Source organism: Corynebacterium sp. sy017, from assembly GCF_017918135.1.
Taxonomy (GTDB): domain Bacteria; phylum Actinomycetota; class Actinomycetes; order Mycobacteriales; family Mycobacteriaceae; genus Corynebacterium.
Genome location: NZ_RZUE01000001.1, coordinates 288,358 through 403,700, shown reverse-complemented (window position 1 = coordinate 403,700; position 115,343 = coordinate 288,358). Strand labels below are relative to the sequence as shown.

General features: G+C 46.6%; 102 protein-coding genes (2 of these 102 only partly in view). 81 read left to right on the top strand and 21 right to left on the bottom strand.

All coding sequences use genetic code 11. The annotated features are described in order from the left end of the window. From EML15_RS01840 to eutC, 4 genes are all read left to right on the top strand, one after another. Positions 1 to 558 carry the 3' portion of an alcohol dehydrogenase catalytic domain-containing protein gene (locus EML15_RS01840; protein WP_144273145.1) on the top strand. Its footprint begins 483 nt before the window's first position, so the window shows 558 of its 1,041 coding nt (coding positions 484-1,041); its start codon lies off the left edge, out of view; the stop codon is at positions 556 to 558. A gap of 175 nt (positions 559 to 733) precedes the next feature. Continuing rightward, positions 734 to 2,095 carry an amino acid permease gene (locus EML15_RS01835; protein ID WP_144273144.1) on the top strand — a complete coding sequence of 454 codons (1,362 nt, stop codon included), beginning with the start codon at positions 734 to 736 and terminating at the stop codon, positions 2,093 to 2,095. 50 nt (positions 2,096 to 2,145) lie between these two features. Continuing rightward, positions 2,146 to 3,561, top strand: coding sequence for an ethanolamine ammonia-lyase subunit EutB (locus tag EML15_RS01830; protein ID WP_144273143.1), 1,416 nt, complete (start codon positions 2,146 to 2,148; stop codon positions 3,559 to 3,561). After that, positions 3,558 to 4,304 (top strand): ethanolamine ammonia-lyase subunit EutC, encoded by a 747-nt coding sequence (gene eutC, locus EML15_RS01825; RefSeq protein WP_144273142.1) that lies wholly within the window; start codon positions 3,558 to 3,560, stop codon positions 4,302 to 4,304. Before EML15_RS01830 ends, eutC begins: the two co-directional genes overlap by 4 nt. Positions 4,305 to 4,358: 54 nt before the next feature. Here the strand turns inward: eutC and EML15_RS01820 are convergent, their stop codons facing one another. Both EML15_RS01820 and EML15_RS01815 read right to left on the bottom strand, forming a co-directional pair. After that, positions 4,359 to 4,658 (bottom strand): hypothetical protein, encoded by a 300-nt coding sequence (locus tag EML15_RS01820; protein ID WP_144273141.1) that lies wholly within the window; start codon positions 4,656 to 4,658, stop codon positions 4,359 to 4,361. A 67-nt stretch (positions 4,659 to 4,725) separates the two neighbouring features. After that, positions 4,726 to 7,113, bottom strand: coding sequence for a glycogen/starch/alpha-glucan phosphorylase (locus EML15_RS01815; RefSeq protein WP_144273140.1), 2,388 nt, complete (start codon positions 7,111 to 7,113; stop codon positions 4,726 to 4,728). 214 nt (positions 7,114 to 7,327) lie between these two features. Here EML15_RS01815 and EML15_RS01810 point away from each other — a divergent pair, with 214 nt between their 5' ends. Beyond that, complete coding sequence (locus EML15_RS01810) at positions 7,328 to 8,062, top strand: DUF4190 domain-containing protein (RefSeq protein ID WP_144273139.1); 735 nt, start codon at positions 7,328 to 7,330, stop codon at positions 8,060 to 8,062. A 172-nt stretch (positions 8,063 to 8,234) separates the two neighbouring features. Then, positions 8,235 to 9,011 carry a DUF4190 domain-containing protein gene (locus EML15_RS01805; RefSeq protein ID WP_144273138.1) on the top strand — a complete coding sequence of 259 codons (777 nt, stop codon included), beginning with the start codon at positions 8,235 to 8,237 and terminating at the stop codon, positions 9,009 to 9,011. A 115-nt stretch (positions 9,012 to 9,126) separates the two neighbouring features. Here the strand turns inward: EML15_RS01805 and EML15_RS01800 are convergent, their stop codons facing one another. Continuing rightward, the gene (locus tag EML15_RS01800; RefSeq protein WP_144273137.1) at positions 9,127 to 10,377 is read right to left on the bottom strand and encodes an amidohydrolase; all 1,251 of its coding nucleotides are present in this window, start codon (positions 10,375 to 10,377) and stop codon (positions 9,127 to 9,129) included. A 115-nt stretch (positions 10,378 to 10,492) separates the two neighbouring features. On the opposite strand from EML15_RS01800, the gene EML15_RS01795 reads away from it, so the two are divergent. Continuing rightward, a complete protein-coding gene (locus EML15_RS01795; protein WP_144273136.1) occupies positions 10,493 to 10,939 on the top strand; it encodes a hypothetical protein in 447 nt (148 codons plus the stop codon). Here EML15_RS01795 and EML15_RS01790 read toward each other — a convergent pair. Then, positions 10,926 to 12,062 carry a glycerate kinase gene (locus EML15_RS01790; protein WP_246858057.1) on the bottom strand — a complete coding sequence of 379 codons (1,137 nt, stop codon included), beginning with the start codon at positions 12,060 to 12,062 and terminating at the stop codon, positions 10,926 to 10,928. The genes EML15_RS01795 and EML15_RS01790 overlap by 14 nt on opposite strands. Before the next feature lie 149 nt (positions 12,063 to 12,211). On the opposite strand from EML15_RS01790, the gene EML15_RS01785 reads away from it, so the two are divergent. The 15 genes from EML15_RS01785 to ffh all read left to right on the top strand — a co-directional run bounded on the left by EML15_RS01785 (position 12,212) and on the right by ffh (position 34,177). Continuing rightward, positions 12,212 to 12,934, top strand: coding sequence for a DivIVA domain-containing protein (locus EML15_RS01785; protein WP_144273134.1), 723 nt, complete (start codon positions 12,212 to 12,214; stop codon positions 12,932 to 12,934). Between the two features lie 84 nt (positions 12,935 to 13,018). Then, the gene (locus tag EML15_RS01780) at positions 13,019 to 13,549 is read left to right on the top strand and encodes a YceD family protein (protein WP_144273133.1); all 531 of its coding nucleotides are present in this window, start codon (positions 13,019 to 13,021) and stop codon (positions 13,547 to 13,549) included. Beyond that, positions 13,546 to 14,289 carry a ribonuclease III gene (gene rnc, locus EML15_RS01775; protein ID WP_144273132.1) on the top strand — a complete coding sequence of 248 codons (744 nt, stop codon included), beginning with the start codon at positions 13,546 to 13,548 and terminating at the stop codon, positions 14,287 to 14,289. Before EML15_RS01780 ends, rnc begins: the two co-directional genes overlap by 4 nt. 18 nt (positions 14,290 to 14,307) lie before the next feature. Next, entirely contained in the window at positions 14,308 to 15,216 is a 909-nt protein-coding gene (gene mutM / locus EML15_RS01770; RefSeq protein ID WP_144273131.1) for a bifunctional DNA-formamidopyrimidine glycosylase/DNA-(apurinic or apyrimidinic site) lyase, read from the top strand. Positions 15,217 to 15,328: 112 nt separating this feature from the next. Further along, positions 15,329 to 16,795, top strand: a complete 1,467-nt coding sequence (locus tag EML15_RS01765) for an alanine/glycine:cation symporter family protein (protein ID WP_144273130.1) — start codon at positions 15,329 to 15,331, stop codon at positions 16,793 to 16,795. A 195-nt stretch (positions 16,796 to 16,990) separates the two neighbouring features. Further along, entirely contained in the window at positions 16,991 to 17,776 is a 786-nt protein-coding gene (locus EML15_RS01760; RefSeq protein ID WP_144273129.1) for an SDR family oxidoreductase, read from the top strand. A 63-nt stretch (positions 17,777 to 17,839) separates the two neighbouring features. After that, complete coding sequence (locus tag EML15_RS01755; protein ID WP_144273128.1) at positions 17,840 to 18,652, top strand: hypothetical protein; 813 nt, start codon at positions 17,840 to 17,842, stop codon at positions 18,650 to 18,652. Beyond that, positions 18,636 to 19,535, top strand: a complete 900-nt coding sequence (locus EML15_RS01750) for a hypothetical protein (RefSeq protein WP_144273127.1) — start codon at positions 18,636 to 18,638, stop codon at positions 19,533 to 19,535. Before EML15_RS01755 ends, EML15_RS01750 begins: the two co-directional genes overlap by 17 nt. Positions 19,536 to 19,559: 24 nt before the next feature. Next, positions 19,560 to 23,099 (top strand): chromosome segregation protein SMC, encoded by a 3,540-nt coding sequence (gene smc, locus EML15_RS01745; protein ID WP_144273126.1) that lies wholly within the window; start codon positions 19,560 to 19,562, stop codon positions 23,097 to 23,099. Between the two features lie 5 nt (positions 23,100 to 23,104). Beyond that, the gene (locus EML15_RS01740) at positions 23,105 to 26,785 is read left to right on the top strand and encodes a hypothetical protein (protein ID WP_144273125.1); all 3,681 of its coding nucleotides are present in this window, start codon (positions 23,105 to 23,107) and stop codon (positions 26,783 to 26,785) included. Between the two features lie 30 nt (positions 26,786 to 26,815). Further along, positions 26,816 to 28,231, top strand: a complete 1,416-nt coding sequence (gene ftsY, locus EML15_RS01735; RefSeq protein ID WP_144273124.1) for a signal recognition particle-docking protein FtsY — start codon at positions 26,816 to 26,818, stop codon at positions 28,229 to 28,231. A gap of 254 nt (positions 28,232 to 28,485) precedes the next feature. Continuing rightward, on the top strand, positions 28,486 to 29,805 hold the full coding sequence (locus tag EML15_RS01730; protein ID WP_144273123.1) for an ammonium transporter: 1,320 nt from the start codon (positions 28,486 to 28,488) through the stop codon (positions 29,803 to 29,805). A gap of 62 nt (positions 29,806 to 29,867) precedes the next feature. Next, positions 29,868 to 30,206: a P-II family nitrogen regulator GlnK gene (glnK, locus tag EML15_RS01725; RefSeq protein WP_144273122.1), complete on the top strand. Its 339-nt coding sequence runs from the start codon at positions 29,868 to 29,870 to the stop codon at positions 30,204 to 30,206. A 95-nt stretch (positions 30,207 to 30,301) separates the two neighbouring features. Beyond that, a complete protein-coding gene (locus EML15_RS01720; protein ID WP_144273121.1) occupies positions 30,302 to 32,440 on the top strand; it encodes a [protein-PII] uridylyltransferase in 2,139 nt (712 codons plus the stop codon). 135 nt (positions 32,441 to 32,575) lie between these two features. Next, the gene (gene ffh / locus EML15_RS01715; protein WP_144273120.1) at positions 32,576 to 34,177 is read left to right on the top strand and encodes a signal recognition particle protein; all 1,602 of its coding nucleotides are present in this window, start codon (positions 32,576 to 32,578) and stop codon (positions 34,175 to 34,177) included. A gap of 77 nt (positions 34,178 to 34,254) precedes the next feature. On the opposite strand, the gene EML15_RS01710 is transcribed toward ffh, so the two are convergent. Then, positions 34,255 to 36,567, bottom strand: coding sequence for an acyltransferase family protein (locus tag EML15_RS01710; protein ID WP_144273119.1), 2,313 nt, complete (start codon positions 36,565 to 36,567; stop codon positions 34,255 to 34,257). Positions 36,568 to 36,977: 410 nt separating this feature from the next. On the opposite strand from EML15_RS01710, the gene rpsP reads away from it, so the two are divergent. From rpsP to xerA, 12 genes are all read left to right on the top strand, one after another. After that, positions 36,978 to 37,460: a 30S ribosomal protein S16 gene (rpsP, locus tag EML15_RS01705; protein ID WP_144273118.1), complete on the top strand. Its 483-nt coding sequence runs from the start codon at positions 36,978 to 36,980 to the stop codon at positions 37,458 to 37,460. A gap of 125 nt (positions 37,461 to 37,585) precedes the next feature. After that, positions 37,586 to 38,104: a ribosome maturation factor RimM gene (gene rimM, locus EML15_RS01700; protein WP_144273117.1), complete on the top strand. Its 519-nt coding sequence runs from the start codon at positions 37,586 to 37,588 to the stop codon at positions 38,102 to 38,104. 15 nt (positions 38,105 to 38,119) lie between these two features. Continuing rightward, entirely contained in the window at positions 38,120 to 38,998 is an 879-nt protein-coding gene (gene trmD, locus EML15_RS01695) for a tRNA (guanosine(37)-N1)-methyltransferase TrmD (RefSeq protein WP_144273116.1), read from the top strand. A 76-nt stretch (positions 38,999 to 39,074) separates the two neighbouring features. Continuing rightward, positions 39,075 to 41,363, top strand: coding sequence for a Tex family protein (locus EML15_RS01690; protein ID WP_144273115.1), 2,289 nt, complete (start codon positions 39,075 to 39,077; stop codon positions 41,361 to 41,363). 175 nt (positions 41,364 to 41,538) lie between these two features. Next, a complete protein-coding gene (gene rplS / locus EML15_RS01685; RefSeq protein ID WP_144273114.1) occupies positions 41,539 to 41,880 on the top strand; it encodes a 50S ribosomal protein L19 in 342 nt (113 codons plus the stop codon). A 127-nt stretch (positions 41,881 to 42,007) separates the two neighbouring features. Continuing rightward, positions 42,008 to 42,811, top strand: coding sequence for a signal peptidase I (lepB, locus tag EML15_RS01680; protein WP_144273113.1), 804 nt, complete (start codon positions 42,008 to 42,010; stop codon positions 42,809 to 42,811). 3 nt (positions 42,812 to 42,814) lie between these two features. After that, positions 42,815 to 43,465, top strand: coding sequence for a ribonuclease HII (locus EML15_RS01675; RefSeq protein WP_144273112.1), 651 nt, complete (start codon positions 42,815 to 42,817; stop codon positions 43,463 to 43,465). Positions 43,466 to 43,470: 5 nt separating this feature from the next. Further along, on the top strand, positions 43,471 to 43,767 hold the full coding sequence (locus tag EML15_RS01670) for a DUF2469 domain-containing protein (protein WP_144273111.1): 297 nt from the start codon (positions 43,471 to 43,473) through the stop codon (positions 43,765 to 43,767). Between the two features lie 174 nt (positions 43,768 to 43,941). Continuing rightward, positions 43,942 to 44,367: a YraN family protein gene (locus EML15_RS01665; protein WP_185967137.1), complete on the top strand. Its 426-nt coding sequence runs from the start codon at positions 43,942 to 43,944 to the stop codon at positions 44,365 to 44,367. Beyond that, the gene (locus EML15_RS01660) at positions 44,354 to 45,883 is read left to right on the top strand and encodes a YifB family Mg chelatase-like AAA ATPase (RefSeq protein WP_144273109.1); all 1,530 of its coding nucleotides are present in this window, start codon (positions 44,354 to 44,356) and stop codon (positions 45,881 to 45,883) included. Before EML15_RS01665 ends, EML15_RS01660 begins: the two co-directional genes overlap by 14 nt. Continuing rightward, on the top strand, positions 45,880 to 47,052 hold the full coding sequence (dprA, locus tag EML15_RS01655; protein ID WP_144273108.1) for a DNA-processing protein DprA: 1,173 nt from the start codon (positions 45,880 to 45,882) through the stop codon (positions 47,050 to 47,052). Before EML15_RS01660 ends, dprA begins: the two co-directional genes overlap by 4 nt. A 237-nt stretch (positions 47,053 to 47,289) precedes the next feature. Further along, positions 47,290 to 48,225 (top strand): site-specific tyrosine recombinase/integron integrase, encoded by a 936-nt coding sequence (xerA, locus tag EML15_RS01650; protein ID WP_246846875.1) that lies wholly within the window; start codon positions 47,290 to 47,292, stop codon positions 48,223 to 48,225. A 2-nt stretch (positions 48,226 to 48,227) separates the two neighbouring features. Here the strand turns inward: xerA and EML15_RS01645 are convergent, their stop codons facing one another. Continuing rightward, positions 48,228 to 48,815: a M23 family metallopeptidase gene (locus EML15_RS01645; RefSeq protein WP_246858051.1), complete on the bottom strand. Its 588-nt coding sequence runs from the start codon at positions 48,813 to 48,815 to the stop codon at positions 48,228 to 48,230. A 422-nt stretch (positions 48,816 to 49,237) separates the two neighbouring features. On the opposite strand from EML15_RS01645, the gene rpsB reads away from it, so the two are divergent. The 5 genes from rpsB to EML15_RS01620 all read left to right on the top strand — a co-directional run bounded on the left by rpsB (position 49,238) and on the right by EML15_RS01620 (position 53,626). After that, entirely contained in the window at positions 49,238 to 50,053 is an 816-nt protein-coding gene (gene rpsB / locus EML15_RS01640) for a 30S ribosomal protein S2 (RefSeq protein ID WP_144273106.1), read from the top strand. A gap of 224 nt (positions 50,054 to 50,277) precedes the next feature. Beyond that, positions 50,278 to 51,105: a translation elongation factor Ts gene (tsf, locus tag EML15_RS01635; protein ID WP_144273105.1), complete on the top strand. Its 828-nt coding sequence runs from the start codon at positions 50,278 to 50,280 to the stop codon at positions 51,103 to 51,105. Positions 51,106 to 51,361: 256 nt separating this feature from the next. After that, positions 51,362 to 52,087, top strand: a complete 726-nt coding sequence (gene pyrH, locus EML15_RS01630) for a UMP kinase (RefSeq protein ID WP_144273104.1) — start codon at positions 51,362 to 51,364, stop codon at positions 52,085 to 52,087. Positions 52,088 to 52,130: 43 nt separating this feature from the next. Beyond that, positions 52,131 to 52,688 (top strand): ribosome recycling factor, encoded by a 558-nt coding sequence (frr, locus tag EML15_RS01625; RefSeq protein WP_144273103.1) that lies wholly within the window; start codon positions 52,131 to 52,133, stop codon positions 52,686 to 52,688. Positions 52,689 to 52,744: 56 nt separating this feature from the next. Beyond that, entirely contained in the window at positions 52,745 to 53,626 is an 882-nt protein-coding gene (locus EML15_RS01620; RefSeq protein WP_144273102.1) for a phosphatidate cytidylyltransferase, read from the top strand. Between the two features lie 106 nt (positions 53,627 to 53,732). On the opposite strand, the gene EML15_RS01615 is transcribed toward EML15_RS01620, so the two are convergent. Then, the gene (locus EML15_RS01615; RefSeq protein WP_144273101.1) at positions 53,733 to 54,140 is read right to left on the bottom strand and encodes a lipopolysaccharide assembly protein LapA domain-containing protein; all 408 of its coding nucleotides are present in this window, start codon (positions 54,138 to 54,140) and stop codon (positions 53,733 to 53,735) included. 152 nt (positions 54,141 to 54,292) lie between these two features. On the opposite strand from EML15_RS01615, the gene rlmN reads away from it, so the two are divergent. Continuing rightward, complete coding sequence (gene rlmN, locus EML15_RS01610; protein ID WP_144273100.1) at positions 54,293 to 55,390, top strand: 23S rRNA (adenine(2503)-C(2))-methyltransferase RlmN; 1,098 nt, start codon at positions 54,293 to 54,295, stop codon at positions 55,388 to 55,390. Between the two features lie 58 nt (positions 55,391 to 55,448). Here rlmN and EML15_RS01605 read toward each other — a convergent pair whose 3' ends face one another. Next, positions 55,449 to 55,919, bottom strand: coding sequence for a DUF2631 domain-containing protein (locus tag EML15_RS01605; RefSeq protein ID WP_185967136.1), 471 nt, complete (start codon positions 55,917 to 55,919; stop codon positions 55,449 to 55,451). A gap of 357 nt (positions 55,920 to 56,276) precedes the next feature. On the opposite strand from EML15_RS01605, the gene dxr reads away from it, so the two are divergent. From dxr to EML15_RS01575, 6 genes are all read left to right on the top strand, one after another. Further along, entirely contained in the window at positions 56,277 to 57,533 is a 1,257-nt protein-coding gene (dxr, locus tag EML15_RS01600; RefSeq protein ID WP_144273098.1) for a 1-deoxy-D-xylulose-5-phosphate reductoisomerase, read from the top strand. Between the two features lie 15 nt (positions 57,534 to 57,548). After that, the gene (locus tag EML15_RS01595; RefSeq protein ID WP_144273097.1) at positions 57,549 to 58,754 is read left to right on the top strand and encodes a site-2 protease family protein; all 1,206 of its coding nucleotides are present in this window, start codon (positions 57,549 to 57,551) and stop codon (positions 58,752 to 58,754) included. Between the two features lie 150 nt (positions 58,755 to 58,904). Further along, entirely contained in the window at positions 58,905 to 60,068 is a 1,164-nt protein-coding gene (gene ispG / locus EML15_RS01590) for a flavodoxin-dependent (E)-4-hydroxy-3-methylbut-2-enyl-diphosphate synthase (protein ID WP_144273096.1), read from the top strand. 111 nt (positions 60,069 to 60,179) lie between these two features. After that, entirely contained in the window at positions 60,180 to 62,015 is a 1,836-nt protein-coding gene (locus tag EML15_RS01585; protein ID WP_144273095.1) for a penicillin-binding transpeptidase domain-containing protein, read from the top strand. A 119-nt stretch (positions 62,016 to 62,134) separates the two neighbouring features. Beyond that, positions 62,135 to 63,007: a type I methionyl aminopeptidase gene (map, locus tag EML15_RS01580; RefSeq protein WP_144273094.1), complete on the top strand. Its 873-nt coding sequence runs from the start codon at positions 62,135 to 62,137 to the stop codon at positions 63,005 to 63,007. Between the two features lie 9 nt (positions 63,008 to 63,016). Beyond that, complete coding sequence (locus EML15_RS01575) at positions 63,017 to 64,495, top strand: cobyric acid synthase (RefSeq protein ID WP_144273093.1); 1,479 nt, start codon at positions 63,017 to 63,019, stop codon at positions 64,493 to 64,495. Here EML15_RS01575 and EML15_RS01570 read toward each other — a convergent pair. The 3 genes from EML15_RS01570 to EML15_RS01560 form a co-directional block, all read right to left on the bottom strand. Continuing rightward, positions 64,452 to 65,234 carry a hypothetical protein gene (locus EML15_RS01570; RefSeq protein WP_144273092.1) on the bottom strand — a complete coding sequence of 261 codons (783 nt, stop codon included), beginning with the start codon at positions 65,232 to 65,234 and terminating at the stop codon, positions 64,452 to 64,454. The genes EML15_RS01575 and EML15_RS01570 overlap by 44 nt on opposite strands. Positions 65,235 to 65,293: 59 nt before the next feature. Next, positions 65,294 to 66,685, bottom strand: a complete 1,392-nt coding sequence (mtr, locus tag EML15_RS01565) for a mycothione reductase (protein WP_144273091.1) — start codon at positions 66,683 to 66,685, stop codon at positions 65,294 to 65,296. Positions 66,686 to 66,775: 90 nt separating this feature from the next. Next, positions 66,776 to 67,843 carry an alpha/beta hydrolase gene (locus EML15_RS01560; RefSeq protein WP_144273090.1) on the bottom strand — a complete coding sequence of 356 codons (1,068 nt, stop codon included), beginning with the start codon at positions 67,841 to 67,843 and terminating at the stop codon, positions 66,776 to 66,778. A 303-nt stretch (positions 67,844 to 68,146) separates the two neighbouring features. On the opposite strand from EML15_RS01560, the gene mqo reads away from it, so the two are divergent. The 6 genes from mqo to EML15_RS01530 all read left to right on the top strand — a co-directional run bounded on the left by mqo (position 68,147) and on the right by EML15_RS01530 (position 74,233). Continuing rightward, complete coding sequence (gene mqo, locus EML15_RS01555) at positions 68,147 to 69,643, top strand: malate dehydrogenase (quinone) (RefSeq protein ID WP_144273089.1); 1,497 nt, start codon at positions 68,147 to 68,149, stop codon at positions 69,641 to 69,643. An 83-nt stretch (positions 69,644 to 69,726) separates the two neighbouring features. After that, positions 69,727 to 70,833 carry an AAA family ATPase gene (locus tag EML15_RS01550; RefSeq protein WP_144273088.1) on the top strand — a complete coding sequence of 369 codons (1,107 nt, stop codon included), beginning with the start codon at positions 69,727 to 69,729 and terminating at the stop codon, positions 70,831 to 70,833. A gap of 61 nt (positions 70,834 to 70,894) precedes the next feature. Then, positions 70,895 to 71,602: a VWA domain-containing protein gene (locus EML15_RS01545; protein ID WP_246846997.1), complete on the top strand. Its 708-nt coding sequence runs from the start codon at positions 70,895 to 70,897 to the stop codon at positions 71,600 to 71,602. A 62-nt stretch (positions 71,603 to 71,664) separates the two neighbouring features. Next, positions 71,665 to 72,285, top strand: coding sequence for a cob(I)yrinic acid a,c-diamide adenosyltransferase (gene cobO, locus EML15_RS01540; protein ID WP_144273086.1), 621 nt, complete (start codon positions 71,665 to 71,667; stop codon positions 72,283 to 72,285). Then, positions 72,279 to 73,700, top strand: coding sequence for a cobyrinate a,c-diamide synthase (locus EML15_RS01535; RefSeq protein ID WP_144273085.1), 1,422 nt, complete (start codon positions 72,279 to 72,281; stop codon positions 73,698 to 73,700). Before cobO ends, EML15_RS01535 begins: the two co-directional genes overlap by 7 nt. A 17-nt stretch (positions 73,701 to 73,717) precedes the next feature. Further along, the gene (locus EML15_RS01530) at positions 73,718 to 74,233 is read left to right on the top strand and encodes a methylated-DNA--[protein]-cysteine S-methyltransferase (protein WP_144273084.1); all 516 of its coding nucleotides are present in this window, start codon (positions 73,718 to 73,720) and stop codon (positions 74,231 to 74,233) included. Between the two features lie 9 nt (positions 74,234 to 74,242). On the opposite strand, the gene EML15_RS01525 is transcribed toward EML15_RS01530, so the two are convergent. Beyond that, on the bottom strand, positions 74,243 to 75,661 hold the full coding sequence (locus EML15_RS01525) for a protein adenylyltransferase SelO family protein (protein ID WP_144273083.1): 1,419 nt from the start codon (positions 75,659 to 75,661) through the stop codon (positions 74,243 to 74,245). 29 nt (positions 75,662 to 75,690) lie between these two features. Here EML15_RS01525 and cobA point away from each other — a divergent pair, with 29 nt between their 5' ends. Both cobA and EML15_RS01515 read left to right on the top strand, forming a co-directional pair. Next, positions 75,691 to 76,452 carry a uroporphyrinogen-III C-methyltransferase gene (gene cobA, locus EML15_RS01520; RefSeq protein WP_144273082.1) on the top strand — a complete coding sequence of 254 codons (762 nt, stop codon included), beginning with the start codon at positions 75,691 to 75,693 and terminating at the stop codon, positions 76,450 to 76,452. A gap of 54 nt (positions 76,453 to 76,506) precedes the next feature. Further along, positions 76,507 to 77,700, top strand: coding sequence for a glycosyltransferase family 87 protein (locus EML15_RS01515; protein WP_144273081.1), 1,194 nt, complete (start codon positions 76,507 to 76,509; stop codon positions 77,698 to 77,700). A 7-nt stretch (positions 77,701 to 77,707) separates the two neighbouring features. On the opposite strand, the gene yaaA is transcribed toward EML15_RS01515, so the two are convergent. Further along, complete coding sequence (yaaA, locus tag EML15_RS01510) at positions 77,708 to 78,493, bottom strand: peroxide stress protein YaaA (RefSeq protein WP_144273080.1); 786 nt, start codon at positions 78,491 to 78,493, stop codon at positions 77,708 to 77,710. 44 nt (positions 78,494 to 78,537) lie between these two features. Between yaaA and EML15_RS01505 the strand changes: the two genes are divergently transcribed. After that, entirely contained in the window at positions 78,538 to 80,298 is a 1,761-nt protein-coding gene (locus EML15_RS01505) for a proline--tRNA ligase (RefSeq protein ID WP_144273079.1), read from the top strand. 9 nt (positions 80,299 to 80,307) lie between these two features. Here the strand turns inward: EML15_RS01505 and EML15_RS10180 are convergent, their stop codons facing one another. Then, the gene (locus EML15_RS10180) at positions 80,308 to 81,129 is read right to left on the bottom strand and encodes a DUF4439 domain-containing protein (RefSeq protein ID WP_144273078.1); all 822 of its coding nucleotides are present in this window, start codon (positions 81,127 to 81,129) and stop codon (positions 80,308 to 80,310) included. Between the two features lie 153 nt (positions 81,130 to 81,282). On the opposite strand from EML15_RS10180, the gene rimP reads away from it, so the two are divergent. The 8 genes from rimP to EML15_RS01460 all read left to right on the top strand — a co-directional run bounded on the left by rimP (position 81,283) and on the right by EML15_RS01460 (position 90,191). Then, positions 81,283 to 81,897 carry a ribosome maturation factor RimP gene (gene rimP / locus EML15_RS01495; protein WP_144273077.1) on the top strand — a complete coding sequence of 205 codons (615 nt, stop codon included), beginning with the start codon at positions 81,283 to 81,285 and terminating at the stop codon, positions 81,895 to 81,897. Continuing rightward, positions 81,894 to 82,895: a transcription termination factor NusA gene (gene nusA, locus EML15_RS01490; protein ID WP_144273076.1), complete on the top strand. Its 1,002-nt coding sequence runs from the start codon at positions 81,894 to 81,896 to the stop codon at positions 82,893 to 82,895. Before rimP ends, nusA begins: the two co-directional genes overlap by 4 nt. A 198-nt stretch (positions 82,896 to 83,093) precedes the next feature. Next, positions 83,094 to 83,453: a YlxR family protein gene (locus tag EML15_RS01485; RefSeq protein WP_246846871.1), complete on the top strand. Its 360-nt coding sequence runs from the start codon at positions 83,094 to 83,096 to the stop codon at positions 83,451 to 83,453. A 110-nt stretch (positions 83,454 to 83,563) separates the two neighbouring features. Further along, positions 83,564 to 86,446, top strand: coding sequence for a translation initiation factor IF-2 (gene infB, locus EML15_RS01480; RefSeq protein ID WP_144273075.1), 2,883 nt, complete (start codon positions 83,564 to 83,566; stop codon positions 86,444 to 86,446). A gap of 129 nt (positions 86,447 to 86,575) precedes the next feature. Then, positions 86,576 to 87,013, top strand: coding sequence for a 30S ribosome-binding factor RbfA (gene rbfA / locus EML15_RS01475; protein ID WP_144273074.1), 438 nt, complete (start codon positions 86,576 to 86,578; stop codon positions 87,011 to 87,013). A gap of 39 nt (positions 87,014 to 87,052) precedes the next feature. Further along, positions 87,053 to 88,075: a bifunctional oligoribonuclease/PAP phosphatase NrnA gene (locus EML15_RS01470; protein WP_144273446.1), complete on the top strand. Its 1,023-nt coding sequence runs from the start codon at positions 87,053 to 87,055 to the stop codon at positions 88,073 to 88,075. A 116-nt stretch (positions 88,076 to 88,191) separates the two neighbouring features. Beyond that, entirely contained in the window at positions 88,192 to 89,490 is a 1,299-nt protein-coding gene (locus tag EML15_RS01465) for an MATE family efflux transporter (RefSeq protein WP_246858094.1), read from the top strand. A 2-nt stretch (positions 89,491 to 89,492) separates the two neighbouring features. Beyond that, positions 89,493 to 90,191 (top strand): 4'-phosphopantetheinyl transferase superfamily protein, encoded by a 699-nt coding sequence (locus tag EML15_RS01460; protein ID WP_144273072.1) that lies wholly within the window; start codon positions 89,493 to 89,495, stop codon positions 90,189 to 90,191. On the opposite strand, the gene truB is transcribed toward EML15_RS01460, so the two are convergent. Next, a complete protein-coding gene (truB, locus tag EML15_RS01455; RefSeq protein ID WP_144273071.1) occupies positions 90,181 to 91,080 on the bottom strand; it encodes a tRNA pseudouridine(55) synthase TruB in 900 nt (299 codons plus the stop codon). The two genes, EML15_RS01460 and truB, sit on opposite strands and share 11 nt — an antisense overlap. Positions 91,081 to 91,120: 40 nt before the next feature. On the opposite strand from truB, the gene EML15_RS01450 reads away from it, so the two are divergent. The 11 genes from EML15_RS01450 (at position 91,121) to EML15_RS01400 (ending at position 105,932) form a co-directional block, all read left to right on the top strand. Further along, positions 91,121 to 92,083: a bifunctional riboflavin kinase/FAD synthetase gene (locus tag EML15_RS01450; protein ID WP_144273070.1), complete on the top strand. Its 963-nt coding sequence runs from the start codon at positions 91,121 to 91,123 to the stop codon at positions 92,081 to 92,083. Positions 92,084 to 92,107: 24 nt separating this feature from the next. Continuing rightward, complete coding sequence (locus tag EML15_RS01445) at positions 92,108 to 93,073, top strand: nucleoside hydrolase (protein ID WP_144273069.1); 966 nt, start codon at positions 92,108 to 92,110, stop codon at positions 93,071 to 93,073. 165 nt (positions 93,074 to 93,238) lie between these two features. After that, positions 93,239 to 93,508, top strand: a complete 270-nt coding sequence (gene rpsO / locus EML15_RS01440) for a 30S ribosomal protein S15 (RefSeq protein WP_144273068.1) — start codon at positions 93,239 to 93,241, stop codon at positions 93,506 to 93,508. A 169-nt stretch (positions 93,509 to 93,677) separates the two neighbouring features. After that, positions 93,678 to 95,948, top strand: a complete 2,271-nt coding sequence (locus EML15_RS01435) for a polyribonucleotide nucleotidyltransferase (RefSeq protein ID WP_144273067.1) — start codon at positions 93,678 to 93,680, stop codon at positions 95,946 to 95,948. Positions 95,949 to 96,051: 103 nt separating this feature from the next. Further along, positions 96,052 to 96,789 carry a 4-hydroxy-tetrahydrodipicolinate reductase gene (gene dapB / locus EML15_RS01430; RefSeq protein ID WP_144273066.1) on the top strand — a complete coding sequence of 246 codons (738 nt, stop codon included), beginning with the start codon at positions 96,052 to 96,054 and terminating at the stop codon, positions 96,787 to 96,789. 8 nt (positions 96,790 to 96,797) lie between these two features. Continuing rightward, the gene (thyX, locus tag EML15_RS01425; RefSeq protein ID WP_144273065.1) at positions 96,798 to 97,550 is read left to right on the top strand and encodes an FAD-dependent thymidylate synthase; all 753 of its coding nucleotides are present in this window, start codon (positions 96,798 to 96,800) and stop codon (positions 97,548 to 97,550) included. A gap of 76 nt (positions 97,551 to 97,626) precedes the next feature. Then, positions 97,627 to 98,529 carry a 4-hydroxy-tetrahydrodipicolinate synthase gene (gene dapA / locus EML15_RS01420; protein ID WP_144273064.1) on the top strand — a complete coding sequence of 301 codons (903 nt, stop codon included), beginning with the start codon at positions 97,627 to 97,629 and terminating at the stop codon, positions 98,527 to 98,529. A 3-nt stretch (positions 98,530 to 98,532) separates the two neighbouring features. After that, positions 98,533 to 100,608, top strand: a complete 2,076-nt coding sequence (locus EML15_RS01415) for a ribonuclease J (RefSeq protein ID WP_144273063.1) — start codon at positions 98,533 to 98,535, stop codon at positions 100,606 to 100,608. Between the two features lie 98 nt (positions 100,609 to 100,706). Then, the gene (locus tag EML15_RS01410) at positions 100,707 to 101,339 is read left to right on the top strand and encodes a TIGR03085 family metal-binding protein (RefSeq protein ID WP_144273062.1); all 633 of its coding nucleotides are present in this window, start codon (positions 100,707 to 100,709) and stop codon (positions 101,337 to 101,339) included. 111 nt (positions 101,340 to 101,450) lie between these two features. After that, positions 101,451 to 104,744, top strand: a complete 3,294-nt coding sequence (locus EML15_RS01405) for a DNA translocase FtsK (RefSeq protein ID WP_144273061.1) — start codon at positions 101,451 to 101,453, stop codon at positions 104,742 to 104,744. A gap of 186 nt (positions 104,745 to 104,930) precedes the next feature. Then, complete coding sequence (locus tag EML15_RS01400) at positions 104,931 to 105,932, top strand: TerC family protein (RefSeq protein WP_144273060.1); 1,002 nt, start codon at positions 104,931 to 104,933, stop codon at positions 105,930 to 105,932. Positions 105,933 to 105,992: 60 nt separating this feature from the next. On the opposite strand, the gene EML15_RS01395 is transcribed toward EML15_RS01400, so the two are convergent. After that, entirely contained in the window at positions 105,993 to 106,898 is a 906-nt protein-coding gene (locus tag EML15_RS01395; protein WP_246858049.1) for an EamA family transporter, read from the bottom strand. Between the two features lie 42 nt (positions 106,899 to 106,940). On the opposite strand from EML15_RS01395, the gene EML15_RS01390 reads away from it, so the two are divergent. Then, positions 106,941 to 107,834, top strand: a complete 894-nt coding sequence (locus tag EML15_RS01390) for a LysR family transcriptional regulator (protein WP_246846866.1) — start codon at positions 106,941 to 106,943, stop codon at positions 107,832 to 107,834. Here EML15_RS01390 and EML15_RS01385 read toward each other — a convergent pair. Further along, positions 107,817 to 108,113, bottom strand: a complete 297-nt coding sequence (locus EML15_RS01385; RefSeq protein WP_144273058.1) for a YciI family protein — start codon at positions 108,111 to 108,113, stop codon at positions 107,817 to 107,819. The genes EML15_RS01390 and EML15_RS01385 overlap by 18 nt on opposite strands. Positions 108,114 to 108,181: 68 nt before the next feature. Here EML15_RS01385 and pgsA point away from each other — a divergent pair, with 68 nt between their 5' ends. The 4 genes from pgsA to EML15_RS01365 all read left to right on the top strand — a co-directional run bounded on the left by pgsA (position 108,182) and on the right by EML15_RS01365 (position 110,710). Then, positions 108,182 to 108,793 carry a CDP-diacylglycerol--glycerol-3-phosphate 3-phosphatidyltransferase gene (gene pgsA / locus EML15_RS01380; protein WP_246846864.1) on the top strand — a complete coding sequence of 204 codons (612 nt, stop codon included), beginning with the start codon at positions 108,182 to 108,184 and terminating at the stop codon, positions 108,791 to 108,793. Further along, entirely contained in the window at positions 108,787 to 109,311 is a 525-nt protein-coding gene (locus EML15_RS01375) for a CinA family protein (protein ID WP_144273056.1), read from the top strand. Before pgsA ends, EML15_RS01375 begins: the two co-directional genes overlap by 7 nt. 129 nt (positions 109,312 to 109,440) lie before the next feature. Continuing rightward, positions 109,441 to 109,761 carry a helix-turn-helix transcriptional regulator gene (locus tag EML15_RS01370; RefSeq protein WP_144273444.1) on the top strand — a complete coding sequence of 107 codons (321 nt, stop codon included), beginning with the start codon at positions 109,441 to 109,443 and terminating at the stop codon, positions 109,759 to 109,761. A 91-nt stretch (positions 109,762 to 109,852) separates the two neighbouring features. Further along, the gene (locus EML15_RS01365) at positions 109,853 to 110,710 is read left to right on the top strand and encodes a PspA/IM30 family protein (RefSeq protein WP_144273055.1); all 858 of its coding nucleotides are present in this window, start codon (positions 109,853 to 109,855) and stop codon (positions 110,708 to 110,710) included. 73 nt (positions 110,711 to 110,783) lie between these two features. Here EML15_RS01365 and EML15_RS01360 read toward each other — a convergent pair whose 3' ends face one another. From EML15_RS01360 to EML15_RS01350, 3 genes are read right to left on the bottom strand one after another with little or no spacing between them, the layout of a single operon-like run. Beyond that, entirely contained in the window at positions 110,784 to 111,407 is a 624-nt protein-coding gene (locus EML15_RS01360) for an energy-coupling factor transporter transmembrane protein EcfT (protein WP_144273054.1), read from the bottom strand. After that, a complete protein-coding gene (locus tag EML15_RS01355) occupies positions 111,397 to 112,101 on the bottom strand; it encodes an ABC transporter ATP-binding protein (RefSeq protein ID WP_144273053.1) in 705 nt (234 codons plus the stop codon). The genes EML15_RS01360 and EML15_RS01355 overlap by 11 nt, the downstream gene beginning before the upstream one ends. Positions 112,102 to 112,125: 24 nt before the next feature. Continuing rightward, a complete protein-coding gene (locus tag EML15_RS01350; protein WP_304505026.1) occupies positions 112,126 to 112,704 on the bottom strand; it encodes a biotin transporter BioY in 579 nt (192 codons plus the stop codon). A 286-nt stretch (positions 112,705 to 112,990) separates the two neighbouring features. Here EML15_RS01350 and recA point away from each other — a divergent pair, with 286 nt between their 5' ends. Continuing rightward, complete coding sequence (gene recA, locus EML15_RS01345; RefSeq protein WP_144273052.1) at positions 112,991 to 114,118, top strand: recombinase RecA; 1,128 nt, start codon at positions 112,991 to 112,993, stop codon at positions 114,116 to 114,118. Between the two features lie 84 nt (positions 114,119 to 114,202). Further along, a complete protein-coding gene (locus EML15_RS01340; RefSeq protein WP_144273051.1) occupies positions 114,203 to 114,811 on the top strand; it encodes a regulatory protein RecX in 609 nt (202 codons plus the stop codon). 106 nt (positions 114,812 to 114,917) lie between these two features. Here EML15_RS01340 and EML15_RS01335 read toward each other — a convergent pair whose 3' ends face one another. Further along, positions 114,918 to 115,343, bottom strand: the 3' portion of a protein-coding gene (locus EML15_RS01335) for an amino acid ABC transporter permease (protein WP_144273050.1). 414 nt of this gene lie beyond the right edge of the window; the window shows 426 of its 840 coding nt (coding positions 415-840); its start codon lies beyond the right edge, outside the window; it ends in the stop codon at positions 114,918 to 114,920.

Here is a 115,343-nt window from a genome sequence, read left to right as displayed (position 1 = left end):
GGTGGTACTGTGATGGCAGCATTGGAAAAGGTGCGCCACCATGTAGGCAGTCTTGCTGGGAAAAGACTATTGGTGGTGGGGTGTGGAATGCTTGGCTTACTTGCTGTCGACGTCGCTATCCAGGCTGGTGCGGTAGTGACGGCGATAGATCCTAATCCACAGCGTTGTGCGTGGGCACAGTCATTGGGAGCAATGGTATATACACCTGCAGAATATACTGCCAATCCATGTAGCATAGATGTGTCGTGCGAATTTTCTGGTTCAGCTCAAGGCGTTGATTCTTGTATTAGTGTGCTCGATATTGGGGGTCTAGCTGTATTAAGCGGATCTGTGGCAACGTCACCAGATATATCGGTTAATCCCGAGTGGTTAGTGCGTGGGTTGCGGCATATCGTTGGTGTGCATAATTATGAACCGCGTCATCTTGAACAGGCTTTGGATTTTCTTTCTCGATCAACTATTGATTGGGAATCAATTACTGCAGGTCCTATTTCTCTCGCAGAGGTTCCTCATGCGTTTGATCCCACCGATGCTTTACGAATCATTGTTTCTGTATGAAAATTCCTGCCACCTCCCCCTGATTTCCATACCTATTGATTGACAGGTAGGCTGATTGGGGTACTGGTGAAAACCACGCACCGCATACTCACTATGAGGACTTACATACTCGGTAGCGTCGGGAGTGCAATCAGTACAGGCTAAGAAACTTCACCAAGGTCTTAAGGAGGATTCTTTGGACACCAACACAATGGACGGACAAAGAGTGCAAGGGGAGAAAAAGCAGTCAGCAGGGAAGCAAACTGGTCTTAAACAAGGAACCTTGGGATGGGTGCTGCTCACTGGGCTGGGAGTTTCCTTCGTTATTTCCGGAGATTTTGCTGGTTGGCAGTTCGGTCTAGTAGACGGCGGCTGGGGTGGCATGGCAATTGCTTTGGTCGTCGTCGGGGTGCTGTATCTGTCGATGTGTATGGCCTTGGCGGAGCTGTCTTCACGATTCCCAAGCGCAGGCGGTGGGCACCAATTTGCAACAATCGCTTTTGGGCGCATTGGTGGCGTGATCACAGCAAGCGCAATCGTATTGGAATATGTGGTGGCACCGGCTGCTATCTCCACGTTTATCGCAGCTTATGTGCAGTCGCTCGGTATAGTTCATTTCTCACATCCGTGGGTGATTCATCTAGCCTGCTACGTCATTTTCGTTGCGATTAACCTGGCCGGTGCTGGGGAAGCGCTCAAAGTTATGCTCGTCATTACTACGATTGCCTCGTTGGCGCTTATTGCGTACACCATAGCAATGGTGCCGCATTTTGATGTGACGCATCTATCGCAAGGAATCGATTTTTTCCCACATGGCTCTATGAGCGTATGGCTTGCTATTCCGTCGGCAATTTGGTTTTTCTTAGCTGTCGAGGGTGTTCCTATGGCTGCTGAAGAAGCGCGTTCACCACATAAAACTTTGCCGCGTGCAATTCTATTTTCAATGGTTATTCTAAGTATCTTCGCGTTTGCCATGCTCCTGGTTGGACCCGGTGGCGCAGGTACTGATGTATTTGCACAATCAGGTGATCCGCTTATCAGTGGGTTACGCGCTATCCATGCACCATCTATCTTGATTGTGGCGGTCAATTGTGCCGCATTGATCGGTCTTATCGCCTCGTTTTTCTCCATTACCTTTGGCTATAGTCGCTTAATCTATAGCCTTGCCAGGGAACAGATTTTGCCTCATGTGTTCACTCGCGTTAACGGTCGTGGGGTACCTACCTGGGCGCTTATCGTGCCGGCTATCATTGGTTTTGTCCTAACGATCTTCATCGACGGCGATACACTCATGGCAGTTGCAGTGTGCGGCGCAGTAATTTCTTATGCGCTCATGATGGCTAGCCACATTGTCCTACACAAAAAAGTAGTGCCGCAGCAGACAAGCGAGGCTCCATATGTGACCCCTGGTGGCAGAATTACCTCTGGCATTGCCTTAGTGCTGTCATTATGCGCGATTGTTTGTACTTTCCTTGCAAATATCGCCGTTGGATTGTGCTCAGTGGCAGTGTTAGCGTGCTTGCTTGTACTGCACCTATTTTCTTATCGCTCGCACTAGGCTAGATGTCATCGACACTGCCTAATGCTCAATATGAAGTAAGGAATTTTATGTCCGGCTCTGGTTATCACTATAAACTCGGGGAACATAATTACACTTTTCGTTCGCTTAACGACGTCATGGCCAAGGCAACACCGCTGCGTTCTGGAGATATTCTCTCTGGCGCTGGTGCGCATAGCGCTGCAGAACGTGCTGCAGCGCAATGGGTATTGGCAGATATTGACCTCGTGCAATTTTTAGAGCAGCCAGCACTAAGCTATGACAGTGATTTTGTTACCCGCATTATTCTTGACGACTGGGACAAAGAGGCTTTCGCACCTATTGCGCATTTGACTGTGGGGGAGTTCCGGCAGTGGCTACTGGAGCAGGCATATAACAATAGTGCTGCTCTTTCTGCTATCGCACCAGGAATCACCCCAGAGATGGCAGCTGCAGTCTCAAAGTTGATGAGCAACGGCGAGCTGATTGCTGTGGCCAGCAAAATCACTAATGTTGCTGCATTCCGCAGCACAATTGGACTACCAGGAACTTTAGCTACTCGGTTGCAGCCAAATCATCCCACAGATGACCCAGCTGGTATCGCAGCTTCCATTGCCGATGGTCTGCTACTGGGGTCAGGAGATGCAGTTATTGGAATCAACCCCGCCACTGATTTCCCCACGCGCGTTGATTCCTTACTACGTCTGATAGATGATGTGCGCCAGACCTATGAGGTTCCCACTCAATCATGCGTTCTTACCCACGTCACTACCACGATTGATCTTTTAGAAAAAGGATCACCAGTGGATCTGGTTTTCCAATCAATAGCAGGTACTGAAGGCACAAATCTCAGCTTCGGGGTGACAAAAGAATTATTAGACGAGGCGTATGCTGGCGCTTTGTCACTTGGACGTGGCAGCGTGGGCAATAACTGTATGTATTTTGAGACTGGTCAAGGTTCTGCACTATCGGCAGGTGCACATTGCGATAACGACGGACACCCAGTAGACCAACAAACTCTCGAGGCACGTGCTTATGGCTTAGCGCGGCACTACAATCCTTTGCTGGTCAATACCGTGGTAGGTTTTATTGGACCTGAATATCTCTACAACGGGAAACAAATTATTCGCGCCGGTCTAGAAGACTTATTCTGTGGCAAACTCCTAGGGCTACCTATGGGAGTGGATGTGTGCTACACCAACCATGCAGAAGCTGATCCTGACGATATGGATTCTTTGCTGCACTTGCTTATTCAAGCAGGTACAAGTTTTGTTATTTGTGTGCCTGGCACAGACGACATCATGCTTGGCTACCAATCGCTTAGCCATAATGATGTTGCCCTCGCCAGGTCAGTGACTGGGCGTCGTCATGCTCCAGAGTTCGAGCAATGGTTGCAAGGCACAGGGCTTATCGACGACACACATGCGCTACAAGCCCAACCAGCACTAGATCTTAGTTCACTCATTTCTCTTGAGGCGAAATCATGAACCATACGCAAGACATTACCCCCCAGCAAACACTCAACGCTCAATTACAAAGCCTTACCCCAGCACGAGTCGGATTAGGCAGATATGGTGCAGCAGTCCCTACCGCTGCACGCTTGGAATTACTCAGCGCGCATGCCCAAGCGCGAGACGCAGTACACTCCCACATGGATATGACACTACTGCGCGAACAACTAGGGGAGATACTTGAGATTCACTCCCAAGCCAAGGATCGCAGAGAATATCTCCTACGCCCTGACTATGGCCGTGCCCCACGCGAATTACCACCAGAACTAGCAGACTACAAAGCTGATATCGGCATTGTGCTTATCGACGGACTTTCACCTGCTGCAGTAAGTACTCACGGTCCACAGCTATACACTGCTCTCAAAGAAACCCTCAAAGACTATAAAGTAGCGCCACCGGTAGTAGGACACCAAGGTCGAGTTGCGTTGGGAGATCACATCGGTCAAGCAGCCGCATGGGATATCACTCTTGTTGTTATCGGCGAGCGCCCTGGACTGAGCGTGCCTAGTTCTTTAGGCATTTACTCCACCTGGAAAACCTATGCAGGTATCACTGAGGAACGCAGGAATTGTATCTCCAATATCCATCCACCAGAGGGAATGAGCTATCACGACGCAGCTCTTATCGCCCTTGACTATGTGGAGAAATACTATCAAGCCGGACAATCTGGGTTCATGATCAAGGCAAAAGAAATAGCACCGCAGCTAGAACAAAAATAAAACCAGGGGTGTGCCCATATGCATGGACACACCCCTGAGTGAGTGATACAACCATTAACTTCCCATAAGAGCAACGCACACTACTGCAAGGAAAAGCACCAAACCACATAGCGCTAAGGTAAGCACGCGCTTGTGATCGATTGTGATTGTGCCATTATCCGATACCGCAGAATTATGCTTGAGACTAGCGTGGGTGACTGACCACAGTAGCGCAAACACCGGTACCCATGCCCACAATGGAATATCTAGTTTGAGTGTTGTGACCATTGAACCTAGGGTAATGGTCATACCAAGTAGCGCAGAGTATATGATCGCAGGAATTTTAACACCAGACAATGTTGAGACGCTATCCATGATGACTCCCTTAACGAAGCAGCAGGTATTTTCTTTCATTCTATAGTTTCTGTATTCAGTGCGCATCTTAAATGAGTGTTGCCTGCAACTTCCACACGTGCTCTGCATAATCTTTAATGGTGCGATCGGAAGAAAAACGACCAGATTCGCAGATATTTACCCAGCACTGGCGTGCCCAGGTCAGTGGCTGCGCATAGTAGTGCTGTGCCATAGCGTCGCGAGTATCGCGGTAGGCGGCAAAATCACCGAGTACATAGTACACATCAGGGCTTTCCCAACCATTGGTATCGAGTAGGGAACTACGCAGGTCGTGGAACATACCAGAGTGATTATCATCCAGAGTTCCGTCGATAAGCGCATCAAGGGTGCGCTTAAGACCAGGTACTGTCTCATAGCAATGATGTGGATTATAGTGCTCGCGCAGCGCAGGGAGTTCCTCATTTTTCGCACCGAAAATATAGGCATTATCTGCGCCAACAGCCTCGAGGATTTCCACATTCGCACCGTCGAGAGTGCCCAAAGTCAGTGCCCCATTCATCATGAACTTCATATTGGAGGTACCTGATGCTTCTTTGCCAGCCATAGAGATCTGCTCGGAAATATCCGCGGCAGGGATAACGTGTTCGGCAGGGGAAACATTGTAATTTTCCACAAAAACTACTCGCAGAACACTTGATACCTGTGGATCATTATTCACTAGATCAGCAATAGCATTGATGAGCTTGATGATTGCCTTTGCTCGCACATATCCCGGCGCTGCTTTAGCACCAAAAATGAAGGTGCGTGGCGGTACCGAACTGACTTCATCATTCTTAATGCGGAAATAGAGATCCAAAATATAAAGAGCGTTCATAAGCTGGCGCTTATACTCATGCAAGCGCTTAATCTGGACATCAAAAATCGACTCTGGATCCACACTTATGTCTTGGCGTTGCTTGATCCACTGGGCAAATTCTGCTTTATTAGCCTGCTTGATATCAATAAGTTTGCGCAGGACTTCCTCATTATCGCCGTGGTGGCGTAGTTGTTTCAGTGCGTCCAAGTTCGTGACCCACTCATCAGAGCCCATCAATTCTGTAAGGAGAGCAGAAAGCCGTGGATTACACATTTTGAGCCAACGACGCGGGGTCACACCATTTGTTTTGTTATTGAATTTTTCTGGAGCAATTTCATACCACTGCGCAAGCGTATCTGCTTTAATGATCTCGGTATGCAACGCAGCAACGCCATTGATGGAGAAAGAACTGTAGCAGGCGATCCATGCCATACGTACCATTCCATCTTGTACTGGTGCCATGGTAGCAATGTGGTCTTCATCGAACCCACGAGCACGCATATCCTCACGGAAACGACGATCGATCTCTACAATTAACTCGAAAACTCGGGCAAAAAGCTGCTGGAAAATAGAGCAATCCCACTGCTCCAAGGCTTCGGCAAGCACAGTGTGATTGGTATAAGCAAAAGTATCAGTCACAATTTTCCATGCTTCATCCCAACTTAAGTGGTGGTCGTCGAGAAGTAAGCGTAAGAGTTCTGGGATGGCGAGTACGGGGTGAGTGTCATTGAGCTGAATGCAGTTATATTTTGCAAAATCTTTGAGATCGGTTCCATGATGAGCAATGTAATTATCTAGCATTGTTTGCAAGGACGCAGAGACAAAGAAATACTGCTGGCGTACGCGTAACACCTTACCTGCATATGTAGTGTCGTTAGGGTAGAGCACTCGGCATAGATCCATCACGCGCTCGCGCTCGACGATAGCCTCGGTAAAGCGTTGTGAGTTAAAAGCGTCATAGTCGAACTCATCGAGAGGTTCTGCTTTCCACAAGCGCAGGGTACCAACGTTGTTCGTGCCATAACCAGTGATAGGCATATCATAGGCAATTGCGCGCACGATCATGTCGTCGAATGTGACAATGCGTTGTTGATCTTCTCGACGAACAACAAAAGGGTAGCCATCTTCTTTCCATGCATCCGGTGATTCAGATTGGAAACCATTATGAAACTCTTGACGGAACAGTCCATAACGATAGAGCAGCCCATAACCGGTGACAGGATAATTCTGCGTAACTGCAGAATCGAGGAAACACGCTGCTAGACGACCAAGACCACCATTGCCCAGCGCTGCATCATTTTCTGCTTCTAGAACGTCGGAAAGCTCATGACCGCAAGCACGAACTGCCTCCTCAGCTTGTTCCACTAATCCCAGGTTGGTGAGGTTATTGAGTAGGGCACGTCCCATGAGGAACTCAGCTGAAAAATAATGCTGTTGGCGGGTTGCATTATAGGCTCGTGTGGTGGCTTCCCAATTATCAGCAAGTTGTTCCATAACTGCATCTGATAAACCAAACCAGAACTTACGGTCAGTGGCAGAGTGTGCACTCATGCCAGCGGCAGCACGGACATGACCAGCAACAGTATCTTTGAGCATAGGGACATGAGCAGGGTTATTCATGGAACTACTCTCCTTGGCAGCAAGAATGTTTTACGTGAATTAAGCATAACCCGATTAGAGGCGTGGTACACGGTGTGACGAGGGGAAGGCTCTGATTTAGTAGTAAACCTCAGAGGATACTTTTATATGGTGAACTATATGTGTATCGGGGCGAAAATAATTACATAAATAATTACACTTAAAAGATCTAATAAGAGAAGAAAGTGAGAAAACTATGAATACAATGCATGACGGTAGCCAAGACAATACTCAACTACCGAGTTATCCATATTCTTATCCCACTGGAAATACTGCGGTTGAGCAACACTATCCACAGCAATCAGAAACCAATACTATGTCGGTTATTGGTTTTCTTGTGTCGTTGTTTATGCCGGTTCTCGGTTTGATATTGAGCATTATTGGACTGGTGCAAATAAAGAGAAGTGGTGAGCGTGGTCGTGGTTTTGCTATCGCTGGCATCATTATCAGTGGGTTATGGTGTGTGTTTGTGATTGCCTTCCTGGCCCTAGGCGGTTTGGCATTGCTGAGCAATAAAGATGCCACGTCATATGCTGATTCGCCAGCTAATAGTCAGAATTATGATTATTCTGACGAGCAGAGCAGCATACTTACCACAACACCAGCCGCACCAGTAGATTCTGTATCTTCTGCAGGTCGTGCAGAGAATGCACCTGAGCGCGGTGATGGTACAGATCTTGCCCGCTATGCTGGTGCGGCGGAGCCAGAAGCCTGTGTGTATCTTTTGGGTGGTTCACAACAGCGAGAGTCGTCGGTACCACAACTTGCTCCTTTATTGCGTGATCCTGAGAAACGTCAAATCGCTCAAGGGTATAGCGATATGTTGCAAGATCCAAACGTGGATCCAGCCACAACATTAGAAAGCACTCGACGTTACTTAGAACTCATAAATCAAATCAGTGCGGATTGTACTGAACATATGCAAAGCTAGAATTGGGTTTTTCCTGCATTTTATGCAGATGTCACTATTGGAATATATATCGGAGGTTTGCTTACGCATAAGGCTGCACCTTGTTTGCTTGAAGCTGAGAAAAATCAAAGAACAAGCTGATGTGTTATCATGGCACACTGAACTTTTTTCAATATATTTCTGAGGTGAAAGCATGACGGATAATCCGTTCCAAGAAAATTATCCACATAATGATCAACCGGGAGCACCAACTAATGCTCAGCCTGTTTCTGAGCAGCAAACGGAGTACAATTCCTATAACTCCTATAACGCGAATACATACACTCAACCTCAACAATCATCCCAGATGAATACGATGTCTGTTGTTGGTTTTGTAACCTCGTTGTTTTTGCCGCTCATTGGTTTGATTCTTAGTATCGTAGGTTTGCGTCAAGCTAAAAAGACAGGTGAGCGTGGTCGTGGTTTTGCTATCGCCGGTATTGTTTTAGGCTCCCTGTGGGTTCTATTGATAGTTGTCGGGCTTATTGCTTTTTTCCTTATTCCGTCAAACACAGATAGCTATGACTATGAGGAATCTGCTGCAAGTGCTCATTCTACTACCGCAGCAAGTGCATCAGACTCAGATAATGATGCAGATAGTAGCACCACTGATAGTGGAAGTAACTCTTCCGTAGATCTTACCGATCCAGCTTCTTTTTCCGGAGCAGCTGAACCAAGATTCTGTGCATATATCAAAGAAGCAAATCAATTTGATCAACAGTCAGGTATAAAACCTAACTTTATGGATCCGAATAGTTTTCTTTACTGGAGAGTCGCTGTCACCTACATTGACGACGAGAGCCTAAAACAAAAGCTGCAAACGGCCTTTGAGAAAGCATCAAATAATGATCTTCCAAAGGAAGAATACAATGAGATTGCTGATATTTTTGACAAAATGGATGCAGACTGCGCAGCGAACCAGAAGAAATAAGAAATGTTCGCGTTGCTCATAGGAGCACAATGAACAAGCACGTGATTGAGTTTCCTCTTTCGCGTGCTATTTTTATGCCTGCAGCCTGCAGAAGGAAGATCGGGAAAACTACTGGTTACGAGTTTTTAAGATAGGACAAAATCGCAGTTAGTGCTGCATTATTACACGCAGTAATCGTTGGTTGATAATCAGGCAAGAAAGTGCCCATGTGATTAACCGGAATGGTGGTTTCCACATTGTCTTCTGCTACCGCTTTATCCCATTGCTCGGCAGGAGTACAGCCGACCGTCCAGAATAAATAAGGGACACCAAAAGCATCTGGGATATTAGAAAAATCCTCCGAGGCAGTCCATGGCTGGGCATTAAGCGAGTTTTCACCAAAAACAGCATCGAGCTGTGGACGCACTCGCGCAAAGACATGAGGATTATTGGTGGTAAGTGGGCCATGCCCAAAATAGCGGAAAGCAGGTTGTACTTTCATGCCGCTGGCAGCACATTCTGCTTTCGCTACGCGCTCAATGGCGCTATAGAGTTTCTTTTTTACTTTCTCACTATACGTACGGCAGTTAATAACGATAAGCGCTTCACCTGGAATAGTGTTGTTAGATCGCCCAGATTGCAAAGTGCCAACAGAGGCTACTGCAAAGTCATGAGGTGCAATTTCGCGCCCGACGATACCTTGAATCCTAATAACAATCATGGCTGCTGCATAGGTGGGGTCAATAGCATTATGCGGCATAGAACCATGTGCGGAATGACCAGTGATTTTGATTTCGATAGAGTCACAGGTGGCAAGAGCAGCACCAGGCATGGTCATTACAGTGCCAGCACGGCCAGCAGTAATGTGCTGACCAAAACACACATCAGGTTGCGGTATTTTGCTGGTCAAACCATCAGCAACCATTGTCTCAGCGCCTTTACCATTTTCTTCACTTGGTTGGAAAAGCGCGATGAACGTACCAGACCAGTGCATACGATGTGCATCCATAAACGCACACACTCCCAGCAGAGATGTGGTATGCATATCGTGACCACACGCGTGCATAGTAGGGGTTGGTGCATCGTCGATAAGCATGATGTCTCGGGATGCAAAAGCGACACCAGTTAATTCTTTTACTGGCAAGCCGTCAAAATCTGCGCGCATGAGAACACTGGCACCATCTCCATTGCGGAAAATAGCAACAATGCCGTGCCCGCCGATTCCAGAGATGACCTCACAATTATATTTTTCTAATTGCTTGAGGATATATGCCGCTGTTTTTGATTCCCGACCGGATAGCTCTGGGTGTGCGTGTAAATGTCGATAAACGTCCCATTGCCAGCGGAGATCTAGCGTAGAAGCGCCTAAAATATCGACGATATTCATTATGAAAACCCTTGAAAATCTATCTATAGTCTTGTGGTGCGTTAAGCAATTTTTTGTTATTGTACACGTTTAGACAGCAGACAATGGAAAACGTGATCCTGCTAGGCTAAAACCCATGCCCGTTATCCATTTTGATTGCTTATGTGCGCCTGAGCACGTTGAATCCATTAAGAAGCAACTCGATAAACTCAATGAGCTGATTATCCGCGATAAAAAAGTGGAGTCAGTTGTAGTCAATGCAGCAGAAAACACAGCTATCGACCACATGATAGAGCAAGAATTACGCCGCGTTTTTATTCGTGAGCGTAGTGATGGTAGCGATAGCAGTGATGATGTGCAAGACACTGCTGGTGAGCTGCATAAAATAGCCGAAAGCCGTAGAATCTACCGCTTTAGCATGCATCTATCTGGAGTGGTGGGTTCTATCAATGCCTTGACCATGCTCTATGCTCGTATTTTTACTCCAGCGGCAGAGTTGCCCAACGACCGGATCCAATTAGAACAAGAAAACCAACTGGAACAAGCAGCTCTTTTCCCATGGACAGTGACTATTGAGCCTTAACGCTTTCCAAAGACTCATCGAGAAAAGCCGCAATGAGAGCTCGTCCTGCTTGCTGTAATTGAGTGCGCACATCGCAGTGGGCAGGATCGGCAAGAGTATGTCCAAGAACACCCTCTGGTAGCTTGTCGACGAATTTCCCTGCAGCAACAGCAACTCGTGTATCTGTACCTTGAGCTAATTCAATAATCGTGCCTACCACCTTGCCGGTAGCAGACTGCGTATCATATTGTCCTTCTGCAGTGATGACTACATCAGCGCTACCTATGGCTGCACTTAACCCTGTATGGTTGGCAATAACTCGAGCACCTGGTAATAAATGCACATGATCAGTAGTGCCGTGTAATAAAGCGGATAACCACAGAATAGAAATAGGTATGCCGCCAGCTGCTCCTATACCGGCACGCATAGGATCAATTCCGGTAAAGGCGCACAATGCGGTAATACCTGCTTCTAATTGCTGAACCTGTTGCTCATCAGCTCCCTTTTGTGGTGCATATATGTGTGCCGTGCCAGTATGCCCAGTAGCAGTTGCGGCGACATCACCAAGGAGTACCCAGTCTACAGAGGCTGCGGGAATGTTGAGCATAGCGGTATCAATCTGGGCAATATCCGATAATCCACCACCACCTTGGGGTAGAATACGTCCACTGTGATCAAGCAATTGTGCTCCCAAGGCAACCAAAATTCCTGTGCCGCCATCAGTCGTAGCACTGCCACCAAGCCCCAACACGATACGTGTTGCTCCACGACTTGCCGCATCAGCGATAAGCACACCAGTGCCAAAAGTATCACTACCTAGTGGATTAAGCTGATCGTGCACAGAGACAAGACCGCTCGCGGCAGCAACATCTATATACGCAGTTGAGCTTGACTCATCAAAGACATAGGACGCTTCACTGAGCCTACCGACGGCATCTGTCGTTGGCAGCGTAATGTGTTGGCCGTCGAAAAGCGCGGCTGTTCCTTCACCGCCATCAGCCATAGGAAAAATACTCAGAGTAGTTGAATCCAAATCCATGCCACGAGCGGTGAGTTCTTCTCTTACCCCCTGAGCAAGGTACTGGCCAGCTTCATGGGTTGTTGCTGTTCCTTTCAAGGAATCGGGGGCAATGATAATGTGCATAAAAATCCTTGTCATACTGGGAAACGCAGTGATAATAGGCAGGGTCATTATAAGCGAAAATGAATCCTTGTGAACAACTAAATCGAAAAAATAGGTGTTTTGGTCATGCCTGCTCACCAAAAAAGACAAATGACAGTAAAGTGAAACTCATGTACCGCGTCTTTGAAGCATTAGATGAACTTGTCCAAACTGTTGAGCAGGCATATGGCGTTCCCATGACCTCAAATTGCATGGTGCCACGCAATGAGGTTCTGGGTCTTCTTGATGATCTCCGCAACGCTTTGCCGATTGAAATTGATGATGCGCAAGATGTTCTTGATCAGCGCGATGAAATTATTGGAGGTGCTCAGGATCGAGCACAGCAATTAGTTTCCGATGCGCAAAATCAGGCAGATGCCTTGGTTGCTGATGCTACCGAACAATCAGATCGCATGATGCGTGATGCAGAAGACAGAGCACACGCTACTGTCGCTAAAGCTCAAGATGATGCTGACCATATTGTGGGCAGTGCGCGTCGTGATGCGGATAATACAGTAACTAGTGCACAAGCAGAAGCTGATCGTCTGATCAGTCGAGGCAATGAGCAGTATCAGCGCAGTGTTACTGAGGGTGAAGCTGAGCAAGCACGACTGATTAGCGAAACAGAGGTTATGCGTCGCGCTAATGAAGAAGCACACCGAATTGTCGATGCTGCTCATGCTGATTCTAATCGCCTACGTAATGAATGCGATCAGTTCGTAGATCAGAAACTCGCCTCCTTTGAGGAAACGCTCACCACAGTTTTGCGTACTATTTCTCGGGATCGCAGCGCACTGCAGCGCGGTGCAGGCGTATCTGGTTCGCTTGATTCTTCACGCTCACCTCGGTCTTAAGCTGCTATTTCTCGGCACTATTGTGCGGTCCAATAAACCACAACACTGCATACCACTCATCTATCAATGCTCAACGGAAACGGTATGAAAAATAATAAAGAAAATTCTCCTTTTGTTTTTGCAATTGGCGATATTATTCGCTCTGGTGTATCAGAAATGCGCCGCAATGTTGGTGATAGCCCTCAGCGCATCGGTTCAGCAATGATCGGAATCGAACAGGGGACAGAAGTTACTATTGAAGCGCGTATTGATCCACTGGGCGACGCGGTAATGGTTGATGCTAAAGTATTGGCACAGCTACAAGGACAATGCGTGCGTTGCCTGAAAGAACTCACCCCAAATATCGAGTTGAATGTTAATGTTGTTTTTGCACTCGAACAAGGAATCATTGGCGGTGATTTAGAGGATTTTGACGAGGAAGAAGTACCGCTTGTTATCGATGATTCCATTGATCTTTTGCCCACTGTTGCCACTGAAGCAGGATTAACATTGCCGTTTAATCCAACCTGTGAAGATGGCTGTGATGGCAGTACCCAGGTTCCAGAACCAGATGGTCTTGCTGAGCAAGAAACCAGAACTGATCCGCGTTGGGCTGGATTGGAGAAATTTCTATGAGCAAGAAACAACATGATACACGTAGTGGACAAGAGATACTTGAGGCATCTTTTGATGAAATAGATCATGAACCACTCTGTGCTGCTTTGGGAGTTACTATCTCCCGAGAATTGCTTATTTTGGCGCTTACTCATCGTTCTTTTGCTAATGAGCATGGGTTTTTGCCTAATAATGAGCGGTTAGAATTTCTTGGTGACGCAGTATTGGGTTTGGCTGTGGCAGCAAAATTATACGAGCAATATCCCACACGCCCTGAGAGTGATATTTCTAAAATGCGTGCTTCAGTAGTAAGCCGTTATGGATTATCTGATGTAGCCAGAGAGATTAATCTCGGCACCTATATTTTGTTGGGCAAAGGCGAAAAAACCACAGGTGGCAGTGATAAAACCTCTATTTTGGCGGATACAACTGAGGCATTATTAGGTGCCATATATCTTGAACATGGTTTTGAGGTTGCTCGTGCCACTGTATTGCGGTTGTTTCAGCATAAAATCGATGTGGCAAGTGCAAAAGGTCTGCATGAAGACTGGAAAACCACTCTTCAAGAACGACTTTCCGAACGTAAATTACCGATGGCAGTGTATGAGGCAACAGCTACAGGTCCCGAACACGATAAAGTTTTTACAGCAACGGTGAGCGTCGAAGGCGAAAAATTAGGTACCGGAGTCGGGCCAAATAAAAAGCTAGCAGAACAATTAGCAGCTCATGAGGCTGTGAAAGTATTGCAATCGCGCATATAAGTCATATAAGTATAGAAAATGCCTGAGTTACCAGAAGTCGAGGTGGTGCGCCGAGGACTCGAAACACACATCCTTGGTTGCACTATCACTGATGTGCTTAGTTATCATCATCGGACATTGCGAAAATATCCCGGTACTGCGAATGCTCTGCAAGCGCAACTTCGCGGTCGCAGAATTGATGAGATAGCGCGCCGTGGTAAATTTCTGTGGCTATGCCTTGACGACGATCAAACCATTGTGATTCATTTGGGCATGAGTGGGCAATTGTTAATCAAAGATAGCGCTGCTGTGACAGCACGCTATGGTAGAGAGCTCCAACCCCATAGTGCTGGATTAGAAGATAAAACGCTTCGACATCTGAGACTACGCGTGATGCTTGATAATGACATACAAGTATGGTTCGTGGATCAGCGTACGTTTGGCTATTTTGTGCCTGATGAATTAGTCCCAGGACAACAGCAAAAATTAGTCCCAGAATTAGTGTCGCATATTGCTCCAGACTTACTTGAGGAGGACATAGATTTTTCTGTTGTTGCAGCGCAGATACGAGCAAAGAAAACTGAGATCAAGCGGGTTTTACTCAACCAAGAAATTGTATCCGGCATTGGCAATATCTATGCTGATGAAATGCTCTGGGCTGCGAGTGTACATCCGGCTACTCTTGCGAGTTCTTTGACACACACAGAGGTTTTGTCCTTATTGTCTGCTGGAAAAACTGTGATGACTCAGGCCTTGGCACAAGGGGGTACGAGTTTTGATGAACTATATGTCAATGTCAATGGTGAATCCGGATATTTTGAGCGCTCTTTGCATGCTTATGGACAGCACAATAAACCATGTGCGCGTTGCGGGACAAAGCTTGTCAAGCAGCAGTGGATGAATCGCTCTAGTCACTATTGTCCGCAGTGTCAGGTGAAAAAAGACTAACCACTGAGAGCTGTACATATCCGAAACTTAATCTAAGACTTATCCACGGTAACAGAATGTGATAGTAAAGCATGGATAGGAATGTGACCTAAAGTAAGGTAGCATTTTTGCCATGAATAGCGTTGAATCTTTTGTGGAAACAATGAACCATTACATATGGCTCATTGTTCCTTGGGTACTCATCGGTGCTGGTGTTTATTTTGCGGTTCGTACTTTCTTTGTGCAGGTGCGCTATGTGCCAGACATGATTCGTTCTGTATCTGAAAAGAACACAAGTGAAGATTCACACACAGATGATGAGGGAATTTCTGCATTCAAGGCTTTTTGTATTTCTGCAGCAGCGCGAGTTGGGACTGGAAATATCGTTGGCGTTGCAGTAGCTATTTCTGCTGGTGGTCCCGGCGCGGTGTTTTGGATGTGGATGATAGCCATCATTGGTGGCGCAACAGCATTTGTTGAGTCTACGCTGGCACAGTTATGGAAAGTAAAAGAAGCAGATGGCACCTATCGCGGTGGTCCTGCATACTACATGACCAAAGGGTTAGGGCTTAAAGGTTTAGCTACGTGCTTTGCTATTGCGATCACTATTACTTATGGCTTTGTTTATAACTCTATTCAGGCTAATTCTATTACTGAAGCAATTGGTACTTCCATCAATAATAGTGGTCTTGGGTTTAGGGCTACAGTAGGGCTTGTTCTAGCGGTTATTACCGGAATAATCATTTTTGGTGGTATCAAGCGCATTGCTAATTTCACACAAGTCATTGTGCCTGTGATGGCTTTGCTTTACCTTGGTATGGGGCTTGTTGTTCTGATCCTTAACATAAGCCATGTTCCAGCGATGTTTGCAGAAATTGTTACTCATGCCCTGGGTATCCGAGAGATTGCAGGTGCTACTCTTGGTGCTGCTTTCCAATATGGTATGCGTCGTGGGCTATTTTCTAATGAGGCTGGTCAAGGTTCCGCACCAAATGCGGCGGCAACTGCGAGTGTGTCGCACCCAGTAAAGCAAGGTCTTGTCCAAACTCTTGGTGTGTATTTTGACACGCTTTTGGTATGTAGTATTACCGCTTTTATCATTTTGCTTTCTTCGCCAACGTACACTGGGGCGGAACAAGAGGGAGCACCACTAGCGCAGCGTGCTTTGGCTCAAGAGGTGGGTGGTTTTGGCATTCATTTCATTACCTTGATTCTGTTCTTCTTGGCTTTTTCTTCAGTTATTGGTAATTACTATTTGGCTCAAGCAAATGTGGAATACTTTACTCAATCGCGCAAAGCACTCACTGTTTTTCGCGTGTTAGTGGTGTTATGCGTCTTTGGTGGTGCAATTGGGTCAGTAAACCTTGTATGGTCTTTGGGCGATACATTCGCAGCGCTCATGGTATTCATCAACGTTATTGCGATTGTGCCACTTGGTGGTGTTGCGGTGAAATTGTTGCGTAATTACAGCCAGCAAAAGCGAAAAGGCGTGGATCCTGTGTTCCATCGTGATATGTTGCCTGAAGTGAAAAACATTGAGGTATGGGACGGTAGCGATCCGGTCACTCGACGTGGTGGCGCGGTAGTTACTGAGGTCTAAGCACAACAAAGCACTTATTTCTACTACTCATTGGTTGGTTATTTTTCACAGCCAATGAGTATTTTTCTTTGTTTTCTCCAAAAAATTCGTGCTGATTATGCGGTAAGCATGAGCAAAAAGTTAGAATTTGCTCAGGAAATATGTGGAGAAATATCTGAAATGGGAATTCGGATAAGAAGATAGGAAAAGCACGTCATGGAATTAGCATTGCGCAATAAAACTGCTCTTATTACTGGTGGTTCTAAAGGATTAGGCTATGCTGCCGCAGTCGCATTAGTTCAAGAAGGGGCACGCGTTGTTGTGTGTGCGCGCCATGAAGATGAGGTTAAGCAAGCAGTAGCTCGTCTGAATGAGTTATTTGCTGATTCTGCCATTGGGGTGTGTACTGATATTTCCGATCCGGACAATATCAAGCATTTGCTTGACGACGTTGCCCAGAACTATGGCAGTCTCGACATCTTAGTGAATAATGCTGGTGGCGCTCATCCTGGTACTCCAGAGACACTGACAGATCAAGCATTTCTTGCAGATTTTAATATCAAGGTGTTGTCGTGGCAGCGTATGATTAAAGCCTCATTGCCTTTGTTGAGGAAGTCACACCAAGCACGCATTATCAATATATCTTCAGTCTATGCTCATACTCCTGACCCAGCTTTCTTTGCTACTTCTGTGTTGCGAGCTGCTGGAGATAACTTCACTAAGACTTGGGCAGCAGCTTTAGCTAAAGAGGGGATTTTGGTCAATAGCATCAATATCGGTGTTATTGAGACACCACAATGGGAGAACATTCGCAATAAACGTGCTCCGGAAAAATCTTTAGATGAATTTTTTGCAGATACCGTCGCACGTGATATTCCTCTTGGGCGTATCGGACAAGCTGCAGAATTAGGCAGCGTCGTAGCTTTCTTAGCATCTTCTCAGTCAAGCTATATCACTGGTAGTAGCATTGATGTTGCAGGTGGTATGGGATTGCGCTTTTAGTGCCGCACATACGCATGGGTGAGCATACGACTTAACAGTACTGGTAAAAGACAAGGAATCGCGATGAATCAGCCAAACCAACACAATCAAGGATCTATTTGGGGAAATAGCAGCCACAATAGCCACAATAGTCCTGAAGCGGATAACCCTTTTAACGCTCAGAATTCTCAGGGAGCTCATGCGTATGAGCCACACCATTCTTATAATCAGCAAAGCCAAGCTGCGTTTTATCAACAGCAATCTGCTTGGGAACAAGCAGCGGCGTATCCAACACAGCAACCAGTAGCGCAAAAAAGCGGGAAAGGGATTGCTTTATTGCTGGTAATTCTCGCGCTAGTAGTGGTGCTCTTTGGTGCTGGAGCTTATTTCTTAATCTTTTCGGGAAAGAACAAAGCCGAAGATACTGCCGCGGCAGCTGTAACAACTACGCGCAGTGCCCCTGGGTTTAATAGTTCTGATGAATCCAGTGATCAGGATGAATCTCAGCAAAAAGACGATCAAGAACGTACCCAAAAAGCTCGAACCGCGCAACGAGCAGATGAAAAACAGCGCACCAGTGAGAAGACTGAGCAGCAAAAGGCTCGTCCAGCCAATCCTGAGCTGCCAAGTGATGTCACACCAGTCAATGAGGCTGCACGTAACGCTGAACCTGCAGGAAACCTGAACAATGTGTATAAATCAGGAAAAACCTCTGATTCCTTTGCGGTTGCAGTACGCGATAGTTTTGTAGAGAACTATCTGAAAACACACAAACTCGATGCGGTTCTCGAAGTATATTCACCAACCACAGAGCAAACATACACCATGAGCTGTACTGATAATGGGCAATATGTTCACTGTACTGGTGGAGATGAAGCACATGTTTACATCGCTTAATAAGGCGTGGTATGTTAGCGCCACTATTGCCATGTCAGCGCTATTTATGAGTGCTTGTACGATTGATAAACCCTCAGATAACGCTGCACCAGCAAGCCATGCAGATACGCAATCTGATGGTGCTGATATTTCGCCCACACTAGCCCCATCTGGTAAGCCCGCCATGCCGACGATCAACGCCCAAGAACATTCAGCCAATTCTCTCACCCTATCAGCGATACCGGGAGTGGACTTCTACGTCGAAGGAATGGAATCAGTTGTCAGTGGACTCGGCTATACCATCGCCCCCTGGTCCACTATTAAAGTTCCACTTGTTATGGCAGCCCTGCACAATAATTCTGGAGAAAATAATCAGCAGATAGTTGCATGGGCACAACAGGCAATTCGTGATTCTGATAATGAGGCAGCACAAAAGTTATGGGAATCTTTAGGTGATCCAGAAACGGCTGCGGCGGCAGTAGAAGCAGAAATAGCACAGGCGGCCAGCCATGCTGAGGTTCCTGCTCTACCACCACGGGAAGGGTATAGCAGCTATGGTCAAAGCACATGGTCATTGGTGGATCAAGTTGCCTACATATCCCATATTCCTCGCGACGCACAGGTCATTGCGCTCATGGGAGATATTCGTGTGGGAGGCGGCTATGGATTGGGAACAATACCAGGTGCTATCTATAAAAGCGGTTGGGGGCCAGACGAGGCAGGTCGGTATGGAGTACGACAATTTGGTTTGATTCCACACCCAGATAATCCTCAGCAGTATAGTGCTGTTGCTTTATGTGCTCAGGCTCCTTCTGGAACTTATGAAGACGCGCAACAATTATTGACTCAGGCAGTTCAAGAGATTTATGCACATCTAGAACTTGTGACTGCGGCACATGCTTGAACTTGTTTTGCTAAACTAGCTTGAGTGTATCTTAAGTCGCTGACGCTCAAAGGTTTTAAGTCTTTTGCCTCGGCAACTACCCTAAAGTTCGAGCCAGGAATATGTGCAGTCGTTGGACCTAATGGTTCTGGAAAATCTAATGTTGTCGATGCCCTTGCTTGGGTCATGGGAGAGCAAGGGGTAAAAACTCTCCGTGGCGGCAAAATGGAAGATGTCATTTTCGCTGGTGCAGGACAAAGAAAACCTTTAGGGCGTGCCGAGGTTACGCTGGCAATAGATAATTCCGATGGAGCATTGCCCATCGAATATCGCGAAGTAGCTGTGACACGCCGTATGTTCCGTGACGGTGCCAGTGAGTATGAAATCAATGGCACAAAGGCACGCTTGATGGATATCCAAGAGTTGCTATCAGACTCTGGTATCGGACGCGAGATGCATGTCATCGTGGGACAAGGACGACTAAATCAGATTCTAGAATCACGTCCTGAGGAGCGTCGAGCGTTTATTGAAGAAGCCGCCGGAGTACTCAAACATAAGCGCCGCAAAGAAAAAGCACAGCGCAAATTAGTGAGTATGCAGGCAAATGTTGATCGTCTCAATGATCTCACCCAGGAGCTGCGTCGTCAGCTCAAGCCTCTGGCTAGGCAAGCCAAAGCTGCGCAACGCGCTGCTAGTGTGCAGGCTCAGGTGCGCCAAGCACGATTGCAATTGGCTGGGTATGAGCTTGCTCAGTTAGCCGCAGCCCATGAGGATATACAAAAACAAGTTCATGCTGCGCAAGAACAAAGCGAGCTTGTCGCTGAGCAATTAGAGCAGGCACATATCCTTCATGCAGAAGCAGAACAAGAAGTTGCTCGTGCAACCCCTGCTGCGGAACAGGCTCAGCAACTATGGTTCCAACTCTCCGCATTGGCTGAACGCGTGGCTGCTACTCAAAGAATTGCTCGGGAACGAGCAGATAACTTTGTCGAACTCAGTTATCAAGGTCAAGATCCAGATGTACTAGCGCGCCAGGCAGAACGAGTTAAGTCAGAATGCGCACAATTAGACGAGAATGTTGAGATTGCCAGGCAACGGTTGGAGAACATTCAAGAGGAAGTATCTGACTATGAACTGCGTGCTCAAGAAGCAGATAAAGAGCATATGGCACAGGTCAGGGCGATTGCCGATCGTCGTGAGGGCGTTGTGCGCCTGGTGGCTGCTCAAGAGAAATATAATGAACAACTCAAGGTAGTCGCTGCAGAAATTGCGCGCTATAACGAGCAACTTGAACACAGTCGATCTCGTAGCCAGGATATAGAAAAGCGCTTGCTTGAAAGTGAACAGGCATGGGTGCAAGCACAGGATGCCGCACAACCGCTACAGGAAGCACATATCCAAGCAACTGCTGAAGCAGATGCCGCGGAAAAACGTTTAGAGCAATTGCGTGCAGAGCAAAAGAACCTAGAGAAACAAGTTTCTAGACTGGAATCGCGGATAGAGACATTGCAAGCTGCTGCACCTAGAGCACATACTTCTTATGCCGGTAGCTCGGAAAGTAAGGCGGCGATGGCCGAGCTAGTGCCATTGGCAAACAAGATGAAAATGCGAGCAGAGTATGCCGGTCAGGCAAAAGCGTTAGCAGCAGCACTTGGTTTTTTTGCTGAGGCATTAGCTGGTGCTATTGACGATGAGACATTGGCTCAGTTGGTGTCCCAACCAGGTAATGTAACGACTATTGCTAGGCAGACACCAGGCGATACTCCTTGGCGCTTAGATGCGGATCTTCCTGCGCAAACTCAATGGCTTCTTGATGCTCTCACCATTGATTCTGGTTATGTGGTTGCTGTCACGAGATTACTAGCAGATGTTGTTTTAGTTCCTAACTTGGATCTGGCAATGGAAGTCATTAACAATGATCCACGTTTGCGTGCTGTGACTTATGATGGTCAGCTTATTGGACAAGGCTGGGTACAATTTGGTCAAGGTGCTATTTCGACTCTTGAGGTAGAGGCTCAGGTTGAGGCAGCACAATCAGAATTGGAGGTAGTGCAAGCACAGCTTGCGGAGATCGCTGGTACGTTCTCTGGTGCACAGACTGCGGCTCAGGAGGCGCGGGTAGCAGTGGCGCAGGCTACAGCAAATATGCGTGATCATAATAATCTCATTGCGCAGTTAGAACGAGATGTGCAACGACTACGTGGTGAAAAAGCAACTCTCCAAGCTGAGCATGAGAAACTAGCGGATCATGCACAAGCAGCGGATATTCGTCAGGTCGAGGTGCAGAAACATCTTGATGACACGCTTGATCGACTTGCGCGAGTAGATAGTGATGAGACACAAGACCAAGAGCTGTCTACACACCAACGTGATGAAGCCTTTGCCGCGCTTTCACAAATCAAAGCGATGGAATTAGAAGCAAAGTTAGCCCTTCGCTCGTCGGAAGACAAAGTGCGTACCGCATATGATCGATTGCGTGGTTTGGAGCGTCAAATCAATTATGAGCGTCAGGCAAAAGCCCAGTTTGAGCAGCAGATGGTACGCAAACGCCAGCAGGCGCAATTGGCACAGTGGGTAAGTGATAAGGCGACTGTGCTTGGACAGCAACTAAGTGAGGTCTTAGAGCAAGCGCAGCGCGATCGAGAAGATAAAGCTCAGCAGCGTGCGCATTGGTCGACTCGCCTTCAAGAGACTAAAAGTGCGCATAGTGCACTGCAAGCTCAACACAAAAGATTAAGTGATAATGTTCATGCTTTAGAGCTTGCGAGCACCCAGGCGTCTGTACGATTAGAGGAAGCTCGTACCAAAATTTTTGAGCAGCTTGGCGTGCCAGTTGAAGAAATTGCACGTGATTATCTTCCTGATTCTGATTTTGATGAAAAAACCGTACGTGAAGAACTGCGAGAAGCGGAAAAAGATCTTAATGCATTAGGGAAAGTGAATCCTCTTGCTTTGGAGGAGTATAAGGCGTTAGAGGAACGCTATGATTTTCTGGCCAACCAGCTTGCTGACCTTGAGCGTGCGCGTCAGGATCTCAGTGATGTTATTGAGGGCGTAGATAAGAAGATATTGCAATTATTCCATGATGCTTGGTTGGATGTGGAAAAAGAATTTCCTAAGGTGTTTTCTACCTTATTCCCTGGTGGGCAAGGGCGGCTGGTGCTTACTGATCCTCAAGATATTTTGGGCACCGGCATCGAAGTGGAGGCTCGTCCACCAGGAAAGAAAGTAAAGCGATTATCGTTGTTGTCCGGTGGCGAAAAGTCCTTGACCGCCCTTGCTATGCTGGTTGCAATTTTCCGTGCGCGTCCTTCGCCTTTTTATGTTATGGATGAGGTTGAAGCAGCACTGGACGATGTAAACCTGCGACGACTAATAGCGCTTTTTGAGCAGTTGCGTCAAGATTCACAGCTCATTGTGATTACCCATCAAAAGCCAACGATGGACATTGCTAATGTGCTCTATGGTGTCACTATGCGTGGTGATGGTGTGACGAGGGTTATTTCGCAACGAATGAGTCCTGAGCTTAGACAATCTCAGACACAGCAATCACAACCAGAACAACAAATTAACGAAGAGGATTAACATCTATGTCGGATAGCCGTTCCCAACTTTCTCATCCTATTGCAGATATGAGCGATAGTCTCTTGGGCTGGGCGTCGAAAAGCGAATTGGATTTGGCTCAGCGCTTGAAAAAAGTTGATGTGGTGTATGAACTGGGTTTATCCATTGATGAACTAGAACAGATTGAGCGGCTTTATGGTATTTTCTTGAGTCGACAATTGGCTGCTGGCGCTAGTCTTGCTGGGCTATTATCTGTTAGTCCTGCACTATCTTTGGTGACGATAATCTCTAGAGCTCGCGAAGTGGTGTGTGCGCAGAACTTTGCTGCAGAGTTATCAGGGAGTTTAGGGCTTGCGCTGCCGTCAGTAGCGGAGCTGGAACAGCTTATCGAAGAGTTCCTGCCAGCGGCATTGCGTGATTTTGAGTTGCTTATCCCTGGCGATATTGATTTTCTTACTCTTGCTGCGTTTCATGCTGGCATTGTCAGCAATGAGATTCCTGCATTATTAGAGCTTATTGATACAGCAGAAACAGAACTAGACATTGCTGATCTTGGTGCTCAGGAAACCACACCTTACTTTTCACAAGCGGCGCAGCATAGCCCGGAATATAGTGAGAAAATCCTGGCAGGCATTTATGCATTACGACGTTTTGCCCTTGACCATCCGCATAGCTGGTTCGACCGAGATAGATCTGGGTTGATGCCTAAGCTGCCTACCACAATTGATGAATTGGTTGTTGCAGAGTTGCGGGAGCGGCCAGTGGGAACACATGATCGTGATTCTGCTGTTGGGGTTGCTGGTAGGGAAATGCGTCCGAGAATTATTTATGATGCGCAGCGTAAAAAGATCTGTTTACGTTTGCCTCAACAGCGCTTACCACAGTTACCTAAGAATGTTGATAACACCCCGCATACAGCAGTAGGAGTAGAACAACAACAGGTAAGTTGGCGTGTATCCATAGACTCAACAACGAAGGTGTATCGTACTGGACGTGCTTGGGGAGATGAGTCGGGTTTTAGCGAAGCATTAGATATTTCTGTTGATCATCCAGTGCGTGACATCATCGTTCAAGATCTTACGCACAACATTGTGTGGACAGTGCCTGTTATCAATAGTGATAATGCCATGTTGCTCTTTAGTGCTGGTGGCGCAAATGTTAGTGATAAAGTCTCACTTCATCACCAATACCTTCATGTATTGGTGCCTGAGGCAACGATTTTAGAAGACATTGTGAGCGGTGAACATATCACACCATTATCTTCTTGTGCTGTTGAAGGCTGGGTAGGTTGGACGTGTCACTATGTGGATGTATATCATGCTGCATCGATGGTTGCTGTGCCACAAGGTGCTAAGGCATCTATGGAAGGAATCCGCAGTATTGATGTGCGCCAGCGAGTCATGTTCCAAAATCCCGGGGAGCCATTACCTGCATTGACGAGTTTGAGTGGGTTAGCTGTTTATGACAGTTCCTTGCTTGCAGTTTTCCCTCCTACTCCTTCAGGACACAGTGAAACCTGGTATTTATCTATTTCTTCTTATGCAGGTGCATCGCACGCTGGTGAAGAAATTACCCAACCAGAACCACTCGAAGTGCCAGCTGAGGGTGGGGTATTTCAGGTTTTTGATCCTGACCTTTATGATGCACCGTGGGTGGGGGAATACCTTGTTCGTATGCGTGGACCGCGGAATGAGTCATTCCGACATGAGTTTGCGTTAGTTGAAGGCGCACAAGCGCATATGGATATTGCTGGTGTATCGAAAGCATTTCGGATTCCTACGGGTGGTGGGTTGAGCGAAGCAACGCTACAGCTTATACCAGGAGAAAAAGAGTTTAGATGTCAGCCACAGGTATTGTCGGTAGCGCCTGATCAGGCAGGAGCAGAACTTATCGTGAGTACCGACGAAGGTGATCAACTGCCGCTACGGTTTACTCCACCTCGATTAACCTTTGAGTTACCACTGATTGGTGAGCCACCAATGTGGCGTGCGAGTAGAGTGGTGGTGCGTCCGCGTCGTTTAGCTGCCGACGGGCAATTACGTATTCGAGCAGTGGGGCAGTTACGCAATCCGACGGTTACCGTGCGCAATACTCATGGAGCTCCAGTAAAAACGATTAAGCTCAAAGCTGCGGATTCTGATTTAACGTATGTTGCTGATCTCGCTCCAATTGCTGCAAGTGCGTGCGTTATGCCTGCTGGACGTATTGATTTGGAGTGGACAGATGCACTCAGTCGCAATAAAGTTTCGGTCACTGTTGCCGATTTACGTTCTGAGCAGGAATACACGCTTCAGACTGATCCTGAGCAACCTGGGGTAATGAGCTTTAGTGGTCTTACCGATCATTCTCGGCTACGTGCTTGGGTATGGGCTTTGACTGCTCCGTGGGAGCCAGCTTATACTCTCGACGTCCATTCTGGGGTTTTAACATTGCCAGATAATTTAAGGAATGCGGGTAATCTGGCAATCCAATTGCATACGCATGATCCATTTATGACTCTACGTGCACCAATTACTCCTGGGGACTATGCCTATATTTTAGAACAGCCAGGGCATTATATTGATCCCCACGATGACGCAGACGCAGACACCGTCGGTGTTTTGACACAGCTTTCTGCTTTTCTTGCTGGTGACAGCACGCAAGTGCCTGATTCCGCTGAAGTTATGCCATTGCTGTGGGATACCATTACCACAGGGTTGGCTAAAGGCGATGCACGCAAAGCAGTGCAACAAGTATTGCGCTCTCAGCCGCATAATGCGCTTAAAGGCTTGTCAGAAAGTTTAGTGCCAGCAACGCAACAACCTGGAAAGATTATTGAAACAACCTTAAGTCTATGCATTTTTTCTGGTCATACTGTTCCAAGTGCTTATCAGGAAGAAGAACACAACCATTATGAGGATATTCACCGGGCTGCATGGATTGATACCTTGGCACTACTTGGCGAATTAGATAGTCGATTATCTCATCAAATACAGCAAGAAGGTGCTCAAGACTCCAGAGAGATCATGGAACATGAAGAACAAGGAACGGAGCTAGCCGCAGAAGACGTTGCCAAGTTCGGATCAGCATTTGCGGATGAGACAGTGGATCCAGATGTGGCGGTAATCGTCGAAAAGCTCGTGCATCTTGCTGGGGAGAATGTGGTAGAAATACTCAAAACCGGTAGAGATGCTACGTTGGATTCTGCGTGCATTGATCGTTCTACGGTGGCAATTGCGTCTATGGATGAGTCGCAGCAGAAAAATCTGCTTTCTATGTTTTTCGCTGATTCTCGGGTTGTTCCTGGGGCGATTATGGATGAAGGATCACGGCTTTTAGCGGTATTTGAGGCGTTTAATCAGCGAGAATGTCTGTGTGAATTGTTGTCTTCGCAGGGATTGATTCAACCAGCTGTGACCTTATTACGTACCTTGCGTAGTACCAATAAAACTCTTTACGCTATGGCACGTGTACGCTTTGACAAATTGGATGGGGTCGATACTGATGCTCGTGATAATGTGTGGGCATTGACTCCAGTGGTATCGCTTATTTTGGCTCTTGCTGCTCGTATGCATGCGCATGGTTTGATCACATCGTCTAAGACCCTTGACGCAGTGACCCCAGCATGGGCGTTATTGGCTGATATTGTGCCAGAACTGGTGACAAGCGATATGGTTGCTGCTGAGGCTATGGTTTTAGCGGTGAAACACCAAGGAATAAGTTTTTAATACTATGTGAGAGAAACTGGAGAAAGAATCATGAATACTCAGCTCATAATCCTTATTGCTGCTGTAGTGGTAGTGCTGTTGCTTATTGCTTTTGTCATTATTGGTTTGCGTCGGCACAGCGCAAAAAAAATCAGTTTTGAGAATGAGCAGCCTAAAAAGGAACTAACGCAACAAGAGAAGTCGGGTAATTATCAGGCTCAAGGTGGGTTTAATTTTAGTTCTGCGCAAAAAGAACCAGTTGAATTAGCCCAATCGGAGCCTGAGGTTCGTCAGGCTGAATCTGCTGAACCTGTTATAGCCGCAGAAAGCACGAATAAACCTGAGGAGCTTATCGACGCTCATGCGACGAAACTCGACTCACAAACTCACGAGCAGGGAGCACAGATCCATGATGTCGAAAGCTCTGACTCTGATTCTGCTGCCGATACTGTTTCTGAGGATGGTGTCTCTGATAGCCCTGATAGCGCTGACACCACTGATAGCGTTGATAGCGCTGACAGTGCCCCTGTCGAAGATATTGATCCTGCTGACGGTCGTATTGCTCGGTTGCGCGCCCGCCTATCGCGTTCACAAAATGTTTTTGGTCGTTCTGTACTCGGTATGCTTAGCGAGGGAGATCTCGACGATGAGGCGTGGGAAGATATTGAAGCATTGCTATTGCAAGCAGATCTTGGCGCTAATGTGACGCTCAAAGTCGTTGATCAATTGCGAGAAACCATTGCCAAGCGCGGGGTTTCCTCTGAGCAAGAAGCGCGGGAAATGCTACGCGAATGTTTGATTAGCGCAGCGCAACCAGATATGGATCGCTCTATTAAGGCTATGCCTTATGATGGTAAGCCAGCGGTGATTTTGGTTGTGGGAGTCAATGGCACTGGTAAGACGACCACAACAGGAAAACTTGCACGTGTTCTTGTGTCTATGGGGCACTCTGTTCTTCTTGGCGCTGCAGATACTTTCCGTGCTGCCGCAGCTGATCAGCTAGAAACATGGGGTCGACGCGTAGGGGCGCGAACAGTGCGTGGCAAAGAAGGTGCAGATCCTGCTTCCGTTGCTTTCGACGCCGTGTCGCAGGGCGTGGAATCAGGAGTGGACGTGGTTCTCATTGACACTGCCGGTCGTTTGCATAACTCTGCGAATTTGATGGATCAGCTTGGCAAAGTAAAACGAGTAGTGGAAAAGAAAGCAAAAGTTGATGAGGTCTTGCTCGTCCTTGATGCTACTACCGGGCAAAATGGTATGCACCAGGCGAAAGTATTTAGTGATGTCGTAGAGATTACTGGTGTTGCACTAACCAAACTTGATGGCACAGCCAAGGGCGGGATTGTGTTCCGAGTGCAAGAAGAACTTGGTGTTCCAGTGAAATTGGTGGGTCTTGGGGAAGGCGCTGACCACTTAGCACCTTTTGAGGTTGATGGTTTTGTCGATGCACTTTTGGGCACACAGTAAGTTTTCGCTGGTTAGTCATTCCATCTTTGTGTGATGATGCGCGATGGTGCAGTGAATCTTTATAGGCAGCATCCATGATGGGGTGCTGCCTTTTTCGGTGCTCTTAGCAGTGATAATGCCTTGTCTTTCGTGAGTGGGTACCCCATTCTAACTGTTGGATTATAGAAAAGAATTCTGTATGTCTATAGTTATATAGTGAGTTGCATGGCAACAGTCGTATCCACTGAGGGATTCTGAGAAAAGGAGAGCGCATCATGAGCTCGGAAGAAGTGCTACAAGCATCAGGAAATGCAAGTTGGATGCTCATATCAGCATCACTGGTTCTTCTCATGACACCTGCACTTGCATTTTTCTATGGCGGTATGTCCAGGCAAAAATCAGTGCTAAACATGATGATGATGTCTTTTGGCACACTTGGGTTAGTCAGCGTTATTTATGTGCTATGGGGATGGTCCATGTCCTATGGCTCTCAATCAATAGGTGGGGTATTTGCCAATCCTTTTGAGTTCTTTGGGCTAAAAAACTCCATTACTGACGCAGAAGGCAACTATATTGCAGGTGCATCTGGTTATCCCAACATTATTGATGTTGCATTCCAGCTCACCTTTGCTGTTATCTCTACCGCATTGATTTCTGGTGCCATAGCCGAACGTGTCAAATTTGGCTCTTGGATGCTCTTTGCAGGATTATGGGCAACGTGTGCTTACTTCCCATTAGCGCATATGGTGTGGGGTGGCGGTTTGCTGGCTCACGGTGAAAATAGTGTTGCTGCTTGGTTATTCGGCGTTGACGACGCAGCAGAAGCACTCATCAAGCCAATTGACTTTGCTGGTGGTACAGTCGTGCATATTTCTGCAGGTGTGAGTGCGTTAGTGCTGTCCATTATCATTGGAAAACGTAAAAACTTCCTTCGCTCTTCGCAGCGACCACACAACCTACCTTTTGTGATGCTTGGCGCAGCACTGCTTTGGTTTGGTTGGTTTGGTTTCAACGGCGGTTCTGCTTTTGCTGCAGATGGATTAGCTGGATTAGCGTGGGTTAACACTACCGCTGCCACCGCAGCTGCAATGCTAGGTTGGTTGCTTGTGGAAAAAATCCGTGACGGTCATGCAACATCTTTAGGTGCTGCTTCGGGTGTCGTCGCTGGTTTAGTTGCTGTTACTCCTGCAGCTGGTGATCTCACCCCGGTTACCTCACTCATTCTTGGTGCTATTGGCGGTATCCTTGCTGCTTTTGGCGTGGGACTAAAATATAAATTCGCTTTCGACGATTCCTTGGATGTTGTGGGTGTCCACCTTGTAGCTGGTCTGTGGGGCACGATTGGCGTGGGGCTATTGGCAGACGGCAAGGGATTGCTCACAGGTGGTGGTTCTGATGGCGTAAAACTTTTTGTAGTCCAAATTCTGATTGCGCTCATTGCTATGATTTTTGCTGGCCTTATCACTGTGGTCTTGGCATTCATTGTGAAAGCAACCTTGGGTTGGCGAGTTGATGATGAAGAAGAATCAAATGGCATTGACTTCCATGAGCATGGCGAAACTGCTTATGATACTGCTGGTCCTTCATTCAACTAAATTTTCAGCAAAGAGTTAAGTAGAATAATTGAGCAACAACTGCTAAGCCATAGGAGCATTCCATGAAACTTGTGACAGCTATCGTCAAACCCTTTACTCTCACCGATATTAAAGATGCCTTGGAACAAATTGGTGTCCACGGTATGACTGTGACAGAAACCCAAGGTTTTGGGCAACAAAAAGGGCATACAGAGGTCTATCGTGGTGCAGAGTATGCGGTGGAGTTTGTGCCTAAAGTAAAAATTGAAATCGTCATCAATGATGCTCAATTAGATGAGGTACTTAATGCGATCGTCGATACTGCGCATACTGGAAAAATTGGTGACGGCAAAGTCTGGGTTACTAATGTAGAACAGCTTGTTCGCGTTCGCACTGGCGAACGTGATGCAGATGCAGTGTAAGTCCCTCAGCTATACCTCATGTGGGAAAACTACCCACACTCAGGCAACCCTGAAACACCAGAACACCTAAGAGAACAGGATAACGTCGTGCTGCTATGAGTCATATTCATGTAATGCCTCAACAACTCAGGCAACAAGCACAGCATAGAGCTTGGGATATACTCAATTCCGTGCAGTTACCGTCAGGTACTGCACTGGCAGCTACGGGTTCTTTTGCCCGCGGTGAACTCGGTCCACATTCAGATCTTGATCTCATATTGCTTGTCGACGCTCAAGCCACCGCGCTTGATTCGGCAGAAATTGAGCGTGTGTGGTACCCCATTTGGGATGCAAAAATGCGTCTTGACTATGCAGTACGCACGCCAGAAGAATGTGCACAGATGATGACGGCAGATTCTACTGCGGCACTTGCTCTTTTGGATTTATCGCATTGTCGGGGGCAGGAAAAATTAACTGAAAGAGCGCGAGAGTTAGTCCTTGCCACATGGCGTAAAGAATTAAAAAAGAATTTTAATAATCTTGTTGATACTGCGATAGCTCGGTGGCGTCGTTCAGGTTCTTTGGTGACAATGACTAGACCTGATCTGAAACATGGTCATGGCGGGTTACGTGATATTGATTTAATTGATGCTCTTGCTTTGGCAAATCTGAGTAATCGCGCACAGTTGGATCAACAACGTACGCTATTGCTTGATACTCGAACACTATTGCATTTTCATATGGGGCGAGCGAGAGATGTTCTTGATCCTGAGTTCGCCGTCGATGTTGCAACAGATTTAGGTTTTGCTGATCGCTATGAATTAGCGCGTGCTTTGGCTGCTGCGGCTAAAACAGTCGATGATGCTCTTACTGAAGCATTAGCCACTGCACGAAACTTGTTGCCGTCGCGCACAAAAATCAGGCGTCCTATTCGACGGCCACTCGACGTCGATGTTGTGGAACTCAATGGTGAGATCACCCTTTCGCGTACTCCTGACCTTAGTGATCCAGGTTTGTTATTGCGCGTAGCAGCAGCTGGGGCACGCACCGGGCTTAGTGTTGCGCCACATACCTGGAAACGTTTGACACAGTTACCGCCATTACCAGAGATTATGCCCACTAATATGGCAGGTGATTTTTTTGCTTTGCTCAGCTCACCCGAGCACAGTGCACGGGTAATACATCAGATGGATGAGTATGGATTATGGGAGAAAATAGTTCCAGAGTGGAAAAATATCCGTGGGCTTGTGCCGAGAGAACCAACCCATATCCATACCGTCGACCAGCATAGTCTTATGGTGGTGCACAATTGTGCTCAGCGAAGTGTAAACGTGGCACGTCCAGATTTGCTTTATCTGGCAGCACTTTTTCATGATATTGGTAAGGGGCAGCAGTTACCGCATGAGCAAGTAGGCGCTGAGTATGTTGCTCATATGGCTAAAAGATTGCGGCTTAACAAACAAGAAATTCATATCGTCAAAACGGTTGTAGCGCAGCATACGTTGATTCCGCAAATCCTCAGGCGTATGGATCCCACTGGTTCGCAGGCCTTGGAACAGCTGCTCGATGCTACTGGATATGACCGATTAATCATCAACTTATTAGAAACCCTAGTTGAAGCAGATTCTTTAGCGACAGGACCTGGAGTGTTTAGTCCGTCGTTGAGCGCAGGATTAAAAACTCTATGCCACCGAGCGAAAGTACAGCTGAGTGCATTAGCGCCTCAGCCACCTCAGGTACATGCACCTGATACGGTGGGCGTGCGGCATGAAGAAAATAATATGCGTGCGACGATTTACTGGCGTGGTAGTTATGACCGTGAAAGTATCCGTATTTTTGCACTTGTAGCTGCAAAAGAATGGAATATCCTTGGTGCAGGAATAACAACAAGAGTGGATAAAGATAGTGGTCAGCGCATTGTCGAGGCAGAACTTGAGGTATATAACACCCTAGGTACTGGATTTGATGAACAAGATATTGTGCAAAGCTATAAGTCTGGCGTATTTAGTGCATTACCGACGATCCACGGCGGCTTGACCACAACCATGTGGCAGGATGATATTTTAGAAGTGCGTACGACGGATCGCCAGGCAGCTTTAGGCACTCTATTAGGGGTATTACCAGGAATTAAGTGGTTGCGCATGACTACCCCTGGGGCGACGATGATTGTCCAGTGTCAACTAGAACCAGGGTTTGATCGAGCACAAGTAGAACGAGATGTGACTAGACTATTGACATCAGGAAATAAAAAATAAGAAATCGCATGGGCGGTAGGGCAGTTTCGCTATGCTGTGGCTGTTGCGTATTTTCGCTCACCCCTATGTGAGCCTTATAATAGGGTTTTTGGATTACACTGTTACATACTTTTAGGTTTCAAGGAGTTCGCTAGCGTGTTTGAGTCTCTATCAGATAGGTTGGGTCAAGCTTTATCAGGTCTACGGACAAAAGGCAGAGTCACCGAAGCTGATATCAATGCTGTTGCTCGAGAAATTCGTCTTGCGCTCCTAGAAGCTGACGTTTCTTTGCCGGTAGTGCGCGGTTTTATTGCCAAAATTAAGGAGCGTGCTTTAGGGGTAGAAGTATCTAAGGCGCTCAATCCTGCAGAGCAAATTATTAAAATTGTCGACCAAGAACTTACTGCAATTCTTGGTGGCGAGACGCGCCGTTTGCGCTTGGCAAAGAATCCACCAACGGTCATTATGCTGGCAGGTTTGCAAGGTGCAGGTAAAACTACCTTGGCAGGTAAACTGGCACGATATCTTGCTGAGCAAGGTCATACCCCTATGCTCGTTGCATGTGACTTGCAGCGACCTGGTGCAGTGCAGCAGCTTGAGATTGTAGGTCAGCGTGCAGGTGTTCCTACCTTTGCTCCGGATCCTGGTACATCGATCGATTCCCTCGAACACGAAATGGGTACTTCGCATGGTGATCCAGTCGCTGTGGCTCAAGCAGGTGTTGAAGAAGCAAAGCGTAGCCAGCATGATGTGGTAATCGTCGATACAGCTGGTCGATTGGGTATTGACGAGACTTTGATGACCCAGGCACGAAATATCCGCGATGCTATCAACCCTGATGAAGTGCTTTTCGTCATTGATGCCATGATTGGTCAGGATGCAGTAAATACTGCTGAGGCATTCCGCGATGGTGTGGATTTCACTGGTGTAGTGCTTACTAAATTAGATGGTGATGCTCGTGGTGGTGCTGCATTATCTATTCGTGAGGTTACTGGCAAGCCAATTATGTTTGCCTCTACTGGTGAAAAGCTAGAAGATTTCGATGTATTTCACCCACAGCGTATGTCAAGTCGTATTCTTGGCATGGGTGATATTCTCACGCTCATTGAACAAGCAGAGAAGAAACTTGATCAAGAACAAGCATTAGTTGCAGCGCAAAAAATTGGTACAGGGGAGCTCACTCTGGAAGACTTCCTCAACCAAATGCTTATGATTCGTCGAATGGGGCCGATTGGTAATATCCTCAAGATGCTCCCTGGTGGCAAGCAAATGTCTCAGGTGGCGGACATGGTTGATGAGAAACAGCTCGACCGCATTCAGGCCATTATCCGTGGTATGACCCCTGCTGAGCGAGAAAACCCCAAAATTCTAAATGCTTCTCGACGTAAGCGCATTGCCAATGGTTCTGGCGTAAGCGTTACTGAAGTAAATCAACTGGTAGAACGGTTCTTCGATGCAAAGAAGATGATGGGGCAGATGGCCGGTCAGTTTGGCATGGGGGGTGGCCGGAGCGCTACAAAGAAGAAACCTAAAGGGCGTAAAGGTAAAAACGGTAAACGTAAAGCACCAAAGCGTAACAATAATATGCCTGGAATGCCTGGCGGAATGCCTGGAATGCCGAATATGGCTGAGTTGCAGAAAATGCAGGAACAATTGCAAGGTGGCGCAGGGTTACCAGGTATGCCTGGAATGCCAAAAATGCCCAAGGGGTTGGAAAATATCGACCTCAATAACCTTGATTTCGGCAAAGGAAAATAGGTACCCACGAATTAGAATCCCTGTAGCGCTCTATAGCTGCTACAGGGACTTTTCCTTTTAGTGCTTAATTATTCTCTTTATTTCTTCTGCACCTGGGAAGAAGACGAAGAAACAGTGCTCGTGCTTGTCTTGGTGCTGGTTGCCGTGGTGGTAGGAGAAGTAGAGGTTTTCTTAGCAGTAGTGCTTGCGGGAGCAGGAGTAGAAGTGGCTGTGCTACTTGGTCGCATACTACTTGTAGGAGAATTAGTGTTTGGGGTGAGCAATGGTTCTAGGTATTTCCAGAGTAATTTTTGAGTGCTCAATGCATAAGCGTAGGAAATATGGTTTTGATCCCGGTACACGTAGGTATTGCCGATAACTGGTGGGCAGGTTGAGCTATTACAGAACCAGTCAGCAGTATCTACAAAGTGCATATTCGACCCTAGACGGGTATATGCTGCAGCAGGATCTTCGGGAGCATAAACCTTATCTCGTTGGATAGAACATTCAGAAATATCATTTTTCCGGGCAATCATGCACTGGTTCATATCCCATTCTTGTCCCTGCTGATCGTAGAACCAGGGGTTGTCGCGCAATCCCAGGAAAGTAATGCCTGCGTCGGTTAGACGTTGCCAGAAGTTGATATACCCATCAGGTACAGCATCGACACTTGGTTTATGGTCTTTTTCCGGACGCGTTGAAGTAGAGAAAACCAAATCAGGATCCATAGCAATAATGGTGTCCAAAACATTTTCATTCCACTGTGCACAGGTGGCGTCAATAAAAGAGTCGTCCTCGATCGTCATAGGGCATCCTTGACGGACTAAAGGAATAACCTTGAAGTGATATTGCATCCCTAGTGCGTGAAGTGGTGGCATCCATTGCTCCGCATGAGAGCCGCCAGTCATAACTATTGTTGTCTCAGCATCAAGATCACCATAAATGCATGGTGCCCCGTCCACTTTATTAGTACGAGTGGTATCTGCCCCTTCCCACTTCATGGTGACGCACCCTTGGGCACCTGGTTCTGGATAAATCTCAGAAATGAGCTGTGGATCAGGATAATATGTCAAACCATTGGGAACTGCAGCACCCGTGATTGCCAAAGCTCCGGGATAATGTGCCTCGTCGATGACGAAAGTATTTTGTGCTTGCTCAATAAGGTGTTCTTGATGTGGTTGGAGCGACAAAAGCGCAAGCAAAGCTGTAATAAAACCAACACTTGCTAGTGCTTTGAGTTTTCCTGCGGTTGATTCCACGCTCTCTTTAAGTCGGTGCATATGTTTTTGTCCAGCCAGCGCTCTAGGCGCCTTTTGCATGAAAAACTGCTCGACGAAGCGGTGCGTAAGATACGCAAGCACAATGGAACAGATGATAATTGCAGCTTTGCTCAGCCACGACAATTCAGCAGTTGCAGAATCATGTGCGGAATACGATGTGCAGATAATAAGCAGTGGCCAATGCCAGAGGTAAAGCGGATAAGCAATTTTTGCACCCCACTGAAACACTGGTAGTGACAAGAATGTAGAAATAGCGTTGTGATTATTTTTGCCGCCGACGATGATAAGCAGTGCGCCCCCAAGTGGGATAAGCGATAGTGGCCCTGGGAAAGCAGTGGTAGTGGTGATAAATACACCGGTAAGTGCTATGGCAATTAAACCTAAGCTGCTTAGCAAAGTACCAACTTTATTGTTCGGTTTTATGCGGGAAATACTGAGCGCACATACTCCGCCCAGGGTCATTTCCCATAACCGAGAGAAGAAAGAGTAGTAATTTTCAGAGGTGCCATAAAGCCCAAACCGAGCGGCATAACAGAAAGAAGCGAGTGTAATTAATCCTAAGATGATGACAATGGCAAGTTGGATTTTTCGTTCAGCTTTTTCTCTCTTTTCGCTCCGAGTTTTCCTGCGTACAGTTTTATATATGGCGGCACAAACTAAAGCAAAAGCAATACTGAAGAGATAGAATTGCCCTTGCACAGACATTGACCATAGGTGCTGTAGTGCTGAGGTGGTGGGGGAAGCAGCATTATAGTCGGCATCTTGATTGATGAGTTCATAATTTTGGTAATACAACAGACTTGCTGTTATTTGCCGGTAGAACTCTAGAGTGGTCAGCTGTGGAGTGAATAATGCGGTTACGCAGTACACTGCACCAAGTACAGTAATTAAGGACGGCGCTAGTCGTCGTATAGTGCGCCAGAAGGGAAACCACGGGTTGAGTGAAGCCTGTGGTTTTGCTGCATAACGCAGTTGTGAACTGAGAAAGAAAAACCCAGATAGCAAGAGGAAAATATCGACGCCACCAGAGACACGCCCGACGAAAACGTGGTAGAAAACTACAAGCAAAACCGCTATAGCGCGCAGACCGTCGAGGTCATAGCGATACTGAGATGACTGTGATGGGTTCATGCAGGTGGTGAGCTATTCTCTTGCCGTTCTAAACTGGGTCGATTCTGTATGGGGAGCAATGATCGTATAGATCTTATGATGGTGCTAGTTTACTCGCCTCAAACCTATTGCTATGTAGTGACACCGGTTAAGTTTTTTAAGAATTTTATATTCCCGGTGACGGGGTGGCAATGGAATAGTGATGAGACTAGGAGAAATTTGGTTCTTGATTTTTTGTCTGGTAGCTTTGGATGGGTTGTCGTCATCTTTATCTTGTTTGTGACGATGGCATGTCCACACTGCGGTATATCATAACCGTCTACGGTCGGCTGGTGAGTCACACGCAGTAAAATCCAAGGGTTGAACCGGCTTTGCTAAAGATAGAATATGCAAAGTGTCTGTACTGCCCAGTGACTAAAAAGAGGTAGAACATGGCTGTAAAAATTAAGCTACAGCGTCTAGGACGTATCCGTACTCCACATTACCGTGTGGTTATTGCTGATTCACGTACTCGTCGCGATGGCAAAGTAATCGAAAACATTGGTGTTTACGAACCAAAGCAGAATCCTTCTGTAATCAAAATTAATTCTGAGCGAGCACAGTACTGGTTGGGCGTTGGTGCACAGCCAACTGAGCCTGTTCTTGCTTTGCTTAAGATTACTGGTGACTGGCAGAAGTTCAAGGGTCTTGATGGTGCTGAAGGAACTCTTCAGGTTGCACCTGAGAAGCCATCTAAACTTGAGCTATTCAATAAGGCTCTTGCTGAGGCTAATGAAGGACCTACAGCAGAAGCTATCACAGAGAAAAAGCGTAAAGCTAAGGAAGAAGCTGCCGCTAAAGCTGCTGCTGAAGCAGAAAAAGCTGAAGAAGCTGAAGCAGAAGCAGCAGATCAGGAAGAAGCATCAGCTGAATAATTCACGCTGTTGTTACGTCTTTAAGAGGGTATTGCCATTGCAGGTAATACCCTCTTGTTCTTTTCCTACATCCCTCACACACGTGTGTATTGGTGGCGTACTAAGAAACTAGGTATGGTGATGTCATGGAGTTAATGATCGGCAAAGTGATTAAGTCTCATGGGATCAAAGGGGAAGTAAGCGTTGAAGTGCTTACCGACGAACCCGATATTCGCTTTGCCAAGGGGGCAGTGCTTAATGGACGTCAGGGGCGAAAAGAGCATAGTCTTACCATCCAAACGCGTCGGATGCATCAGGGGAGAATGCTGATTAAATTTGCTGAAGTGCCAGATCGAACCGTAGCCGATACCTTGCGGGGCACCCAATTTTGGGCACCACCTCTTGATAAAGAAGACGATGATGATTCCTTCTACGATCATGAGTTAATTGGATTGCGCATTATTCATGATGAAGCAGACATTGGCGTTGTTACCGGTGTAATACATGGGGCTGCCTCTAACCTCTTGGAGGTTCGCCTCGAGGCAACGGAGCAGCAACAGGAAAAAGACGTGTTAATTCCTTTTGTTCATGCCATTGTTCCTGAGGTGGACGTCGAGAGCGGGACGTGCACAATCACTCCGCCAGATGGTTTGTTAGAACTCTAATACGGGAGTTGGATAATGCAACTTGATGTGCTCACAATTTTTCCTGCCTATCTTGATCCGTTGCGCCATGCGTTGTTAGGGAAGGCGATAGAAAAAGGTCAACTCAACGTGTGTGTTCATGACCTAAGGGCGTGGACAACAGATGTGCACCAATCAGTTGATGATTCTCCTTATGGTGGTGGGCCGGGAATGGTGATGAAACCGCAAGTATGGGGAGCAGCGCTCGACGATGTGGCAGCACAAACTGGTAAAGCACAGTTAGCGCATACTCTCGATACTGCTCAACGCCATGTCGACGTCCAACGCCATGATGAGCTACAAGGGATAACAGGGCATAGTTATGCTAATGAGCGGGATATACGCACAGACGAAGATCCACATATGCCGTTATTGCTTATCCCGACACCTGCAGGGGTTCCGTTTAATCAGGAGCATGCTCAAGCCTGGTCGCAAGAAGAGCATATTGTGTTTGCCTGTGGTCGATACGAGGGAATAGATCAACGTGTGATTGATGATGCTCGCCGACGTTACCGAGTACGTGAAGTATCCATTGGCGACTATGTGCTGATTGGTGGCGAAGTAGCTGTTTTAGTTATTGCAGAGGCAATCACGCGTCTTATTCCTGGGGTATTAGGAAATAAGCGCAGTCATGAAGAAGATAGCTTTTCCGATGGATTATTAGAAGGACCTAGTTATACCAAACCACGAGTATGGCGTGATCGAGAAGTGCCACCTGTTTTACTTTCTGGTGATCATGCTCGGATAGCGCGGTGGCGTCGAGAGCAAGCACTAGAACGCACGATGGCGGTGCGACCAGATTTGATAGAAAAACTACGAGCGACACAAAAGCTAAGCCCGGAAGATGAGTCTTATCTTGAACAACGAGGAAGCTAATATCTTCATGTATCTTCATGCTTGAACACTGATGTCGAAGTTCTCGCCCTAGTGGGAAGAAGATAAACTTAGCATAATGATTGCACATACGATTGCTACGGAACTTAATACTGAGCACGCTCATGTTGCTGCTGCCTTAAAACTATTAGCGCAAGGAAACACAGTTCCTTTTATTGCTCGGTATCGTAAAGAGGCGACTGGTGGTTTAGATGATTCCCAATTACGTCATATTGAACAACGAGCCAGTTATCTTCAAGAACTTGCCCAACGTAAAGAAACAATCCTTGCTGCTATTGAACAGCAAGGAAAATTATCTGATCAGCTGCGCCAATTAATCGAACAATGCGACACAAAAGCACGTTTAGAAGATCTTTACTTGCCGTATAAAAAGCGAAGAAAAACAAAAGCAGATAGTGCACGTGAGGCTGGTTTAGAAAATCTTTTAGATGAACTTATCGCACAGCCCCATCTCAATCCAGAGGAATATGCGCAGCGTTTTATCTGCAGTGGTTTTGCGGATGTAAAAGCAGTGTTGGATGGAGCACGTGCCATTCTCAGTGATCGCTTAGCAGTTGATGCTGATCTTGTCGGTGATATTCGCGAACATATGTACCAGCATGGACAATTGCGTGCTGAGGTTATTGAAGGCAAAGAACAAGAAGGTGAAAAGTATAAGGATTATTTTCAGTTTTCGCAGTCATTTGCCGAGTTGCCAAGCCATAGAATTTTAGCGCTGTTGCGTGGAGAAAAAGAAGAGGTACTTCACCTTAGCTTTATTGCTAGTGATAATGAGCATGATGACCAGCACTACGTCGAAAAGCTCATTGCGCACACTGGCTATGATGATGTTTCCCCTTGGCTGCGTAGTGCTCTGCTATGGTCGTGGAAAACAAAACTCTACATTTCTGCCAGTCTTGACGTGCGTATGCGTCTCAAGGAGAAAGCGGAACAAGAAGCATTGTTGGTTTTCGCGCGCAATCTCAAAGACGTGTTATTGGCAGCACCTGCCGGTCAGCGTACGACGCTTGGGCTCGATCCAGGTTATCGCAATGGCGTGAAGTGCGCTGTCGTAGATAAGACAGGAAAAGTGCTTGACACGCTTATTGTGTATCCTCATCAACCGCGCAATCAATGGGCGCACGCACGGGAAGAACTGGCGCATATATGTGCCCAATATGCAGTTGAACTCATTGCGGTTGGAAATGGAACTGCAAGTAGAGAAACGAAGAAACTGGCTGAAGAAACCGCAACGCTTATCAAACAAGCAGGTGGGATGGCACCTATAGCGGTGACAGTAAGCGAGTCGGGTGCATCTGTTTATTCCGCTTCGGAGTTGGCGGCACAAGAATTTCCCACAATGGATGTGTCGTTACGTGGTGCAGTGTCTATTGCGCGCAGGTTACAAGACCCCTTGGCAGAATTAGTCAAAATTGATCCCAAGGCAATTGGGGTCGGTCAGTATCAGCACGACGTAAACCAAGCAGCACTTGCGCGCACTCTTGACGCTGTTGTTGAAGATGCAGTAAATGCGGTTGGAGTTGATCTCAATACGGCAAGTGCTCCTTTGCTGGCACGAGTAGCTGGTATCAGTAGCTCAATTGCAGAAAATATCGTTGCTTACCGCGATGAGTATGGAGCCTTTTCCTCGCGAGCAACCTTGACAAAAGTTCCTCGGTTAGGTGCAAAAGCCTATGAACAGTGTGCTGGATTCTTGCGCATCAACGGGGCACAAAACCCACTCGACGCCTCTGCAGTGCACCCTGAAGCCTATCCAATTGTGAGCAAAATTGCTGGAAGTGCTGGGCTTGGCGTCGGTGAGCTCATTGGTAATAGCGCTGTATTGCGTAGCTTAAAGCCAGCGAGCTTTGCCGACGAAAACTTCGGTGTGCCAACAATTAGCGATATTTTTTCTGAGTTAGAAAAACCGGGTCGTGATCCACGACCGGAGTTTGAGACTGCTCGATTTAAGGATGGGGTAGAAAAAATTAGCGACTTGCGTCCTGGCATGATTCTCGAAGGGACTGTAACCAATGTTGCTGCTTTTGGTGCGTTTGTTGATGTAGGGGTACATCAAGATGGGCTGGTGCATATTTCGGCATTAGCTAATCGATTTGTGTCCGATCCACATGAGATTGTGTCTTCTGGGCAGGTTGTCACAGTGAAAGTCGTGGAGGTAGAGCCAGAGCGTAATCGTATTTCTTTATCGATGCGGCTTGATGAGAATTCAGAAGAAAAAGCTGTGCCTACTCGACGTTCTCCGAAGAAAAAAGCGCAGAAAGGTACTGCTGTGCGTCGTGGTGCTACGCGACAGAACTCACAGGGGCTGGGCGCTATGGCGCAAGCATTGCGTAGTGCAGGTTTTTAATTCTTCATATGGCTGGATGCAATTTTGTTTTTAGCCGTTATATGTGACATAATTTCCTGGTTGTCTATCTTATGCTGTCATATGCGTAGATAGTCGTGATCATTGTAGTGAATATGAACCGGTTGAGTTATATACCGCCAGGATCCTCTGTTCTTGAAAATTAAGGATTGTTTAGATGAACATTCTCGATAAAATCGATGCAGCTTCTTTGCGTGATGATATTCCAGATTTCCGTCCAGGTGACACTCTCGACGTACACGTAAAGGTTATCGAAGGTAACAAGACTCGTACCCAGCTATTCAAGGGTGTTGTTATTCGTCGCCAGGGCGATGGAATTCGCGAAACCTTCACCATTCGTAAGATCTCCTTTGGTATTGGTGTGGAGCGTACTTTCCCAGTACACACCCCAAATATTGATAAGATCGAAGTTGTTAGCCGTGGTAAAGTTCGCCGTGCGAAACTCTACTACTTGCGTGATCTACGCGGTAAAGCAGCGAAAATTAAAGAGAAGCGCTAATTCGTTTTCTCAGATTACCCAGTGGTTGCCTTGTACTTATCGGCGACCACTGGGTTTTTCTATGCGATAGATTATTCTTCAGTTCTTGTCTGCTGCTTGTAGCTAGTTGGTGCTAAAGTATAGTGCTGTGACTCCAACACGCAAAGACGATTTTGATAATTCTGCTGCTGAGCAAACTGTTTCCACTGAAGCGGTTAGGCAAAAAGCTAAGGACAAAACAGATACGCAAAAGCAACGTCCCTGGTATGTGGAACTTGTGATTGTTGTTTTGTGTTCTCTTGTTTTTATTACCCTCATACAAACCTTTGTGGGGCGTATCTACATGATTCCGTCACAATCGATGGAACCTACTTTGCATGGATGTACTGGTTGTGTGGGGGATCGTATTTTTGTAGAAAAAATCAGTTACCGCTTTTCTGATCCTAAACCTGGTGATGTTGTGGTATTTGAGGGTACTGATTCGTGGAATGAGAATTACCAGTCCACGCGTTCTGCTAACCCGATTATTCGTGGTATGCAGGATATTGGGGCATTTGTTGGCCTGGTTGCGCCGGATGAAAATAATCTAGTCAAAAGGATCATTGCTTCTGGTGGGCAAACAGTACAATGCCAACCAGGGGATCCTGGCATTATGGTTGATGGTAAGGAAATCGATTCTTCATATATCCTTGATCCGCCTTTTTATCAGATTCCTGACTCTGAGTTTGGTTCTGCTGCTTGTGGTGGTGCGTACTTTGGTCCTGTCACAGTACCCGAGGGAAATTACTTCATGATGGGCGATAATCGCACTAATTCTAAGGATTCCAGGGCACATATTGGCGACCAATACCAAGGAACAATTCCACGGGAGAATATCCGTGGTAAAGTTCGTGTCATTTTGTTCCCATTCAATCGGATCGGAACTGTTGATCCTGTGCCAATACAAGAATAAGTTGTGCGTACTCTTAAGCAATTGCGTACCTTAGAGGTTACGCTTGAAAAGCATGGATTAGGGCCAGTTGCTGGTGTGGATGAAGCAGGCCGAGGGGCAAGTTGTGGTCCAATCAGTATTGCCGCGTGCATCTTGCCACCGGAACCCATAGCGGAGTTATCTGAACTGACAGATTCTAAACAACTATCGGCAGATACTCGCCAAAAATTATATCCTCTCATCAAAAACCATGCTCGGGCATATGCCATTGTGCATATTGATGCTGCTGATATCGATCGGCATGGCATACAGCATGCCAATATCTCAGGGATGCGTCGCGCAATTGCTTTGCTTGGTATTCATCCGGGTTATATTTTGACTGATGCGATGAAGGTACCAGGTTTGGCTAGCGCATATTTGCCGATCATTGGTGGGGACAGCGTTGCACGCTGCATAGCTGCAGCGAGTGTGCTGGCAAAGCATTCTAGAGATGAACTGATGCGTAGACTCGATGAGCGTTATCCCGAGTATGGCTTAGCACAGCACAAAGGATATTCTACGAAGAATCATATGGAAGCGGTGCGCCGTCACGGAGCCAGTCCGGAGCATAGATATAGTTATGAGAATGTGAGACTTGCTCACGCCGCCTGGACGACTGCTAGAAGAGGAGCCTAGTAATAATGAGTGCTGAAGATCTCAATAACTATGAAGCAGAAGTTGCGCTATCACTTTACCGTGAATATCGAGATATTTTGAGCCAGTTTTCCTATGTTATTGAGACTGAACGGCGGTTCTATCTAGCAAATGCAGTGGAACTTATCCCGCATACACAAGGTAATGATGTGTACTATGAGCTGCGAATGTCTGATGCTTGGGTATGGGATATGTATCGTTCCATGCGCTTTGTGCGCTATGTCCGAGTGATCACATACAAGGACGTCAACATCGAAGAATTAGATAAACCAGAGGCTCGTTGAGAAGCAAAGAAAAAGTCAATTCTAACTAGCACTTATTATTTTTCCTGTGGATAACTGACCACGATGGTCGGTTATCCACAGTTTTTCTTTTCCATAGCTTTCGACGATATTTTCTGTTTCGCGTGCTTGTTATACCTGGAGATATATCAAAAGATTTTCTCAAGGAGCATAGTTATGTCATATAGCAGTGGTAGGGAAACTATAGATGTGCGTCGTAGGCATGATAAGCGAGCAGAATTAGGTACTTATGGGGAACAACTAGCTGCATCGTGGTTGTGCGAGCAAGGATATACGATTGTGGCTCATAATGTTCATTACCGAGGCGGGGAAGTTGATCTTATTGCCCGGGATAAAACTGGTGATCTTGTATGCGTTGAAGTGAAAACACGATCGACGAAACGGTGGGGAAGTACAGAAAGCGTTGATGACAAGAAACTCAGAAGAATGCGTGGTGTGATGGCGCAGTGGTTAGCGCAGAGCAAGGAATATGTTTTAGACCATGTACCCATTCGTTTTGATGTCATTGTGGTTTTTACACAAGCAATGATGGGTTCGGCAGAGTTCGAGCATTATAAGGCGGTTGACCGTGGCGCTTGCTAAAACTTTGTCTGCAATTGTCATAGGGGTGCAAGCACATATTATCGAGGTAGAAGCTAATATCGGGGTTGGTCTGCCAGGGATGTATATCATCGGTATGGCAGATACCGCTATCGGAGAATCTCGTGATCGTATTAAGACTGCTGTCCAAAATTGTCAATTGAGTTGGCCTAAAACGAAAACAGTGGTGAGTTTATCACCTGCATCATTACCAAAATCTGGAGCTCATCTTGATGTAGCAATGTGTATGGCAGTTCTCACGGCAGTGGGAAATAATCATGCAGCACTACAAAAATTAGCGAGTACCTTGTTGCTGGGTGAAATAGGTCTTGATGGTCGTATCAAAGCAGTTAATGGCGTGTTGCCTACATTGTTGGTGGCAAAGGAAACTGGTATTAAAACTGTTGTTATTCCTCGGGCAAACCTGGCAGAAGCTGAAATATGCGATGGGATATCGGTGCTTGTAGTAGAGCATATTCGTGAGTTATATCAATGGGTTATCGGAGAAAAAACCTTAGATTGTGCACATTCTTTATTAAAAAATCGGGTGTGCGCTAGTAACAAGGTTTCTTTGGATATGGCAGATATTGCTGGGCAACAAGAAGCAAAGTACATTGCAGAAATAGCAGCCACAGGTGGACATCATTTTTTGATGATGGGACCGCCTGGTTCTGGGAAAACAATGATTGCGCAGCGCATGGCAGGTATTTTGCCGCCTTTGGTAGGGGATCAGCAGCGAGAAACTACCTCAATTTATTCTGTACTTGGTAAAACGTATTCAGGCGTTATTGCAGATCCACCTTTCGTAGCACCGCATTATTCTATTACCCAGGCAGCTTTACTAGGTGGTGGTCAAGGAAAACCTATGCCAGGAGCTGTAAGTTTGGCTCATAATGGGGTGCTATTTCTTGATGAGGTAAGCGAAATACCAGCGCATATTTTAGATTCTTTACGTACGCCGCTTGAACAAGGATATGTGCATTTGAGTAGGGCGCGTATGAATATTACTTTTCCTGCGCGTTTCCAACTTGTACTTGCTGCTAATCCCTGTCGCTGTGGCAGTGAAGAGTCTAGTAAATGTCAGTGTTCGTCGCGCGTTCGACGAACCTATCTGAGTAATTTATCAGGTCCGCTCAAGGATCGTTTAGATATTGTTGTGGCAATGCGCAATAGCGGGGCAGTTTTACATGATTGTTCTTCAGAGTCGAGTTCGACGATTGCACAACGTGTGGCAGCTGGTCGTCAAAGAGCACAGTGGCGTTGGTGCAAGGCAGGCTTGTCTCAATACGTGACTGCTTCTGTTGAGGCTCCAATTATTCGTAGGAAGTTTCCTGCTAAAGAGGATGCTATGGAGCTTTTATCTGCATATTTAGCGCAAGGAATGGTCAGCCAACGAAGCGTTGATAGGGCATTAAAACTTGCATGGACATTGGCTGATTTAGAAGACATTGCACAGCCAACTATTGATCATGTAATGCGAGGACTAGAGTTGAGGAACTTGTCAGGTATAAATCTATGAAAATCTCAGAACGTACATTGTGTTGGGCATATTTATCGCGGGTGCTTGAAGGGCCTAGTAAACGGTTGCAAGAGTTATTATCTGCTGGTCATGATGTGGAAGAAATTGTTTCTGGCATCAAAAATAGGTCATCATGGATTGGTGGGTTACTAGGTGAAACGCAAGCACGGTATAACTGCGATCGCAGCCAGGAGGATTTAGCACAGGTAGAGTCTTTGGGAGGGTGGTTATTGACTCCTGATTCTGAGCAATGGCCCTATGAGCAGTTAAACCAGGCTTTTGGGTTTGCTGCCTCTGGTAGGAGTGAACATGCTCGTTCTTATCAAGAAGACGCTGTGATGCCTCATGCTTTGTGGGTGCGTGGCTCATCCCATTTAGATTTGGGCAAGGTTTTGGCGCAGTCAGTTGCTATTGTCGGTACTCGCGCAGTTTCTTCCTATGGAATTGACGCTACCCAATATATTGCTGAAGGTTTAGCACAGCATAAATGGACAATTGTCTCTGGTGGTGCTTTGGGTGTAGATGCTGTGGCACATAAACAAGCTCTTGATAGTGGGGGTGTGACTATTGCGGTTAGCGCTTGCGGGATAGATAGGTTTTATCCAGCTGGTAACCGTAACCTCTTTGATAAAATTGTGGAATGTGGACTTATCGTCAGTGAATATCCGCCAGGTCATACTCCGCAGCGTCATAGATTTTTGACTCGTAATAGATTAGTAGCGGCTTTTACACAAGGAACAGTTGTTATGGAGGCTGCATGGCGTTCTGGTGCATTAAATACTCTCAATTGGGCACAAGCCTTTGGGAAAGTCACAATGGCAGTTCCCGGTCCTATCACTGGGGTTGGATCCTTAGGCTGTCATGAAAAAATTAGAAATGGTCAAGCGCAATTGGTGTGTAGTGCAGATGAGGTACGGGCATTGTTGAGTGCTGTGGGAGAAGTTGATCCTGAGCAACAGTATGAAATTGATTTTGCACCAAGCCACGTGCAAGCATTGAGCCGAAATGAACTGCGGGTATTTGATGTACTGGGAGCACAGGCTAAGACAAGTGATCAGATTGTGCAAGAAACGGCATTGAGTCTTGGGCTATGTATGTATCTCTTGGTTGTACTTGAGCGCAAAGGTTTAGTGGTGCGCGCCCATAACGCCTGGCGACGTGCTGTCTAGATGTAAATGATTTGGGTGCGGGAGCTGTTTTGCCGAATTTCCCCAATCTTTTATAAGTTAGGCTTGCATAATCTAAAATAGGGCTGTAATGTAATTGAGGCAAGCCTAAGCAAAAGGTTCTTGAAGGTTCGGGCTGGTTCCTTTCTTGAGCACAAGGCACTGTGTGCAGTAGCGCAGAGTCTGCCTAACACGCTAGGGTTATGCACTATGGGTGAGTCAGTATCGAAAGTGCAGCAGATGAAAACACAAGAAACATCTGCTGCACTTTCGTCGTCTCTGAACACGACATCATTGATAGAGCTTATCGACGCGTATGCCAAGCACCTCACATTGGTCGCTGGACGTTCTGCTGCAACAGTGAAAGGCTATCGGTCTGACTTATTAGACTTTGCGGCAGGCGCTCCCGAACTGCAAGATTTCCATCTTGTCAATATCCGTGCGTGGCTAGGGCAAACTCTCGAAGATGGAAAAACAAGAGCCACTCTTGCGAGGAGAACAGCGGCTATTCGTGGATTTTCGCAATGGCTAGTAGCACAAGATCTCGTGTCTAAAGATGAGGCAGCAACCCTTGTTTCGCCCAAAAAAGGACGCCATTTGCCTAAAGTGCTCAATGAAAAACAAGCAGACAAGCTCATGCGCGCTTCGCAAGCTGTGCATGAAGAAGAATATATCCGTGATAGCGCATTATTGGAGTTGCTCTATGCGACAGGCATTCGTGTAGCGGAAGTGTGTGGCATGGATATTGCAGATATTGATTTTGCTCGCTCAACAATAAAAGTAACTGGAAAAGGAAATAAGCAACGTATTGTTCCCTTTGGTGAAAATGCTGCATCAATCTTGCGGCAATGGTTGGATACGGCGCGTCCAGTATTAGCAGCTCGTGGTGCGAATAAAGAAGAAAAAGCGTGTTTTTTGGGCAGTAGGGGTGGCAGGATAGATCCTCGCCAGGTTCGGCGCATCGTCGAGAAAGCTGGAGATGAGCTTGGGGTAGAACAACTCAGTCCCCATTCTTTGCGTCATACCGCTGCGACACATCTTTTAGATGGTGGGGCAGATTTACGCATTGTGCAGGAATTATTAGGTCACTCTTCTTTGCAGACCACGCAGATATATACACACGTGAGCTCGCAAAGGTTAAAAGAAGCCTTCAAGAAAGCTCACCCGCGTGCGTAAAGTTATTGGTTGCTTAATGGTTTAAGTCTAATTACCGGCGCGCCGAGTAAAGATAGAGGATTAATATAGGTATCTTTGCCGGTACGTGCACCCCAATGCAGTCCTTGCCCATGTGATATGCCTACGGGGCTGAGTTTGCCAATTACTTGTCCCGCTTGTATTACGGTGCCTTGGGAAATATCCGGATTGGTGACATCAATTGGTTGATATGTTGTTCGGATGCCGTCGTTATGATCAATGGAAAGGACAGGAGTGCCAGCTACTATCCCGACGAAAGCAATAACACCATCTTGTGCGGCATAAATATCTTGTCCAACTGTAGCGGCAAGATCCACGCCACGGTGTCCTGCTAGCCATTTTTTCTTCGGTGGATCAAATCCATGTGTAATTTTTCCAGGGTCGGCAGTAGCGGTTATGGGACTAATGTAGTTTCGTTCTAGTGGAGTGGTCGACGTGGCTCGTGAAGGTGCCGGGAACGGGAATAATCCCAGCAGCATACTCAAACTAAGGCACAAGACGAGCCATAATCTATTTTTTCTCCGTTGCGGTTGTGCGTGTGGCAGTTGTTGAGACGCTATATTCACAGTCATGGTGTGACTATGCACATCTTCTTACAACAAGGACAAAAGTACCTAACCAGCATTGTGGAAAACTGTCACACTGGCATCATTTTCCCCATTTTCCACAGCGGGGAAAAGTTATTCACATCTTTTTTGTATTGCAGAACGTGAAACACTATACTGCTACTTTGGCTCTGTTATATGTGCGGTATTTTGTTTCTGATCAAGGTCTTGTGCGTTCGCAAGATGATGTCTTGGCGAAAACATAATTGAAATATATGCACAGATAAGTAGAGTTACTAATTTCGCGCGGTCATTGTGAAGCCAACTTGGACTGTGGTCTTATTTTCAGGGTTCTTGAGTATAAGCGTTTGAGTGGTAATGGCAGCTAGGGTGCAGGGAGAGCCTGCATAGTATATAAACCGAAAACTATTAACAAGGAGGAAGTGAACATGGCAGTTGTAACCATGCGTGAGCTTCTCGATTCTGGTGTGCACTTTGGTCACCCAACACGCCGCTGGAATCCAAAAATGCGTCGTTTCATCTTGACTGATCGCAACGGCATTTACATTATTGATCTTCAGCAGACTCTTAACTACATCAACGAAGCATACGAGTTTGTGAAAGAAACAGTTGCACATGGTGGCACTGTTTTGTATGTAGGTACCAAAAAGCAAGCTCAGGAAGCAATTGCTACTGAGGCTGAGCGCGTTGGTATGCCATACGTGAACCACCGTTGGTTGGGTGGTATGCTCACCAACTTCCAGACCGTTTCTAAGCGTCTTCACCGCATGAAAGAATTGCAAGCGATGGACGCAGCTGAAAATGGTTACGATGGTCGTACCAAAAAAGAAATCCTCATGCTTACTCGTGAGCGCACCAAACTTGAGCGCGTTCTCGGTGGTATTGCAGAGATGGGCAAGGTTCCTTCTGTTTTGTGGGTTGTTGATACCAACAAAGAGCACATTGCAGTAAGTGAGGCTCATAAACTCAACATTCCAGTCGTTGCTGTTCTTGACACTAACTGTGATCCAGACGTGGTAGATTACGCTGTTCCGGGTAACGACGACTCAATCCGCTCTATTGAGGTTCTTACTCGTGTTATTTCTCACGCAGTTATCGAGGGGAAGAAAGCACGCGAAGAGCGTAAGCTAGCTGCAGCCAAAGAAGCTGCTGGTGATGCACAAAAGTCTGAGCCAGCTGCACAGGCAGAGACAACTGAAGAAGTTGCAGCCAAGGTTGAAGCACCAGCAGAATCTGCTGAATAAAACTTGTATGAGACAATTCTGGTAATTGTCTCAACATTGTTTAGAGTCCTTTGGCAACACCACGGTGCTGTGCAAAGGACTTTTTTATGGCACATCGAAATACAGAGCTTTTCGACGGTAATGTTTGCGCAATGTTGCGCGTTCGATAGCGTTTAGTCGCTAAGTCAGTTACTCTGTATATCGAAATTATTAAATTACCCTAATTGAGGAGGATCGCCCCGACAATGGCGAACTACACTGCTGCAGATGTGAAAAAGCTCCGTGAAATCACTGGTTCCGGAATGCTTGATTGTAAGAAGGCTCTTGAAGAAACCAATGGTGACTTTGACAAAGCTGTTGAGGTTCTTCGTATCAAAGGCGCTAAGGACGTCGGAAAGCGTGCAGAGCGTAATGCTACTGAGGGTCTTATTGCTGTATCTGCAAACACAATGGTTGAAATCAACTCTGAAACTGACTTCGTGGCAAAGAACGCCGAGTTTAAGACTTTTGCACAAAAAGTTGCTGATGCAGCTGCTGCCGTGAAAGCTAACTCTGCACAAGAGCTTGCTCAAGCAGATGTTGATGGTAAGACTGCTGCGGAAGCTATCCAGGAGTTGTCCGCTAAGATCGGTGAAAAACTCGAGTTGCGTCGTGCAGTAACTCTTGAAGGAGACAAAGTATCTGTGTACTTGCACCACCGATCTGCTGATTTGCCACCAGCAGTGGGTGTTTTGGTTTCTTACACCGGTGAGGGCGAGGCTGCAGAGTCTGCTGCTCATGCTGCTGCTATGCAGGTTGCTGCGCTTAAAGCTGCATATCTTACCCGCGAGGATGTGCCAGCTGAGGTTATCGAAAAAGAGCGCTCTATTGCTGAGCAGATTACTCGTGAAGAAAAGAAGCCAGAGGCAGCTATTCCAAAAATTGTTGAGGGTCGTCTCAACGGTTTCTACAAGGATGTTGTATTGCTTGAACAGGCTTCAGTTGCAGACAGCAAGAAGACTGTAAAGCAGGTCATGGATGAGGCTGGTGTTACTTTGACTGCTTTCGCTCGTTTTGAGGTTGGACAGCAGTAATTGTGATAAGCAATCTCACGCCCCTGCGGGTAATGCGCTGGGTAAGTGCTGAGTAAATAATGAACGAGGTTCCTGTTTGTGGGGAACCTCGTTTTTAAGTTACACAACTATCTCCAAAGCAGGTATGATTAGCCTTTAGTACAAAGCACTTTTTGTATCATGAGATTCCATTAAACACACACAACAGTGTTATTTTGCTGGGATAACTCCACAGCAAGGGTATGGCTGTTGGTTGTCTAAGAAAGGTTTGAGATCTATGACCGAGACTGCCAAACGTTCTAAGTACAAGCGGGTAATGCTTAAACTTGGAGGTGAAATGTTCGGCGGTGGGGCAGTAGGTATTGACCCAGATGTGGTACAAAACGTTGCGCGCCAAATTGCATCCGTTGCCAAAAGTGGCGTAGAAGTAGCGGTTGTTATTGGTGGCGGTAACTTCTTCCGCGGTGCACAATTGCAGCAGCGAGGTCTGGATCGTAATCGCTCAGACTATATGGGTATGTTGGGTACAGTCATGAACTGTCTTGCTTTACAGGATTTCTTGGAACAAGAAGGCATTGACTGCCGCGTACAGACTTCTATCAATATGGCGCAAGTTGCGGAGCCGTATTTGCCTTTACGCGCAAAGCGTCATCTAGAAAAAGGGCGTGTTGTTATTTTCGGTGCTGGAATGGGATTGCCATATTTCTCTACGGATACTACCGCCGCTCAGCGAGCACTCGAGATTGATTGTGAGGTGCTGTTGATGGCTAAAGCCGTCGACGGTGTGTATTCAGATGATCCACGTACTAATCCAGATGCTGTTTTGTACTCCGAGATTACTCCGCGTGAAGTAATTGAGCAGGAACTTAAAGTGGCGGATGCAACAGCATTCAGTTTATGTATGGATAATGATATGCCTATCCTGGTGTTCAATTTACTTGAAGAAGGTAATATCGCAAGAGCTGTTGCTGGTGAAAAAATCGGCACCTTAGTGCAAAGCTAAAACAGTTCTACTTCTTAGCCGTTTAACTCATAGAGGATTATTTATGATTGATGATATTTTATTAGAGTCTGAAGAACATATGACTACTAGCGTCGAGCGTACTCGTAGCGAGTTGACAAATATTCGTACTGGACGCGCTAATCCTGCAATGTTTGCTGGCATCATTGTGGATTATTACGGAGTTCCTACCCCAGTAACGCAAATGGCAACCATCTCTGTGCCAGAAGCACGTATGCTGCTTATCAAACCTTATGAGCAATCAATGCTTGGTGAAATTGAGAATGCAATTCGCTACTCAGACCTTGGTGTTAATCCAACTAGCGACGGGCACGTGTTGCGGGTAACAGTTCCTCAACTTACTGAGGAGCGTCGTAAAGACATGGTGAAGGTGGCCAAGGCTAAAGGTGAAGAAGGAAAAATTGCAATTCGCAATGTGCGTCGTAAGGGAATGGATGGGCTAAAGAAGATCCAAAAAGACGGCGACGCGGGCGAAGACGAAGTACAAGCAGCTGAAAAAGAACTTGATAAAGTTACTGCAAAGTATGTTGCTCAAGTTGATGAGCTGGTAGCTAAAAAAGAGGGCGAGTTGATGGAGGTCTAAACAGGCCTCTTGGGTTTTAACCAGCATGACCAAGAAACAAGGAGTACATATCATCAATGAGCCAAACGGTGCATGGGAACATTGAGCATTTTCCCAAACCACGCAATAGCGCTGGACGCAATCTTAAAGCTGCTATCAGCGTTGGTATTGGTCTTGGTTTATTGGTTTTTATTGCGATCTTCATTGTCCCCTTTGGTTGGTACCCTTTTGTAGCAGTCATCCTTGCTGCAGCAACCTGGGAAGTACATACTCGCTTGCGTGAGCGCAGTTATGTACTACCCAAATGGTTGTTATTAGCGGCAGGGCAGTTGATGATTTGGCTGAGTTTATTTTTTGGTGCCAAGGGGTTGGTATCGGCATATGCGCTCTCAGTGCTGTGTTTGATGTTTAGCAGGCTATTCCATCATGGCAGTTCTGCAGCACCAAAAAATTATCTACGAGACACAGCAATTGGGGTTTTCGTTCTTACTTGGATACCGTTATTTGGTAGCTTTGCGGCAATGCTTTCCTTGTTTAACACAGATAGGGCTTCTGGTTCGCACTTCATTGTGACCTTCATGCTGTGCGTTATCGCTTCCGACACTGGTGGCTATATTGCCGGGGTAATGTTTGGTGCTCACCCGATGGCACCTGCCGTGAGTCCTAAAAAATCTTGGGAAGGCTTTATCGGTTCGATCATCGCAGGAATTTTTACTGGTGCATTAAGTGTGTCTTTGCTTTTGCACTATAACTGGTGGTGGGGAATCCTTTTGGGAGGCGGTCTAGTTATCTGTGCAACATTGGGTGATCTTGTTGAGTCTCAGTTCAAGCGGGAGTTGGGTATCAAAGATATGTCCAATCTCTTGCCTGGTCATGGTGGCATTATGGATCGCCTTGATGGTATGTTGCCGTCGGCAATGGTGACCTGGCTGCTACTGAGTCTCATTACTATGCCATGATTGTCTTTTCGGAGTGCATACAAGACAAATACAAGACAAAACAAATAATACAAAAATAAAAGCTCTTATCTAACTACAAGATAAGAGCTTATTGGTTGCGTAGTTTTTATTTCTTTTTGATTTGGCGTCGCAATTGCAAAATACGTGTACCACCGACAAGCGCCATAATTAAAGCGCCGCCAATTGCGGCAAGTAAGAAACCAACACCAGCGGGGAAAGAAAAACTCCAAGCAATAAAGGACATTTTTACTGCTTGCTGATTTTGCATGATAAATATCAACAAGACAATGAGCAGTAGTGCACCAACAATAAGCGCTACCCAGGTTCCGCCAGCAAAAGAAGACTTCACTTTAGTCTTTTCGTGTTTTTCTGGGGCAGGAACAGGTGCTTCGTATGCAGGTTCTGCTGCAGCGCTTTCGGTGTAGTGCGGTTGTGCAGTCAAAGAATCATCGAAGTGCTGAGTGGAATCTTCAGGAAAGTTTTGGTCAGGTGAAAAATTATCACGATTAGTCATAAAATCATTCAACTTCATTTTTCGCTCAAAGGCTAATTATTCCAGCCTACGTTATGCTTCTTTTATGGCATTGTTATATTCGTTGGTTAAAACAGCCGTTTGATCCAATTATGATTTTCCATTAGGAAACTTTAATGCGAGAATGAGACATTATGGCTACATCCATCTCCTTAAACTTCGGCGCTGGTCGTCGTGCTATGCCACCACAGCATTTTGCTGATCTCGATAAAGACGCACGAGTTGCTACGCTCAAAGAACTTGGTCTTCCTAAGTTTCGGGTAGACCAATTAGCGCGTCATTACTATGGCAGGTTGCAGGCTGATCCCAGGACTATGACTGACCTGCCAGAAAAAGCGCGCCACAGCGTCGCTGAAGCACTTTTTCCTGAGCTGATGACCCCTGTACGGCAGGTGGAAGCAGATGATGGAGAAACACAGAAGACATTATGGAAACTCCATGATGGTACCCTTCTAGAATCTGTACTCATGCGTTATCCAAACCGAGCGACGCTATGTATTTCTTCCCAAGCTGGTTGCGGAATGGCTTGTCCTTTTTGTGCTACTGGTCAGGGCGGACTGGATCGTAATTTATCAACAGGAGAAATAGTAGACCAGGTGCGTACTGCGGCAGCTACTATGGCGGCAGAAGGGTCGAGACTAAGCAACGTGGTGTTCATGGGGATGGGTGAGCCACTGGCAAATTATAAAAGAGTAGTGTCAGCGGTTCGGCAGATTACTGCACCAGTGCCAGAAGGTTTTGGTATTTCGCAACGTAATGTGACTGTTTCTACTGTTGGATTAGTACCAGCAATTTACAAACTTGCTGATGAGGAGTTGTCAGTTACCTTAGCTATTTCTTTGCACACTCCTGATGATGAACTGCGTGATACTTTGGTGCCAGTCAATAACCGCTGGAAAGTTGAAGAAGTGCTAGAAGCCGCGCGCTATTATGCGCAGCAATCTGGGCGACGAGTATCCATAGAATATGCGCTCATTCGTGATATTAATGATCATGGTTGGCGGGCAGATATGCTTGGGAAGAAATTGCATAAGGCGCTAGGATCCAAAGTGCACGTTAATCTTATTCCGCTTAACCCAACGCCAGGGTCTAAGTGGGACGCATCGCCTCGTGAGCGTCAAGATGAATTCGTGCGACGTGTGAGCGCTCAGGGGGTCCCATGCACAGTTCGTGATACAAAAGGTCAGGAAATATCTGCTGCGTGTGGCCAATTAGCAGCTGAAGAAAGATAAAAAGAAAAGCGAGATTCGTGTATGAATCTCGCTTTTAATTATTGAGCAGTATTTCGCTTTATGATTCCTGAGGTAGGGCGCGTAGGTGAGCAACACGAGAAGGCTCGATGTTGAGTGCACGCAGCTGGGAATCGGTTAGCTCTGCATAAGGACCAGTACAGGTAGCCTGTAGATAGTCCCAATCTTTTTCCGTGTATCCGACTGGCTTATTGTGTGCTGTAAGCGTACGCACCTGGGTAAGTTTTGGCTTAAAAAGTTGGAGAATTAAACCAAGCGCAATAACAATAGCAAAAACAAAGAGGAAGATAGTCTCTACGTGCCCTTTGTGATTACCAAAGTTATAGCCAAGAAGGAATAGAACAGAAATCCAACCTGCTATTTGGGTTGCATGCTGACCAATATCATGCCATCCCCAGGCTGCCGACGGCTCGTCGAGAGTGGAAACACCATTGTGAACCTCAGGTGCAATTTCGTGGGAACTAGCCACGTTCTTCTCCTCTTCATGTGTATATACGCACTCAAAATACATGCGTATTCACTTAGTATCTATTTTCTCCTGCTTATTTTCGCATATTTTGTTTCCATAAGCGACATTGCATTACCTAAATACTCAAATAATGGAGTGATTTTTCTAATAAGGGACAAAAATAATGGGAAAAATGAGGCAAGGAACTGAGGAAAAATCAGAAACGTGAAAACAATCAAACAAAAGTACATACACGTTAGGGGGTGGAAAATATGATATGCGAGAGAACACGTAGACGCACCAGACAACGCATGAGGCGTCCAATCACTGAGCAATGAGATTGTGTCATGGCACAGAAACGTTCATAATAAAAAAGTGAATTCACAAGCCAAACCCGCTACATCTGCTATATCTCACAGTATGCACAATCCCCAAAGCACTGAAAAATATCCATTGGTATCTACTACAACTGCAGCGTGTGCTCCAGATAAAGCGGATCATGCAGATCAACATTATCCCAAGAGAATCATCATTCTTGGCAGCACTGGGTCAATAGGTACGCAGGCGTTATCGGTTATTGCTGATAATCCTGATCGGTTTGTCGTCGTGGGGCTGGCTGCTGCAGGTAGTAACCCGCAGCTTGTTATCCGCCAAGCACAGCAACTTGGGCTTGCCCCAGAATGTGTTGCTATTGCCGATGCTCAAGCAGCACAGCAGGTATCGCAGGCACTAGGCGGGCAAGTAATCAGTGGTCAAGCCTGTGCGCAGACGTTAGTAGAAACTGTTACTGCCGACACCGTGCTCAATGCATTAGTGGGGTCATTGGGGCTTGGCGCAACTCTGGCAACGATCAACGCAGGTGCCACTTTGGCTTTGGCTAATAAAGAGTCATTGGTAGCAGGGGGACAATTAGTCATTGATGCTGCTAGACCAGGGCAAATCGTTCCTGTAGATTCTGAGCATTCTGCAATGGCACAAGCATTGCGTTCAGGTAGGCGCAATGAAGTAGCGAAGTTTATTCTTACTGCTTCTGGTGGTCCATTTCGAGGCTGGACGCGCAGCCAAATGCAGACGGTAACTCCTGAGCAAGCAGCTGCACATCCCACATGGTCAATGGGACAAATGAACACACTCAATTCTGCAACCTTGGTCAACAAGGGATTAGAACTCATCGAAGCGACATTACTCTTTGGCATTTCTCCAGAGCATATTGATGTTACTGTGCATCCACAGTCGATTGTTCATTCAATGATTACTTTCCGCGATGGGGCAACTATTGCGCAGGCCTCACCACCGTCTATGAAACTTCCCATTGCGTTGGCATTGGGCTGGCCAGATCGAGTGCCAGACGCACAGCCCGCACTGGATTTCTCTACTGCTTCAACGTGGGAATTCATGCCGGTAGATAATGAGGCATTCCCAGCGGTAGAGCTTGCGCGCCATGCAGCAACTCTAGGCGGGGGATATCCTGCTGTTTATAATGCTGCAAATGAGCAGGCGGCAGCGTCTTTCCTTGCTGGTGGTATTGCTTTCCCACACATTGTTGAGGTTATTGAGTTTGCAATGAACAAGGTTGATGGCTCTACTGGTGTAGCCTTGAATCTTGATGATGTGCTAGCTACCGAGTTAGCAGCTCGACGCATCGCTGATGAATATATTGCGTCTTTGCTTTCATAATGAGTTAGGTTGGTTGTGGCAACTTTATTATTTGCGTTACTTTTTGCCGTAGGCATTGCAGTTACCGTTGGTCTGCATGAATTGGGGCATTATATGACAGCGCGTATGTTTGGTATGCGCGTGCGTCAATTCTTTATTGGCTTTGGTCCCAAGCTCTTTTCTTATCGACGTGGGCAGACCGAGTATGGTATCAAAGCGATTTTGCTTGGTGGTTATTGCGATATTGCTGGCATGACGAATCAGGATCCTTTTACCCAGGAAAATCCTCAAGAGGCAATGGCATATAAACCGTGGTGGCAGCGGATTATTGTGTTGCTCGGTGGAATCATCATGAACATCATTGTTGCCTTTGTTATTTTTTATGCAGTAGCAGTGAGTTCAGGGCTGCCTAATCCTCATGCGGTAACTGCAGCTGAAGTTGGTGAAGTCAAATGTGTTTCGCCGCAGCAGCTTGATGCGCAGACACTAGCACCATGCCAAGGCGAAGGACCGGCTCAAAAAGCAGGGGTACAAGCTGGGGATCGAATTATCGCGGTTGATGGTAAGAAAGTCGAGGCCTTTACACAGATTAGAGAGTATGTCCAAAGTCATGCTGGGCGCACAATCATTCTTGATATTGAGCGTGACGATCAGCGCTTAGATATTGCTGTTCCAGTGGAAAAAGTTACTCGACTCGATCAGCAAGGCAATTCCATCGAAGTAGGGGCTATTGGAGTAAGTAGTGCTCCGATCACAAAAGAAAAGTACAACGCTATATCTGGTTTTGCTGTTGCTATAGACTACACTCGTTCAACTTTTATTGCTTCGGCACAGGGATTAGTTTCCTTTCCTGCGAAAATACCATCAGTAGTGACATCTATTTTTGGCGGGGAACGAGAAAAAGACGGCCCAGTCAGCGTAGTGGGTATTTCACGTATTGGCGGGGAACTAGCTCAACGCTCGATGTGGGATAGTTTCTTTCTTATGCTGGCAAGCCTCAACATTTTCCTTGCCCTATTTAATCTCTTACCATTACCGCCTCTCGACGGTGGGCATATTGCAGTCGTGCTGTATGAGAAAATTCGTGATGCCCTGAGGAAAATGCGTGGTAAAAAGCCTCTTGGTCTTGCCGATTATACGAAAATAACCCCAGTTATTGTCACGATTAGTGCCGTGTTGCTTATTGTAGGAGTCATTGTGATTGCTGCTGATATTGTTAACCCGATTCGTTTGTTTGGTTAGTGCTGGCATTAGTCTTGCAGGTATCGCAGATAGCGTGCTCATTCGCTACGAGAAATTAGTGCTAGGTAAATCAGTGCTAGACTTAATGAGTCAATAACAAATCATGCTTTATTCTTATACATCCCATACAGCCCGAGGAGTAAAACAGTAGTGTCTACCCAGATTGGTTTAGGTCTACCGGAAGCACCACCACCAGTTTTGGCACCACGTCGTAAAACGCGTCAGCTTATGGTAGGAAATGTTGGCGTTGGGTCTGATTATCCCGTCTCGGTGCAGTCAATGACTACGACCAAAACTCATGATGTCAATGCTACCTTGCAGCAAATTGCCCAATTAACTGCAACAGGGTGCGATATAGTACGCGTTGCGTGTCCTAAAACAGTTGATGCTGAAGCATTACCAATTATTGCTAAAAAATCACCTATCCCAGTAATCGCTGATATTCACTTTCAGCCAAAGTATATTTTTGCAGCTATCGACGCAGGTTGTGCCGCTGTTCGCGTAAATCCAGGAAATATCAAAGAGTTTGATGGTCGAGTAAAAGAAGTTGCTAAGGCGGCAGGGGATGCTGGTATCCCTATTCGCATTGGTGTTAATGCTGGTTCTTTAGATAAGCGTTTATTGGAAAAATATGGCAAAGCAACTCCAGAGGCATTAGTGGAATCTGCGGTATGGGAAGCAAGCCTATTTGAGGAACATGGTTTTGGAGATATTTGTATCTCTGTCAAGCATAATGATCCAGTGATTATGGTTGAGGCGTATCGCCAGTTAGCTGCTCAAACTGATTATCCGCTCCACCTAGGAGTGACAGAAGCAGGTCCTGCGTTCCAAGGAACGATTAAATCTTCCGTTGCTTTCGGTGCCTTATTGAGCCAAGGAATCGGAGACACTATCCGGGTTTCTTTATCGGCAGATCCAGTGGAAGAAATTAAAGTCGGTGATCAAATCCTGCAATCGCTTAATCTTAAAGAGCGTGGTCTGGAGATTGTTTCTTGCCCGTCATGTGGTAGAGCGCAGGTAGATGTTTATACTTTGGCTGAAGAAGTAACAGCTGCGCTTGATGGTATGAATATTCCGCTGCGCGTGGCAGTAATGGGATGTGTTGTCAACGGTCCAGGTGAGGCGCGTGACGCAGATCTTGGCGTGGCGTCTGGTAATGGTAAAGGACAAATTTTTGTCAAAGGTCAAGTGATCAAGACGGTGCCGGAATCGCAAATTGTCGAAACACTTATCGAAGAAGCGATGCGTTTGGCAGAAGAACAAGGGCTGGAAATTACTGAAGGTGCTGCTGCTAAGGTTTCTATTACTCGTTAGCAATCACTTCCAAAATGTTTTATGCCTGTGCATACTGTGCACAGGCATTGCGCGCATTAAGCGTCGGAGTGGCAACAAAAAACTGTCATTATGTAATGCTAACTTAGCTACATGAAACGCATTTTGTCGTTGGTTTTTGCTGTCATCTTTTTTATAGTTTCAGTTGCCGGTTTGGCTGGCTGCACTCCCAAACAAGCCTCGGCGCAACCAATTGTGGAAAAGTTTTTATCCAGTATCTCCGGACAAAATTTTGATCAAGCTGCACAATTAACTGATGCTGATACCCACGTGTCACAGTTGCTTCGTCGAAGCTGGGATGGGTTGCAAGCCACGTCGCTGGGCACTCATCTCGATTCCTTAGATACCAAAGGCACTATTGCTGTGGCGCATTATTCAATGAAGTGGGCATTACCTAAGGAACGTACTTTAGAGTATCAGACGTCAATGACTCTTAACCGTCTCAATGGCGAGTGGATTATTCGATGGCAGCCAACAGCGTTGCATCCAGACTTAAGCGCTAATCAGCATTTGGAATTGCGGCCGATTAATGCAACGAAAGCGCGGGTGATTTCTTCAGATGGTGCAGATGTGTTGGTGCCTGGCGCTGAGTACCGTGTGATTGTGGATTTAGCCCAGGTGTCTGATAGGGATTATGTGGCAAGAAAAATTGCTACAGCAGTCAATAGCGCGCATGAACGTGATAACTCAGTGCCCACTGTTGTGCCACAGGAGCTTAGTAATACGCTGAAGAATGCTTCGGGAACATACTCCGTTATGACTATTAATGAGATACAAGGAAGTCTTATCGAAGAAGAATTATCGGGAATACCGGGTATTAGCTTTAATCGGGAAGCTACGATGGTGGAAACTGATCCAGGTTTTGCGCCCGATATTGTCTCGCGCGTGAGCAGTCTCGTCGATGAGAAACTTGATGGTAAGAATGGTTGGCAAATTGCAGCTGTTACTACAGATGGGGCGGTCGTTAATACTATTGAGAAGCAAGAACCAGAAGTAGCTCCTGCTATTGAAATTAGTTTGGATCATAATGTGCAGCAGGCGGCTGAAGAAGCAGTAAATGTACGTGCGGATATGCAGACAATGATGGTAGCTATTCGTCCTTCTACCGGGCAAATTCTGGCAGTAGCGCAAACTGATAAAGCGGATAAATCTGGTGATTTAGCTCTTACGGGTCTTTTCCCACCGGGATCTACTTTTAAGATTATTACTGCTCAGGCAGGAATGCAGGAACAAAATTTGAGTCCTGATTCCATAGTGCCATGCCCAGGATCAATGAACATTTATGGTCGTGTTGTTAATAATTACAATGGTTTCTCTTTGGGAAATGTGCCATTAGAAAGTGCTTTTGCTCGTTCCTGCAATACCACTTTTGCCGATATTTCTACCAAACTTGAGCGTGGACAATTGCAAGATATCGCTAGTGAGTTTGGTATTGGTGTTGATTATGTGGTTCCTGGGCTCAATACGGTAACTGGCTCTGTGCCCGCAGGCGATACAGAATTAGAAAAGACAGAGGCTGGTTACGGTCAGGGGCTTGATTTGGTTAGTCCTTTTGGGATGGCTTTAGTTTCTGCTACTGCCGCAAGTGGAAAAACACCAGTTCCTACCTTGGTTTCTGGGTATAACACTGAACAAGATAAGCATCCAATTGCGCCGAAACCAGAAGTACTTGATCAGGTTCGTCGTATGATGCGTAGCGTTGTCACTTCTGGTACGGCTGCTGGTATGAAAGCAGGAGGAGAGATTTATGGCAAGACAGGTGAGGCAGAAATTAACGAAGGATCGCATGCTTGGTTTACTGGTTATCGGGAGGATATTGCATTCGCTACATTGATAGTGCTAGGTGGTGGTTCAGAAACAGCTGTTGCCGTGACGGATAAGTTTTTCCAACGCCTAGATGAACTCAACAGTGCTCGTCACCCAGAATGATTATCAGGATGGCTTTGTAGCGTGCTGTAATCTTGTACAGCACATAGAGGGTGCTGGTATTTTTAGAAAAAGTAATACTGCAATAATTAGGAAAATAATTAAGAAATCGAAAGAAGACTATGACGCACAAAAGAGCACCACTTCGACCTGGTACCCCTACTCCTATTCGTAGTGTTCCACAAGATATTATTCGCCCAGAATATGTATGGAAAGACACAGTACAGGAAGCTATGGGGGAGCCTTATGTCCAAACACCAGAGGTCATTGACGCTTTACGACGCACCTCACGCATAGCCGCTGGTGCACTCAAAGAAGCTGGTAAAGCGGTAGCTCCTGGTGTAACAACTGATGAAATTGATCGGATTGCCCATGAGTATATGTGCGATCATGGTGCTTATCCATCCACGCTAGGATATCGTGGGTTCCCTAAGTCCTGTTGCGTTTCACTTAATGAAATTATTTGTCATGGTATCCCAGACAGTACCGTCATTGAAGATGGCGATATTGTCAATATCGACGTCACTGCATATAAAGAAGGTGTGCATGGAGACACTAATGCTACTTTTCTAGCAGGTGATGTTTCTGAAGAACACCGATTGTTAGTTGAGCGTACTAAAGAAGCAACGATGCGAGGTATTCGCGCAGCAAAGCCAGGCAGAGAAATCAACGTCATTGGTCGAGTGATTGAATCGTACGCCAAAAGGTTTGGGTATAACGTCGTCCGCGATTTTACTGGGCATGGTGTCGGACCTACATTCCATAATGGGCTTATCGTGTTGCACTATGACTCAGATTATTATCGTGATGTTCTTGTCCCAGGCATGACGCTGACCATTGAGCCAATGATTAATCTTGGTGGTCTTGATTATGATATTTGGGATGATGATTGGACTGTACAAACCCGTGACCACAAGTTCACCGCCCAGTTCGAGCACACCATTGTCATTACTGAAGATGGTAATGAGATTCTGACATTGTGCGACGATGAGTAAACCAATACGATGAGTGCGTTTCTGATAGCCGGATGTACCTCAGACGCAGGGAAATCTATGATCGTGGCAGGTCTGTGTCGAGCACTTTTTCGACGAGGATTTGCAGTAGCACCATTCAAGGCACAAAATATGTCTAATAATTCCGCTGTCACTGTCGACGGCGGAGAGATTGGTAGAGCACAGGCCTTACAAGCCTACGCGTGTGGGCTAGAGCCACAGGCACTATTTAACCCTGTACTGCTTAAACCAGGTAGCGATCGTCGATCGCAACTTATTGTCAATGGGAGTGCAGTAGGGCAGGTTGATGCCCGAAACTATGTGGAATATCGACAGCAATTACGGCACGTAGTAGCAGACTCGCTGACTGAATTAGAAAAACACTATGATGTGGTCATCTGTGAAGGTGCTGGTTCGCCTGCAGAGATTAATCTCAGAGACACTGATATTGCTAATTTTGGTCTAGCACAGAGTGCAAATTTGCCAGTTTACCTTGTGGGCGATATTGATCGTGGTGGTGTGCTCGCTCATTTTTATGGCACACATCAGATTGTGTCCGAGAAAGACCGAAACCGTATATGCGGATTCATTGTCAATAAGTTTCGTGGCGACAGATCAATACTCGAACCTGGACTTGTTGAGTTGGAACGCAGAACTGGAGTGCCAACACTGGCGGTACTTCCTTTTATTGAAGGACTGTGGGTAGATGCCGAGGATTCACTCCAAACACCACGCGGTGCAGTTATTGGACCTGTGACAACAGCCTTGGGTAAAGACAGTATGCGCGTTGCAGCTATTCGGTTGCCACGAATTTCTAATGCTACTGACGTAGAAGCCTTGGCCTGTGAACCGGGCGTAACTGTCGTGTGGTCTACGCATCCAGATGAGATTGCCCAGGCAGATTTGGTTATTCTCCCAGGGTCGAAGGCAACAGTCAGTGATCTTGCGTGGTTACGAGCACAAGGATTAGCGCAGGCATTAGAAAAGCGCGTGGTGGCACGTAAGCCTATTTTGGGTATCTGCGGTGGTTATCAGATGATGTGCACCAAGATCATAGATTCAGTAGAAGCAGTAACTACTGGTCACGATCACGAAGTGGTAGTCTCAGGGTTAGCTATTTTTGATGCTGATATCGAGTTTCAAGAACAAAAAACAGTGATCCGACATCCACATGGAGCATATGAGATTCATCATGGTCAAGTAGTTCGTAATAATACTCAAGCATGGTTAGGCGATGAAGGCTCGCGAGAAGGTACCAACTACGGCACACATCGACACGGCTACCTTGAAGATGATGATGCACGTCGTCAGTTCCTTAGTGAAATTGCCGCACTTGTCGGAAAAGACAACTTTATTGTTTCTCCTGATACGAGTTTTGCAGCAGAGCGTGATAAACAATTAGATATGCTTGCCGACGCGCTGGAGCAGCATTGGGATCTTGATCAACTCATTGCGCGTCATGGTGTGGTCGCACAAGACAAGCACTTGTAGTAGCGCATAGAACGCAGAAAAGCAATCCCCATGCTACAAGGGCAATAGAAGAAGTCTGGCGCGGTATTTCGTTAGCAAAAAGGTTAATAACAAGTGTGGCGATGTTGATTATCATTGCACAAAAAGCGGCACCAGCACCTAAGAAACGAATCCGCGACCAATTTTTAGCTCGACTAACCACAATGCTGATCCACCCTAAACATCCACTACTGATAATGCCTGTCAAGACAAAGGCTCCCCAACAATCAGTGGAATGCCCGCTGATGATAAACCAATATAAAAGAGGCGGTCCGATAGTGGCACCGGCATACAGCAGCCCATGATGAGGCGATAATTGGCTAAGTCCTCCCACCAATAACGCACAGGCGGCAACAGGCATTGCTGCAGAGAGAGCAGTGAGCGCAAAATCTGTAATTTTTGTTGACGCAATAACTCCCGATACGCTCATAATGACCCCAACACATAAACTGATACCAGCACCGAGGGCGGAAAATATATGCGGCACACGATGACGATAATGATCGGTATGGCGGATAGCAGTAATTGTTGCTGTGGCGCCGAGCACAAGACACCCTGCCACCAAGGTGGCAAATAATGAGTTCGTGCGTGTGACAGCAGTGCTGAGGACACCCAAAATAATGATTGCACCAGTAGCCAAACTCAATGCAATAGGACGCAACGGTGTGGGGGATACATGAACTGTAGATACTGCGGGGGAAACGGAACGAAAAAAAGGCATAAGAAAAGGATGAATACCAGTAGTAGGCGAGTCTAAGTATGAGCGTACAGTCGGGAAAATCACTCTAAGTCTAGCCCAAGGAGCGCATTTTCAATAAGCTCAGGTAGAGCTGGATGTATCCAGTACTCTTGGGTTGCCACTTGCTGGAGCGGGAGTTGAAAGGCGAGAACTGTAATAAGTTGCTGAATAAGTGTGGCGGCTTGTGGCCCGATGATATGCGCGCCCAGCAGAGTGCCAGTGTCTTTGTCAGCGATGAGTTTTGCAAAACCTGTGTCATCATGCAGTGCCCAACCGTAGGCAATATCGCTGTAATTTTGGATCTTGACGCTTATGTTATGACCCTTATCTCGCGCTTGTTGTTCAGTGAGGCCAACTGTTGCGATCTGTGGCTGCGTAAAAACCGCAGAAGGGACATGCTTATGCGGCAGCGAATGCAAGTTCTCCGGGTGCAAGATATTATGCTTGACAGTGCGCATTTCTGCATTTGCTACGTGCTTGAGCTGATAAGGTGAGCAAATATCTCCTAGCGCCCAGATACCTTCAGCTGTTGTGCGACCATATTCATCGACTTTCACTCGGCCATCGTCGAGGAGCTCAATACCAGCTTTGTCGACGCTCATCTGATCACCATTGGGAATGCGTCCGGTGGCAACGAGGAGCATATCGCCGCGGACTATGCTGCCGTCGTCAAGCTTAAGAGTAATTTCTTGCGCTTGCTGATGCGCACTGACAATGGTGTGCCCAAGTTTGGTGTGAAAAGTTTCTTCGCTCAGCTTAGTAAAACGTTCGGAAATATCTTTATCCATGGAACGCAAGAGAGTGGTGGAGCGATTGACAAGTGTTACCTCAACACCAAGAGCATGGAAAATATGGGCAAATTCTGCAGCGATAAAACCACCGCCAAGCACAATCAGGGAGCGTGGTAGTTGTGCGATGCGCATAATATCTTCATTGGTGTAGTAGGTGATACCTGATTCGGCAATTACTGGCGGAATGAAAGGTCGCGCACCAGCTGCTAAGACGATCGTGTCAGCGCTAATGGTCATCTCTTTATTGCCTTGACCGGTGTGAATAGTTTTTTCACCGACAAAGTAAGCGTGATGGTCGTAGACATCGATGTTAGGAGTTTCTGGGCCGCGTCGGTAGGCTTCACCACCTTGAGCAATAGGGTCAATGCGTTTATCGAAAACATCAGAAACAATACGTGACCAGTCAATGTGATCAATTTTGGCGTTAATGCCAAAATCCTTGGCATGAGTGATGGTATGTGCTATTTCTGCTGCATGAACAAACATCTTGGTGGGGATACAACCGACATTCAGGCAGGTGCCACCAAAAACGCCTTTTTCTACGATAGCGATTGTTTTATCATCAAATTCTGGGCCGGGGATAGAGTTACCAGATCCAGTACCAATAATGATGAGATCATAATGCTTGTCTGACATGGACATCTCCATTTTCTTTTATGTCTCTAAGAGAACGTATGCGTATAACACAGTAGGGCAGGCTCACAGCCTTGAGGATTTTAAGCAAAATCGGAATTATCCCAGGTCGCGTAACCATTGCAGTGAGATACGTAGTGCCTCAGTGCGAGCGTATTCTTTGGATAAAAATACATCATGAACTGCTCCCGCAATAGGTGCAACACGAGTATGAGTGCTTAGTACCTTAGCCCATTTTTGTATTTGAGCAACGTTGAGAATTACGTCGCTGCGAGTACACTGTGCGTCGAAAGCCCGAGGAAAATATGACTGTGTGGAGCATAAAGTAAGCACCGGAACTCCACAATCAACTTTTCGACGATGTATGCGTTGTTGTCCTAACATAATGCTGCGTAACCAGTCTAGATATTTTTTGTGCCCGCCCATAGGTTTGTAGGTGAGATCATAATTCCACTCGCCCTGTGCAGAGATATGCAGGCTTTGACCATAGGAATGATTGCTACTCGACGGCAATGCAATGTCAGGGAAGTATTTACCACTGACACTCAGCAATGGCTTGAGCGGAGCGGAGGCTATGGCTGGGATGATCATATCAAGCCAAGGGCTGTTCAAGATTGCACCTCGAATGTGCTTATGCATGAGCGGATGTGAACGGCGTAGATAATCAAGCCACAGAACGACGATAAGCCCACCAGTAGAATGAGCAATGGGAATAAGGAAATCATGCTTGCTCAGAATGATATGTGCCGCTAGGGTAAGTTCCTCAAAGTATTGTTCAATGTCATTAGTGTGATGCCATTTCTGCCCAGGGCGGTATGAGCGCCCGCATTTTCTCAGATCGAGTGCATAAAACGCGTAACCATGTGTATCAAAAAACTGAGCAATATGTTCATGGAAGAAATAATCTGTGAGCCCATGTACCCATAGCATTGCAGTGGTGGCTGCGGGCTTTTGTGATGAGGGGGCAGTTTTTGTTGGAGCATAACGTATCAGAGTGGCACAAGCCTTGTCTGGATTTTGGGGTGAAGTGCCTGTGGTAGGTACATTACTGTCTAGGTTAAAAACTAATTGGGCAAAATCCTCACCGAGGATATCGTGCTCCCATTGCTGGGGCAGCTGAGCTATTGTTGCGGAATTGAATACGAACTTTGTTTTCTTTCTGCGCACGATTATGCCCCCTGATACGTGAAGATGCTACCGATAAAACCTGTTGCCAATGATACGTTGTGATTAATTGTGATATTTTTTTCACACACTTATCGGGGGAGTTTTAACATCAAACCTGATAAGCGCGTAGAGTATATTCCTAGCGAGTTTCAGACTTCGTGCCCATTTATGAGTATGAGGGTTTGCTGGGAAACCAGTGTCGTTATGAAATAGCTGATAAGTCGATTTAGATTTAGTCGTCATTATCCGAGAATCAGTTAGAAAAGTTGAAGAGATAAGCGTAATAACGCGAGGAAAATTGTAATGTCAAATTCCACAACCGCAGCAAAAGTTACTGATGAGGTAGACGTCGCTCTCATCGGCGCAGGAATAATGAGTGCCACGCTAGGTGCTATGCTTCGCACCTTGGAGCCAACATGGTCACAGATGGTGTTTGAGCGTCTCGACGCTCCAGCACAGGAATCTTCTTCACCGTGGAATAATGCTGGTACTGGGCACTCTGCATTATGCGAGTTGAACTATACGCCAGAAGTTAATGGAAAAATTAACATCTCCAAGGCGATTGGCGTTAATGAAAAGTTCCAAACATCACGTCAATTTTGGTCTTATCAGGTAGATCAAGGTGTTCTTGGGGATCCTGATGAATGGATTAACCAAGTACCTCATGTTTCTTTTGGTCACGGAGCTGAACAAGTTGCTTACTTGAAGAAGCGTTTTGAGGCGTTAGACGGTCATCCACTATTCCCTGATATGCAGTTTAGTGATGATCGTGCGCAGTTCGATGATATGTTGCCACTTATGGGGCGTGGACGTCCTGCATCGGATAAGGTTGCTATCTCTTGGACAGACGCAGGAACAGATATTAACTTCGGTGCTCTGACTAAGCAGTTTTTACAGGCTGCCAAAAAAGAAGGAACCACATTCCGTTATGGGCATGAAGTCCGTAACATTAGCCGTGACGGTAGCAAGTGGAAAATTACTGCAAAGAACCGTCACACCGGTGACATTAGCGTCACTCGTGCAAATTTCGTTTTTGTTGGTGCTGGTGGTATGGCACTTCCTTTGCTGCAAAAAGCAGGTATTCCAGAGATCCGTGGTTTTGGTGGTTTCCCGGTGTCAGGTCAATGGTTGCGTTGCACTAATCCAGAAATTATTAGCCAGCACTCCGCCAAGGTATATGGAAAAGCATCGGTTGGTGCTCCACCAATGTCAGTACCACATCTTGATACCCGTGTTATTGATGGTGAAAAGGGCTTGCTCTTTGGACCATATGCGGGTTGGACACCAAAGTTCTTGAAGAAAGGGTCATGGGCGGATTTGCCTAAATCCTTACGGGTGACCAATGTGGCTTCTATGCTTGCTGTTGGTGTGCAAGAACTTGGTTTGACGAAATATCTCATCACCGAGTTGTTAAAAGATCAGCAGGCTCGTATGGAAACATTGCGTGAGTATGTTCCAGAGGCACGCGATGAAGATTGGGAGATTGTTACCGCTGGTCAGCGTGTGCAGGTTATTAAACCTGTCGTTGGTCCACGTTTTGGTTCTCTTGAGTTTGGTACCGCTTTGATCAACTCTAATGATGGTTCCATTGCTGGTCTCTTAGGCGCATCACCAGGTGCTTCTATTGCCCCTGCAGCAATGCTAGAGGTGCTAGAGCATTGCTTTGGTGATCGCATGGTGGTATGGGCAGATAAAATTAAAGAAATGGTGCCGTCGTATGGCGTGAAACTTTCTGCAAATAAGACTCTCTTTAATGAGATGTGGAGTTACACTCAAAAGACACTCAAATTAGAGGGATAGTAATTCTTATCTTCATGCACACAACCGAGATCCTTAGAAGAGATCTCGGTTGTTTTCACATACTAACAATGACATATTGAGCTATGAACAAAGAGATACAGTCGCCATCATTTTTTCCATTTTCTGCAATTGTGGGTCAAGAAGATCTACGTCTTGCACTCATTCTGTCAGCAATTGCGCCTCGTATTGGTGGTGTCATTGCCCGAGGTGAAAAGGGCACTGCAAAAACTACTACCGTGCGTGCTTTTTCGCGTCTATTAGGTAGTGCTCCATTAGTCAATCTTCCCCTTGGCGTTACTGAAGATCGCGTCGTCGGTTCGCTTGATATTGAAACTGTGCTTACTACTGGAAAAGCACAGTTTCAACCAGGTCTGCTCAGTGCTGCCGATGGTGGTGTGCTCTATGTGGATGAGGTCAATCTACTTGCAGACCATATTGTCGATGTGCTTCTCGACGCAGCTGCAACTGGAATGGTGACTATTGAACGCGATTCTATTTCCCATACTGAATCAGCGCGTTTCGTTCTTGTCGGCACGATGAATCCTGAGGAAGGAGAACTGCGTCCACAACTTTTGGATCGCTTTGGTCTTTCTGTTGATATTGCAGGACCAGCTGATGTGCGCGAACGAGCTGAAATTATGCGTCGTCGATTAGCTTACGAGAATGATCCACAGGGTTTTGTACGTCAATGGCAAGAAAAAGATGAAGAAATCGCAGTACGTATCGCACAAGCTAAAGATGTGGTTGATGAGATTTCTTTGAGCGATGCACAATTAGAGCGGATTGCGTATATTTGTGCTGAGTTTGGAGTCGAAGGCCTGCGCGGTGATCTTGTTATTGCTCGTACTGCGATGGCACATGCGGCATGGCAACAGCGAAGTAGTGTGAATGAAGAAGATATTAACGTAGCAGCACGTTTAGCATTACCGCACCGCCGTCGGCAGAATCCTTTTGACGAACCAGGGGTGAGTGAGCAGGAGCTTGAAAACATCATGGAACGCTCCAAAGAACAACACAATCACCAAGATCATTCTCAGCCTGAGCCTACCGACGCTGCAGATCATAAACACCAGGGAAACAACAGTATGCGCCCTCAACATAATCCTGATGATGCGCACGTCTCCCAAGATGGAAAGGTAGGCAGCGCTGATTCTGGCGCGCCCTTTCGCTATCCGAACACTCAAACGTAAGCCAAAAACTCGTGTGCGCTATGAAGCACCTCCAGGTAGGAGGGCTTATCAGCAACTTAGTATTGGTGCTGATATTCGAGCTAGTTCAGAGCATGGTCATGGGCTCAATCTTGTTGCTTCGCTGCATGCTGCAGTAGCACGAGGGGCACGATTATCCTCAGAAAAATCTGTTATCCCTTTTCTGGCAGCTGATGTGCGTAGGAATATCCGTCGCGGTAAGGAAGCTAATCTGATTGTGTTTCTCGTGGATGCCTCTGGTTCTATGGCTGCGCGTGATCGACTCAGTGCTGTGGTAGGTGCTGTGTCGTCTTTACTATCGGATGCTTATCGACGCCGGGACAAAGTTGCCGTAATCAGTGTGCGGGGGAAAGCACCAGAATTACTTTTAGCCCCAACAAGCTCAATTGATATTGCGCAGAAGCGATTGCAAGATATCAGAACAGGTGGAAGAACTCCTTTGGAAGCAGGACTTGCCCTTGCACATCGGATTATTAGCACGCACCATCTTAAGGAACCAGGGCGCAGAGCTATATTAGTAGTGCTTTCCGATGGGCGCGCCACCGGAAAAGATGCTGTGAAGAAATCACATAGTGTAGCTGCAAAAATTGCCCAAGGAACATTAACGGGAAGTATTGTTATTGATTGTGAAGCACAAGGGCGTATCAGGCTTGGTCTTGCGCAGGAGTTAGCTCGGCATTTAGCTGGTGAGTGCATTCGTATGGAGCAACTGAGCGCACAAGCTATTACGAGAGCCATTGACGTTTTCTGATGTGTGAGTATCAATAGAAAAGCATTGTAAGCAGCAAAGACAGTAAAGAAAGAAGTACAAGAATGCCGCAGGGAAAAGTAGATCCAAAGAATATCCCCAATGATGGTTTGACTACCAAACAACGTCGTCAGCTACCTATTACAGCGATACATACCGGTGACGGCAAAGGAAAATCTACGGCTGCTTTTGGCATGGCATTACGCGCCTGGAACCAGGGCTTAAACATCGGAGTATTCCAATTCGTAAAATCAGCAAAATGGCGCGTTGGCGAGGAAAGCGTGTTCCGTACCTTGGCTCAGTTGCATGAGGACACTGCTCAGGGTGGTGCTGTGCAGTGGCATAAAATGGGAGAGGGCTGGTCGTGGGCGAGGAAACAAGGAGCACAAGAAGACCATGCGCATAATGCTGCAGCGGGGTGGGAGGAGATCAAGCGTCGTTTAGCGCAAGAAACACATGATTTTTATGTGCTTGATGAGTTTACTTATCCCATTAAGTGGGGCTGGATTGATGTTGAAGATGTGGTAGAGACTCTGAAGAGTCGACCAGGAACACAGCACGTCGTTATTACTGGAAGGGATGCTCATCCGCGATTGATTGAAGTAGCTGATTTGGTCACGCGTATGGAGAAAATCAAGCATCCGATGGATCAGGGACGCAAGGGACAAAAAGGAATTGAGTGGTGACAACCCCAGGATTTGTTATTGCAGCTACTGCCTCTGGGGCAGGAAAAACCACAATAGCCACTGGGCTTATGTATGCCCTAGCCCAGCGCATGACAGTCGCTCCTTTTAAGGTGGGTCCTGATTATATAGATCCGAGCTATCATAGCTTAGCGACGAAAACCCAAGGTAGAAATCTTGATTCTGTTATGTGTGGGCGAGAACTTATCGGTCCGCTTTATGCACATGGTTGCCAAGGCGCAGATATAGCTGTCGTCGAAGGCGTTATGGGACTATTTGATGGCAGAATCACCACTGAGCACAGTGGCAGTGACTATGCCGAGGGATCTACTGCAGATATTGCTGCGCTGTTGGGTTTGCCCATAGTGCTTGTTGTGGATGTGCGAGGAATGAGCCAGTCAGTTGGAGCACTTGTGCGTGGTTTTTCCACTTATGATCCTCGGCTTAACATTGCAGGGGTAATCCTTAATAATGCAGGTAGTTCCCGTCATGCTGAGGTCTGTCAACAAGCAATAATCGACTGCGGTATCCCTGTATTTGGTGTGGTACCACGAATAAAAGATATTGCTGTGCCTTCCCGACATTTGGGATTAGTTACTTCTGGAGAATTGACCACCGCACAAGAAGCAGTGGAAAAAATGGGTGACATTGTCGAACAGTATGTCGATATAGACCGGATCATTGAGTGCGCACAGTGTCAATGGGAAGGCGAGCCGTGGAAACCAGAAGATCATATTGAGGCTGTTGCTCGGCACGCTAGAGTTCGTATTGCACTGGCAACAGGACCTGCTTTTTCTTTCACTTATGCTGAGCATAGAGAATTACTAGCTGCAGCAGGAGCAGAACTTATGAGTTTTGATCCATTGCGTGATGATTTTCCAGATTGCGATGGGCTTATTATTCCCGGTGGATTCCCAGAGGAATACTGTAAGGAATTAGCCCAGCGTAGTGAATTGGCCAAGCAGATACGTGCTCGAATTGAACAAGGTATGCCGGTGCACGCAGAATGTGCTGGTTTATTATGGCTGCTTGACACCCTTGACTCCTATCCCATGTTGGGGGTGATCCCCGCAGTAGCAACGATGAAGAATCGAGTGACACTGGGCTACCGCGATAGTGTTGCTTTAGTTGATTCTTGTCTCTATCGTGCAGGGCAACGCGTCGTGGGGCATGAGTTTCACTACACTCAATTAGTCGTCGACGCGGAGTCTCGTGCTCACGATAGTGGTGACTACAATCCCGCTTGGGCATGGCGTAGTTGGGAAAAAGAAGTGGTAAAAGAAGGGTTTATCCGTGGTAATATCCATGCGAGTTATGTGCACGTTCATCCAGCCGCGGTGCCCACAGCAATAAGTCGTTTTGTGGAACAGTGCTTGCACTATGCTGCTTGTCGTGACGCTGTTTCCGATACAGCATAGACAACGAAGAGAAAAACATGGTGATTGCATTTTTCAGTACCACAGCTACCCCAGATGGTGCGTTTAGCATTATCAGTGCTGATAACAAAGTATTGGCAAGCGGATGGAATACCACTACTCAGGAATTGCTCTCTTTGATTCACAGTAGTATCCGACCAGATCAACTAGAAGAGGTGCCTGCGCATAATCCACAGGTTTCTTTCGCGCTCGACGCAGTGCATGCATATTATCAGGGCGAGATTCATCGAGTGGCTGAGGTGGCGGTATCCCAAGTCGCTACTGCTTTTCAAGAAAAAGCATGGCAATGTTTACGCGAGGTTTCGCCCGGAAACCCCATAAGTTATCGTGACTACGCAGCATTATGCGGTGCGCCACGGGCTATTCGGGCTGTAGCTAGTGCATGTGCCCGCAATAGTGCAGCCTTATTTGTGCCTTGCCATCGGATTATACGCAGTGATGGTAGCCTAGGTGGTTTTCGCTATGGGCTAGAGATTAAACGAGCACTGCTAGAGCGGGAATCCCTCCAGGAGTAATTCCTAGGGTTACGTACCGCAATAGCTAATAAAGGTTGAGGCAAGAGCAGAATCTGGTGTGCTCAATGAGACAGCCAGTGGGTTATCTTGAGCTACCTCCCCAAAAGGAGTGTTTAGTAGTGTCATAATGCGCTTGACATCGTTAAGATCATCGTCGTAACACACTTTCTTGAGAGCATCTTCCACAACATGATTCCGCGGAATATATGCGGGATTGACTGTGCGCATATGCGCATAATCTGGGTCAAGAGAGCGCCACTGCGTAATCCACTGAGCTATCTGATTCAGGTGATGATGGTGCTGACTGTTGTTGCGTTGAGGCAGTAGTGCAGCTAATTCCTCCTGAGGTATGTCGTCGTGCGTATGCGCAAGCAGATGCAGGAAAGCATTGAGATCAAGGTGCGTTTGGTTTAATAACAGCTGCCAATCCTTAATGAGCTTTTCGACGGTTGGGTTATGTTCTTTTCCCTCTAGTCCTAATGCACCACGCATAAGGCTCAACCATGCGCGATGATAGTGCGTGGGAAAAGTATCAAGGATAGTGCTCAGGTGTGCATGGGGGAGAATGGGAAGTAATGTTTCTGCAAGTCTAGTGAGGTTCCATCTGATTATCCCGGGTTGATTTCCGTAACTATAGCGACCATTATGATCGATAGAACTAAACACAGTGTTTGGGTCGTAGTATTCCATAAAAGCACATGGACCGTAGTCGATACTTACCCCGCTTATGGTGGTGTTATCGGTGTTGAGCACTCCGTGAACGAAACCATAACGCATCCATTGGGCAACTAATTGTGCCTGCCGTTGGACTAGCGCGTCGAAAAACTCAGCGTAATTGCAACCAGAGTAGTGCCGAGCGATACTATAGTCGGCAAGTTCCTGAACATAGGATTGACCGCGTAGCGCAGCATATTGAAAAGTGCCTATTCTGATATGCGAAGGTGCCACTCGGATCAGTAATGCCCCTTCTTCTGCCGTGGTACGAGCAATTTTCTTGCCAGTTTTGAGCACTGCCAAAGCCTGTGTGGTAGGAATACCTAAAGTATGCAGCCACCGGCTTATGACATATTCGCGAAGCATTGCTGCCAGCGGAGCTTGACCATCACCACCGCGAGAAAACACAGTGCGACCCGAGCCTTTGAGATGAATATCAACCAAAGAGCCATTGCGTGCACGTAACTCTCCTAAGAGGAGTGCCCGCCCGTCGCCAAGCAAAGGGACGAAATTGCCAAATTGATGGCCAGAATATGCCATGGCATGACCAGTAGGGTGTGAGTCTAATAATGAAAGGAGATCGCAGCTAGTGATACCGAGTTCTGCGCCCAATGCGTCATTGAACTGCACTAACTCTAGATTAGGGAACCGCTCCATCGTAGTTGGGTGTACAAACGACGGTAGGTTCTCAGCAAAATGGTGACTCAGATTCATGTATCCAACCCTAGTGGGGACTAAACTCTATGTGCATGGCAGAAAAACTAACTTCTACTGTAACGCTTATTGGTGGTGGTCCTGGTGCATGGGACCTGATAACAATTCGTGGTATGAAAAAATTGCGTGAAGCTGATGTAGTGTTAGTTGATCATTTAGGACCTGGGGCTGAGTTAGCAGAATTATCTGAGTTATGTGATTTAGAAAAAAAAGAGATTATTGATGTCTCCAAGTTGCCTTATGGCAAGCAGGTCGCTCAGGAAAAAATAAATGAACTCCTGATTGAATATGCACAAGCAGGTAAAAAAGTGGTGCGCTTAAAAGGCGGGGATCCTTATGTCTTTGGCCGCGGTTTTGAGGAATACCAAGCACTTCAGGAACAGGGCATTGCTTGTGAAATCGTCCCGGGGGTAAGCAGTGGTATTGCTGTTCCTGCCTTGGCAGGCATACCTGTCACACAACGTGGGATGGTGCATAATTTCACGATTGTATCTGGGCATTTACCACCCGGACACCCCAAATCACTTAATGACTTCTCTGCGCTGGCACATACTGGCGGTACCTTGGTGGTGATAATGGGAGTAAAAAATGCTGAAGCAATTACTCAAGCACTTATCGACGCAGGTCTTGATCCACATACCCCTGCTGCCGTGATACAAGAAGGCGCTACCAAACATCAGCGTAGTTTTCATTGCGAAGTAGCAGAATTAGCTCAGCTTATGCGTGCGCAGCAGATACAACCACCAGCTGTCTATGTTATTGGTGCTGTAGCCGGGTTGATTACCCAATAAGCAAGGCACGCAATGGGAAGAATAAAACCGACCGAAAACAAGTAGACTTTTTATGTGCCGTATCAACAGATAAAAGAAAAACACACCGTGGTTCGACCTAACTCACTGTGGAATATCTGCCACAAGTATTGGATCATCGTGTGTTGCATATTATGTGCGATTAGTGCTGTCTTTGCCTGGGCAACAGGCAACGAATTGCACCGTCATTGGGCACTCTTAGCACTGATTGGTTATATCGGGGCAGCAGGTTTTTTTTCGATTAAGCGGGCTGTTGTCGCTTGTATTTGGGCTTTAGCATGGACATTAGTGTTTCCACTGGCATGGTTCATTCCCCGCGGTGCACGCCAACCTGAGGTTTTCGTGGTAGAACGTGCAGCACATGATTTTTTCACCACTGCGAATCCCTGGATCACACACCCCAAGGTAGTAGATGACTTTAATCCGTACAGTCCTGCAATGGTTCTTTTCGGTATGCCAGCTCAGGTTTGGGATACTCGTTTCCTAGGAGACGCCCGGATATGGTTTTTAGTCTTCTTTAGTTGGTGCTTCATCTATGCCTATCGAGTAACCGAAGACCATATCCGAAATACCAAACCCTATGCGCAAACCACGGCACTCATGATAGTGCTGTGTATTCCAGTTGTGGCGCTTTCTGCTGCCGTCGGTGGTGTAGACCTACCAGTTGCCGGGGCAACTATGGTGGCACTAGCAACTTTCTGGGCACAAAAATATGCCCAATCAGGTGCTTTCATCGCGCTTGCATTAGGCATGAAATGGATGATCATGCCGATACTTTTTGTCCTCATTTTTCTTTTAGGTTCTCGTGCACATAAAAGACAGCTTCTTCATTTCTTCGGCACGAGCATGGGGATAGGTCTGCTCGTGCATATTCCAGCATTGATGAATATGCACGAGTTCATAAACCACACAGTGCTGTTTCCGGCAGGAAAAGCACAGGTGATGACACCGGCAGGTAATTCTCTAGCCGGTGCACTACTTGCTGATGTTCCTGGTGGACAACTGCTGTGTTATGGATTGTTGCTCATTGCTGGCATAGGTTTTGCTGTGTGGCTTTGGATTCGTCCCCCCAGGTCTTTAGCAGGTGTATGTATCTTGTGCAGCATTGGCCTGGTTGTGTTATTCCTATTCTCACCCAGTTTCCGATTTGGCTATATGCTCTATCCAGCAACATTTATGTGGTTTGCATGGATTACTCATATACGACGTGGTGTAGTTTCTTCCCCGTAGCGTGAAATCATACAACCAGCGTAAGTTCAGTAGGTTTATTGTTATTGTGCTCGATTCTTAATCCGGCAGCTCGGGAAATATGGATAACATCATCAATACTGTCAGCTTGATCCGTCGATAATGCCAGAATGCGAGCAAGTTGCCCTTTGTAATGCTTATTAAAATGACTGACAACTTTGCGCGTTCCATCAGGCTGGCATGATTCTACTCGCACAGTAACAGCACTACTCAGCTTGCCAAGTTGTTGATAGGTTCCTGACCGTAAGTCAATGATCAGCTCACCAATGTCACTCAAGGTATCTTTGATGCTCGTTCCCCATCGACTTTTCATGGTAGGTACAGTGGCATTGGCTGTATCAGTAGCAGTGAAGGAACCATCATGGTGAAGGGATCGCCCCCGACGCGGTAGCTTCGTATTGCCAGAGAGACGATAATGCGGAATGAGATCATCCGCACGAATAAGTCCAAAAAGCGCAGAACCAATAGCAAGGCGCTGCCATGCGTGTTCAGGCAAAGACGCTGCATCTAGAGCGTTATAGAGCACCCCAGTGTAACGCAGCAAGGCTGGCATTGTGGGTGAGTGAAAAAGCTGTGTATTCGATGCAGCTTCGTCGAGTAGCTTTTCAGAAATTCCTAAAATAGATAGCGCTTGTTGAGGATCCAATGCCGCAAGGTCATGCGCAATGTCCTCGCGGATTGAATTGAGCTGGGGGAAGGATAGTTTTTCTAATTGTAGTGATGGATGATCGCCACCGGATATTTTCGTTTCTGAGGGCGGTAAAATAATGAGCATAGCTATTAAGAATAGTTGTTCTTCATCGACTAGACTTCTAAAACATGATTACCCGTCTTTCTACTTTATTTTTGCGTACATTACGTCAGGATCCTGCTGATGCCGAAGTACCTAGCCATAAACTTTTGCTGAGAGCTGGTTATATTCGTCGAAGCGCGCCAGGAGTGTATTCTTGGTTGCCGCTGGGACTGCGTACCCTACGCAAAATTGAAGGAATTGTCCGTGAAGAAATGGATTCCATCGGCGCTCAAGAGTTGCTTTTCCCAGCATTGTTGCCGAGAGAACCGTATGAACAAACACATCGCTGGACAGAATATGGCGATAACCTCTTTCGCCTCAAAGACCGTAAAGGCGCAGATTATCTCCTGGGACCAACCCATGAGGAAATTTTCACTGCTGCGGTAAAGGATCTTTATTCCTCTTATAAAGACTTTCCAGTAACTCTCTATCAGATACAAACAAAATATCGTGATGAAGAACGCCCACGTGCCGGTATTTTGCGCGGTAGAGAGTTCATCATGAAAGATTCTTACTCTTTCGACATGGACGATGCTGGTCTTGAGGCTTCATATCAAGCTCATCGACGCGCGTATCAACGAGTTTTTGACCGCTTAGGTCTTAACTATGTCATTTGTGCTGCAACATCAGGCGCTATGGGTGGTTCTGCCTCAGAGGAGTTCTTGGCCATTAGTCCTTATGGTGAGGATACTTTTGTCCGTGCCACAGAAGGCGATTATGCAGCTAATGTGGAGGCTGTTATTACCCAACCTGGTGTGGAACGTGATTACAGTCAATTACCACCAGCACAGGAATATGACACCCCAGAATCGGAGACGATTGCTGCACTTGTGGAATGGGCACGTAGCCAGTCCATTAGCGTCGAAGGCAGGGAAGTGACTGCGGCTGACACGCTCAAGTGCATTATTTGCCGCGTCAAAGAACCAGCTCAGGAAGAAACTCGATTGTTGGGGGTACTTATCCCCGGTGATCGGGAAGTAGATATGAAGCGCTTGGAGGCTGCTTTAGAACCAGCGAGCGTGGAGTTAGCAACTCCTGAGGATTTTGCACAACACCCGTTCTTGGTGAAGGGATATGTTGGTCCTCGCGCGTTGGCAGAACATGGCATAGAAGTACTAGCTGATCCACGTGTGGTATCAGGCACTGCATGGATTACTGGTGCTGATGCACCTCAGCGCCATATTGTGGGATTAGTTGCTGGTCGTGACTTTAACGTTGACGGGTATATTGAAGCTGCAGAGATTAAAGAAGGCGATCCAGCACCTGCTGGTCAAGGTGTTCTTACTCTTGAACGAGGTATTGAAGTCGGACACATTTTCCAATTGGGACGCAAATACACTGAAGCCTTTGACGTGCAAATTCTTGACGAAAACGGCAAGCGTGCTATCCCAACTATGGGCTCATATGGTTTAGGTATTTCCCGATTGATGGCTGTGCTTGCCGAACAACGCCTGGACGAAAAAGGATTGAACTGGCCGTTGGCAGTCGCTCCTTATCAAGTGCACCTGGTGGTTGCTAATAAGGATGAAGCAGCGATTAAAGCTGGTGAAGAGCTTGTAGCACAATTAGATCGTGCGGGTGTAGAAGTGCTTTACGACGATCGACCTAAAGTAAGTCCAGGCGTGAAATTCAAGGACGCAGAATTGCTAGGTATGCCATATGTAGTCATTTTGGGTCGCTCTTTTGCTGAAGGAAAGGTAGAGTTACGCGCTCGGGGTGGGCAAACCACTGAGGTAGATGCAACTGATATTTATGACACTGTGCTCCGGCTTGTCCAATCCCGTTAATCCTCATTGTTAAGGCACAGCCTGTGCTTTAGCGCTATCGCCAGCAAAGCTCAATGACAGAGCACGCCAAGAAGTCTCGTGGGCTTGGCTGGCGGTATTCTTCCAGAAGCTGAGGTCGTCGTCGAGTAGTTCGCTGAGGAAAATTGCTGCCGTGGGTTCATCGGAGACAGTAGTGTACTGGTCGAAGCGATAGGCAGGAGCCTGTGCAGGTATTTCTTGGTCAGCTGGCAAAGACAACTCGAGCGTATTGATACGGTTGAGGTGGGTTTGGGTAAGAACATCGAGTTTTTCTTGTGTAGCAGAATCTGCAAAAGCACGCGCCAATCCGAACGCGTACATAAGTGTCTTTTCATGGTTAAGGGCAGTGCGTAGCGTCGCGAGATCATCGCGATCATTGACACTTGCCTGTGGGGCTAAATCGACAGGTTCTCCTTGGGCACACAATTTGGCATATTCCTCCACCACTATAGGAAGTGACTGCCGGTCAACGTCGCCAATTTTTTGGAAAATTCGTGAACTAGCTGGGGTATCGTCACTGGTTGGGGCAGTGGTTGCGAGGGATTCTGCGTCGCAACTATCTGGGATATCGCCATTTTTATAGTGACCGCATAGTCGGATAATTTCGCGTTCAAGCACTGCGGCATCGTCATGCCTATTCTGCGCTAAAGCTGTGTGATAAAACTCCAACAAAGTTGGATCAGGTTGTGGCTGTGGCTGAGAAAAGATTGAACATCCGCTAAGGGTCATGGCAGATAATGTGCACAAAGCAGCACTAACACACAGTCCACGATGAGTTTTTTGTGATAATTGCGAAAATAATTGGATACCCACAACTAATATAGTCTACTGATGGTATTACTTTTCTGGTGAAGCCACAGTGGTTAGCTGCGGTTTTCCTGGAATACTGTGCTGTCTATCGGTTGGCACACCAGGTGCCGTATCGACGTTGTTATATTGTCGGCATCGTGGACTAGCATGAACTTTATGGCTTTTCCTAATGATGAGCAGTTAAAAACTGCGCTTAGTCCTGTACTCGAGCGCTATGGTGTAGATATTGAAGCGATAAAAATATCTCCTGCAGGCAAAAAAACAGTTGTTGCTATAGCAGTTGATAAAGATGGGCGGATCGATTCCGATACGATTGAAGCATTGTCGCGTGATATTTCCGCTTGGTGTGATGCTCAAGAAGAAGCCGGGGTATTTAATTTTGGTGCTGGATATACGCTTGAAGTGAGCACTCCAGGAGTGGATTTACCATTGACTTTGCCTCGGCATTGGCGTCGGAATCGTGGTCGAGCTATAGCTATAGCGGAGGCGCATGAAGCACGCGAAGATGGGAATCCGAAAGGCAGACAAGGCCAGAAGGGGAAGAAAGCTACGACAACTCTGTGGCGTATTGGTGCGTTAGATGCTCAAGAAGAAAATGTCATTTTGATTACTAAACACAATAAACAACTTGTTGTTCGAGCAGCGCAATTGGCACATTATGCCGGTTGTCTGGTAGAAGTGGAGTTCGCACAACCTACAGTTGAAGAACGAGAATTAGTTGCTTTAACTTTCGACGAAGCCATGACATGGCGAGAGGAACATAACAAGTGAATATAGATGTCCAGGCGCTAAAAGATATCGAAGAACAAAGCGGTATTGTCGTTGAGGATATGTTGGGTACGATTGCCCAAGCATTGCTTTATGCCTATCTCAATTTCAAGGCAGAAGCTGCTGCAGAAAATACAAAATCACGAGTAGATATTGATAGTGCTACTGGTGAAGTAACAGTGATCGTCAGTGAACTCGATGATGATAACAATGTGATTTCTGAGTACGACGATACGCCAAGTAACTTCGGGCGCGTTGGAGCCCAAGCGGTACGCGAAGCAATCGTGAGTCGTTTGCGAGAAGCAGAAACAAGTCAGGCATATGACGCATATAGCGCGTATGAACACAATGTGGTTTCTGGTGTGGTGCAGGCTGATGCTTTTGCGAATGAGCGCGGGATCGTTGTCGTGCATCTAGGTAGTGAGTTTGAGGGACAAGATGGCATTATTCTGCCAGCCGAGCAGTTGCCTGGAGAAAAACTCGCACATGGTGACCGAATTAAAACCTATGTTGTTGATGTCAATCGCAATAACCCTAAGAGCTTACAAATTAATCTTTCCAGGACTCACCCTGAGCTCGTACGACGTTTGTTCGAGCTTGAGATTCCTGAAGTTGCAGATGGTTCGGTGGAAATTGTTTCTATTGCTCGTGAAGCAGGGCACCGTTCTAAAGTTGCAGTAAAAGCCAATAAAAAAGGCTTAAATGCAAAAGGCGCATGCATTGGTCCGCGTGGTCAGCGGGTCAATAACATCATGAATGATCTTGGTGGCGAAAAGATCGATATTGTTGATTATTCGGATGATCCAGCTGTATATGTTGGTAATTCACTTGCTCCATCTAAAGTGGTTCATGTAGAGATTCTTAGTCGTGAAGAGCAAACAGCTAGGGTAACGGTGCCTGATTACCAGCTTTCCCTTGCTATTGGTAAAGAAGGGCAGAATGTGCGCCTTGCTGCTCGCTTAACAGGTTGGAAGATTGATATTCGCTCTGACGCCAGTTAAAAGCAGTTAAAAGTCCGTCAAGACTAAGAGTGGGTTTTAATTGCTCTGCTTAGGGATAATGGCGTAGACTATATGAGGCTCTGAGGTTTTCAAGCACATTATTTTGGTCACTTATGGTCGTTGTATCTAAGTGTAATAATGTTTGCTTGAAACAAGAAGAAGTCAGATATTGTGTACGTGGTTATGAGTAGGAGTTGAATGACTAAGCAGGTGCTTTCTGAACGAAAGACGATGAGTTCTCGTAAAGAACCCATCCGTACCTGTATAGCTACCAGTCGAAAATATCCGCAATCTCAGTTATTACGTGTAACAGTTGACAAAGAGAATTCAGGTCATGTTGTCCCAGATCCTCGTCGCCGGTTAGGTGGACGTGGAGCATGGATTACGCCAACAATATCTGCCTATGAGCTTGCTATCAAGCGCAGGGCTTTTGCTCGTGCGCTACGGGTGTCTACTGCGGTAGATACTGGTCATGTACATACGTACCTTTTAGCGAATACCGCGCTAAAGACCCATATTGATGATAAGGAAGACCGAACACTGATGAGCACACGATGAAGCATCAGCGATGAACGTCCAGAGAAGAAGCGAAGGACGCTCTTTTTAACAGGTCTGGTTTTTCCGGGCGTGTTAAAGAAAGCTTTTCCTTCCAAAAAACAAGGAGAAAAGTGCCCGGAAAGCTACGCGTACATGAGTTGGCAAAACAACTCGGTATTACCAGCAAAGAACTACTTGCGACGCTAAAAGAGCAGGGAGAGTTCGTTAAAACTGCCTCGTCTACTATTGAAGCACCAGTAGTAAAGAAGATGAAGCAGCATTACGAAGCGCTTGGTGGAGATAACGCCAGTGCACAACCAGCGGCTAAAAAGCAAGCACCTGCACCTAAGCCAGCGGCTGCAAAAGCACAGAAATCGCCTGCGAAGCCGCAACCTAAACCAGCGGCAAAGCCAAGTGCAGTAGCAGGAGCCAAGGCAGCATCTAAAGCTGAAAAAGAGCAAGCTCAACCAGCTAAGCCCGTACCTGCGCAAAAGCCTAAGCCAGTTGCAAAACCGGCTCCCAAGCCGCAGGCTCAGGCTAGTGCACCACAATTTAATTCCGGTTCCCCAGCTAAGTCTGGTGCTGCTGGAGAGAAAAAAGCACGTCAAGACAAAGCAGCAACACCAAGTGCAATGCCTAAACCTGCTGCGCCAAAGCCAGGTGCGATGCCACGTCCGCAGGCTAAACCAGCACCACGTCCTGGTGCTCGTGCACCTCGAGTTGCTAATAACCCTTTCTCTACTGGAGGCGGCGAGCGTCCAGCACCACGTCCAGGTGGTACTCGTTCTGGTGCCAGGTCACAAGGTAATAATCCTGCTCGTGGTCAAGGTGGAGCTGGGCGCCCAGGTGGGCAGCGCGGTCAAGGAAACCAGCGTCGTGATACGCGCCCACAAGGGTCAGGAAATGAGCGTCAGGGAGGTGGACGTCGTCCATCACCAACAATGATGCCTGCGCATCCAAATCCAGCGCAGATGCCTACCCGATCTCCCGGAGGTGGTCGTGGTCGCGGCGGTCAACCAGGGCAAAATGGTCCAGGACAAGGCGGTTTCGGCGGACGCGGCGGTAATAACGCACGTGGTGGACGTCGTGGTGGAACAGCTGGTGCTTTCGGACGCCCAGGCGGCGCTCCTCGTAAAGGACGCAAGTCCAAGCGTCAAAAGCGTAATGAGTATGAGGCAATGCAAGCACCAAATCTTGTTGGTGGCGTGCGGTTGCCAGATGGTGGCGGTGCCACTATCCGCTTGGCACGTGGTGCATCCTTATCTGACTTTGCAGACAAGATCAAGGCTGATCCAGCAGCTTTAGTGCAAGCTCTGTTCAACCTCGGTGAGATGGTAACGACCACCGCTTCTGTGAATGAAGAAACTTTGATGCTGCTTGGCGATGAAATGAACTACAAGGTTGAGGTTGTTTCACCTGAGGACGAGGATCGTGAGCTCCTGGAATCTTTCGACCTGCAATTTGGTGAAGATGAAGGTAGCGAAGACGACCTAGCACAACGCCCACCAGTAGTTACCGTTATGGGTCACGTTGATCATGGTAAGACTCGCTTGCTTGACTCCATCCGTAAGACCAATGTTGGGTCTGACGAGGCAGGAGGAATTACGCAGGGTATTGGTGCTTATCAGGTCACCGTGGAGGTAGAAGAAGTACCACGTAAGATCACTTTCTTGGATACTCCTGGTCACGAAGCCTTCACTGCAATGCGTGCTCGTGGTGCAAAGTCTACTGACATTGCTGTACTTGTTGTTGCTGCTGATGACGGTGTCATGCCACAGACTGTTGAGGCTATTAACCACGCTAAAGCAGCGGAAGTACCTATCGTGGTTGCTGTTAATAAGATTGATAAACCGGGTGCGTCTCCTGATAAAATTCGTGGTCAATTGACTGAATATGGTCTTGTCCCAGAAGAATATGGTGGTGACACCATGTTTGTGGATATTTCCGCTAAGCAAAACACCAATATCGATGCGCTACTAGAGTCAGTATTGCTTACCGCTGACGCATCCTTGGATTTGCGTGCTAATCCAGATATGGATGCCCAAGGTGTTGCTATTGAAGCTCACCTTGACCGTGGTCGTGGACCTGTGGCAACTGTTATCGTGCAACGTGGTACTTTGCGTGTAGGTGATTCCATCGTCGCAGGTGATGCTTATGGTCGTGTGCGTCGTATGGTGGATGAGTTTGGTAATGACGTAGCGGAGGCTGGTCCATCGCGTCCAGTCCAGGTACAAGGTCTCAATGGTGTTCCTGGTGCAGGAGATAACCTTTTGGTTGTCGACGATGACCGAGTGGCACGTCAGATCGCTAACCAACGTAATGCTCGTAAGCGCAATGCCTTGGCTGCTAAGACCCGTAAGCGTGTTTCTCTTGAAGATCTCGATACCGTACTTAAAGAGACATCGACGCTTAACCTTATTCTTAAAGGTGATAATGCAGGTTCTGTTGAAGCGCTGGAAGATGCTTTGCTTAAGATTGATATTGATGATGAAGTTGAGCTCAATATCATTGACCGTGGTGTAGGTGCGGTAACACAAACTAACGTATCTTTGGCTGCGGCATCTGACGCGGTAATCATTGCCTTCAATGTTCGCTCTGAAGGCAAGGCTACTGAGGAAGCAAATGCTGAAGGCGTGGATATTCGTTACTACACGGTTATCTACCGTGCCATTGAAGAAGTTGAGCAAGCACTCAAGGGTATGCTCAAGCCAATTTACGAGGAACGCGAAATTGGTCGTGCAGAAATTCGCGCTATCTTCAAGGCATCTGCAGTTGGTCTTATTGCTGGTTGTATGGTTGAAAGCGGTAAGGTACGCCGTGGTGCTTCAGTACGATTGTTGCGTGATGGTGCTGTTATTGCCGCTAAAGCAACTATCGACTCGCTGCGTCGTGAAAAAGACGATGTTACAGAAGTTATGGCTGGCTACGAATGCGGTATGGTATTGAGCTATCCTGACATTCAGGTTGATGATATCATTGAGGTCTTTGAGCAGGTTGAGGTGCCTCGAGACTAAATTGCAGTAGCAGTTTTTGCCCCGGCAGAGGAACGTCGAAAGGCGAACTTATGTCGGGGTTTTATCCTGCGAACAAGATTGTCGGCGTTTAGAATAGGCGTCGAAAAGCAAAAATAATGATGGAGAAAAATGGTAGATCACGCACGTGCTGCTCGGATGGCTAAGAGAATACAGACGATTGTAGCAACCGCTCTTGAACGTGAAATACGAGATCCACGAGTGGAGTACATCACGATTACTGATGCTCGCGTTACCGGCGATTTGCATGATGCCACTGTGTATTACACAGTACGGGGAAAAACTATTGATGAAGAACCTGATGTGCAGGCAGCTTCTGCGGCGCTGGAAAAGGTTAAAGGGCATTTGCGTCGAATAGTAGGCCAGCAATTGAGTGTTCGGTTCACGCCAACACTGTCTTTTGCTTTTGATAATGTTCCTGAGACAAGTTCTTATATGGAACAGCTCCTAGAAAAAGCCAGGAAGCGTGATGAGGAGTTAGCAAAGCTAAAAGAAACCGCCACGCCTGCAGGGGATCCGAGTCCTTACAAGACTATGGAAGAAGAATAGAGACAGAAGAATCACTGTGAAAGGAAGCAAGACGTGTCAATGCCAGCGTCACCGCCGTTGAGCGATCGACGTACGCCTCGCTACATTAGTGACTCCTGCTTACCTGCGCTCACAGCAGCAAGCCAAGCTGTAATCCATGCGCACAAGATTGTGGTTGTGGGTCATGTTAATCCAGATGCTGACGCTATTGGTAGTGCTTGTGCGTTAGTACGCGTGCTAGAGAACATGGGGAAACAAGCACAAGCAGTGATTGGTCAACGCCATCTGCTTGACACAGAGCTTATGCATATTCCAGGTGCTACTGAGGTAGCGTTAGCCGATCGACTACCTGAGCATGATCTTGTCATTGTTGTTGACTGTGGTGCTTCATCACGTACAGGAACATTGCAACCAGAAATTCTGGCGCACCCAGAGCGTGTAATCCTCATCGATCACCACACCTCTAACCTGGGTTTTGGTGGGATAAACCTCATTGATCGTGACGCAGAATCAACAACTACAGTGCTATATGATTGGTTCCGATTCTTAGATATTGCCATCGACCGTGATATTGCGTATGCACTCTACTCTGGTCTTGCTACCGACACTGGTGGTTTTCGCTGGGGTCGGCCAAAAATGCATATGCTGGCGCAAGAATTAGTAGATACCGGCATTGATATTCGTCGGATATCCAGGGAGCTTTTCGACGGAGGCACTATCGCAGACTTAAAAATGATAGGTAGTGTGCTGCAGAATCTCACCTCCTACGATATTGAGCAGACTAGGATAGTGATTGCCGTGGCTGCCTATGACATCATTGCCGGTCATGCTCAAGCGCCTGTGGAAAAAATTGCTGATATGGTGCGTGGTCTGAGTGACACTGATATTGTGGTGGTGCTCAAAGAGTATGCGCCAGGTGATTGGACTGTATCTTTGCGTTCGCACACAATTGATGTCTCTCGTATTGCCAAAATATTTGGTGGCGGTGGCCATTTACGTTCAGCCGGTTTTAGTATTTTTGGGACTACTGAGAACATTACTTCACGGGTGCTCCACGCAATAGAAACCGCTCTCGACGCCTAGCTAGAGCAATGGCAGATAAGCACAGATAAGTACCGAGGAAAATGCAACAGGTGAACCACAGGGAAGATGATGTGCTCACTGACACAGGCGCGCAAAGAGTAACGATAAGCACCATCATGGGGCTTGCCGTGCCAGCTTTAGGCGTGCTCTTAACAACACCTATTTTTGTGTTGCTTGATACTGCTATTGTTGGTCGCCTTGGCGGGATAGCACTTGCTGCACTTGCGGCAGGAAGCACTATTTATTCTATGTTTTCTGCCCAACTTACTTTTCTTTCTTATGGCACTACTGCACGTAGTGCTCGTCTTTATGGTGCTGGTGATCGTCGAGGAGCAATTACTGAAGGGGTACAAGCAACCTGGATTGCGCTTTTTGTCGGTACAGGGTTATGTATGGTGATCTTCTTCAATGCAGAGCAACTCTGTGCGTGGATGAGCACCCAGCCAGACATAGCTCAGCGTGCAGCAGGGTGGTTGAAAATCACTGCTTTTGCTATTCCATTGGTGTTAATAGATATGGCAGGCAATGGATGGCTACGTGGTATCCAGAACACGCGCTTACCATTGCTTTTTACTCTAGCTGGTGTCATTCCCGCGGCAGTTCTTATCCCGATTTTTGTGCATAAGTGGGGTCTATATGGTTCAGCATGGGCTACCTTATTGGCAACAGCTATCACTGCATTATGCTTTCTTGGTTGCCTCATTCATCACCATCAAGGATCATGGATACCTCGAGTGTCCATCATCACCCATCAACTAGTCCTTGCGCGTGATCTGATTATTCGATCCTTATCTTTTCAAGTTGCCTTTTTGTGTGCAGCAGCAGTTTTAGGTCGCTATGGTGCAACAGCTTTGGCGGCACATCATATTTTGCTGCAATTGTGGAATTTTATTGCGCTGTTTCTTGATTCATTGGCCATTGCAGCCCAAGCTCTCGTCGGACAGGCCTTGGGTGCTCAGAGTCGTGAGCGTGCGCGTAGTGTGGCACAACGGGTTCTTGGCTTTTCGACGTTCCTTGCCTGCATTCTTGCGCTATGTTGTGCACTAGGACATACGTTTATTGCACGCATTTTTACTCACGACGAAGCAGTGTTGCGCGTTGTGGCACACTCATGGTGGCAATTGATTGTCATGACCATCGTAGGCGGGGTGGTTTTCGCGCTCGACGGAGTATTGCTTGGTGCTGGTGATGCAGCTTTTTTGCGGAGCATTTCTCTTGCATCAGTATTAGGTGGTTTTTTACCTGGAATAGCATTAGCAGCCATACTAGGCACAGGTCTTATTGGAGTATGGTGGGCGCTCATGGCTTTCGTATTCATTCGGTTTATTGCCGTGGTATGGCGATTCATATCAATGAAATGGGCACACATTGATGATGTGACTGCCATGACTGAAAAGAGCACGAGAGGCATATAGTGATGCTTGATCCTAGACTTTTCCCTGAATGCGCACGCGCCTATAGTCTACGAGTCGATCCGCAGCAGCATGATCTTAGCCGCTTCAATCAGCTACATCCTCTCGAGCAGGTGTTGGTGTCTCACGCTGTTGCTAAGCGCAAAGCAGAGTTTGGTGATGCACGCTGGTGTGCACATCAAGCGCTAGCGCAGCTTCATGGCGACACTGGTGAACCAATTTTACGTGGCGAACGCGGAATGCCGTTATTTCCATCGTCAGTGAGTGGATCGCTGAGCCACACTGCAGGTTTTCGTGCAGCTGTGGTAGCTCCGCGATTGATTGTTCCCGCAATGGGAATTGATATTGAGCAGGCAGAACCATTACCAGAAGGTGTGTTCGAGGCAATCGCACATGGGAGTGAAAAAACTCAGATAGCACAGCTAATGGATAGTGGCATTTACTGTGCGGATCGGTTATTGTTTTGCGCCAAAGAAGCAACATATAAAGCATGGTTCCCGCTGAGTAGACGGTGGTTAGGTTTCGATGAAGCAGAAATCAAACTTTATGCCGACGGAACCTTCAGTTCTTGCATATTAGCTAAACCGACGCCAGTGCCTGTTATAGAGGGCAAATGGCTTATTGAGGATGGGTATATTGTGAGCACGACAGCTGTTTATCGTGCTGATCTCCCAGAACACTATCAATTCCCAATTAAAGGGTAGAAGGTCGTGCCACAAACACAGTAGCTAGACGCGTTTTATTTTCTTTTACCAAGGCAATTGAGTGGCCATTTTCATCAACAGCAGCATGAACACCATGCAGTCCTCGTGGTTCTAACCATTTTCCCATGCTCAGATCATGAGCTTCTTGTGGTGTTACGCGCATAATTGGATAGCAGCGTTGCAGAGCATGATCGAGAGTAAGCGATAGTGAAGCATGAGCGGATAGTTCTTCTAGAGTACGTGCATCAGCAAGAGTAAACGCACCCACTGCAGTACGTCGTAAAGCGATGATACTGCCGCCTACCTCGAGTTTTTCACCTAGATCCCTTGCCAAGGAACGGATATAAGTGCCAGAACTACACTCTACAGCGACATCAAGGTCGATATAATCATCCCCATCACGTCGAGCGAGAACATCAAAGGCTGTGATACGGATTGGGCGTGGTGCAAGTTCTACCTTTTGCCCTTCACGAACAAGCTGATAGGCGCGTTTTCCCGCTACTTTAATTGCACTCACTGCAGCAGGACGCTGCATAATATCACCAACAAAACTCTGTGTCGCGTGAACAATATCGTGATCACTTAGATGAGCAGCACGAGCATCAATTTTTTCAATGATGTTTCCTTCGCAGTCATCAGTATCAGTACGTACCCCCAGACGAATCGTGGCAGTATAGGCTTTCGTCGCAGCAGTCATGTGCGACAAAAACTTTGTCCCACGCTCAACTCCTAGCACAAGAACTCCTGTGGCCAAGGGGTCTAAGGTTCCTGCGTGCCCGATCTTTCGAGTGCCAAAGATACGACGCAATTTACCTACAACATCATGAGATGTCATCCCTTCAGGCTTATCGACGATAACCAAACCTGACTTTGCTAAAAGATCGTTCATAACTTAATAACTTAACAGTCTATGTCGTAGGCTAGGGGATGTGGATATCTGGAATGGTTTAACAGAAGTACCGTCAACACTAGAATCAGCAGTAGTAACTATTGGGGTTTTTGATGGCATACATCGAGGACATCGTATGCTCATTTCCCAAGCAACCCAGCGTGCTCAGGAATTAGCAGTGCCAAGTGTCTTACTCACATTTAACCCACACCCGCTAGCAATTTTATGTCCAGACCGTATGCCTCCTATGCTTGGCAGCGTAGCAGAGCGTGCCGATCTAGTTGCTGAGCTTGGCATTGATCATATGCTTGCTCTCAATTTTAATGCAGATATGGCGCGCTTAGAGCCTGAACAATTTTTTGTGCAGGTACTATTAGAAACTCTCCACGCACGTACCATCGTGGTGGGCGAAAACTTCAGCTTCGGTTATCGTGCCCAGGGGACAACGGATACCTTAAAAGAATTAGGGAAAAAATATGGGGTAGAGGTAAACGTTGTGCAGCTGTTGACTGAGAACAATACTGTTTTGTGCTCTACCTTTATCCGTAATTGCTTGGCTAGTGGTGATATTGCACAGGCTAATTGGGCGTTGGGGCGTAATTACTCGGTTAGCGGTCAAGTGGTGCGTGGTGCTGGTCGTGGTGGTAAAGAGCTGGGATATCCTACTGCTAATTTATATTTTCCAGATTCTGTCGCACTGCCGCAGGACGGAGTTTATGCAGGATTTTTCCAAATAATTTCCGAGGCACCAATTGATGGTGATATGGAGAAAAAAACGCGTTATCCTGCAGCAATATCAGTAGGGCATAACCCTACTTTTGGTGATGAGCGACGTAGTGTTGAGTCCTTTGTGCTAGACAAGGATACTGATCTTTATGGTCATACCGTTGTCGTTGAGTTTGTCGAGCATATTCGTGGTATGAAGAAATTTGACAGTTTGTCTGATCTTTTGGATGCCATTGCCACAGATGTAGATAAAGTGCGAGATATGCTTGCCGTATAAGAACCTACCCAGAAATGAGAAATAATGAGTACATACACAAAAATTATTCTTGATTTAGATACCGGCATTGATGATGCGCTAGCTCTTGCGTATGCGTTGGGTTCACCTGAGTTGGAGCTTATTGGCATTACTGCGACATACGGCAATGTGGAAGTGGCTACAGGAGTGCGCAATGATTTAGCGTTGCTAGAACTATTTGGTCATCCAGATATTCCTGTATTCGCTGGTCTAGAGCATGCTCGTGCGAAAGATAATTTTGAGGTGCTTGAGATTTCTGCCTTTATTCATGGCAAAAATGGTATTGGTGAGGTAGCAATTCCTGATCCACAAGCTCGAGTGGCGCAAAAATCTGCGGTTGATTTCCTTATTGAATCAGTGGCGCGTTATGGTGACGAGCTTGTTATTGTCCCAACAGGTGCTATGACAAATATCGCAGCAGCTATTGAACAGGATCCTGCTTTTGCACAGAATGCGCATATTGTATTTATGGGTGGTGCCCTTACTGTTCCAGGTAATGTAAGCCCGTGGGCAGAGGCAAATATAAATCAAGATCCAGAAGCTGCAGATATTATGGTACGACGTAGCGTCGATAATACAATGATTGGCTTGGATGTTACCTTGCAGACGTTGTTGACTTATAAAGAAACACAACAATGGCGTGCTATTGGTACTCCTGCGGCATTATTCTTAGCAGATGCTACTGATTATTACATCAAGGCTTACGACGTTACAGCACCGCATTTGGGCGGCTGTGGTTTGCATGATCCACTAGCTGTTGGGGTTGCTGTTGATGAGTCTTTAGTGGAAACAATAGGTATTAACCTCAAAGTAGATACTGAGGGGGCAACCCGAGGGCGAACCATTGGTGATGAAACACGCCTGAATGACCCACAGAAACATTCACAGGTTGCAGTAGCAGTTGATACTCAGCGGTTTTTGGCAGAGTTCATGCAACGCATTGGTCGTGTTGCTCGAGGTGAGCACGCATAGTCATGGATACATGGTTTTTGGTTTCTTTTGTGACCGTATGCTAGAATTTTTGAGGTTTCTTTACTGTGGTTCACAGCAGTGAGAATACTGGCTGCTCTAGCGTCATATTTCGTTATTGATAGTCAATTTTTGTGTGGACTGAAAATAATCAAGGAGTTAGTTCTCATGTCTTTGAGCACTGAACAGAAAAAATCAATTTTGGCTGAGTACGGCTTGCACGAGACTGATACCGGTTCTCCAGAGGCACAGGTTGCTTTGCTTACTTCTCGTATCAACAATTTGACCGAGCACCTCAAGTTCCACAAGCATGACCACCATTCACGTCGTGGTTTGTTGCTTCTCGTTGGTCGTCGCCGTGGCTTGCTTAACTATTTAGCAAGTAACAACGTTGATCGTTACCGTGATCTTATTTCACGTCTTGGATTGCGTCGCTAAGCGATTATTGACAAGTTTTTGTCAGGTACCCGCACCGTCATGGAAACATACATGATGTGTGCGGGTTTTTCGTGCTAGCATGAGTATGTTGCTAATTCAGAAAGAGAATTATTGCAGGGCGGCACCGACGATCGCCAAGAAAACCTCCATGTGATGGGAGACGTGAGTTTTGAGCAACAACTCTACTTTGATTGAATACCTAGAAGATCCGGAAATCGGTATCACTGAAGCAGTAGCTACGATTGATAATGGTGATTTTGGTACTCGTACCATTCGCTTTGAGACTGGTCAGCTTGCTCGTCAAGCTGATGGTTCAGTAACAACATATCTCGACGATGACACCATGCTATTGGCTACCACCACAGCATCAAGTCAGCCACGTGAAGGATTTGATTTCTTCCCGCTCACTGTGGACGTTGAAGAGCGTATGTATGCTGCTGGTCGTATCCCTGGTTCTTTCTTCCGCAGGGAAGGTCGTCCTTCTACGGAAGCAATTTTGGCGTGTCGCCTTATTGACCGTCCACTTCGCCCTACTTTCGTTAAAGGGTTACGCAATGAAGTACAGGTTATTGTCACCGTTTTGTCCATGAACCCTCAGGATATGTATGACGTTGTGGCCATTAACGGTGCCTCAGCCGCTACACAACTATCTGGTTTACCAGTTTCTGGTCCAGTTGGTGGTGTGCGCATGGCGCTATTGGCTGATGAAGCTCATCCAGATGGTCAGTGGATTGCTTTCCCAACTCATGAGCAGCATGAGCAAGCAATTTTTGAGCTTGTAGTTGCTGGACGCATTACCACTAAAAAACAAGGCAAAAAGACTATCCATGATGTAGCAATCATGATGGTAGAAGCCGGTGCAACTGAATCTGCTGTAGAACGTATTGCGCAAGGTGGTCCAGCGCCAACTGAGAAAGTCGTTGCCGAAGGTATTGAAGCTGCAAAGCCGTTCATTGAGTTATTGTGCCAGGCACAGGAAGGGTTAGCGCAACGAGTCGCTAAGCAAACTCAGCAATTCCCATTATTCCCTCCTTATTCTGATGAGATTTTTGCTGCTGTGGAAAAGAAAGCAGCAAAGAAATTAGCGCAGCTTTTGACGATCAAAGATAAACAAGATCGTGATGAAGCAACTAATGAGTACATGGAGCAGATCGCTACAGAGCTGGTTGATCGTTTCAGCGATGACGATAACCATGACGCTACTATCAAAGAAATTCATGCTGCATATAACGCAGTGATGAAAAAGACTGTGCGTCATATGATTCTCACTAAGAATTTCCGTATCGACGGACGTGGTCTTAGTGATATTCGAGATCTTAGCGTGGAAGTAGACCTTATTCCTCGTACACACGGTTCATCATTATTCGAGCGTGGTGAAACACAGATTCTTGGTGTGACTACTCTTGATATGTTGAAGATGGAGCAATCAATTGATTCGCTCACACCAACCACCTCAAAACGCTATATCCACCACTACAATTTCCCACCTTATTCCACTGGAGAAACAGGACGTGTGGGTTCACCAAAGCGTCGTGAGATTGGTCATGGTGCTCTAGCTGAGCGTGCTCTTATTCCAGTTATTCCAACTCGTGAGGAATTCCCTTATACGATTCGACAAGTATCTGAAGCCTTGGGTTCTAACGGATCTACCTCAATGGGTTCAGTGTGTGCATCTACATTATCTCTATACAATGCTGGTGTGCCGCTTAAGGCACCAGTTGCAGGTATCGCAATGGGACTAGTATCTGATGAGGTAGATGGCGAAGTACGCTATGTTACTTTGACAGATATTCTTGGGGCAGAAGATGCTTTCGGTGATATGGACTTTAAGGTAGCTGGTACCGCAGAGTTCATTACGGCATTGCAGTTGGATACTAAACTTGATGGCATTCCGTCGAAAGTGCTTGCTGATGCGTTGGCTCAGGCACGTGAAGCGCGTTTGACTATTTTGGATACTATGTCTGATGTTATCGATACACCAGATGAAATGAGTTCATATGCACCGCGTATCATGACAACAACAGTGCCTGTATCAAAAATTGGTGAAATAATCGGTCCTAAAGGCAAGACGATCAATAGTATTACCGAGCAGACTGGTGCTGAGGTGTCCATCGAAGAAGATGGAACAGTATTTGTTTCTGCTGAGTCTGGTCAAGCAGCTGAGGAAACAATTGCGAAAATTAATGCGATTGCTAATCCACAATTGCCTGAGGTTGGGGAACGGTTCCTCGGGGAAATCGTAAAAACAACCGCTTTTGGTGCCTTTGTTTCTTTGACACCTGGTCGTGATGGGCTCATCCACATTTCTAAGCTAGGTGGCGGAAAGCGCATTGAAAAGGTTGAGGATGTGGTCAGCGTAGGCGAAAAGGTCGAGGTAGAAATTCTCGATATTGATAATCGCGGAAAAATATCTTTGGGGCTTGTAGAACAAGAGTCTTAAATGTTGCGTTGATGTCTTAAGGCTCACTTGTGTTTCAAGTGAGCCTTTGGCATAGCATAGCAGAGCACAAGCATTGCCAAACGAAGAAAAGGAATCGAAAACCATGAGAGTCGGTGTTTTAGGCGCAGCTGGTCGCGTGGGAACAGCAATTTGTGCAGGAGTGGAGCAAGCACCAGATATGGAGCTTGTTGCAGCTCTTGGTCGTGGAGATGCTCGAGAACAATTACTACAGAACAAGGCAGAAGTAATTGTTGATTTCACAACTCCTGATTCTGTGATGGATAATCTGGATTTTTGCCTCAGCAACGGTATTCACGCTGTCGTAGGCACAACGGGCTTTAATGAGGAACGTCTAGCACAGGTGAGCCACTATGCTCAGCAAGGTGGAGCGAATGTTCTCATTGCCCCTAATTTTGCTATCTCTGCCGTTTTGACCATGCATTTTGCTCGTCAAGCTGCTCGTTTTTTTGAGTCAGCAGAAGTAGTGGAATATCACCATCCCAATAAACTAGATGCTCCTAGTGGTACCGCGATTCATACAGCCCACGCCATTGCTCAGGCACGTGAAGCTGCCGGATTGGGCGCACAGCCTGACGCTACAAACCAATCTTTAACTGGAGCACGTGGTGCAGAGGTATCTGGGGTGCCGGTTCATGCTGTTCGCATGACGGGTATGGTGGCTCATGAAGAAGTAATTTTTGGTTCTCAAGGTCAGTCGCTTACTATTCGACAAGATTCCTATGATCGGACTTCTTTTGTTCCCGGTGTGTTACTAGCTGTACGTGAAATCGCGCAGCATCCAGGTGTGACAGTCGGTCTTGAACATTTCTTGGGGTTATAAGAATTAATATGGCACATAGCAAGAATCTAGAGGTCACTCTCATTGCATGCAGTGAGTTTCGTGCTCCGGCTGATATTGATTGGGAGACAGATGCGCATGGTGCGCAGGCACTCATTGAGTTTGCTGGTCGAGCGTGTTACGAGAGTTTTAATAAACCCAATCCTCGCACAGCTAGCAATGAAGCCTATATCCATCACATTATGGAAGTTGGACATATGGCGTTGTTGGAGCATCCAACAGCGACGTTGTATCTTCGTGGTCTTTCTCGTTCTGCTACTCATGAGCTTATTCGGCATCGTCATTTTTCTTTTTCTCAACTTTCGCAGCGTTTTGTCCACCAAGAACAAACAGCAATTGTTATTCCGCCGCTTATCGACGAGGATCCGCAGTTGCGTCGTATGTTCCTCAATGCAGTGGATGATTCTCGTTTTATCTATAACGAGTTATTGCATGCTCTGGAAGAGAAGCTAGAAGATGAACCGAATGCTCTTCTTAGACGTAAGCAGGCGCGTCAAGCTGCTAGAGCGATTTTGCCTAATGCTACTGAATCTCGAATAGTTGTCACTGGTAATTTCCGTACCTGGCGTCATTTTATTGCTATGCGTGCGTCAGAACACGCTGATATTGAAATTCGTACTGTAGCAATTGAGTGCTTGAAAATTTTGCAACAGCAGGCACCAGTAGTGTTCAGCGATTTTGAGATTACGAGACTTAGCGACGGTTCTGCTATGGCAACGAGTCCATATGTCATGGACATTTGATGAATTCTATATGTTTTTTATGAAAAACTAGCGTGAAGATGCACAAAATGTGTGAGAACAGGTAGGGTAATGAGTCATGAGTACAGGTTTGACAGATAACACAAGTGCGTACTTTGGTACGGTTTCTGTTGCCATGGTTACCCCTTTTGATGAAACTGGTGCTGTAGATTTGATTGCTGCACGGCATCTGGCTGCGCATCTAGTTGATAATGGTGTGGATTCGATAGTGCTGTCTGGAACTACTGGTGAAGCACCTGTGACTACTGTGGAAGAAAAACTTAACCTGCTCAAGGCTGTGAAGGCAGAGGTTGGGGAACGCGCAAGTATTGTTGCTGGCGCTGGAACCAATAATACTGTCTCATCAGTCGAATTGGCTCGTGCATCAGTTGAAGCTGGTGCAGATGCCTTATTAGTTGTTACCCCTTATTATTCTCGTCCGAGTCAAGAGGGAATTTATCAACATATTGCAGCGATTGCTGATGCAACTGATGCTCCTATTAGTCTTTATGACATCCCATCTCGTTCTAGTGTTGCATTAGAGCGCGATACAATTTGTCGTTTAGCTGAATTACCCACAATCCAGGCTATGAAGGATGCTAAGGGCAATTTTGTCCAAGCAACAACGCTCATGCGGGAGACTGGATTATCGTGGTATTCCGGAGATGATCCGCTTAATATACCTTGGCTGAGTCTGGGTGCGGTTGGGTTCATTTCGGTTATTGGGCATTTGGCTCCGCGTCAGCTTCGAGATGTACACACGCGTTTTTTGTCGGGTGACCTTCCAGGTGCTCAAGAAATTAATGCGCAATTGTCCCCACTGGTTGCTGCTCAGGCTCGTTTGGGTGGCGTCAGTTTTGTAAAAGCTGCTCTGTCCATGCAGGGCATAAATGTTGGTGAGCCACGTTTGCCTAATATCGCTCCTTGCGAACAAGAGCGTGAGCATCTCCGACGTGATTTAGAAAAAGCTGGAGTTTTATAAATTATGAGTGAAGCCCGTAATCGTTCTCGGAAAGTGACCCGAAAAGCAGGCCCACCTGAAGCAAGTGATACCCCTGTTTTCCAGGCACCAGAACCGACAAGCGATCGCGCACATACTTCCAATGCTGCTAGCGTATCCTCGGATACGAACAATGCGCACGAGGATAAACGTGAAGATCGGCAGCGTAGTCGCAATTCTTCGCAGCGACGTGGTGGTAGAAACCGTCGCGGTGGTGCACAAGCAAATAATCGTCGTTCAGGCGGTAATGCGAATAATAATTCAAGAAATCAATCTAATCGCGGCACTCGCAATGTTGTGAAGTCAATGCAAGGTGCGGATCTTACTGAGCGGTTGCCTCAACCACCGAAGGCACCACGTAATGGTTTGCGTATCTATGCTTTGGGCGGCATTTCGGAAATTGGTCGAAATATGACCGTTTTTGAGTACAACAATCGCTTGTTGATCGTCGATTGTGGTGTCCTGTTTCCATCTTCTGATGAACCAGGTGTAGATCTCATTCTTCCTGATTTTGGACCTATAGAAAATCAATTGGATAAGGTCGAAGCGCTTGTTGTCACACATGGGCACGAGGATCATATCGGTGCTATTCCGTGGTTGCTCAAGCTACGTCCTGATATTCCTATTATTGCTTCCAAGTTCACTTTGGCGTTGATTGCAGCGAAATGCCGTGAACACCGTCAGCGTCCAAAACTCATTGAGGTTAATGACAAATCTAATGAGAATCGCGGTCCGTTCAACATTCGGTTCTGGGCAGTAAATCACTCTGTTCCAGATTGTTTGGGTGTGGCAATCAAAACTGGTGCTGGTCTTGTGGTGCATACAGGTGATATCAAACTGGACCAGACTCCGCCTGATGGTCGTCCTACTGACTTACCTGCTTTGTCGCGTTTCGGTGATGAAGGTGTGGATCTGTTGCTTTGCGATTCTACAAACGCAACAACCCCAGGTTTCTCTGGCTCTGAATCAGAGATCGCCCCAACGCTTAAACGTCTCGTAGGTGATGCAAAGCAGCGGGTTATTCTGGCTTCTTTTGCCTCTAATGTTTACCGCGTACAAGCAGCGGTTGATGCTGCAGTTGCCGCAGGTAGAAAAGTGGCGTTCAATGGTCGTTCCATGATCCGTAATATGGAAATTGCGGAAAAGATGGGATATCTTCGTGCACCACGTGGCACAATTATCACAATGGATGAGGCAGCAAAGATGGCGCCGCACCGCGTGATGTTGATTACCACGGGTACTCAGGGTGAGCCAATGGCGGCATTGTCTCGTATGGCACGTCGTGAACATCGACAAATCACTGTGCGTGATGGCGATCTTATTATTTTGTCGTCGTCATTAGTGCCAGGAAATGAAGAAGCTGTTTTTGGCGTTATCAATATGCTGTCCCAAATCGGTGCCACTGTTATTACTGGTAGCGATGCGAAAGTGCATACCTCTGGTCATGGTTATTCCGGAGAATTATTGTTCCTATACAATGCTGCTCGACCAGTTAACGCTATGCCTGTTCACGGTGAATGGCGTCATTTGCGCGCTAACAAGGAGTTGGCGATTTCTACAGGTGTGGAACGCGATCGCGTTGTGTTAGCGCAAAATGGTGTTGTTGTTGATCTGGTTGATGGTCGTGCTCGGGTAGTGGGACAGATTCCGGTAGGTAACCTCTACGTTGACGGTGTAACCATGGGTGATATTGATGCTGAGGTTCTAGAGGAACGCACGTCCTTAGGCGAAGGCGGTCTTATCGCTATTAGCGCAGTAGTAGATAACCGCACTGGTCGGTTATTAGAGCGTCCGACGGTACAAGCTCGTGGCTTCTCTGAAGATGCAGCGGCAATGATGCCTGAGGTGAGCGAATTAGCAGAAAACACCATGAACGACCTTGCTGCTGAAGGAGAAAACGACCCTTATCGTATTGTGCAGCAGCTACGACGTCGTGTTTCTCGTTTTGTGGAGCAGAAGTGGCGTCGTAAGCCAATGATTATGCCGACTGTTATTCCAATGAGCACTGATCAGCCAGCTGCTACTGATGAGGAAATTAGGGCTAGTCGCGAAAGCCTCTAAAATTTTAGCGTTGGGATAACCCGTAATGAGCTCTGTGCATTTGTGCATGGAGCTTTTATGCGTTGGTGCCCGCTATAAAACAGCTATACTGTGGTGCTATGAATCTCGCTAAAACTCAACGCAAGCGCTTAGCTGACTTATTAAGTGAAGCTGGACCTCAAGCACCAACGCTATGCGAAGGCTGGACTACTCATGATTTACTTGTGCATTTGTATGTGCGGGAAAATTATCCCTTAGCGGCTTTAGGGATTGTCAATAAGCGTTTCGCGAAGCATCTTGCTCGACGTACCCAGCAGGTCGAGCAAGAAGATTTTACGCAGTTGCTTGAAAAATGGCGTTCTGGTTCTACGCGGCTATTGTATAGAGTGTGCGATCCTATTATGAATGGTGCTGAGCATTTTGTTCATGCTGAGGATGTTCGTCGTGGGGACTGGGCACACGGCCAGGAACTTAGTACGATGCCAGTATTAGAGCTTAGTGAATCAGAGCAACAACAGTTATGGCGTTTGGTTTCTTTCTTTGCTGCCAAGATGATTCCTAACCCTGGTATTCCTGTCATCCTACTGCCGACGAATATGCCGCGCATTATCGTCCATGATAAGAGGGAAGTAGCGGTGAATGGTTCACGAGTTGTGCGGATTAGTGGCGATATTGCCGAGGTTTTCTTATGGTTGTATGGGCGCAAAGCGGTACAGGTACGGATTGAGGATCCGACAGGACATTTTGGTTAAGTCAAGTATGTGGAACTGATCCTTGGTTTTTCCTTGGGGGAGATTCTAAAAACAGTTAAACTTGTGTGGCAAATGTGATGAATGTGATTACAGGGGTTAGAATGTTTCATTATGTCTGTCAAAAGCTCTACTTCGACATCACCACGTTCTAGGAGAAATGTGAAAGAAAATTCGCGCAGCACTCATAGTTCCACACGCGCACAAGGCGCAAAGGGAACTTCGTCGCGCAAGCGTAATTCTTATTCCGGACAAGGATCTACCCGCAGTGGAGCCAAAAACATTAGCTATCCTACTACTTCAGCAAGTCGAGCTGCGCAAACAACTGGTGAACGAACTGGCAGCGCATTTCGCCCAGTTGGTGCAGGGTTAGCTTCTGCTTTCTCCGCAGCGGCTCGTGGCGTGGGATCAAGTGTGCGGTTCATGGTGAATTGGAAAGATCGTCGCAACGACTCGCTTTATGATGATGAGTTAGCGGATATGTCCGAAGATTCTTCTGCACCAAGTGCTGATGAAAATATGGCTTATTCCCAGAAAGAACAGGATGATTTTGCACAAGACACAGAAAAAACTCGTGTCCTTGGCGTCGCGAAGCGTGGTGTGGAGAAAAAGACCCCTCGTGCACGTAGAGCTGCCGAGCATGAACCAGATGAGTCTGCGCAACCGATGCCAGAAACTTTTTCTCGTAGCGTAGAAGCTGGTTCTGCCGATTCTTTTGCTTTGGCACTCATTGCTTTGGCAGTGGTACTTGGTGCCTCAGTATGGTTCCAAATCGCAGGGCCAATAGGTAAAGGCATTTCTCTGTGTGTTCATACTCTTATTGGTTCAGGCGCATTGGTGCTGCCTATAGCCCTCATCGCTTTGGCAGTAGCGTTAATGCTTGGGCGCATAGTGCATACAGCACAGAGCCATAATGTTTATTTTGGTTCCGGTATTGTCATTGTGTCTATGTTGGCATTAGTGCATATTTTTGCAGGTAATCCACAGGATATCGCATTGCGTCGTAGTGCTGGGGGAATTATTGGTGGTTATATTGGCGCGCCACTTGTTGCAGGGTTTACACAATACCTAGCTGTACCGTTGCTTTTTATCGCGATATTCTATGGTGCGCAAAAGATTACCGGTGTATCAGTGAGCGAGCTTATCGACGTCATCAAATCCCTGATAAACAAGGACAATCCTATTGATGAACCAGATGAGGACGATCCCTATGCGTATGTTGATCATGAGCTAGAACACCGGCAGCAGCAACGTGATGGAGATGAACCACCAACAATTCGTCGTGATAATCGCGGTAGCGCTGTGCAACGTGGTGTATCTCGCGCACATACAACCCCGATGCGTAATTATCCATCTGGGCAAACGGCTGGATCAGAGACGATTTCTTTCCGACGTCCTGCCTCTTTTGCCGGGGCGCATCATTCAGATACGGCTGACACACAAGAAATTCCTGTTGTTCCCGACACTCATGTTGCTTCTGATAACCGTACTCAATCGTCAGCAAATGATGCTCAGCTTGGTCTATTCGATAAAACAGGCGCAGCATCTGTCAATGCTGATGCAGATGCCGTGGCAACAAGTCGTAGCCGTTTGGTTCAAGCAGCGAAGAAACAACAGGCAAAGACCGAAGCAGCAGCACAATCTGCTGCTGTATCGCCTCCGGCTGCTCATGTTGCTCGTGCGCCGCAGTATTCTCAGCAGCAGGAAAAGGCAGTGCGCAGTATGGCACAGGAAAAGCCTGAGCGAGATGCCTCTAGTTCTAGTGCGCAGGTCAGTACACCACACGCTGATTATGAATTACCAAGCACAAGTTTGCTTACCCCAGGTAGTGCGCCAAAGCAGCATTCTGCAGCTAATGATCAGATGATTGCGGCGATTTCTGCTGTTTTTGAGGAGTTTAGAGTCGATGCTCATGTCACAGGTTTTTCTCGTGGTCCAACAGTGACTCGTTATGAAGTAGAGCTAGGCCCTGGTGTTAAAGTTTCTAAAATTACCAACCTGCAATCCAATCTTGCTTATGCTGCCGCGACGGATAACGTGCGTCTATTGACACCTATTCCTGGGAAATCGGCTGTAGGTATTGAGGTGCCTAATGCGGATCGGGAAATGGTGCGTCTTGCTGATGTACTCAATGCGCCGTCGACAGCAGGTGATAATGATCCAATGCTTGTTGGACTAGGCAAAGACATCGAGGGCGACTTTGTGGCGCACTCAGTGCAAAAGATGCCTCATCTGCTTGTTGCTGGTTCTACTGGTTCTGGTAAATCTGCTTTTGTGAATTCCTTGCTGGTGTCGTTATTGACGCGTGCGACTCCTGAGGACGTACGGTTAATTCTTGTCGATCCGAAAATGGTGGAATTGACTCCTTATGAGGGGATTCCGCATCTCATCACTCCTATCATCACACAACCGAAGAAAGCTGCTTCGGCATTGCAATGGTTGGTAGAGGAAATGGAACAGCGGTATATGGATATGAAGTCCGCTAGAGTCCGCCATATCAAAGATTTCAACGCAAAGGTGAAAACGGGGGCAATCCAAGCACCTGCTGGTTCACAGCGAGAATACCGCCCATATCCTTTCATTGTGTGTGTCGTCGATGAGCTTGCTGATTTGATGATGACTGCACCAAAAGAAATTGAAGATTCTATTGTGCGTATTACTCAGAAAGCTCGTGCTGCTGGTATTCACTTAGTGCTGGCGACGCAGCGCCCATCGGTTGATGTGGTCACTGGCTTGATTAAGACGAATGTGCCTTCACGCCTTGCCTTTGCAACCAGTTCTTTGACTGACTCTCGTGTTATTTTGGATCAGGGCGGTGCCGAAAAACTTATTGGTATGGGTGATGGATTATTCATTCCTCAAGGTGGACGAGCAATACGAATCCAGGGTGCCTTTGTTACTGATGAAGAGGTACAAGCAGTAGTTGAGGCGGCTAAGCAGCAGGGCGAGCCAAATTATACCGAAGGCGTTACTGACGATAAATCTTCTGAAGTCAAGAAAGAAATTGACGATGACATCGGTAATGATTTAGAAGATTTGCTCCAGGCTGTAGAACTGGTGGTGCAAGGGCAAATCGGTTCGGTGTCTATGCTGCAACGCAAGATGCGCATTGGTTTTGCCAAGGCAGGACGCTTAATGGATTTGATGGAAACACGTGGTGTGGTAGGTCCTTCTGAGGGGTCAAAAGCACGTGAAGTGCTAGTGAAACCTGAAGAGTTAGAAACTATTTTGTGGATGATTAAAGGTGCTGATCCGGCAGAAGCACCTAAAGAAGAATCTTTTGGTGAAGACGGCTCAGCGTCAGCTGTCGATGATGGTTATGCTCAGTCTGATAATCCGTCTACTCCAACAACTATGTCGGTGAAAACGGTGCAAGCAACCTATAACCCCTCTAACTCGGCGTTCTAGCCATTTTAGCGTGTGCGATTATTCTCGTATAGGATAGTTGTGGCATTGAGGGGAGTATCCCTTTTCGCTGCAGATCGTCAGCACGGTGGTTAACTTAGCCCCCGGTCGCAGCGGTTCTTTATTCTAAAGAACGGGAGAGACCTCTGGTTCATGAATGTTAATGGGAAATGAGACCGGAGGTCTTTGATGGAAGTAAATATAGTGACATGGATTATTACGGGGGTAGTAATCCTTGGGTTTTTTGTATTTGATTTTTTCAGTCATGTGCGTACTCCACATGAGCCAACTCTGAAAGAATCAGCATGGTGGTCAGCTTTTTATGTTGGTGTTGCATGCGTTTTTGGCTTGTTCCTATGGTTCACCTGGTCAGAGCCGGGTAATCCGCATCAACATGGACTTGAATTTTTTACAGGCTACGTCACCGAAAAGGCACTAAGCGTAGATAATCTTTTTGTTTTTGCGCTTATTATGGGGTCTTTTAAGGTGCCACGTAAATATCAGCAAAAAGTCTTGTTGATTGGTATTGCACTTGCTTTGCTGTTCCGTTTGGTCTTTATTCTTCTTGGTGCGGCGGTCATTCAAGCCTGGTCTGATGTATTTTATCTTTTTGGTATTTTCTTGCTGTACACGGCGGTCAAACTTATCATCGACGAAATTCGTGATGAACCAGAAACTGACCCGAATGATATGGTTGTGATCAAGATGCTACGTAAAGTCATCCATGTCACCCCTGAATATCATGGAGATGCCCTATGGATTCGCAGAAAAGGAAAAATAGCACTTACTCCATTATTGGTAGCATTGGTGGCGATTGGCATGATCGATGTGATGTTTGCGTTGGATTCTATTCCAGCTATTTATGGTATTACTTCTGAAGCCTATATCGTGTTCACCACTAATGCGTTTGCGCTTTTGGGACTTCGCCAAATGTACTTTTTACTCGACGGTTTGCTAGACCGTTTGGTGTATTTACCTTATGGTCTGGGCGCAATCCTTGCATTTATTGGTGTGAAACTTATTTTGCACGCATTGCATGAGAACAAACTCCCATTTATCAATGGCGGTAACTCAGTGAGTGTTCCAGAAATTGAGACACAGTATTCTCTTATTGTGATTGTTGGGATTTTGGCGATAGCGGTAGTGGCGTCGTTGATGAAAACGAAAGCTCAGCAAAAGAAAACCGCATAGTTGTGTGGTTTATCTGAAATAATAGTGCCTGCTTTTGATAGCAGGCACTTAGTTTTATGCTTAACGACGACCATTCTTACGGGTAGGTCCAGGTAATTGTCCGGCAAGAAGTCCTATTAGGGCAATGATGAAGCCAAGCAGTTGCAGTGGGGTGAGGGCTTCGTGTGCGATGAGTGCGCCTAGCGCTGCTGCGGTTAATGGGGAGAGGAGCCCCAGTAGTGCTGCTGGTGTGACGGATAGGTGGCGTATGCCGGCGAACCATATTGTGTAGGTTGCGAGAGCTCCGATAAGGCTGAGCCATGCGTAGCCTGCGATAGCTTTGGCGTCGATGTCATGCGGGATTCCGTCGATAAGCATGGCGGGGAGGAAGAGGAGTAAGCCGGCGGCGGTGAGTTGCCAGCCAGCGAGTCCTAGTGCGTTGACGTGGGTGGGGCGCCCCCATTTTTTCGTGAGTACTACTCCTGTACCCATGGAGAGTGATCCGCCTAGACCTGTGATAACGCCGATGGGGTCTAGTGCTGCTTCTGGACCGAGTACAACCAATGCCACCCCAATCATGCCGATTGTGCCCCACATAAGCCGCCACGTGGATAGTTGTTCATGCAGGATGAGCACAGCAAGGAACGCGATGATGATGGGTTGGGTGGCTCCGAGGGTTGCTGCTACACCGCCTGGTAGGTGCTGTGCGGTGAGGAAAAGTAGTGGGAAGAATGCGCCCATGTTGAGCCCTCCGAGGACAAGGCTTTTCCACCACCATTGTCCGTGTGGGAGCTGGCGGGAGAGTAGGAGGGCGATAAGGCCTGCGGGGAATGTTCGTATGAATGCGGCGAAGAGGGGGTGACCGGCTGGTAAGAGGGCAGTGGTGACGATGTAGGTGGTGCCCCAGATGATGGGCACAAGGGAGGTGAGAGTGATCCAACCAATCGGTGTACGTGATGCTGTATGTGACATATTTTTATGTTCCATGAACTGTAATGATGAGTCCAACACATATTTTTCATAAGAACTATGAGATATAATCATACTTCTATGGAGTTGCAGCAATTGCGTTATGTAGTAGCTGTGGCAGAGGAGAAGAGTTTCACTCGTGCTGCCCAGCGGTGTTTTGTGGTGCAATCAGCATTGAGCCACCAGATCAAAGCTGTAGAGCAAGAAATAGGGATTGCGCTTTTTGCACGTTCATCACGACGAGTGGAGCTCACTACGGCGGGTGCGGTGTTTGTGGAGTATGCGCGTGAAAGTCTTGCTGCTGCCGAGCGTGCGTACTTGGGTGCATTAGCTGCCGAAGGGCAGGTGCAGGGGAGGCTAAGGATCGGTGTGATACCTACCGTGACGGCTGTGGATATCCCTGGGGTGTTGGCACAATTCCACCGGGATTATCCACAGGTGAAAATTGAATTACGCAGTGGCGGCAGTGAACAATTTATTGAGGATATTCATGCTCATCATTTGGATATAGCATTTCTTGGTTTAGCGGAAAATGCTCAGCCTTCCCGGGTGGATTTTCGGGAATTATCAAGAGAATCTTTAGTGGCGGTAGTTTCGCCAGATCATCCTTTACGTGAGGAGAAAAAGATTTCGCTTGCAGATATTGCCTCTGAACGATTTGTTGATTTTCCGATGAATAGCGCAGGGCGCGCTCAAACGGACATGGCTTTTGAGCGCGCTGGGCTGGTACGGGAGGTAGCTTTTGAGGTAACAGCTATTGACCTTATGCTAGCCCTGATACGTGCAGGTTTAGCGGTAGGGCTGCTTTCCAAGCAGTGTGTTCCTGCAGATGATTCGCTAGCAACTATTGCTGTGGAAGATGGCCCTGCTCGGGTGGAATATCTTGCGTGGAGTGACTTTAATACTAGCCCTGCGGCGAAGGCTTTTCTTAAGGCCTTAATCCCAAATTTTTAAGGTAGGATCCCACACTTGAATAGTGCGTCCGTCGATGGCATTGTGGTTGCAAAACGGATCATCCTCAAGCAGCTTTTCGACGTCAGCTATGGTCGAATTTTCGGATAGCTGGAGAATAATTATTGCGTTTCCGGCGCCTGTGCCTTCGACTAAACGTCCGGAACCAACCAGTTTTCCTTCTTCTTTGAGCTGAGCAAGAAAAGCACGGTGTGGGGGACGGAGTTGATCTATTGTGCTTGATTCAGTGTCATACATATAGGTGATTAGAAAAGTTTTCATAGGGTATAGCTTATATCTTTTTCTGAGCACTATGCGTTAATTTTCTAAAAAGGGTAATGTGTGGAGTTGTGGAACAGGAACAAAAGGTGCAGCAACAAGTCAACGTGGGGATTGAGTCTACACAGACTAAGTCGCCATCGAACTTTAATGTTCCTAATGCTTTGACCTGTTTGCGTATCATTGCTATCCCTTTTTTTGCATGGTTAGTTTTAGCGGCAGATAATCAACATACACGCTGGTTATGGGGATCATTCGCATGTTTTTCTGCGCTAATGATTACCGACAAACTCGATGGTGATATCGCTCGGGCTAAAGGTATTGTCACGGATTTCGGCAAAATCGCGGATCCGATTGCCGATAAAGCACTCATGGCAACAGCTCTTATTTGCCTCAACATTGTTGGCGCTATTCCTATATGGGTGAGCATAATAATCTTAGTGCGGGAATTAGGCATAACAATATGGCGTATGTTTCAACTACGACAAGGTCGTGTGGTTCCGGCTAGCAAGGGCGGAAAAATTAAAACCGCCTTACAAGCTGGCGCAGTCGCATTATATTTATTGCCATTGCCTGAGTGGACAGCACTACCAGTTTTCTTAGTGCTCATTGCAGCAGTAGTTGTTACTGTGCTTACAGGAGTGCAATATCTTATTGATTCGCAAAGAACTGCCCAATGTTGAGTAGCGATAATCTTGCAGCTCGCGTCGTTGAGCTTTTACGTAGTGCAGAACAAACAATAAGCGTGTGCGAATCATTAAGTGCTGGGTTATTGAGTGCGCGCCTTGCAGAAATTCCTGGTGCTAGTGCTGTGTTGCGTGGCGGCTTAGTTACTTATGCCACTGATCTCAAACACACAGTGGCTCAAGTGGAGCAATCCATTATTGATACTTATGGTGTTATATCGCGTGAATGTGCATGTGCTATGGCACAAGGTGCACAAAAAGTTTGTCGCAGTGATTGGGCACTGTCCTTAACAGGTGTGGCTGGCCCAGATACTCAAGATGGGCATCCAGTAGGAGAAGTATGGGTAGGAATTGCTTTTCCATCATCAGTAGAAAAACGTGTAATGGCAGTGCGTGCTACTGAAATAGGCGCAGCTCATATCGGAGATGATTCATTACTCATTGGTGAGCGCAATGATATTCGTATTAAAGCTGTTGAGTATGCATTGTACTACTTCTTAAAAGTGCTTGAATGACAGATGTATTTAGTATTTTTCTGAAGCGATAATGATAGAGTTGAACTACAGAAAGCACGTATGTAACTAATTGCAGAAAAAGCCTTGAGTTATGGAACAAAAAAATACCACGACACGTTAATGATAATGATGATGAAATATACAGCAGTTTTAGATAAGCCTATTTCTCCTGTGAAGAACAGGGTGCCAGAGCCATTGTTGCGTGAAGCATTGGGCGCTGCGCTGCGTTCTTGTCGAGCTGATAAGGGTATTACATTACGTGAATTAGCTGAGATGTCTCGTGTTTCTCCAGGTTATCTTTCTGAGCTGGAGCGTGGTCGTAAAGAGGTTTCTTCTGAATTACTTGCTTCTGTATGCCATGCGCTTGGGACTAGTGTTTCTGACATTCTCATTGAGGCTGCTGGTTCGATGGCAGTGCATAACGCTGATGTAGACTTAATTCACGTATAAATGCGAGTTTCATAATTATCCGATAAATTATGAAATACCAATAAAATACTTAACCACTTTTGTGGATATTATCTGAAAGGTTCCGTGCACTATGGCTAATCCTTTTGTGAAGGCTTGGAAATACTTCATGGCATTGTTCGATTCTAAGATCGAAGAAAACGCTGATCCAAAAATTCAGATTCAACAAGCAATCGAAGAAGCACAGCGTCAGCACCAGGCTCTTTCACAGCAGGCTGCTGCGGTGATTGGTAACCAGCGTCAGTTGGAGATGCAGCTTAATCGTCAACTAGCGGAAATTGAAAAGCTGCACGGAAATACTCGCCAAGCTATTCAATTGGCAGACAAGGCTCGTGCTGCGGGTGATAATGCTAAAGCAACTGAATATGATAACGCTGCAGAGGCTTTTGCTGCTCAACTCGTTACTGCTGAACAGGGCGTAGAAGATACCAAGAAGTTGCATGATCAGGCTTTGCAACAAGCATCAGCAGCAAAACAAGCAGTAGAGAAGAACTCTATGGCTTTACAGCAAAAAGTTGCTGAGCGGACGAAATTATTAAGTCAGCTTGAACAAGCGAAAATGCAAGAAAAGGTTGCTGAGTCGATTCAGTCAATGAACTCTCTCACCTCTCGTAACACTCCTAATCTTGATCAAGTACGTGAAAAGATTGAGCGTCGTTATGCTAATGCTCTTGGCTCTGCAGAATTAGCACAAAACTCTATCCAGAACCGTATGGCTGAAGTAGAGCAAGCAGGGGTGCAACTTGCAGGCCATTCTCGTTTAGAGCAAATTCGTGCAGAAATGAATGCTAAGAATACTGAGCTTGATTCTGGGTTGGCACAGCAATCCATTGAGTCCTCAGCTCAATCTAATTCTGATTTTGCTGCACCAAGTGCTGCGGCTGATGATGCAGTAGCTCGAAAAATGCGAGAACTACGAGGCGAACTTTAAGAACTGTTTGGTATCGTCGAAAGCGCACCTGTTCCTATATGAGCAGGTGCACTTTTGATTTTGTGCTTTTTATTTAGTCTGAGTCATCGTGGACTCCACGAGCGAGTAATGCCTCAGTTATTGCTTGAGCACGTCGAATAGCTCTAATGAGCACTGGAGTGCCAAAAGCACTGAGAGAAAAAGAAGCGCCTCTGGCTTTGCGTGCTGCGAGAACTTCATTGACGGTATTGAGCATAAGTGGAATAAGTCTTAGCGTAAGAGAAAAAGCTAGAACAATCGTGTTGCTTGGCACACCAAAACGCTTGAGCGGATGAAGTGCAGACTCTAACTCATCCATCATGGCACGCAACGTGGTAGTAAGGGTGAGAAGAATAGCAAGCATGAGTGCTGAAAAGATGACAAAAGTTATACATATAGCTTCTTTCCAACCATGTTGCCACCACTGAAATAATCCCAATACCAGTAGTACCGGTAATGATGGGAAAAGTTGTCCCCACGCGATACGCACGGGAATGCGTGCCAACGCATACAGTATCATTCCCAAAAGCACGCACCCTGTTGCTGTATAAGGATCATGGACGAAGGTGCTCGTGAGGATGATAAAAAGAATGAGGACACTACATTTTACCAGTGGTTTCATACGGTGGATGAGAGAATGTCCAGGTACATAGACTCCTAAGGGAGTGTTAGTGATCATGGTGTTTTCTTTCACCGGTCATAAGGTCACGATAAAACTCAATGACCTCTTGCGGCTTTCCGTCAGCAACGACAGTATGCTCATCGATGCATAGGACACGATCAAAATCATCAAGCAATTCTAAATCGTGTGTCACTATAATTAGTTGTTGCTCTAATTCATTGAATATCTTATGAATCTGTTGTCGATTGCGCAGGTCAAGTAGTGTGGTCGGTTCATCAGCGATAATAAGTTCTGGTTCGATTACTAGCACTGAAGCCAGTGCTAGTAATTGTTTTTGACCGCCAGAAAGAATATGCGGCGATAATTGTGCATGATTATCCAAATGAAAGCGCTTAAGTATCATTGATACGCGTTGTTTCTTTTCCGCTTTAGATAACCGAAGCCGCCTCAAACTAAAGGCGACATCGTCTTCGACGCTTGGCATAATGATTTGATTTTCTGCATCAGAGAAAATAAATCCTACTTTTTTCCTAATTTCTTTCCCATTTTTCGCCACATCAAGCCCGTCGACGCTTACCTTCCCTGAAGTTGGTGCAGCTAAACCATTGATGAGCTTGATGAGTGTAGATTTTCCACCACCATTAGCACCAATAATGCCGATTCTTTTTTCGGTGAGATTAAGGGTGACAGAATTAAGTATGGTGTGGTCATCGTAGGCGACGGAAACATTATGAAAATCGATAGCGACCATAGACACAAAAGTTAGTTATTAGTGTTAAGACTTTGCAGGACGTAACTGGGGGAAGGCGGTGTGGATACTCAGAGTGATAAGGACAGCAGCGGTTATTTTAATTAAATCCGGAATGATAAAAGGAATTTGTGCGGTCAAGGCAGCGGAAAATTCCATTCCTGCTCGTACAGAGAGTCCAGCTGCCCCACATAGATATTGACAACCAAGTGCTAGGATCGCCGCTATAACGAGCACTAGAGAATGTGCTGCTTTACTTTTTCGTGGTACCTGGTACGCGATAAGACCTGCGACGAAACTGGATACCAGGTATCCAATGATGTACCCCACAGTAGGACCTGCTAGCGCTACGAGAGTGCTGCGTCCACCAGGAAATACCGGCAATCCTACTAAACCGATACCAAGAAAAAGGCATGTGGCGAGCAAACCACGTCGAGGACCTAGAACCAGACCGGTCAGGATTATCGCTGCATTTTGCATAACTATAGGCACACCGGCTGTACCTACTGGAATAGCAACAAAAGCTAGCACAATGATAAGAGCGGCGAAAACTGCAACGTATGCGATATCACTCATGGTGGAGCGAGGTGATGATGAGTTAGACACTTGAAAGATATTACCGTAGGGGAAACTAAAATAGTATCTTTTTGTTGAGAAAAATCTTTATAAGAAAAAGATGGCGAAAATGTTTGTTATCGAACAAATGTTTGTGTAATCTAATGGTGATATCGCAGACGTTAGTTACTATCGCAGATGTGATTGATCGTATTAAAGAAAAACCATGGATCTTTTTGTTTCGGCGTAGCGTCCAATAGATAAGAGAATCCTCATTAGACTAGAGAATGATAAAACAAAATAGCTAATAGGAAAGCAAATTACGTAAAGGAAGAAAATGGCACCGAAGAAAAATGCTAAGTCAGCAGCCGTAGTCCCTGTATCGGGCGAGGATAGAAAAAAGGCTTTAGATGCAGCTTTGCAGCTCATTGAGAAAGATTTTGGTAAAGGGGCAGTCATGCGCCTTGGTGATGACAATCGTCCACCAATCCAAGCTATTTCCACTGGTAACACCGCTATCGACGTTGCTTTAGGTATTGGCGGTTTTCCTCGTGGTCGCATTGTGGAGGTATATGGTCCAGAATCATCAGGTAAAACTACGGTTGCGCTCCATGCTATTGCTCAGGCACAAAAAAATGGTGGTATCGCTGCTTTCATTGACGCAGAACATGCACTTGATCCTGAATATGCTCGTAAACTCGGTGTGGATACCGATGCGCTTTTAGTATCTCAGCCTGATACTGGAGAACAAGCATTAGAAATCACTGATATGTTGGTTCGTTCGGGAGCTATAGATATTATCGTCGTGGACTCTGTCGCTGCACTGACTCCGAAAGCAGAAATCGATGGAGACATGGGGGATAGTCATGTTGGTCTGCAAGCACGTTTGATGAGCCAGGCGCTGAGGAAAATGACTGGTGCATTATATAACTCTGGCACTACTGCTATTTTTATTAATCAGTTGCGTGACAAAATTGGTGTTATGTTTGGTTCGCCGGAAACTACTACTGGTGGTAAGGCACTAAAATTTTATGCTTCAGTTCGTTGCGATGTGCGTCGTGTGCAGACCTTAAAAGATGGTCAAGACGCTATCGGTAATCGTACCAAGATAAAAATTGTTAAAAACAAAGTATCGCCACCGTTCAAGGTAGCTGAATTTGACATTATCTATGGTGAGGGGATTTCTCGTGAGTCAACATTGATTGATATGGGAACTGATAATGGCATCATCAAGAAAGCTGGTTCATGGTTTACCTATGAAGGTGAGCAATTAGGTCAAGGCAAAGAGAAAGTGCGGTTATACCTTAAAGAAAACGTCGATCTTGCCGATGAAATTGAGCAAAAGATTTTGCAAAAACTTGGTGTTGGTGAGTATGCGCACAACAATGATGAACTCACTGATGAGGTAGTTGATATGGTTCCTAATATCGACTTCGATGATCCAGAAGAAGATGCCGAAGAATAACACTCAACTCATGAGTAGGGTGCTGGGAATACGGAAACATTCTCAGCACTCTTAAGGGGCTGTAAGAAAAGGTTGAGGGGAATAGTGAATAGCAGAGATGATCGTTTAGCGCATATCGAAAAATTGCGTCAGATGATTGCGGAGTATAATGCTCAACCACAAAGCGTGTGCGAAGAAGAAAAAGCACAAAAGACTCAGGCTCGTAGGCGTGCATTATTGCTCATTGAGCAGCGGCAGCGTTCTCATTATGAACTTGAACAAAAATTATGTTCCTTAGGTTTTGCGCCTGAAATCATAGCTTCGCTCTTGGAAGACTTCGTCCAAAGTAAACTAATTGATGACAAAAACTTTGCTTATGAGTGGGTACGGCAACGTCATCAGATGCGTGGCAAATCTAAATATGTTCTTGGCAGAGAACTAAAAGAAAAAGGTATAGACGCAGCGTTACGGCAAGAAGCATTATCACAAATTGATGAGAACACAGAACACGAGACTGCGAAAAAGATCGCTGCTAAGAAAGCAGAGAAAATAACAGATATCCCTGTGAACAACGCCCAGTACATCAAGAATATGCGTTCGATTATGGGAATGCTGGCTAGGCGTGGTTTTAGTTATTCGATAAGTCATACGATGGCGCAACAAGCACTAGAAGAACGGATCGAAGAACTAAAAGAATCCAGTGCTCGGGCATAATAAAACTCAAAGGCTAACCGCATTTATGTGCTAAGCCTTTGAGCAATCCCGAGCACGATAGAAAAATATTCAAGGTTATAATGCTAACGGGAGCATTATTGTGTGGCTATTTAGCAGCTATGCTGCTTTTACGTCGTGTACGTAGCTTTTGTTCTATGCTGCGCGCTAAGAAGCTGAGTGCATAGTTAATTAGAATCATAATAATGGCAACAATTATCAGTGACGCTAAATAATTCTTGTTGACTGCTGACGATTGGATACCTTGCCGCACAATTTCTATATAACCAATCTGATAGCCCAATGCTGAATCTTTTAAGGCAATTACTGCTTGAGAAATAAGTGCAGGTAGCATTGCTATTACTGCTTGTGGTAACAACACCCGAGAAAGTGTAAACGGATACGATAATCCCAGTGCTAGCGCTGCCTCGGTTTGACCTCGCGGTAGTGTCTCAATACCTGAGCGAAGAATCTCAGCTATGACGGAGCCATTGTACATAGTTAAGCCAAATACTACTGCAGTAAAAGCTAGTTC

What these genes read in the sequence shown, in the direction of transcription:
- EML15_RS01830 (WP_144273143.1), top strand. Translation starts at nt 2,146, where the DNA reads ATGTCCGGCTCTGGTTATCACTATAAACTCGGGGAACATAATTACACT.
- eutC (WP_144273142.1), top strand. Translation starts at nt 3,558, where the DNA reads ATGAACCATACGCAAGACATTACCCCCCAGCAAACACTCAACGCTCAA.
- EML15_RS01820 (WP_144273141.1), bottom strand. Translation starts at nt 4,658, where the DNA reads ATGGATAGCGTCTCAACATTGTCTGGTGTTAAAATTCCTGCGATCATA.
- EML15_RS01815 (WP_144273140.1), bottom strand. Translation starts at nt 7,113, where the DNA reads ATGAATAACCCTGCTCATGTCCCTATGCTCAAAGATACTGTTGCTGGT.
- EML15_RS01810 (WP_144273139.1), top strand. Translation starts at nt 7,328, where the DNA reads ATGAATACAATGCATGACGGTAGCCAAGACAATACTCAACTACCGAGT.
- EML15_RS01805 (WP_144273138.1), top strand. Translation starts at nt 8,235, where the DNA reads ATGACGGATAATCCGTTCCAAGAAAATTATCCACATAATGATCAACCG.
- EML15_RS01800 (WP_144273137.1), bottom strand. Translation starts at nt 10,377, where the DNA reads ATGAATATCGTCGATATTTTAGGCGCTTCTACGCTAGATCTCCGCTGG.
- EML15_RS01795 (WP_144273136.1), top strand. Translation starts at nt 10,493, where the DNA reads ATGCCCGTTATCCATTTTGATTGCTTATGTGCGCCTGAGCACGTTGAA.
- EML15_RS01790 (WP_246858057.1), bottom strand. Translation starts at nt 12,062, where the DNA reads ATGCACATTATCATTGCCCCCGATTCCTTGAAAGGAACAGCAACAACC.
- EML15_RS01785 (WP_144273134.1), top strand. Translation starts at nt 12,212, where the DNA reads ATGTACCGCGTCTTTGAAGCATTAGATGAACTTGTCCAAACTGTTGAG.
- EML15_RS01780 (WP_144273133.1), top strand. Translation starts at nt 13,019, where the DNA reads ATGAAAAATAATAAAGAAAATTCTCCTTTTGTTTTTGCAATTGGCGAT.
- rnc (WP_144273132.1), top strand. Translation starts at nt 13,546, where the DNA reads ATGAGCAAGAAACAACATGATACACGTAGTGGACAAGAGATACTTGAG.
- mutM (WP_144273131.1), top strand. Translation starts at nt 14,308, where the DNA reads ATGCCTGAGTTACCAGAAGTCGAGGTGGTGCGCCGAGGACTCGAAACA.
- EML15_RS01765 (WP_144273130.1), top strand. Translation starts at nt 15,329, where the DNA reads ATGAATAGCGTTGAATCTTTTGTGGAAACAATGAACCATTACATATGG.
- EML15_RS01760 (WP_144273129.1), top strand. Translation starts at nt 16,991, where the DNA reads ATGGAATTAGCATTGCGCAATAAAACTGCTCTTATTACTGGTGGTTCT.
- EML15_RS01755 (WP_144273128.1), top strand. Translation starts at nt 17,840, where the DNA reads ATGAATCAGCCAAACCAACACAATCAAGGATCTATTTGGGGAAATAGC.
- EML15_RS01750 (WP_144273127.1), top strand. Translation starts at nt 18,636, where the DNA reads ATGTTTACATCGCTTAATAAGGCGTGGTATGTTAGCGCCACTATTGCC.
- EML15_RS01740 (WP_144273125.1), top strand. Translation starts at nt 23,105, where the DNA reads ATGTCGGATAGCCGTTCCCAACTTTCTCATCCTATTGCAGATATGAGC.
- ftsY (WP_144273124.1), top strand. Translation starts at nt 26,816, where the DNA reads ATGAATACTCAGCTCATAATCCTTATTGCTGCTGTAGTGGTAGTGCTG.
- EML15_RS01730 (WP_144273123.1), top strand. Translation starts at nt 28,486, where the DNA reads ATGAGCTCGGAAGAAGTGCTACAAGCATCAGGAAATGCAAGTTGGATG.
- glnK (WP_144273122.1), top strand. Translation starts at nt 29,868, where the DNA reads ATGAAACTTGTGACAGCTATCGTCAAACCCTTTACTCTCACCGATATT.
- EML15_RS01720 (WP_144273121.1), top strand. Translation starts at nt 30,302, where the DNA reads ATGAGTCATATTCATGTAATGCCTCAACAACTCAGGCAACAAGCACAG.
- EML15_RS01710 (WP_144273119.1), bottom strand. Translation starts at nt 36,567, where the DNA reads ATGAACCCATCACAGTCATCTCAGTATCGCTATGACCTCGACGGTCTG.
- rpsP (WP_144273118.1), top strand. Translation starts at nt 36,978, where the DNA reads ATGGCTGTAAAAATTAAGCTACAGCGTCTAGGACGTATCCGTACTCCA.
- rimM (WP_144273117.1), top strand. Translation starts at nt 37,586, where the DNA reads ATGGAGTTAATGATCGGCAAAGTGATTAAGTCTCATGGGATCAAAGGG.
- trmD (WP_144273116.1), top strand. Translation starts at nt 38,120, where the DNA reads ATGCAACTTGATGTGCTCACAATTTTTCCTGCCTATCTTGATCCGTTG.
- EML15_RS01690 (WP_144273115.1), top strand. Translation starts at nt 39,075, where the DNA reads ATGATTGCACATACGATTGCTACGGAACTTAATACTGAGCACGCTCAT.
- rplS (WP_144273114.1), top strand. Translation starts at nt 41,539, where the DNA reads ATGAACATTCTCGATAAAATCGATGCAGCTTCTTTGCGTGATGATATT.
- EML15_RS01670 (WP_144273111.1), top strand. Translation starts at nt 43,471, where the DNA reads ATGAGTGCTGAAGATCTCAATAACTATGAAGCAGAAGTTGCGCTATCA.
- EML15_RS01665 (WP_185967137.1), top strand. Translation starts at nt 43,942, where the DNA reads ATGTCATATAGCAGTGGTAGGGAAACTATAGATGTGCGTCGTAGGCAT.
- dprA (WP_144273108.1), top strand. Translation starts at nt 45,880, where the DNA reads ATGAAAATCTCAGAACGTACATTGTGTTGGGCATATTTATCGCGGGTG.
- xerA (WP_246846875.1), top strand. Translation starts at nt 47,290, where the DNA reads ATGAAAACACAAGAAACATCTGCTGCACTTTCGTCGTCTCTGAACACG.
- EML15_RS01645 (WP_246858051.1), bottom strand. Translation starts at nt 48,815, where the DNA reads ATGACTGTGAATATAGCGTCTCAACAACTGCCACACGCACAACCGCAA.
- rpsB (WP_144273106.1), top strand. Translation starts at nt 49,238, where the DNA reads ATGGCAGTTGTAACCATGCGTGAGCTTCTCGATTCTGGTGTGCACTTT.
- tsf (WP_144273105.1), top strand. Translation starts at nt 50,278, where the DNA reads ATGGCGAACTACACTGCTGCAGATGTGAAAAAGCTCCGTGAAATCACT.
- pyrH (WP_144273104.1), top strand. Translation starts at nt 51,362, where the DNA reads ATGACCGAGACTGCCAAACGTTCTAAGTACAAGCGGGTAATGCTTAAA.
- frr (WP_144273103.1), top strand. Translation starts at nt 52,131, where the DNA reads ATGATTGATGATATTTTATTAGAGTCTGAAGAACATATGACTACTAGC.
- EML15_RS01620 (WP_144273102.1), top strand. Translation starts at nt 52,745, where the DNA reads ATGAGCCAAACGGTGCATGGGAACATTGAGCATTTTCCCAAACCACGC.
- EML15_RS01615 (WP_144273101.1), bottom strand. Translation starts at nt 54,140, where the DNA reads ATGACTAATCGTGATAATTTTTCACCTGACCAAAACTTTCCTGAAGAT.
- rlmN (WP_144273100.1), top strand. Translation starts at nt 54,293, where the DNA reads ATGGCTACATCCATCTCCTTAAACTTCGGCGCTGGTCGTCGTGCTATG.
- EML15_RS01605 (WP_185967136.1), bottom strand. Translation starts at nt 55,919, where the DNA reads ATGTATTTTGAGTGCGTATATACACATGAAGAGGAGAAGAACGTGGCT.
- dxr (WP_144273098.1), top strand. Translation starts at nt 56,277, where the DNA reads ATGCACAATCCCCAAAGCACTGAAAAATATCCATTGGTATCTACTACA.
- EML15_RS01585 (WP_144273095.1), top strand. Translation starts at nt 60,180, where the DNA reads ATGAAACGCATTTTGTCGTTGGTTTTTGCTGTCATCTTTTTTATAGTT.
- map (WP_144273094.1), top strand. Translation starts at nt 62,135, where the DNA reads ATGACGCACAAAAGAGCACCACTTCGACCTGGTACCCCTACTCCTATT.
- EML15_RS01575 (WP_144273093.1), top strand. Translation starts at nt 63,017, where the DNA reads ATGAGTGCGTTTCTGATAGCCGGATGTACCTCAGACGCAGGGAAATCT.
- EML15_RS01570 (WP_144273092.1), bottom strand. Translation starts at nt 65,234, where the DNA reads ATGCCTTTTTTTCGTTCCGTTTCCCCCGCAGTATCTACAGTTCATGTA.
- mtr (WP_144273091.1), bottom strand. Translation starts at nt 66,685, where the DNA reads ATGTCCATGTCAGACAAGCATTATGATCTCATCATTATTGGTACTGGA.
- mqo (WP_144273089.1), top strand. Translation starts at nt 68,147, where the DNA reads ATGTCAAATTCCACAACCGCAGCAAAAGTTACTGATGAGGTAGACGTC.
- EML15_RS01550 (WP_144273088.1), top strand. Translation starts at nt 69,727, where the DNA reads ATGAACAAAGAGATACAGTCGCCATCATTTTTTCCATTTTCTGCAATT.
- cobO (WP_144273086.1), top strand. Translation starts at nt 71,665, where the DNA reads ATGCCGCAGGGAAAAGTAGATCCAAAGAATATCCCCAATGATGGTTTG.
- EML15_RS01530 (WP_144273084.1), top strand. Translation starts at nt 73,718, where the DNA reads ATGGTGATTGCATTTTTCAGTACCACAGCTACCCCAGATGGTGCGTTT.
- EML15_RS01525 (WP_144273083.1), bottom strand. Translation starts at nt 75,661, where the DNA reads ATGAATCTGAGTCACCATTTTGCTGAGAACCTACCGTCGTTTGTACAC.
- cobA (WP_144273082.1), top strand. Translation starts at nt 75,691, where the DNA reads ATGTGCATGGCAGAAAAACTAACTTCTACTGTAACGCTTATTGGTGGT.
- yaaA (WP_144273080.1), bottom strand. Translation starts at nt 78,493, where the DNA reads ATGCTCATTATTTTACCGCCCTCAGAAACGAAAATATCCGGTGGCGAT.
- EML15_RS01505 (WP_144273079.1), top strand. Translation starts at nt 78,538, where the DNA reads ATGATTACCCGTCTTTCTACTTTATTTTTGCGTACATTACGTCAGGAT.
- rimP (WP_144273077.1), top strand. Translation starts at nt 81,283, where the DNA reads ATGGCTTTTCCTAATGATGAGCAGTTAAAAACTGCGCTTAGTCCTGTA.
- EML15_RS01485 (WP_246846871.1), top strand. Translation starts at nt 83,094, where the DNA reads ATGACTAAGCAGGTGCTTTCTGAACGAAAGACGATGAGTTCTCGTAAA.
- rbfA (WP_144273074.1), top strand. Translation starts at nt 86,576, where the DNA reads ATGGTAGATCACGCACGTGCTGCTCGGATGGCTAAGAGAATACAGACG.
- EML15_RS01470 (WP_144273446.1), top strand. Translation starts at nt 87,053, where the DNA reads ATGCCAGCGTCACCGCCGTTGAGCGATCGACGTACGCCTCGCTACATT.
- EML15_RS01465 (WP_246858094.1), top strand. Translation starts at nt 88,192, where the DNA reads ATGGGGCTTGCCGTGCCAGCTTTAGGCGTGCTCTTAACAACACCTATT.
- EML15_RS01460 (WP_144273072.1), top strand. Translation starts at nt 89,493, where the DNA reads ATGCTTGATCCTAGACTTTTCCCTGAATGCGCACGCGCCTATAGTCTA.
- truB (WP_144273071.1), bottom strand. Translation starts at nt 91,080, where the DNA reads ATGAACGATCTTTTAGCAAAGTCAGGTTTGGTTATCGTCGATAAGCCT.
- EML15_RS01445 (WP_144273069.1), top strand. Translation starts at nt 92,108, where the DNA reads ATGAGTACATACACAAAAATTATTCTTGATTTAGATACCGGCATTGAT.
- rpsO (WP_144273068.1), top strand. Translation starts at nt 93,239, where the DNA reads ATGTCTTTGAGCACTGAACAGAAAAAATCAATTTTGGCTGAGTACGGC.
- dapB (WP_144273066.1), top strand. Translation starts at nt 96,052, where the DNA reads ATGAGAGTCGGTGTTTTAGGCGCAGCTGGTCGCGTGGGAACAGCAATT.
- thyX (WP_144273065.1), top strand. Translation starts at nt 96,798, where the DNA reads ATGGCACATAGCAAGAATCTAGAGGTCACTCTCATTGCATGCAGTGAG.
- dapA (WP_144273064.1), top strand. Translation starts at nt 97,627, where the DNA reads ATGAGTACAGGTTTGACAGATAACACAAGTGCGTACTTTGGTACGGTT.
- EML15_RS01415 (WP_144273063.1), top strand. Translation starts at nt 98,533, where the DNA reads ATGAGTGAAGCCCGTAATCGTTCTCGGAAAGTGACCCGAAAAGCAGGC.
- EML15_RS01410 (WP_144273062.1), top strand. Translation starts at nt 100,707, where the DNA reads ATGAATCTCGCTAAAACTCAACGCAAGCGCTTAGCTGACTTATTAAGT.
- EML15_RS01405 (WP_144273061.1), top strand. Translation starts at nt 101,451, where the DNA reads ATGTCTGTCAAAAGCTCTACTTCGACATCACCACGTTCTAGGAGAAAT.
- EML15_RS01400 (WP_144273060.1), top strand. Translation starts at nt 104,931, where the DNA reads ATGGAAGTAAATATAGTGACATGGATTATTACGGGGGTAGTAATCCTT.
- EML15_RS01395 (WP_246858049.1), bottom strand. Translation starts at nt 106,898, where the DNA reads ATGGAACATAAAAATATGTCACATACAGCATCACGTACACCGATTGGT.
- EML15_RS01390 (WP_246846866.1), top strand. Translation starts at nt 106,941, where the DNA reads ATGAGATATAATCATACTTCTATGGAGTTGCAGCAATTGCGTTATGTA.
- EML15_RS01385 (WP_144273058.1), bottom strand. Translation starts at nt 108,113, where the DNA reads ATGAAAACTTTTCTAATCACCTATATGTATGACACTGAATCAAGCACA.
- EML15_RS01375 (WP_144273056.1), top strand. Translation starts at nt 108,787, where the DNA reads ATGTTGAGTAGCGATAATCTTGCAGCTCGCGTCGTTGAGCTTTTACGT.
- EML15_RS01370 (WP_144273444.1), top strand. Translation starts at nt 109,441, where the DNA reads ATGATGAAATATACAGCAGTTTTAGATAAGCCTATTTCTCCTGTGAAG.
- EML15_RS01365 (WP_144273055.1), top strand. Translation starts at nt 109,853, where the DNA reads ATGGCTAATCCTTTTGTGAAGGCTTGGAAATACTTCATGGCATTGTTC.
- EML15_RS01360 (WP_144273054.1), bottom strand. Translation starts at nt 111,407, where the DNA reads ATGATCACTAACACTCCCTTAGGAGTCTATGTACCTGGACATTCTCTC.
- EML15_RS01355 (WP_144273053.1), bottom strand. Translation starts at nt 112,101, where the DNA reads ATGGTCGCTATCGATTTTCATAATGTTTCCGTCGCCTACGATGACCAC.
- recA (WP_144273052.1), top strand. Translation starts at nt 112,991, where the DNA reads ATGGCACCGAAGAAAAATGCTAAGTCAGCAGCCGTAGTCCCTGTATCG.